Here is a 115,343-nt window from a genome sequence, read left to right as displayed (position 1 = left end):
CGGACCGCGCGTCCGGTCGGGGCCCCACCGGAACGACCAGATGGGTGGGGGGCGGCCCGCTCTCGTCGACGGACGCGGTGAAGGCCCGGCCGTCGTCCCGGCAGATGAACTGCACGACGTGCCGGCCTGCCGCCGCCGCGCGGATCAGACCGCCCGTCGTCGCCCATACGCCGGACTGGTAGAAGTTCCGCAGTCCCGGCAGGCCGGGGCCGTGCTTCTTGATGAGCGTCTCCAGCGTCTCCCCGCTTTCCACGAACGGCTGCCAGCCGAGCACTGTGCCGTCGTAGTTGCCCGTGTAGCGGACCTGTGTGAGCGGGCTCGACACATCGCGCACTGCGATCGCGTCCGCGATGCCTGGGTGGCGCCGTTCCAGGAATGCGACGAGTACGTCGCGGGCCCGCCGCTTGGCCGCGTAGTACCCGCGACCATGACGTACCGGCAGCGTGTGGAGTTCCTGGCCGCCACGGGTCCGCGTCGCCTGCTCCGGTCCTTCGTCCAGAGCCCGCCAGGGGGCGATGTCGCAGAAGTAGGTGACGTACGCGATGCTCGTTCCACGCGGGGAGAGTTCCGGGTAGTGCCTGCTGCGGAACTGGACGTTGATGCTCGGGTGACGTATGCCGGTCAGGCCCGCCGCTTCCGCTTCGTCGAGCAGATAGGTCGTGCAGGGGTCGGCGTCGGGGAAGTCCCGGCGGAGGCCGAGGAAGAGCGTGAAGTATCCGGGGAACACCATGCCGGGTTCACGGATGGTCCGGGTGTAGAGGCGGTGGTAGGCCTCGTTGAGGTAGCGTCCGCCGAGCAGATCCATCATCGTGGTGCGGCCGTCGCAGGCCGACACGACGATGTCGGCGTGCAGTTCGCTTCCGTCGCTCAGCCGTACCCCGACCGCACGGTCGTCCTCGACCAGCACCTTTTCGACCTTGGCGTTGTAGGTCACTTGGCCGCCGAGCCTGCGGTAGCGGCGCTCGATGGACTCGGCCAGTCCGAGCGAGCCGCCCTCGGGGACGCCCGCGGAGAGGTTCGCGTGCGAGGCGAGCTGGAAGTGGAACGGCAGCACCGGGAACGCCGGATGCTTCTCGTACAGGATGAAATTGAACGCCTCACGCAGCAGGGGGTCCTTGAACCTCGCCGAGTAGTCGGTCATCAGTACGCTGATGGATTTGCGCACGACATTGAAGTACGGGACGAAGGAAGCCAGCATCCGCCATCGTTCCAGCGTCGGCATCAGCCCGACCGGCTTGAGGAACGGATAGACGGCGAGGCATTTACGGAAGGCGCGCAGTTGCTTGCAGAAGTCCCGGATCAGAGCGGAGTCGGCCGGCGAGATGTCCGTCAGATGGGCTTGTAGCCGGTCGGGGTCGGAGTAGAAGTAGACGGCCCGGCCGCACCGGCCGCGCACGACGTTGAACACATCGAAATGCCGTACTTCCTTGCCCTGCAACGCGCCCAGCTCCAGCCAGATCTGGTGCATCTCATTGCCGGGGCCGCTGCCGAGGAGCCAGCTGACACAGGGATCCAGGGTGAAGTCGCCGCGGTCCCAGGCCGTGCAGCAGCCGCCCGGCAGTTCATGCATCTCCAGGACGTGGGTGCGATAGCCGTTCATCCGGGCGTAGCAGCCGGTGGACAGACCGCCGAGCCCTGCGCCGATGATGATCATCGACTGTCGTTCGGAACGCGCCATGAACCTGCTCTCCTCGGTGTTCATGTGCGGTTGTCCCCGCGCGCGGACCATCTGTCGAGCTGCGGCAGACGGCCCAGCTTTCCGGGATGCCATGGCTCGCCGCCTTGGCTCTCGGACACCGTGAACCCGCGTCCCAGCTCGTCGCAGAGGTACTGGACGACGAAGCGGCCGGTCGACGCGGCACGGATCAAGCCGCCCATGCCGACCCACTGCCCGGCCATGGAGAATCCACGCAGGCCCGGCAGGCGCATCCGGTCCTTGCCCACCAGCTCGGCCGCGATGTCGTCGGCCTCGGAGAACGCCTTCCAGGCCAGAATGGAGCCGTCGTGGTTACCCGTGTAGCGCCGGGTCGTCGCCGGGGAGGCTACATCGACCAGCTCGATGCGCTCGGCCGTGCCAGGCAGGCGGCGTTCCAGGAAGTTTCTTACGAAGTCGGCCACTTGGTGCTTCTTCGCCCGGTACTCCTTGCGGTCGACGGCGCGCAGCGCCTTCCAGTAGGCGAAGTCGCTGAAGTAGGTGCAGTGGACCACCGACCGTCCGGGCGGGGCGAATCCGTCCGAGTAGTGGGAGCGCAACTGGACCACCAGACTGCTCTGCAGCGCGCCGGGCAGCTGGGCGGCGTCCTCGGAAGAGAGCAGGTACGTGGTGCTGTGCGCCCGGTCGGGGCCGAGGTCGCCCCGGACCCCGACGAAGGCCGAGACCACCGCGGGGAAAAGGGTGCCCGGACGATGCAGCAGGTCGTTGTACAGCTTGTCGATCCGCGGACCGGTGAACCGGCCCTGCAGGAGTCCATGGATCGTGGTGTGGCCGTCACAGGCCGAGACGACATGGTCGGCGTAATACCGTCTGCCGTTGCGCAGTTCGATGCCGACGGCACGCCCGTCCTCGACGAGGATCCGTTCGACCCGTGCCCGGTAGCTGATCTCACCGCCCAGCGCCTTGTACCGCTCCTCGATCGACCGGGCCAGGCCCAGCGAACCTCCTTGCGGGAAACCGGCGTTGTGGTGATAGGCGCTGGCCATGTTGAACAGGTACGGGAGCAGCGGGAAGCCCTCCGGGTCCTGGAAGAAGATGTTGCGGAACGCCCGCCGCAGCAACGGGTCCTGGAACCGGTCGGCGAACCGGTGCATCGGTGTCGCCGCCGTACGCCAGAACAGACGGAACGCGGGCAGGACCGTGCGCAGCGTCGCCGCTCTTTCCCGCACGGTCCGCAGGGCGGGGGCGGTGAGGAACGGGTACAGCTCGATGCCGATGAATCGCCTCAGGTCTCGGCAGAATGAGCGGATCAGCCGGGCGTCGGCGGGCGAGAGACCGAGCAGGTGCCGCTCCAGCCGGTCCGGGTCGTTGTAGAAAACCACTGACCGGCCGGTCTCGTCGACGACTCGGTTGAACATCTCGAAGTTGGTGATGGTCTTGCCATCGAGCGCCCCCAGTTCGCGCCACACCTGATGGGCGTCGTTGCCGGCGGCCGTGCCGATCAGCCACTCGATGCAGTAGTCGAAGATGTAGCCGTCGCGCGACCAGGCCGTGCAGCAGCCCCCGGGCAGCACATGCTTTTCGAAGATGCGGGAACGCATCCCGTTCATCTGCGCGTAGCACCCGGTGGACATTCCGGCGACGCCGGCACCGATCACGATGACACGGGGCCTGCCGTCCGTCTCCCGCTCTTGGGCGCTCCACGCGTCGCCCTCGTCACCGGCCATCGGCGCCGCCCTCCTGGATGATGCCGCGCACCAGCTCGGCGTTGCGGGCCACGTGCTTGGGGTCGAGCATGTCGGCGTGGATTCCGGAACCGCGCAGCACCGCCGTGGCCGTGGTGGAGCTGCCGTGCCAGGTGCCGCGTGCGTCCGCGGCGTACAGCGCTGTCTTCTCCTCGTCCGTGACAACGCTGACGGTCGCGGACACCACACCGAGGTTCGGTGTGCGGGCGCAGAACGCCAGGTACTCCGCGGCGTGATCCAAGGTTTCGCGAGCAACGATCTCCGACCCCGTGTGTTTGAGCAGGTGTTCGGCGAGTTCCGCCTCGAAGAACTCGAAGTGTTCGGGGCCGGGTACATAGGGCTCCAGGATGCGGTGCGAGTCCAGGACGATCACATGGGCGACGTCGCGTCCCCGGCCTTCGAGCTCCTTGGCCACCTCGAATGCGAGGTTGCCGCCGAGGGAGTAGCCGAGCAGCAGGCATCTGCCCTCGGGCCGGAGGGACTCGACGAGGTCGGCGTAGCGGGGCACCTTGTTCTCGCCGGGGACGTAGTTGAAGGCGATCAGCCGGTACTCGGGCAGCTGGGCGGCGAATGTCCGGTAGACCAGTCCGTGCCCGCCCGCCGGTGGGAAGCAGAACACTGTGGGCTCCCGATCGCTGTTGAAGCTCAGGCAGGGCAGGTCGTCCGAGCCGCCGCCGGTGGCAAGACGCTCCATCGCCGCGGCCATTCCATGCAGGGTCGTGACCCGGTACAGGAGACTGACGGGGATGGCGACACCGAACTCCTGCCGCAGGCGGTGGATCAGCTCGATCAGCTTGATGGAGCTGCCTCCGGCCTCGAAGAACTCTTGAGTCAGGCCGACCCGCTCCAGCCCGAGCAGCTCCTTCCAGTGCCGCGCCATGCTCTCTTCGAACGGTGTGCCGAGCATCTCCTCCGGCTCGTCGTCGGCGTCGAACCGGGGTGTCGGCAGGCCCGCGACATCGACCTTTCCGTTGGCGGTCAGCGGCAGTTCCGGTAAAGCGATGAAGTGCGAAGGAACCATGTATGCGGGTAGCAGTCCCGCAAGGTGCCGGCGTAGCGCGCGCCGGTCCAGCGCTGCTCCGTCCGCCGGTACGCAGTAGGCACAGAGCGCATCTTCTCCCCGGGCGTCGGGGCGCACCGTGACGACCGTTCGGGCCAGTTGGGGCCACTGGGCAAGGTGTGCCTCGATCTCGCCGATCTCGATTCGATGACCGCGGAGCTTGACCTGGTCGTCCACCCGCCCGAGCAGATGGACCCGGCCGTGCGCGTCCCAGCGCGCCGCGTCGCCGCTCCGGTAGAGGCGTACGGGTTCGGCGCCCGGCTCCCGGCTCAGTGTCCGGGTCACGAATCGCTGGGCCGTCTGTGCGGGGTCGCCCGCGTAGCCGAGTGCGACGCCGTCGCCGCCGATCCACAGTTCGCCCGGCACACCGGGCGGCACCGGCTCACCGTGCCGATCGAGCACATGGAGCGTGCTGTTGCTCAGGGGGCGTCCGATCGGCACCGTCCGGCCGGGTTCCAGGTCGTCGACGGGTCCTTCGAAGCAAGCGCTGTCGATGGTGGCCTCGGTGACCCCGTAGGAGTTGATCAGACGGGTGTGCGGTCCGCACAGGTCGCTCAGCCTTCGGTATTCCCCGGCTTTCCACGCGTCGGACCCGACGACCAGCAGACGCATGAAATCCAGCCGCAGGCCGTCGCGTTCGCAGTGGTCCATGAGACCGCGTACGACAGCGGGGACGAACTCCGCACAGTCGACGTGCTCCTCGCGCATGGTCCGGTACAGGCGTTCGGTGTCGAAGAGCAGATCGCGGTCGATCAGTACCAGATTGCCGCCCGAGCAAAGCGCGCGCACCAGGTCACCGGTGAAGACGTCGAACGACGGCGCCGCCATCTGGAGGTGAACCCGGACGTCACGGTCCAGCCTGTATTCCTGGAGCCAGGCTCCGTACGCCGAGGCGAGGTTCCGGTGGCTGACCTGGACGGCCTTGGGGAGCCCTGTCGAACCGGAAGTGTGGATGACGTAAGCAGGTGAGTCGAGACCTGCCAGGTCCTCGACGCCGACCGCGGGCACCCGCTCGTCGTCCGCCTCGTACAGCTCCCGCAGGGTGAGTGTCTCGGCCGGCAGTCCTGCCATCCGGTCCCGGCCCGCGTCGTCCTCGACGACCACGAGGGTGACGGCTGCCATCCGCACGGTGTGGGCGACGCGGTCGGCCGGGTGGTCGGGCGGGACAGGTAGGTAGGCGCCGCCTGCCTTGAGCACCGCGAGCAGCGCGACGACGAGGTCTGACGACTTGTCCAGGCACAGCGCCACCACCGAGCCGGATCCGACCCCCAGCCCCCGCAGCCGCCGGGCCAGCTCCCCGGAGCGACGGTCCAGTTCCGCGTACGTCAGGCGAAGGGCCGTCCCGTGACGGGCCGGGACCGTGACGGCGACGGCGTCCGGGCACCGGGCGGCGACCGCGCTGATCAGCTGATGCACCGGGCGGACGCCGTCCGCCTCGCGCTCCCCTGCTCCAGGGGGCAGGGCGGCGCGCCCGGCACCGCTCCACTCACCGACCAGCCGCTCACGCTCCTGTGCGCCCAGCATCTCCAGCCGGGTGGTGGGGTGATCGGCCGGCGCCCGGGTCATGCTGTCCAGGAGGGTGGTGTAGTGCGATGCCATCCGCCGCATGGTCTCCGGCAGAAACAGGTCGGTGTTGTACTTGAGAACACAGTGGAACCGATGCTCCGCCTCGTCCTCGTAGACGGACAGGGTGACATCGAACTGCCCCTCCTCTTCGGGGAGTTCGATGTAGTCGAGCCGGTAGCCGTACTTCTCGGTGGCGACTTTGTGGGTCAGCAGGATGAACATGGCCTGGAATACCGCGGAGCGGCTGGGGTCGTGCTGGAGCCCCAGCTCGTCGACCAGCAGGACGAACGGATACTCCTGGTTGTCCAGGCCGCCCAGCACGGTCGTACGGACCTGTTGCAGCAACTGGGCGACTGAAGGCGCGCCGGACAGATCCGCGTGCAGCGGGAGCGGGTTGACGAAGTAGCCGTAGACGGAGGCGAACTCCTGCTCGGTCCGGCCGGTGACGGGGCTGCCCACGATGACGTGGTCCTGCCCGGAATAGCGCTGCAGCAGCATGTAGTAGGCGCTGAGCAGCACCATGAACGGGGTGACGTCGTGCTCGCGGGCCACGGCGTGAACGCGGGCGGTGAGCGCCGTGTCCAGTACGAAGAACTCCGATGCCCCGTTGTGTGTCTGCACGGCCGGACGGGGCTTGTCGACGGGCAGTTCCAGGACCGGCACCTCGGCCGGCAGATGCGAGCGCCAGTAGTCGAGCATGCGCTGCGCCGCGGGACCGGCCAGGAAGCGGTTCTGCGCATTGAGGAAGTCCAGATAGCGCGCGGTGACCGGTGGCAGCGAGGGCGCACGGCCCTGGCGCAGCCCCTCGTACACCGCGAGAAGCTCCTCGATGAAGGTGAACGTCGAGATCGCGTCGGAGACGATGTGATGGACCGCCTTCATGATCACCCAGCGGTCGTGGCCACGCTTGAAGAGCCGGAAGCGGAAGAGCGGGTCACGCTCCAGGTCGTACGGCCTGCGGTACTCGGCCACGATCGTACGGTGGATCTCCTCCCACTGCTGGCCCTGCACGTCGAACAGCGCGATGTCCGGGCTCCGGTCCGTCGACACCAGTTGCAGCGGCACACCGTCCACCGTGAGGAAGTTGGTCCGCAGCGCGGGGTGGCGTGCGACCAGGCAGCGGACGGCCTCGAACATCAGGTCGGGGTCAAGAGCGACGCGAACCTCGACCGCGCCCCCGATGTTGTACGCGTAGCCCTCGGGGTTGAGCTGCCTGAGGAACCACAGGGCCTTCTGGTTCTGCGTCAGTGGATGGCGGAACTCGTCCTCGAAGACGTCCACAGCCGCCGTGTCGTCACCGCCGGCTGCCAACGCCACCGACTCGGACAGGGCATCGTGGAGCTGTGCGATCAGTTCGCCGGCCGATGTACCGCTCAGCAGAGCCACCACGGGGGGAGCTACGCCGAGCTCCGAGCTGAGCCGGGCGCGCAGCTCCATCGCCAGGAGCGAGTCGAGTCCCAGCGCGTTGAGGCCGGCCTGCGGATCGATCTGATCGGGGTTCGTCCGCAGCACCGAGGCGGCCACAGCGGTGAACCGCCGGGTCACCAGGGCGAGGCGTTCCGTGGCGTCCGCATTGCGGAAGGTGTCGAGGATGCCGTCGCTCGTCCCGTCGACCGTCGTGGCTGAGGCCGTCGCCGCCAGTTCGGCCACCAGCGAGGGCGGGGAGGGGTACCAGGCCAGGAACACCGGCCAGTCGACGACGGTGGCGACAAGCAACTGGGCCCGGTCCTGGCCGATGACGCGTTCCAGGACCGCCATGCCGACGTCCGGTGCGAGCGAGCTCATCCCACGGCTGTGCAGATAGTGGTCGACGAGCCCCAGCTCCTCGATCATGCCGGTGGCCCACGGTCCCCAGTCGACGCTGAGTCCTGGCAGGCCGAACGCCCGACGGTGCTGGGCCAACGCGTCCAGAAACGCGTTCCCGGCGGCGTAGTTCGTCTGGCCCGCCGTGGTCATGAGCGAAGCGATCGAGGCGAACAGTACGAAGTGGTCGAGCGGTTCGTCCCGAAGATGCCGGTGCAGCAGATACGCGCCGACGGCCTTGGGATCGTGGGCCTCGGCGAACGTCTGTTGGTCCATGTCCGCGACAAGTGTGTCGCGGACCTGCCCGGCGAGATGGAACACCCCGCGGACCGGCAGCGGGTCGGTGAGCCGGTGAGCTTCGAGCCAGGCCGTGAACGCGGCCTCATCGGTGATGTCGAGCGGTGCCAGGACGACCCGCGCCCCGAGCGCCTCCAGCTCCTTGACGAAGGCCACGGCACGGCCATCGGCAGTGGCGGGATCGAGACTGCGCCAGGCGGAGCGCTCCGGCAGGGCGGTGCGTCCGATCAGGATCAGACTGCGCGCCCCACGCCGTACGAGTGTCCGGCAGAGCAGCCGGCCGAGCGCCCCGAAGGCGCCGGTGACAAGGTAGTTCGCGTCGGCGCGCAGGGTCAGCGGAAGGGGTCGGGTCAGACCTTCGGCCCGCCGCACCCTGCCGGTGAGGCGGCCGGCGCCACGCAGCGCGATCTCCTCCTCGTCGTCGGTCAGGATCTCGCGCAGCAATGCCTGCGCCTCGGCCAGGCATCCCTCGTCTTCCGGCCGGCCGGGATCCAGATCGATCAGCTTGCCGCGGTGGGAGATCAGCTCCTGGTGCCTGAGCACCCGGCCGACCCCCCATGCAGGCGCCCCCAGAGGTTCGACGGTCTCGCCGGGCTCGACGTGCTGCGCGCCGCGGGTCACGATGTGCAGCCGGCCGTCGGTCCCGTGGCGGAGCAGCGTCCGGGCGAGGGCGATCAGTGAGTACGTCCCGGTGCCGCTGTGCCGTACGAGGTCCTGCCGCGAGGCCTCAGCAAGGTGCGGCAGGTCGAGATTCCACAGATGCACGATGGTACCGAAGGACGGCCGGCCGTCCTCGCCGTCCATACCCAGGTCGGCGAAGAGCTGATCCAGGTCCGTGGCGGACCCCGGGACGACAGTGGATTCCCCTCCCTCGCCCCCCTTCTGGTAGGAGTCCCCCGGACGCACGAGGTGGCAGCGCTCGCCGCGCGCGGTGAGCAGGACGCTCAGGGCGTCGCCCACGCCTTGCCGATCGGCGAACACCAGCCAGTCGCTGCTGGTGGAGACGGGGCTGCCGGAGTCGGCCTGGTTCTCGGCGACGTCGAAGGGCCTGTCGATCCAGACGGTCTCGGCGAGCCAGGAATCGATCGTGCCGAGTCCGACCGCCGTGGACGTCTTTTCCACGTCGGCTGCGCGGAACCCACCGATGCCGCCCAGAGGTTCACCGCTGTCCGCGTAGACGGCGATGTCCCCGACGAGCTCGTCCCCGTCGCTGCGGGTCACCGTGGCATGCGCCCAGATCGGCTGGTCTCCCACCGGGGCGAGGCACACCTCGTCGATCGACAGGGGCAGGCGGATGCCGGAGGTCTGCCGGTCCGCGTCGTCGTCGAGGAGCTGCGTCGTCAGCAGCGACTGGAAGCAGGCGTCGAGCAGCACGGGATGGATGTGGTGCCGGGCCGCGTCGTCGCCGATCACCGCGGGCGGACGGAGCCGGGCGAGCACCTCACCGGAGCCGATCCACACCTCTTCGATGGCCCGGAACGCGGGGCCGTAGTCGTAACCCAGGGCGGCCAGCGCCGCGTAGCAGTCCTTGCCGTCCAGCCGACGCAGGGTGCGTGCCCGGAGGGCTGCGGTATCGACAGGCGGGCCGGCCGGGCGCGGTTGCCCGGAACGCACGACACCGCTCGCGTGCACTGCCCGGTCGCCCTCGCCCTCGCCTGCCGAAGCAATCGTGAACGCCGCGTTCTGCGACGAGAGCGTCAGACGCACGGCCCGGTCCTCGCCCTCGGGCAGGAAGAGCGCTTTGCGGAGTTCGATGTCCGTCAGTACGGCATGAGTGCCGCCGGTCAGGGAGCGGACCGCCTGCGTGGCCATCTCCAGGTACCCCGCTGCCGGGAAGACCACGGTGGACTGGATGCGGTGGTCGTCGAGGTAGGGAAGCAGCTCGGTGTCGAGGGTGGTGTGCCAGGTCGGTTCGGTGTGTGTCGTGCGGCGGCCCAGCAGAGGGTGGTCGGCGTGCCCGAGGCGGACCTGCGCCACGGGGCCGGGCTCCGTCCAGTGGCGGTCGCGCTTCCACGGGTAGCGGGGAAGGGCCACCGGAATGCCCACCGGGTGCAGGGTGTCCCACGCGACGGGGACACCGAGGTTGTGCAGCTCTGCCAGCGAGGCGGCGAAGCGCTCCGGTTCGTTCTCCTGGCGGCGGATCGACGGAAGGGTACGTACGTCCGTCCCCCGGCCGTCGAGGCATTCACGGATGGAGTGACCGAGCACCGGATGCGGGCCGATCTCCAGGAACAGCCCGTACCCGTCGTCGGCGAGCCGGTCGACGGCCGAGCGGAAGCGGACCCGGTGGCGGACGTTCTTCCACCAGTAGCCGGCGTCCAGCTCACTGCCGTGCGCCGTGCCCTCCTGACTCGTCAGATACAGCGGAACCGTCGCTGCCCGGGGGGCCAGCCCGTCCAGTGAGGCCAGCAGTTCGTCCTTGATCGCCTCCATGCCCGCGCTGTGGTACGGGACCTGCACTGTCAGGAACTTGGCGAAGATCTGCTCGGAGCGAAGCCCGTCCGCCAGCTCGGCCAGTGCGTCCCGGTCCCCGGCCAGCGTGACGGCCGAGGGGCTGTTGACCGCGGCCACGGACACCCGGTCCCCGTACGCGCCCGCCCGGATCTGTGCCTCCTCCTCGGGCAGACTCACGGCGAGCATCGTGCCGGTCCCGGTGAGCTTCTGCTGGAGCCGGCTGCGGTGCACCACGATCCTGACCGCTTCCTCCAGCGTGTAGACCCCCGCCTCGTAGAAGGCAGCGATCTCGCCGGTGCTGTGACCGACCACGGCGTCGGGCCGCACGCCGTACTGACGCCACATGGCCGCGAGTCCCACCTGGACGGCGAAGTTGGCCGGCTGCGCAAGCCATGTCTCGCCCATGCGCGATCCGGCTTCGTCGGATGTCATCTCCTCGATCAGGGACCAGCCCGCAAGCTTGCGGACGGCGAGATCGCAGCGGGTGACCGCGTCCCGGAACACCTCATCGCCCTCGAACAGTTGGCGGCCCATGCCCCACCACTGCGGCCCCATTCCGGTAAAGACCCAGACCAGGCGGCGCTGTTCGACGTCGAGCTGTCTGCCGTGGACCACCCGGGGGTGAGGTTCATCCCGCAGGAAGGCGGCGAGCCCCTCGTCCAGATCGGTCCGTGAGGAGTACACGACGCAGAGGCGCGACTCAAGGTGCTGGCGGCGGCGTGCAAGCGTGTATCCGAGGTCGGGCAGCGACACCTCGGACCCCTGGACCCCTGCCAGCTCGCGGCGGATGCCCGCGGCCAGCTCCGGCAGGGCGTCCGGGGTCCGCGCGGTCAGCGGAAGAAGATTCCAGGCCCGTTCGCCGGGCGCGGTCGGCTGTGCTTCGCGCTCGGGTGCCTGCTCCAGCACGACATGCGCGTTCGTGCCACCGAAGCCGAAGGCGTTCACCCCGGCCCGCGCGGGGCCCTCGTGCTCGGGCCAGGCGGTCGGCTCGGTCGGGATCCGGTACGGGGAGGACTCCCGGTCGATGGCGGTGTTGATCCGATCCAGGTTGATGTGGGGGGGAATACGGCGGTGCTTGAGGCAGAGAACGGTCTTGATCAGTCCGGCGATGCCCGCTGCCGCTTCGGTGTGCCCGATGTTCGTCTTGACGGACCCGACGTAGCACGTGGCACCGGGTCTGCGGCCCACGGCGAGTGCCCGGCTCAGTGCGTTCGCCTCGATCGGGTCGCCGACAGGTGTCGAGGTGCCGTGCGCTTCCACGTACTGCAGGGCGCCGGGGGTGATGCCGGCTCCGGCGCAGACGCGTTGGATGAGAGCGACCTGGGCGTCCGCGCTGGGCACGGTGATGCCATTCGTGCGGCCGTCCTGGTTGACCCCTGTGCCGAGGATCACTGCGTGGATCGGATCACCGTCGCGTACGGCGTCGTCCAGCCGCTTGAGCGCGACCATTCCGACGCCCTCGGCCCGTACATAACCGTTGGCCGTGGCATCGAACGTACGCGAGCGGCCGTCGGGCGACAGGAAGCCGCCCTTCGTCTCGGCGATGGTGTACTGCGGTGCCGCATGCAGCAGGACGCCACCGGCCAGCGCGAGATCGGTCTCCCGGTTGTTCAGGCTCTGGCAGGCGAGGTGCACCGCCACCAGGGAGGAGCTGCACGCGGTGTCGATCGACAGGCTCGGACCCCGGAAGTCGAAGCAGTAAGAGAGACGGTTCGAGACCATCGTCATCATGGTGCCGGTGGCGGTGTGCGCGGTCAGTGAGGCAAAGCTCAGGTCGGAGAACTGGAGGATCTTGTAGTCCAGCGTGAACGCGCCGACGAACACGGCGGCATTGCTTCCGGCAAGCTCCGAGGGCCGCTGACCGCCGTCCTCCAGCGCCTCCCAGGCCACCTCCAGCAGCTTGCGCTGCTGCGGGTCCATTTGGTCGGCCTCACGTGGGCTGATACCGAAGAATCCGGGATCGAACTCGTCGAAACCGTCGATGTATCCGCCTCGGCCACCGATCAGGCGTCCGGGTTTCTCCTTATATCTGCTGCCGAGCGTCGTGACGTCGTAGCGGTCCGCCGGTGTCGGTGTGATGCAGTCCTTGCCGTCCATGAGGTTCTGCCAGTACGTGCGGTGGTCCGATGCACCGCCGGGCAGTCGGCAGCCCATGCCGATGATCGCTACTTTGTCGCTCACAGAGGCACTGTTCACGTCGGGCAAGGTCGTACTCCTCAAGTCGTGGCGCAGCGGCACGGCATGGATGCGGGAGGGCGGTGCGGTTTCCCGATGAAGGGAGGCGGTCAGGCGGAACCGGGGCCGGCCCTCTTCGCACGGCGCCAGGGGTGGAGAAGGGTGGTGGCGATTTCGCCGGTAGGGGGGAACGACTCGGGATCGCCGATTCCGACCGCGCTCGGCTCGCGGCCGGGCCGCCAGGTATAGCTGTCGAAGAGGTGGTCCCAGATCGAAAGATCCGAGCCGTAGTGGCCCGCCTCGGACAGCTTGGTGCTGTGGTGCAGGCGGTGTTGTTCGGGACTGGCGAGCACATGATTGAGTCGGCCGATTCGCACGTCGATGTTGGCATGGACGAAATAGCCCTGGGCAGCCACGAAAAGACCCACGACGAAGACGGAACCATGGGAGAACCCGACCAACGCCAGAGCCAGTTGCACTGCCCCCTGCGCAAGGATGATGTCGAGAACGTGATTGACACCGTTATTGGCGACGTTGACTTTCTGCGGCACATGGTGCACACCGTGCAGTCGCCACAATATCGGGTTGGCGTGACCCAGTCGGTGCACGAGATAACTGGCCAGCGAGCCGGTCAGCAGGGCCGCGGGTATTTCGACCCAGAGATTGAGTGCCGGTTCGTCGGGCGTCACCACGGAGACGGCCGCAGTGACCGCATATTGCGCCAGGGCGCTGGCCGCCATCGTCAGCAGGAAGTAGATGCCGTACCAACGCCATTCGCTGGGGCTCGGGTGCCACGCGCGCTGATACGGAATCAGACGTTCGAGAACGGTGAGGTAGGCGATGGTGCCGACCAGGAAGAGCGGGCTCACGCGCTCTGGATCCCAGTCGAGACACAGCGCCGCCGCGGCAACCGAAACTGTGGCCACCAGCAGGAACGGATAAGCCAGCACGCGGAGAACAACGCGCGCCGAGAGTACGAGCGCACTCTCCCGCTGCACCGGACCGGAAACCTCCTCCGGATCACCATCGGGCAGTGGTTCGCAATTTTCCATCCGCAGCACCTTTACGAAGGGACCAGTACAGAAGAATGCACAGACCGCAAGGAAGAACTGATGACTTCCTGCGGGCGCGCTGGACCGACGCTTCGGACGTCAGTTGTCACGCATTGAAGAATTCGTACCTGGAAACTGATGTGAACCGCCTTACGGACCCGGCGAACCCGAGCGGGGCCGCCGGGTGGCCCCGCCCTGTTTGCATTTCCCTTTCCGGCGCCCTCAACCGTCTGATTCAAGCCTCGTCTTGATGTGCCGGACTGTCAGGGCAATGTTCGCCATCCGGTCCAATTTTCAATGAACCAGGCGGACCAGCCGGGCGGAATGGGAATAATTCGACCTTTCATCAAGTGGGTTACTAGTAATAGTAATAATCTATTGGGACTTTATAGCTCCCCCTTTTCCGGGCGAGAACCCTTCGATTGGTCGGCGCGGGCCGGAAAGACCTGGGAAAGGCCGCCCGGGCCGGAACGGCCTTCCCTGCCGGTCGGGTTCCCGCTCGCCTCCGCCAGGACGACAGCGTGGCTTCGGCCCCGGTCCTGACGATGCAACAAGCCCACAGCGCTGTGCGGGCCCCGTGATCGGACGGCCGGACTCGCGGGACGTAATCGGGTCTGCCATGGCTCATAAACGCCGGATCCAGAGCGGCGACCGTGTCAGAGATCATCTCAGCAGGAGGTCTCGGTAGACCGGCAGCGTGTTGGTGGTTGAGCGTCTGGTGCCGGAGCCCGGCAGGGGAACCCGTCGGTCCTTACCCACATGTCAGCGGTGCCGATGTTGCACCTTCGAGGACTGGATGGGTGGCGCGAATCCGGGGAGGGGCCGTGGGACCCCCGAGGCAGTGCCCCGGGGCTGGGTCTAACGCCGTTGGAGGAGGCCGCCGTTCATGGCGACAACCACCGCGCGTGTGCGGTCACTGACGCCGAGCTTGGCGAATATCCGCAGGAGGTGGGTCTTCACCGTGGCCTCCCCGATGAACAGGCGTCGGCCGATCTCCGCGTTGGACAGTCCGTCGGCCACCGCGTCGAGCACCTCCGACTCGCGCGGGGTGAGTGTCACGGGCGCGGGCTGCCGCATTCTGGCCACCAGCCGTTGAGCGACGCGCGGGGCGAGGACGGTCTCGCCCCGGGAGGCCGAGTGGATCGCTTCGACGAGTTGGTCGCGGGTTGCGTCCTTGAGAAGGTAGCCGGTTGCTCCCGCCTCCACGCCGCGCTCGATGTCCGCATCGGTCTCGTACGTGGTCAGGATCAGCACCCTGGCCCGGAGCGGGCGACAGGCCGAAGAGGATCACGAAGAGAAAGAGCGGTACGCACGATGCGATCGCGTCGAGGGCGTCGAAGCCCAGCAGGACTTCGGCCCAGGTTCCTTGGAAGTCCGCGATCAGTGCTCCGAGTGCGGCGGCCGCGGACATCAGGTTGAGGGCGACGCCGATCAGGCCGATCATCACCGATCGGAAGGCCGCGACGGTCATCTCGAAGGTCAACAGCAGCAGCAACCCGATGACGAGCGGCAGTTTGCTGTTCTCGTGCTCCACGTAGTCCTGGCCGCAGGCCACATCGCCGCTGACCGCCGTGTCCACACCGGGCAGCTTCCCTACGGTTTCGGGCAGATACTTCTCACGGAGGTGGTCCAGTGACGCGATCGCCCGGTCGGAGGGCGCTGGGTAGGGCACGGCCGGCTCAAGGACACTGATCCGCCCGTCGGCCGAGGTGTGTACCGTCGGCTCGGCGATCCGGGCGAACAGCGGATGTCCGTGCCCACCTGCCCAGTTCGGCCTGTGAGATCGCGGCCCGCGGAAGCGGCCGCCGCCGTGTCCAGTGGGCCGGACCGGGAGGAGATCATCACGTGCTCGGTGGGCCGGCGCTGCAGCCCGCCTTCGGTCGCCATCGATTCGGCGTGCCCCGCCTCCCCCACCCAGAAGTCCTCGGTGGTGGCCGCGTTGCTGCCGACGGCCATCCCGACGCCGAGACACGGAACGACGAGGACGAACCAGCCGGTGATCGCGCGCCACGGATGCCTGGCGCTCCAACGAGCCATGCGTACGGGGCGATTGAGGTTTCTCATGCCTCACAAGCTGGTCCGCAGGACCAATCCGACGGCAGCCCCTACCGGTTGAACCGGATGTCCACCGGTCGGTGGACAGAGGGAGCTCGTCAGACGTCCCTGCGACCGCCGAGATCCAGGTGGACCGAGATGCGTCACCTCACCCCCGGGTCGGCCGACTGCGTACGCAGGGCCGTGGCGACGGACTCCAGGACCTCGATGGGGCGCAGCAAGTCCCCATAGCCGATCGGTGGCCTGCCCGTACGGGCCATCTCCAGGAACGCTTCGAGACCCGGCACGCAGTAGTGGGCGTCGAGGGTGAGAGTCTGCTCGACCACGGTGTCCTGAGTGAGCGCCATTCCGTGGAAGGGGATCTGGTGCGTGTCGTTCGGCTTGACAAAGTTGACAAGGACACGGGTGCCGCCCGCGGTGAATGACACGGTGACTGCGGTGTCGGTGGTGTCCGTGCGTACGTCGGAGATCTCACCAGGGGCGAGTCGGAGAGCTACGTCCACCGGGTGGATGCCGTAGAAGAAGATCCCGCCGTACTCGCCGTCGGGATCGGCAGGTCCGGACGTGACGACCACATGCGGTTGCCCGCCCCGCGCCGTCCGGGCCACCAGCGCGTCGGTGTCGGGAATCCAGCGGAGCGCCGAGGATGACGTGAGCGGCGCGTCATGGGCGAGCGCGGTGTCGATCATGGCCTGGGCGTCCTCGACGGTACAGGCCAGCGGCTTGTCGACGAACACCGGAAGCCCCTCGGCCAGGAAGGGGGTCGCCTGGTCGCGGTGGTGCGCGCCGTGCCGGTCGGCGACGATGACGGCGTCCACCAGTCCGAGCAGGCCGGTGGGCTCGTCGACGATCTTTTCTATCCCTCCGGTTGACGCCAGCGTGTCGTTGCGCCGACTGCGCCCGCCACTGAGAGCCACGACGCGGGCGTCGCCGCCCGCCTCATGGACGTTGAGGTGGCCGATGATGTGGTCGACATGAGTGTTCTCGGTGCCAACGATCCCGATGCGCATCAGGAGAGGCTACCTTCACGGTGACAGGCAGGTTGAGCGCACTCCCCGGCCACAGGGAGGGCACCCCTGGTGGTGTGGCTGAGTTGAGCGTCCCACAAGGGGCCAGGAACCGCGCGCTGCGCCGACAGAGCGGGGCTGCCGGCCCGACGGCCCCGACCGTACAGCCGCGCCGCACGTCAGTTGAGGGCGGCTGCCAGGATGGCGGCTGCATTGGCGATCAAAAGGTCGTCCGCCTCGGAGTCGGCGTCGTGCTTGGTGGACAGAACAGCCATCACGATCGGCCCTTGGCCGGGCGGCCAGACGATGCCCACGTCGTTCGCGGTGCCGTAGCTGCCGGTGCCGGTCTTGTCGCCGACGGACCAGTCCTCGTGGAGGCCGGCGCGCAGGCGTTTGCCGCCGGTCGTATTGGCCAGCAACCACCCGGTCAACCTCTTGCGGTCCCCCGCCTCCAGCGCGCCCCCGAGGACGAGCTGCGCGTAGGTCTTCCCAATGGCGCGAGGGCTGGTGGTGTCGGTCACACGCCCTGGTTCCGCCGAGTTCAGCTCCGGCTCCCAGCGGTCGAGCCGGGTCACCGAGTCTCCGACCGACCGGCAGAAGCGAGTGACGGACGTCGGTCCGCAGAGCCTTTCCATCAGGAGGTTCGCTGCAGTGTTGTCGCTGTACGAGATGGCCGCGCCGCACAGATCCTCAACTGTCATCCCATGCGCAAGATTCTCGGGCAGACCGGTCACCGGCGCGCCTCCCGACCTCTTGATGTCCTGCTTCGTGTAGTGAATGACTTTCGTAAGAAACGTCCCGTCGTGGTCGAGGTCCCTGAGGACGGCCCCGACGGCTAACGTCTTGAACGTCGAACACATGGGGAAGCGTTCTTCCTCCCGGTGGAGGACGCTCCTGCCTGTCACCGTGTTCCACCCGAACACACCCAGCCGAGCGGCATGCTCCCGTTCGAGGTCGCGCAACTTCCGCACCGCCTCGCTCCCCGGGCCGAGGGTCTCCGCGGCCGATGACATGGGAACAGCGACCAGCGCCGCCCCCAGGCCACCGGCGAGCACTGCACGGCGTGACACGCCCCTGCTTGATTTCAAGATTTCCTGCCTTCCTGCTCGTGCGGTCGTACTGCCTGCACACGACGCTTCCGACAGCCCACCGGTTGCACCACTAAGCAAGCAGGCCCTGTTCCCGTACGGCTGCCGCCACCCCGCAAATGGCGCTCCGTGGCGGATCAGGGGTACGCCTGCCCGGAACTCCCGCGTCCCGCGCCAGTTGGAGGGAACCAGCCAACCGCCCCCCACCGCTCCTTGCGGTGGGGGGCGGAGGCACGAGCTCTGAACCTGACCTCCTATTCGGTGCGCAGGGCCGTGGCGGTTCGGGCCCTGGCGGCCCAGCCGCCGGGCAGGAGCGCACCCAGGGTGGCGATGAGCAGGGCGCCGAGTGCGAGCGGGAGCAGTTCGGCCCCGTGGTAGACGGCGATGACGGAACCGGGGAGGCGGAGCCCCACGCTGTCGCCCATCGCGGGGATGGCCCAGCCGTGCAGGTCCACGCCGAGCGGCACATCCAGAGTGCCCGCGGCCAGTCCGGTCACGACGACCGAGGTGATGACCACCGCGATGGTCTGCGGGGGGGCATGCCGAGCGCCTTGTGGACACCGGGCTCCCGGACGCGCTCGCGGGTATCGAGCAGCACGCCGTTGAGCACGCCGAGCGCGGCGACGGCGACGAGCATCAGCGTGAGGATCACGGACAGCGCGTTGAGCGTGACGACCATGTCGCCGCCGGCGTCGAGCCCGCCGGCCCGAGCGGTGGTCCCCAACGGTGCCAGGTCCTTGTTCAGCGCGTCGACGTAGCCGGTCACGTCGGTGCCTGACGTGACCGCGATGTGATGGCTCGTCTCCGTCAGGTCGGGATGTGCGGCCGTGAGGGTAAAGGCGTCGGTGAAGACCTGCATGCCGTCGTTACGGGGGTCGAGGACCTCAACGACGATCCGGACCGTGACCGGCTCGACCAGACCGTTCAGGGTGACGGTGTCGCCGATGCGGGTGCCGGTGGCGGCCAGGAAGGGGGTGGGGACCACGGCCTCGCCGGGCCTGTCGATCCAGCGGCCCGAGACCATCGTGTAGCCGCCCCGGGAGGCGTCGCCGGTGAAGGCGATCACGTCGATGGTGCCGGTCAGGCCGGACACGGTCGCCCGTACCGTCGCGGCGCTGTAGTACTTCCCGGTTCCGGCGGCGGCCCCGATGGCCGCGGCGACTGCAGCGGGATCGGCCTCGGGCTGCTTCTCGGGGCCGGGGCCTTGGGGTCCGAAGTCCGGCAAGGGCGCGGGCACGACGACATCGGCGGCGTCGTGGGCCTTGGCTTTCATCACCTGGCCGAGCGAGGCGCCCATCCCCACGGTGAACGTGACGGCGATGGCGCCGAACAGGATCGCCGTGCCCATGGCCAGCGCGCGGGCGGGCCGCGCGAAGGGCCGGGCCAGGCCCAGGGCGACCGGCTGCGGCAACGGCTCGGAGGCGACGGCCTGCGACCGGACGTCTTCGGTGATCCGGCCGTCGGCGATCCGGACCGTTCGGTTCGTGCACGACCGGGCCAAGGCCAGGTCGTAGGTGACCACGACGATGGTCTGTCCCTCGGTGTCGAGGCCGGTGAGTCGCCTGCTGACGTCCTGTCCGGCGGCCGTGTCCAGGGCTCCGGTCGGCTCGTCGGCCAGGAGCAGCGCCGGCCGGCTCATCAACGCCCGGGCCACCGCGACGCGCTGCCGCTCGCCGCCGGACAACCGCCCCGGGTAGCCGCGGGCGTGCCGTTCGATGCCCAGCAGTTCCAGGAGTTCCGCCGTCCGGCGGTCGGCCTCGCCACGTGCCATACCCGCGAGGCGCGCGGGCAGGACGACATTGTCGGTGACGGTCAGATCGTCGCGGACACCACCCCACCCGGTGGCTGCCGTGGCCTGCGTTCGCCACGAAGAGCCACAGCTCAAACCGCCCATCATGGTGCGCCCGGACGAAGGCGTCCACCGACTTGCGTGCCCTGCGGGAGCCTCACTCCTGCCAGGGGGAATCCAGGATGGTGTCCACGAAGTTGCCCCGCTTGAAGCCGGGTACGTAACGCTCCAGTACATCGGCCTTCACATTGCCGAAAGTGGTGTCCGGCTTGGCTTCGATGCCTTCGGTGAAGGCCCGGAGGATGCGCTGTTTGAAGTCGGGGCGGGGATGGAGGGAAACGATCGACGCGCGGTCCGCGTCGCTGATGTCGGCGTACCCGATGCCGAGCACGTCGTACTCCACCCCCGCGGTCACCAGCGCGACCTCGGGTTCCATGAACTGTGGAATTCCCGGCGTCGTGTGGAGCGCGATCGCCGTCCAGACACGGCGGATGCTGTCCTCGGGCACGCCGTGGCTCTGCAGAAACCTCCGTGCTTCGTCGGCGCTGTCCACCTCGAACCGGCGCCCGCTCCCGCGGAACTCCTCGTTGAGGCCCAGGTCATGGAACATGGCTCCGACGTAGAGAAGCTCCGGGTCGACGCTCAGCCCCCTGTTCTGCCCCTGCAGGCTGCCGAAGAAGTAGACCCGGCGGGAATGGTGGTAGATCAGGTCGTCGGTCGCGTCACGCACCAGCTCGGTGGCCTCGGCGGCCAGCTTGGTGTCGGGCACCGTCACTCCGGTGGCGGCAGGGAGGTCGGCACTGCTGGGCATGTGAACTCCTTTGTCGTACGACGTGTCGGCTCTTCCTTTCCGATTCTTCAGCCTGCGGCTCTCCCCCGCCCGGTCAACCACCGGCTGCCTCGTCCCTGTCCGCCGGGGAGAAATGGAGATGGGCCAGGTCGTGCGGGATTGGGCCGTCGGGACGGAACAGGGGCGCGCTCTCCCCGTCGGCGGCCGTGGCCGGAGCGTCTGTGAGGCGAAGCCGGGTGCGCAGCCGCCCGTAGAAATCGTGCGGGCCGAGCCTGATGACGCGCAGACGACGCGGGGCCGCGTACACCCCGAGCCAGTCTCCGGCGCCCAGTACGCCGCGCAGCTGGCCGTCGATCGTGACCGCGCCCTGCCCCGAATGGGGCAGGACCCGCACCGCGACCGGTTCGTCCGGCGCGACGACCACTGTGCGGTTGAAGGTCATATGCGCTGCGACGGGTGTGAAGAGGACGGCGTCCATTCGTGGTGAGACCACCGGACCGCCTGCGGCGAAGCTGTAGGCGGTCGACCCGGTGGGGGTGGCCATGATGACGGCGTCGGCCGAGTACGAGGCGAGGAGCCGGCCGCCGATATAGACGCCGAGACTCACCTGCCGGTCGCGCGCGAGCTTCTCCACGACGACGTCGTTGAGGGCCGTGACATCCAGCGCCACGCCCCAGTCCTCCGCCGCGGCCTCCGCCTCCAGGTCGACATGGGGAGGAGGCAGCATCGGGCGTCGTCCGTAGCCCATCAGGGCGTCGATGTCCTTGGGCACTTCGAGTACGCGGGAGGCCCTCATCGTCAGCGTCATGCGCTCCTCGACGTCCGCCCGTCCGTGGTGGACGGCGTCGAGCGCCCGGACGACGTCCTCGGCCGGCACCTCGGTCAGGAAGCCGACCCGGCCCAGGTCGATCCCGAGGACGGCGGCGTGGTTCTTGGCCGCGATCCTGGCGCCGCGCAGAAATGTGCCGTCGCCTCCGAGCGTCACGATGAGATCGGGGTTACCCGCGACATCGGCCTCCTCCCGTCCGCCACGCCGGCGTGCGTCACCGCGCCACACGTCGATGTCCGTGCACGGAACGGCTTCGCCCGCACACCAGTCGCGTACGACGCGTGCCGCGGCAATGGCCTCGGGGCGTCCCTGGTGGACAACGACTCCCACCCGCTCGACACTCATCTCGCTCCGGCTCCCGTACTCCGACGATGTGGCGATGTCCTGGTCCCACCTTGATGGTCCATGGGGGTGCGGGCTTCGTCGCCGGGCCGACAGACCGTTCCCGGTCAGGCGATCGGGCCCCTGGGTGGGCAGAGTGATCGGGCCGCTGCGTGGTCCGCCCACCGCGCGGCACAATGGTGGGAAGAGAATCGCCTGCTCTTCACGCACGGCACGCGGCCGAGTCCACCCGGTGGCTCCTGGGGTTACGGCGCCCCACACCCGTGTGCTCGTCACTTCTGTCCGGAGAACAGTCATGACCGCAGTCCAGGCGTCCAGGCGCAGCCGACGCTCCCTCACCGCGCCGGCCGGGGCCGTGGCTCTCGCCGCCGCCTCGATCGGTCTCTGGGCCACCACCGGTTCCACCGCACAGGCCGCCGGCCTCCCGGCCCCCGATCATGTGGTGGTCGTGGTGATGGAGAACCACGCCTACACCCAGGTGATCGGCGCCTCCGACGCCCCGTACATCAACAACACTCTCAAGGCGGGTGGCGCCGACCTCACCCAGTCCTTCGGGCTGACCCACCCCAGCGAGCCGAACTACTACATGCTGTTCTCCGGCTCCGGCCAGGGCCGCACCGACGACAGTTGCGTGCGCGCCGGTTCCCTGTCCTCGCCCAATCTCGCCTCCGAACTGATCGCCGCCGGAAAGACCTGGGCGAGCTACAACGAGACGCTGCCCAGCCAGGGTTCGACCGTCTGCAGCAGCGGTGACTACGCCCAGGAGCACAACCCCTGGTTCGGTTTCTCCAATGTGCCGACCAGCACGGCGAAGACCATGACGCAGTTCCCGGCCGACTTCACCACCCTGCCGAAGGTCTCGTGGGTCGTGCCGAACCTGTGCAGCGACATGCACGACTGCCCGGTCTCCACCGGTGACACGTGGATCAAGAACAAGCTGGGCGCCTATGCCGACTGGGCCAAGACCCACAACAGCCTCCTGATCGTCACGTTCGACGAGGACAACAAGCTGTCGGGGAACCGCGTCCCCACCGTCTTCTACGGTCAGCACGTCACCCCCGGCAGCTCCAGCGGTGCCACCTACAACCACTACAACGTGCTCCGCACCCTGGAGGACCTGGCCGGCCTGACGACGCACGCCGGCAACGCGGCCTCGGCGTCCGACATCTCCGGCATCTGGAACTGACATCTGTGTATCTCGCAGACTCCCGCAGCGCCCAAACCGCCGCCCCGGACACCCGTCCGGGGCGGCGGCCGGCCGCGGCACCCGGCACTGTCCTTGCTCTCGGCGCCGTCAGCCTGATCACGGGCATCTCCTCGGAGATGGTCACCGCTGTCCTGCCGCTGTACGTGGTCACCGTCCTCGGTCTTTCGCCGCTCGGCTTCGGTGTGCTGGACGGCATCGACAACGGCGTCGGCGCCCTGGTACGGCTCTTGGGCGGTCGCCTCGCCGACCGGGATGGCGGCCGCAGGCACACGTCGGTGGCGGGCATCGGTTATGGTCTGTCCGCGCTCTGCAAGCCTGTGCTGTTGTTCGGCGTCACATGCCTGCGCTTCCACGCGGCCGCCGGTACCGGCATCTTTCTGTGGGGCCGGCACGGCGCGCTTCAGGACACCTGTCGGGCCGTCGTACTCGACTCGCGCCTCCACGAACTGCACCGCTTCCCGGCAGCCGGTATTCCCACCCGCGCCCGGGTCACACCGTCCGGCCATCTGGTCGCCCGGACGGTCCTCGTCAACGGGGCCTCCTACGCGGGGACCGACTTCTCCACCCGCACCGCCATCGTCGACACCGCACCTGGGCGATCGACGACGACCTGGAGAGGTACACCGTCACCAAGGACGGCAGGCCCTACCGCGCCTCGGACATCAACATCTGGGGTGTCACGTTCGCCGGACGGCACCCGCTTCCACGCCACCCTGGCGACCCACGGCCGGACCTACCTCGTCCGGGGTGACGTCACCGCCCGCACCCTCACCACCCTGCACGGGAACGTCGAACGCCCTTCGCTCTCGCCGGACGGCACCCGCATCGCCTACAAGAAGCGCGTCCCGGGAGCCTCGCCCGACGCCCCGTGGCGGCTGTATGTGCTCCATCTGCGCCGCATGTCACAGACCGCGACCGCCGAGCAGCGCAACATCGACGACCAGGCGGTGTGGGCGGACGACTCCACTCTCGTCCACGCCCTCCCCGGCGACTACGGCTCGGACCTGTGGGCCGTCCCGGCCGACGGCACCGGTGCGGCCCGCCGGCTGATGACCTCCGCCGTCGCCCCGGCCTATCCGGGGTGACGGCTCAGCGGGCCGGACAGAGTGCGGGATGCGCGTCGCGGGTACCGGTCATCCGGTCAGGACTGTGCGTCCTCCGGAATACTGACCAACCAGCGGGTCTCCCGGCGGGGCCTCAGATACAGCGCCCAGTAGAGCGTGGCGACCGCTGTGATCCCGCCGGTCCACAGCAGGTACTCGGTCTCCTGCTGGGTCAGGATGTACGCCAGCACGGCGATGAGCAGTACGGGAATCGCAGGCCACAGGGGCATGCGCCAGGCCGGTGCCTCGCGGTGCGTGCCGCGGCGGCAGAGCAGTGCGGCGACCGCGACCAGCAGGTACATGCCGGTGACGGAGACGCCGGTGACGCCGTACAGGGTGTCGAGGTTGACGAAGCAGAGCGCCGCGCCGGGGACGCCGACGACCAGGGTCGCCACCCACGGAGAGCCGAACCGGCCAAGTCGGGACAGGGCGTTGTTTATCGGCTCGGGCCACGCCTTGTCACGGGCGGAGGCGAACAGGACCCGTGAGTTCTGGATGACCATGACGATGCCCGCGTTGATGATCGCGAGAGCCACGCAGAGGCTGACGAAGGTACCGACGGCCGAGTTCGACCAGGCGGCGACCATGGTGTTGAGGTCGCCCGAGGTCAGGGCCGCGAGGTCCGGGGCGCCCAGCGTGATGGCGATGACCGGGACGAGGATGACCGCGGTGGAGATGGCGAGGGTGGCAAGCACGGTGCGGGCCACGTTGCGCCGCGGGTTCTCCAGTTCCTCCGAGAGGTAGACGGCCGTGGAGAAGCCCTGGGTGATGAAGAGAGCGATCGCGAGCCCGGAGACCACCATCATCGCGGTGACCGTGGAGGTCGTGCTGCCCGACGAGGCGACCGACCCGTGCACCAGCGCGGAGGCCCCGCGCTCGGAGTGCGCGAAACCGAGAACGGCGACGACGCCCGCCGCGATCACTTCGAGGACAAGGAAGATCCCGGTGATCCACGCGTTGGCGCGCAGGTCCAGGAGACCGGCGAGGGTGGCGAGGACCATGACCCCGGCGCCCGCGGCGGGAGCCGGAATGTGCACGACGGGAGCGAGATAGTCGGCCGTTCCCATGGCGATGACCGGGGGCACGATCATCACGACCAGCAGGGAGAGCACGAAGACGAGCCACCCGGCCAGCCGTCCCGCCATGGTCGACACCATGGCGTACTCACCTCCCGCGCTCGGTATGAGGGTGCCCAGCTCCGAGTAGCAGAAGGCGACCGCAATACAGAGCAGCGAGCCGATGGCGATCGTGAGGGCGGTGTACGTGCCCAGGCTGGAGAACAGGTCGGGTACGACCACGAAGAGCGTCGAAGCGGGCGTCACACAGGAGAGTGTGAGCAGCGTCCCGCCCACGACGCCGATGGAACGCTTGAGCTTCTGTGGAGTGGGGCCGGTCGCGGGGGCGAGCGCCTGGGGAGCGCTGAGCGTTTCGGTCATCGTGCGATTCCGATCAACAGGTGCGGTGTATGAGCGCGGGAGCGGTATCGCCTCCAGACGAGGACGTGGTGAGTGGTTTCGTCGCTCCCAGCGCGACATGCAATCCTGACGAGTTCCGCAGGTCAAGAGGTGCTCACCTTCGGAATTCGTTGTTTCGGCAAGCAGATCTGACGATTTGGCGTTAAGAGCGCGTCATTCTATGGGGATCGGGGGGTGCGGGAACCGCAGCAGGATCCGGTGCAAAATTTCGCCCATTCCAGATTCCGGAAGGGTGCGGGTGTCCCCGAGCGCCGCGATGCGCGGATGGCCGCGGGTCGCGCATCCACGGTCTTGATGCCAGCCTGGAGACATGGCTTGGGCGTCATGGACGACTCGCGGCGTTTTCTCCGGGCACGGTGGCGTGCTCACGGACGAGGTCGGAGTCCTGTCCGGAGACCTGACCGTTCACACGACCTGGGCCGATGACACGGCCCAGGTCACTGTGCAGTACACGGGTGCGATCGACTGGTTCACCATGTCGGGCAGCCCGGTGCCGTGCTACTCGGAGGACGACAGCCGGCGCCTTCATGAGGCGGTGGTGAAGTCCGTCCGGGAGGGAGCCGCGGCCACGGTTCCGAGCCCTCCGCCACAGAAGCCGGAGCGACCGACGCAGAGCGCCCAGGAGTGAGGGCTACGTCGGCGGCCGCGCGCCGGGCGCTGCGGTCCGGATCACCGGGTGGCAGCCCGGTTCAGGCGGTGTGGCGGTCCGTGGCGACGGCGAAGACATGGAGTGCCGGTGTCTTGGAGCCCATGTATTGAGGCCCGGACGGCAGCGTGATCGACGCGAGTTGTCTGGACGAGTCGATGTCCACACCGATCGTGTAGAGCTTTGCGGTACGTGTGCCCTGTGCCCGGCCGCTGCCGTTGACCTTGCCTCCGTCGGCCGCGATCACCGTTACCTTCGGGACGTTCGTGGCGCTCCAGTCGGGAACGGTGATCGGGAGTGCGCTGCTGGTTCCGTCGGTGTAGGTGACCGTGACGGTGCCGGTCAGGCCGGAGGCCGCGCATGAGACCCAGCCGGCGAGCAGGGCACGGCTTCGGCTCAGAGCCTGGTGCGCACCCACCCTCAAGTCCTGGATCACTAGGATCCCTTGCGTGACAAGAGCATTCAGCGGCTGGACAGAGCAAGCGTTCGAGCTACTCCTGCAGTTGGAGGGCATGCCCTCGCAAGAAGCCCGCGAGAAGCGCCGCAAGGAACGGGAGCGTCTCGTACGGCAGCCCATGATCGCGTTGCTGAACGATATAGCCGACGCGGACCAGGCCTACGAAGACTTCTCCGTCTGGGGTTTCCGCAAGGACCCGTGGTGGTGGCAGCACCAAGTGGCGGTGATCCGGATCGCACGCAACGTCGAGATCGGTCTCCGCTTCGACCTCGACGGGCTCCGGATCAAGGGCGGCTGGACCTACCCGGACCCGGGACAGGTCCCGTTGTTCCGTACGGCCGTTGCCGCGCAGGGCAGTGGCCCCGAGCTGGTGCGCGCCATCGAGGCGCTGGGGGCTCAGGGGTACGAGATCGCCGGCGACACCATGAAGCGCATGCCGCGCGGCCACGACGCCGGTCATCCCCGTGCCCACCTGCTCCGGTACCGCTCGGTCTCCGCTGCCCGTCCGCTCGGCGGGGACTGCGCGCAGCACACGTCGGCGTTGCTCGACTCCGTGCTCCGAGCGGCGGAGGAGTTGGAACCCCTGCTCTCCTGGCTCGCCGGCCATGTGACGGTTCCCGGTTCCCGCCGGCTCGCCGTCTAGCGTCGCCTCCGCATGCTGTCCGCGGGTGAGCGACCGAAAGGCGGTCCGTGACCGGCGGGCATGGTCCCTCCCGAGGGGCCCGTTCGGCCCCTCGCCACCCGTCGGTGCTGAACCGCCATCGGCGCTGCTGCGCGTCAGTAGGCCCCGAACACGTTGTCGATGGATCCGTACCTGTCGGCGGCGTAGTTGCACGCTGCGGTGATGTTGGCGATCGGGTCGTAGCTGTCCATCGGCGTACCGGGCACGTGGTAGGCGCGGAACGTGGGGTCGATGATCTGGAGGAGGCCCTTGGACGGCGTGCCCTTGGCGGCGTTCGAGTCCCAGTTGTTGATGGCCAGGGGGTTGCCGGAGGACTCGCGCATGACGTTGCGATGGATTCCGTCGTAGCTGCCGGGGATGCTGTGCTTGGCCATGACGGCCAGCGACTCCTTGATCCAGCCGTCCAGATCGTTCGTGTACGTCGCGGGCTTCGCGGCCGGTGCGGCAGTCTTGGACTCGGCCTGCACACCGATTGTCAGCTTCATGCCCGGGCGAATACCTGCGGGGTTGTCGCCGACGATCTCTCGATTGTCCTCGTACAGCTTCTGCCAGCCACCGCTGAGCGAATGCTCCCGCGCGATCTTGGCAAGGGTATCGCCCGCGATCACGGAATAGATGGTGGGCGCGTCCTTCTGCGCGGTCTTTCCCTTGGCGGTGGCGACGGTCGATGCCGCAGCCTTTTCGGCGGTGGCGGACTGCGCCGGCGCGGCCGAGGCGAAGCCGGCACCGACCAGCGGAAGCACGAGAGCGGCTCCGCCCGTGGTCACGGCAATGAGACCGCGGGTCAGCGAAGTGGACTTACGACGACGGTGGTTACCCGTTGCAGACATAGCGAATTCCTCTCCGTCGCCTACGAGGTGAGCTGTCGGGTTCGGACTGGAGATGTCCGGCCGCACGCGAATGCGGCTTCACCCCGAGCCGTTCCGGATACCGGATCGGCGGCTTACCTGGGTTCTCCGCTCCTGCCGTACACGAGTTGGTCGGATTGCCGGACGGCGGCAGGATTCGGCGTTCCGTCCGGATTGCCGGTGACCGTAGGCGAGAAACGCCGAAAGGGACAAGCCCCTATTTTTGGATCACAATTCATTTGCAAGATCGAACCGCGAAATTGGCAGTAACCCACCTCACACCGCGAAGCAAGATTTCCTTGCACATAAGGGCACCGGGCAGCGCGCCGCGGCATCTTGAACTCTGCAAGTGACTCACACCACGAGGTCCCCAAAAGGGGCAATTCGTCCAGCGCCCAAGGGTCGCAACTCTCTCTAAATGCCTCTTTATTAACCAAGGGATCACTTCTAAGCAAATCGCCCATACTTGAACATTTGCATGCGCTCTGGATGCCTCTCGGGTCGATCGCACCCGCCAGTGCTCCACGACCTCCGGCCTCCCGGCGAAGCGGCCCGCGGGCCGCTTCGCCGCACCCCCCGGACGGCACCGAGGCTTTGCCTTTCGCCCTCCGGGTCGTTATCGTTTTCAACGGCCCTGTTGTCTCCGATAGAGGTGGACGTTGCGCATCTGAGGTTCGCGATCATCGCGCCGTACGGCTCCAGCCGTACGCCCGTCACGCAATGGCAGTGTTCAGTCCTGCCCGTGACCCCGCGTGGATGCGACCTCGGTGCATGAGCCGTCCCTCTGTCTTTCGGACCGCCGCACCTCCCTCTCGGTTCGGTCGCTGCGTGGTGCTCGCATACGAAGCCCCCATTCACCGCGCTTGCGACTGCGAGGATCACCATGGCTACACCCACCGCGCCCAGCGCCTCTCTCACCTGCTCCGCCCTGTCCTTCCAGTGGCCGGACGGCACGACCGTCTTCGACGGACTCTCCCTCAGCATCAGCCGCGGCCGCACCGGTCTCGTCGGGACCAACGGCGCCGGCAAGTCGACACTGCTGCGACTGCTGGCCGGCCAACTGCGCCCGTCCCAGGGCTCGGTGACCGTCGGCGGCAGCCTCGCCCACCTCCCTCAGAACATCACCCTCGACACGGGGCTGCGTGTGGACGAGGCCCTGGGCATCGCCGGACGGCGCAATGCGCTGCGCGCCATCGAAGGCGGGGATGTGGACGAGGAACACTTCGAGACGATCGGCGATGACTGGGACGTCGAGGAACGAGCCCTCGCGACACTGGGGTCACTCGGACTCGGCGATGTCGAACTGGACCGCACCGTGGGCCAGATGTCCGGCGGGGAGACCGTCCTGCTGCGCCTGGCCGCACTGCTGCTGGAGCATCCCGACGTTCTCCTGCTGGACGAACCGACCAACAACCTCGATGTGTTCGCTCGCCGCAGGCTCTACGAGGCCATCGACTCCTGGCGCTCCGGTGTCCTCGTCGTGGTGAGCCACGACCTCGAACTGCTGGAGCGCGTGGACCGCATCGCCGAACTGCGCTCCGGATCTGTGAACTGGTACGGAGGCGGCTGGTCCGCCTACGAAGAAGCCCTGGCCACCGAACAGGAAGCCGCCGGGCGGATGTTGCGGGCCGCCGAGGCCGACGTACGCCGGCAGAAGCGCGAGCTGGAGGAGACCCATGTGAAACTGGCGCGCCGCCAGCGGCACGGCAGGAAGATCGAGGCCGAGCGGCGGCTCCCGAAGATCCTCGCCGGTGCGCGGAAGCGGTCCGCGCAGGAGTCGGCGGGCAAGCTTCGCGGCCTCCAGGAGGACCGGCTGAGCGAGGCGCGCGAGCGCCGCGAAGAGGCCGCGGAGGCGATCCGTAACGACGCCGAGATCCGGGTGAGCCTTCCCCACACCGCCGTTCCCACCGGACGCACCGTGCTGAGCCTGCACGAACTGCGTCCCCGGTTCGGCCGGCTGCACGAGGGCAACCTCCATGTAAACGGGCCCGAACGGATCGCGCTCGTCGGGCGCAACGGCGCCGGCAAGACAACGCTGCTGCGCACCCTCACCGGCGAGCTGGCTCCGCTGTCCGGCGAGGCCAGGACGTTCGTACCACTGCGGTTCCTTCCACAGCGGCTGGATGTGCTGGACGAGGAGCTGAGCGTCGCGGCGAACGTCACCCGCATGGCTCCCGGGGTCGCGGACAACCACATCCGCTCACAGCTCGCGCGCTTCCTGTTCCAGGGGAAACGCGCGGACCAGCCGGCCGGCACCCTCTCGGGCGGGGAACGCTTCCGTGCCGCGCTCGCGGCGACGATGCTCGCCGCACCGGCCCCGCAGCTGCTGATGCTGGACGAGCCGACCAACAATCTCGACATCGCCAGCGTGCGCCAGCTGACCAGCGCGCTTGAGTCCTACGAGGGTGCGCTGCTGATCGCCAGCCACGACCTGCCGTTCCTCGAATCGGTCGGCATCACCCGCTGGCTGCTCGTCGCGGAGGAGCTCCGGGACACCACCGCGGAGGAGGTGGGCGACCTGCTCGCAACACCGGAAGCGGACTGAGCGGCCGCGTACGTCCGAGAGCCCGGGCTTGTCCGGCCCCTCGGACGTACGGGAGGGGGTGCGGGCCCTCAGCATGGCGAAGACCCGCACCCCCTGCCAAGGGTCAGAGCCTGGCGATGATCTTGTTCATCTTCTCGATCTCGGCCGTCTGGGCCGTGATTACGGCTCCGGCGAGCTTCTTCGCGTCGGCGTTGCTGCCGTTCTTCTGCTCGTCCTCGGCCATGGTGACCGCGCCCTCATGGTGGCCGATCATGAGCCGGGCGAACTTCTTGTCGAAGTCCTTGCCCTTGGCGGCTTCGAGGTCGCTCATCTCCTTGTCGGACATCATCCCGGGCATTCCCGAACCGTCCGAGCCGTGGTCCATGCCGGGCATGTCCCCCATCGAGGACGAGGCCGAGGGCAGCAGCTTGCCCCAGGACGTCAGCCAGCCCTTCATGGTGTTGATCTCGGGGTCCTGGGCCTTCTCGATCGCGGCGGCCAGCTCCTTGATCTCGGGGTCGGCGGCGCGGCCGTCGGCCAGCCTCGCCATCTCGATGGCCTGCCGGTGGTGCGGGATCATCTGCTGCGCGAACTTCACGTCCGCGTCGTTGAACGCGCTGCCGGCGGTGGCAGGCGCGGAGGCGCCGGCGGAACCGTGGTCCATGCCGGGCATGGACGAGCCGTCGGTCTTGGATCCTTCGGAGGAGCCGCAGGCCGCCAGCGTCAGAGCGAGTGAGGCGACGATGCCGGCGGCCGCGAGCGCGCGGCGGCGGGCAGGGGAAGACAGAGAAGCGGACATCACACGTTCTTTCCAGGTGGATGCGCCACGTCCGTGGCACGCGAAAGGGGCAGGATCGTCCGGCTGGTCCGGCCCGATGGCCGGGAGCCGGCAGACACCTGTCACGTCCGCGCGATGCACACCTGGAGCAGTAGATCCCTGCCGGCGAACGGCGGACCCCGCCGTGCCGGCCCGCGCACCGCCGTACGTCGCCTCCCGAGCACCCATACGGCCAGGACCACGAGGCCCAGCGCCATGAGGAGCGGCAGCAGGCGGTCGCGGGCGTGGATGGATACGCACGACTCGCCGTTCATCCCGGGCATGGCGGCGGCCGCCTCGGCGGTGCCGTGCTCATCCGTCAAGGCTGTGTGGCCGGTACCCGTCGTCGTGGACACAGGCGCGCTCGAGATCACGGCCATTGCGCCGTGGCAGCCCTCGGCGGCGCTCGCCGGGGCCCCGTGCATGAGGAACAGCCCGCACAGGACTGCACACAGCACGAGCAGCCGGGACACTCCCGGTGTGCGCGTCCGCCTGCGGTCCACGGCTGCCTCGAATTCTCGGTCGTACGGGTCCTGCGGTACGCGCCCGAGGATACCCCCGCAGGGTTTCCCCGTCCCGTCGCACCCCGTCCCGTCGCACACCGCACCGTCCGGACACCTTGCTGGGCTACCGTGCCCGCGAAACTCTGCATACGTACGGATCGCGGAACCTGCTCGTGCGGGGCACCCGGCTGGGAGTGAGCGATGAACACGTCGACAGCGTCGGCGGGAACGGACGAGCTGAAGCGCCGTCTGAGCGTCTTCGACGCCGTGGTCATCGGCCTGGGTTCGATGATCGGCGCCGGCATTTTCGCCGCACCGGCGCCTGCCGCCGCGGCCGCCGGGTCCGGGCTGCTGCTCGGCCTGGGGCTGGCTGCGGTGGTCGCGTACTGCAACGCGACGTCCTCCGCCCGGCTGGCCGGTCGCTACCCGGAGTCCGGTGGCACCTATGTGTACGGCCGTGAACGCCTCGGTGACTTCTGGGGTTATCTCGCAGGCTGGGGCTTCGTCGTCGGCAAGACAGCTTCCTGTGCGGCAATGTCGCTCACCGTGGGCTCCTACGTGTGGCCTGGCCAGACACACGCGGTTGCCGTCGCGGCGGTGGTGGCACTGACCGCGCTCAACTACACCGGTCTGCACAAGTCCGCCTGGCTGACCCGGGTGATCGTCGCGTTCGTCCTGGCGGTACTCGCGGCGGTGGTCACCGCCTGTATCGGCGGCGGAACCGCCGATGCCGGGCGCCTGGCCATCGGCGCGGACGCCACTGTCGGAGGAGTTCTGCAGGCGGCCGGTCTGCTGTTCTTCGCGTTCGCCGGATACGCGCGGATCGCCACCCTCGGCGAGGAGGTACGCGACCCGCATCGCACCATCCGCCGCGCGATCCCGCTCGCGCTGGCCATCACGCTGCTCGTCTACGCAGCCGTCGCCGTCACGGTGCTGGCCGTCCTGGGCCCTGACCGCCTCGCCCATACCGCGGCCCCATTGGCCGAGGCCGCACGCGCGGCGGGCGTCCCCGGCCTCGCGCCGGTGGTGCGGGCCGGTGCGGCCGTCGCCGCACTCGGCTCCCTCCTCGCGCTCATCCTCGGTGTCTCACGCACCACCCTGGCCATGGCCCGCGAGCGCCACCTGCCGCACGTCCTGGCCACGGTGCACCCCCGCTTCAAAGTCCCTCACCGGGCGGAGGCCGCCGTCGGCGCCGTGGTTGCGGTCCTTGCCGCCACGACCGACGTCCGAGGGGCGATCGGCTTCTCCTCCTTCGGTGTCCTCGCCTACTACGCCATCGCCAACGCCGCTGCCTGGACGCTCACCGCGAACGAAGGCCGCCCGCCCCGCATCGTGCCCGGCGCCGGCCTGGCAGGCTGTCTGCTCCTCGCCTTCGCCCTGCCGTCGGCCTCGGTCGTCTCCGGCACCGCGGTGACTGCGGCCGGAGCCGCGGCCTATGGCGTACGCACGGTCCTCAGCCGCGCACGCAGCTAGGTCCTGCCGTCGGACTGCCGTCCGCCGTGCGGCGACGGCACCGGCGAGCGCCGGGGCCGCTCGGTGATCTACGCGCTGTACGACACCCACGTCGCCGAACTCCTCGACCAGGCCCTCTTCCACGTCGAGCACCTGCGCCTCGGCCCGCACGACACCCCCGTGGAGGAAGCCGCGAGAGCCGGCGGTGCGGTGGCTGCCGCCGCCCACTGAAACCGGAGACTCGCGGACCCGCGGAGCCCTCCACCCAACGCGGCGCCCGGTCAGTCGGTGCCGCGGTCCTGCGCGAGGACAGCCTTCAGGAACTCCCCGAGGATCTCGTCGAAGGCGTCCGGCCGTTCCATGTTGGGGAAATGCGCCGTCGACTCGACCGTTGCCTCACGCCCGTCGGCGACTGTCCGTACGAGGCGTCGGGCCATGCCGATGTGGTCGTCCGAGTCGATGCCGCCGTTGACGGCCAGCACCGGGATCGCGATCTCTGCCGCTCGGGCCCAGGTGTCCGTCACGGGCACGAGCCAGTCGGGTTCGTCGCCGCTGTGCTTGGCGACCGTCCGCACGGTCATCTCGCGCAGCCGCTGCACGACGGTGCGGTCGACGTCGTCGAGTGTGCGGTGCGGGCCCGCGGCGAAGAGCATGAAGGCATTGATCCAGCCTTCGGGGTCGCCGGCGGCCAGGGCACGGGCCTGTTCGGTCAGGATCTCCTCGGACCAGGGATCGCGGAACTCGGGCTCACCCGTTCCAGCCCCGCTGACGACCAATGCACGTACCAGATCGGGGTGTTCGAGCGCGGTGTCGACAGCGGTGGCCGCGCCCATCGACACTCCGACGAGAACCGCGGGACCCGTGTCGAGGTGGCGCAGCAGAGCGGCCAGATCGTCCGTGTGGCGAAATGGCCCGCTCGCGTTGGACGATCCGCCGTGCCCACGGGCGTCCGGCGCGATCACCCGGTGGCTCCGCGCCAGGACCGGCACCTGGTCATCCCACATTCCGTGGTCCAGGAAGCCGCCGTGCAGCAGCACCAGCGGCGGGCCCGCCCCGGCGTCGCGGTAGACGAGGTGGCCGTCCCGGGTCTCGAAGGAGCGCAGGTCTGAAGCAGTAGTCATGACAACCAAGGTGCCATTCGTCTCCCAAATTGGCAACCAAAGTGTCATGATGGCGAGATGACAGATACCGACCCACCCCTGGCTCCCGAGGACCTGGCCGACCGGCTCACGGAGGTCTTCGCCCTGGTCGGCCCTCTGTACAGGCGCGTACAACGCAAGGTGGAGCAGGCCGCACCGATCGAGGGCCTGTCCGTCGGCGTGCGCGCCGTCCTGGATCTGCTGCGCGAGCACGGACCCATGACGGTCCCCCAGATGGGCCGCGCACAGACGCTGAGCCGGCAGTTCGTGCAGCGCATGGTCAACGACGCCGCGGCGGGGCAGTTGGTCGAGGTCATCTCGAACCCCGCTCACCAGCGGTCTTCGTTGATCCGGCTGACCGACGCCGGCAGGGCGGCGATCACCGCCGCCCTCGCCCGCGAGCAGGCCCTGCTGCGCCAAGTGGACGGGAACCTGACCGACGCCGATGTGACGGCCTGCGTACGGGTGCTCAGCAGCATGCTTGAACTCTTCGACAACGTCGACCTGGACTGACGCCAGGCCCGGGTCCGGGCCCCTTCACGAGGCGAGCCCGGCGCCGGCAGCAAGGCTTCAGTCACCACATGGCCACCAAATGCGGAACCAATTCTCTGCGTCTACGCTCATATGTGGATCTATGCCGCCAACGGTGGTGACTCGACAGGAAGCGAGATCCCATGGAGCGGCTCAAGAGGTCGGGAATCGTCGGGGAGCTCTCGGCGGAGTTCCTCGGCACGATGATTCTCATCCTCTTCGGCTGTGGTGTGGTGGCCCAGGTCGTAGCCGGCGGAGCACTCACCGACCCGCCGGGGGGTCTCGGAAATCACGACAGCATCGCCTGGGCATGGGGTCTCGGAGTCACTCTGGGCGTCTATGTGGCGGGCAGGCTGAGCGGAGCGCACCTCAATCCCGCTGTGACGCTTTCGCTTGCCGCTTTCAAGGATTTTCCCTGGAAGAAGGTGGCACCCTACGCACTCGCGCAGCTCGCAGGAGCGTTCGTGGGGGCACTCGTGGTGCGATGGAATTACACCGAGGCCCTGGCGAAGGCGGACCCGGGGCACACGATCAAGACGCAAATCGTTTTCTCGACGCTGCCCGCCAACGGGAACCTCGCGCTTCCGGTTCACGAATGGGGGGCGCTGCGGGACCAGGTCATCGGAACCGCCATTCTTGTGCTGCTGATCTTCGCGGTCACGGATCTTCTCAGTACGCCACCGGGCGCCAATCTCGGCCCGTTCATCGTGGGCCTCATCGTGGTGGGCATCGGTATGGCGTGGGGCACCAATGCCGGGTACGCGATCAATCCGGCCCGTGACTTCGGGCCCCGGCTCGCGAGTTTCCTCACCGGCTACGGAGGAGCGTGGCGGGACCAGTACGGGAACTTCTACTACTGGGTGCCCATTGTGGGCCCACTCGTGGGAGGCCTGGCAGGTGCGTTCCTCTACAAGACCCTTGTCGGCCGTTTCCTGCCCACCGCGGAGGCGGAGCCGGAGGGCAGCATCCCCGTGCCACTGGAGGAGTGACGCCCGGTTCTTCATCGAGCGGGGACTCAGGAGAGGCAGCACACCATGGCGGACTTCATCGGCGCGGTGGATCAAGGCACCACCAGCAGCCGCTTCATGATCTTCGATCACGACGGGAACGAAGTGGCCAAGCACCAGTTGGAGCACGAGCAGATCCTGCCCCGCCCCGGCTGGGTGGAGCACGACCCGGTGGAGATCTGGGAGCGCACCAACTCGGTGATGCAGAACGCTCTGCGCACCGGAGGTCTGAGCGCCACCGATCTCGATGCCATCGGGATCACGAACCAGCGCGAGACCACCGTCGTCTGGGACCCCCGCACCGGTCGTCCGTACTGCAACGCCATCGTGTGGCAGGACACCCGGACCGACTCGATCGCCAAGGCCCTGGAGAACGAGGGCCACGGCGAGGTCATTCGCCGCAAGTCGGGTCTGCCTCCGGCCACTTACTTCTCCGGCGGGAAGATCAAGTGGATCCTCGACCATGTCGAGGGAGTCCGCGAGGCTGCGGAGCAGGGCCATGCGGTGTTCGGGAACACGGACTGCTGGGTGTTGTGGAACCTCACCGGCGGCCCCGACGGCGGCATCCACGCCACCGACGTGACCAATGCCAGCCGGACGATGCTGATGAACCTGGAGACGCTCGACTGGGACGACGAATTGCTGGGCATCTTCGGCATCCCCAGGGCGATGCTGCCGGCCATCCACCCGTCCTCCGACGCGGAGGTGTACGGCCGCACGCGCACGTCCCGGCCCCTGCGGGCCGCGATCCCGATCACCGGCGTGCTCGGCGACCAGCATGCGGCCACCGTGGGGCAGGTGTGCTTCGAGCCGGGCCAGGCGAAGAACACGTACGGCACCGGAAACTTCCTCGTGCTCAACACCGGCACGAAGCTGATCCGGTCACGGCACGGCCTGCTCACCACCGTCGCCTACCAGTTCGACAAGAGCCCGGCGGTCTACGCTCTGGAGGGCTCCATCGCGGTCACGGGATCCGCCGTGCAGTGGCTGCGGGACCAGATGAAGATCATCAGCGAAGCCGCCGAGAGCGAATGGCTCGCCAGAACCGTCGAGGACAACGGTGGGATGTACTTCGTGCCGGCGTTCTCGGGCCTCTTCGCTCCCTACTGGCGCTCGGACGCCCGCGGAGCCATCGTCGGTCTCGCCCGCTACAACACCAACGCCCATCTGGCGCGGGCCACTCTGGAAGCCATCTGCTACCAGAGCCGGGATGTGGTGGAGGCGATGGAACAGGACTCAGGTGTCCATCTCGATGTGCTCAAGGTCGACGGCGGGGTCACGGCCAACGACCTGTGCATGCAGATCCAGGCGGATGTCCTGGGGGTGCAGGTGAGCCGCCCGGTCGTCGCCGAGACCACCGCGCTGGGCGCCGCGTACGCGGCGGGTCTCGCCACCGGTTTCTGGCGCGACCAGGGCGAGTTGCGGGAGCACTGGCAGGAGTCGAAACGCTGGGAGCCGCAGTGGAGCGACGAGCAGCGCGCCGAGGGTTACGCCGATTGGAAGAGGGCGGTCGAGCGCACTCTCGACTGGGTGAGGGTGGGATGACGTCAGGGGTCCGACCACCGTACGGGCGTGCTCGGCCGGGCACGCCCGTACGGTGTGGTCGGGTCAGGACTCGGTGCGCAGTCCGGCCAGCAGCTGATAGACGGTTTCGGTGCCTTGCCGCAGGGCTTCGACGCCGATGTGTTCGTCGGTGCCGTGCATGCGCTTGAGCATGTCCCGGTTCACGGTGAACGGGTACATGCCGTAGACGGGCACGTTCTGTTCCCGGAACGGCACCGCGCTGGTGACCGCCTCGAACTGGCAAGCGGTGGCCCGTACCCCGGGGTGTGTCCTGCGTACGGCTGTCTGCCAGGCGCGGAAGACGTCCGTGTCATAGCCGGAGTCGGGCACGGCCAGGTAGCCGCGCAGCCGGTCCAGGGCCTGTTGCTCGCTCTCGCCGGGGTTGCCGACCACGGTCAGCGCCGCCCGGTTGCCGATCAGCGAGCGCAGTTCGGCGACGATGCGGCCGGGGTCGTCGGCCCCGGGGAGGAAGGCGGCCCGGAACTCCGCGGTCGCCGTGCCCGGCACGATGCTCGGGTAGTAGCCGGACTGCGCGGAGGTGAAGGCGAGCGTGGTGCGCAGCATCGCGTTGTGCAGCTCAGGGGTCTCGCTGAGCCGTACCACCGCTTCGCCGGCCCTGTCCCGCTGCTGTTCCGAACGGGCATTGAGCATCTCGCGCAGGGCCTCGGCGAGCGACCGGTCGGTGGTGGCCTCGGCGAGTTCGGCGAAGTACTGCCGGGACAGCGCGTTGGGACGGATGTGTGCGCGCCACTCCCCGAGTCGGTCGAGCACCTCCCCCAGCCGGATCACGGCCTGTCCTGTGAATGGCTTGGACGTGTGGGTGGCGTACGAGGAGGTCTCCAGGCGCAGCAGCAGGGAGCGCTTGTCGTTGCAGGTGAGCGAGGCGATCATGGGCGTCCTGCCGTCGTGCTGGTTGAGCACCCAGCCGCCCTCGGTGATGACCGTGCCCGCATCGACCTTGCCGGGGTGTTCCGTGAGGAACCAGCGCACCCCGTAGGGCCCTTGTTCCTCGTCGCAGTCGGACCAGAAGACGATGTCGCGGTCGAAGGCCGCACCCTCGCGGACATGGCGGAGCAGAGCGGCGACGAATGCGGCGTTGACGCCCTTCATGTCGAGCGAGCCGCGGCCGTACAGCTTGCCGTCTTTGATGTCTCCGGCGAAGGGGTCCGTCGTCCACTTGTCACCGATGGCGGGGACTACGTCGGAGTGGCCGAGCAGGACCAGTGGTTTCTTCCGAGCCGGCCCGGAGCCGGGGACGCGGGCGAAGAAGTGGACGTTGCCTTCCTTGGGGGTGGGCACGATCTCGGTGCCCACCCCGGCCGCGCGGAAGATTCCCTGGAGCATCTTGGCGAACGGCCGGGTGAGCGCACCGTCACCCGGGTTGCTGGTGTTCTGGCGGATCATGGCCACGGCAAGGCCCACGGGGTCGGTCGGATCGCCCTCGAAGGAGACACCGCCCGCGGCGGCCGGAGCGGCGGCCGCCGCTCCGGGCTCCGTGGCCGGCACCGCACCGAGCCCCAGCACCGTGCCCGCGACGGCCGTCGCTCCGGCGCCGAGCACGGAACGTCGTGACGGCCGGGCCCCGGGAAGTCCGTCCAGGCAGGCGGAGATGACCGCTGCCGGGTTCTCCTGGTGGGCGTGGTGACCGCCCTCGACGGACAGCAGAGTGCACTCGCCACGGGTCCAGTCGATCCAGCGGCGCACGGTCACTTCGGGCACGTGCGGGTCCTCGGTGGCCCACACCGCGCGCAACTCGACGTGCGGTACGGGACTTCGGCTGCCGTCGTAGCCCGCGGCCAACTGCAGATCGGCAATGACGGGAGGCAGCAGCACCTCCTCGAACTCGGGGTCCGCCAGCAGTTCCGGGTCGGTCGGTCCGGTCCCGGTCGCGAAGGCACGGGCGTCCTCGACGGTCACATCGTCACCGTCTCCGTGGAAGTCACCGGGGCACTGTCCGGCCACCGCGCACAGCCGCGTGACCGGCACCCCGGCGTCGAGCACCCGGCAGCACGTCTCGTACGCAAGGAGCGCACCGAGGCTGATGCCGATCAGCACCAGTCTCCGCCCTCCCCGCAGTGCGCGTATCTCGGCCGCCACGGCATCCGCGTAGGCGGTCATGTCGATGACGGGTTCCTCGTCGACTCGGGTGCCGCGGCCCGGCGGTGTGATCAGCGCGAGTGCGGTGTCCTCGGGCAGCCGGCCCCGCCAGTTCGCGAACGTCGAGCCGTGGGCGCCGGTGGGTGCGAAGCAGACGGCGAGGGTGCCTGCCTCGCTCTCCGGCCGGGTTTCGCCCGGCACGCTCAACCATGGGACGTTCATGCCTGTTCCTCCTGTTGGGTCTCGCGGCACAGTGCGGCGATCGCGGTGACGGTGGGTGCGCCGAGGATGCCTCCGCTCGCAGTTCCTTCTGGCGCGAGGGCGGCGAGATGGTGTTCTTCGCCGCGATGCCGGGGCCGAAGCAGTTCTCGAAGAAGGCGACCAGATCCTCGGCCGTGTCGAACGGGTTATCGATCGATCGACATGCGGATCGATCCCCCTCAGAGTGTGAGCCGGACGCCCAGACCAGCGGCTTCGGCGCGGACGTGGATGCGGTCGGCGACGGCGACGTCGAGGATCGGCACATGAGCGCCTCGGCCACCGCCGCCACGATGTCCACGTCGCGGGCCGCCTCGATGACATCCGCACGGGTCGGAGAGCGGAAGTGGCTGTCTGGGTATTGCTCGAAGTCCATTGCGGGTGAGACTCCTTGGCGTGAGGGTCGGTGGTGGGGAGAGTCCGGGAGCGGTTCAGTCGCCGGCGCCGCGCGGCCCACGCAGCATCACGAAGGGGACGAGCGCGCCGAGCAGCAGCACGCAGGCGAGCGCGACCCAGCCGGCCGTGCCGAGGGCGAGGACGACACCGGTCATCAGCACCGGGCCCGCGACTCGGTTGGCGACGGTGCGGCTGGTGTTGAACAGCACCAGGTAGGCGCTGCGCGCCCGCTCGGGTGCCAGGTCGAAGGAGAGGGTCCACGATGCGCCGACCTGGAGCAGTTCGGCGAACGTCAGCAGGACGACGGCGGAACCGAGCACCAGCAGTGCTTCCCGCTCTCCGAAGCCGGGCGCGGCGGCGAAGGCCAGGGTGCCGCAGCTGAGCAGCAGTGCCGCGGTCGCATACGAGTACCACGCCCGGCGCGTTGTGCTGTAGCAGCGGTTGAGCGGGTACTGAAGGGCGATGCACAACACGGTGTTGACGGCGTACAGGATTCCGACATAGCGCTCCGGTACGTCGGTCCCGGTGACGAGCCACAGCGGGAAGGCAACGTTGAGCACCGGCATCCAGAGCGACACCAGTGCGTTGTACGCGGTGAAGCCCAGCAGCCGCCGGTCCTTGAGCAGATCCGCGACACGGGCGCTCTCGACGGCGGTCGCGGCTTCCTCTCCCTGGGCGGTGGCGTACACCACGGCCACCACCACATAGGCGAGTGCGCCACCGATCAGCAGCGGCCGGAAGGCTCCGGGCGCTCCGGAACCCAGGGCGACTCCGGCGATCAGCCCGCCCAGACTGATGCCGAGGTTGACGACGGTGCGCTGAACGGCCATCACCTTCGCGCGCAGGCTCTCGGGGGCTCGCGCACCGACGTACGACTGCACCAGTGGGGGCGAGGACTGCTCGGTGACGGCGATGACGGCGACCACGAGAAGGAAGCTCCACCAGCCGTCCACCCACAGATAGCCGACGGTGGCCAGGGCGCGCAGCAGCATCACACCGATCAGCACCGGCTTCGGCCCGAATCGTCCGGCCAGCCGGGCGATGGGCACGGCGGCGGCGATGGCGACGGCTCCGCCGATCGTCAAGCCGGTGCCGACGGACGACGTGCTGAGATGAGCGACCTTGACGAAGTAGATGGTCGAGACGGCGAGGAACAGTCCCGTACCGGTCCACTCGATCAGCGTGGCGCCCTGGACCAGCGGCAGGAACTGCCGGTAATCGGGGCCCGTCCGCCGCCGGTCACGGGTGCTGCTCGTGCTCATTGTCAGTGCTCCAGGTGCTTTCGGTCGAAGAAGAGGCCTTCGCGACGCAGTTGTTCCACGGCGGCCGTGATCTCCTTGACGACGCCCTGCTCGGTCGCCCAGTCGTCGCAGTAGAGGGTGTCGCGGTATTCGCCGCCGTCGTCGGCGGCCAGGCAGACCGCGAGCCGGTCGTCCACGCGGCCGTTCTCCAGGTCGGACAGCAGCGCGCATACGGCGCAGCCGCTGGATCCCCCGGGTACAAGTCCCATGTCCTCGGCGGGGATCGGGCAGACGGCGATCGCCTCGATGCCGTCGACGTGCACGGAACGGCCGTAGCCGTGCGGCCCTTTCAGGAAGGCGGACGGCCGGCCGGCTCCGATGCCCTGCAGCAGCCGGCGTCCGGCGCTGCCTGTGACGGCCGGCGAACCGTGTACGTCCACGGCAACCGCGGCGACGTCGGGCCGGTGCCGGCGCAGATGTGCGCTGATGCCGGCGAGGGCGCCACCGGTGGAGACCGGCACGTACACCGCGCCGGGTTCCGGTCCCGCCTGCTCGGTGATCTCGGGTCCCGTGGTGCGGCGATGGATGTCGGGCGAGGCCCGGTTCTCATACTGGTTGGGCCAGCGGTATCCGGGGGTGCGGTCGCACAGCTCGCGGACCCTGCGCAGCCGGCTCAGCAGGTAGCCGCCCTGTCCGTCCGCTTCGCCCACGACGATCGCCCGGGCGCCGCGTTCGGTCAGCACGGTGCGGGTGGCGTGCGGGGTCTTGAGATCGACCACCGCGAGGAAGACGCAGTCGATGGAGGGCAGCAGCCGGGCCAGGGCCGGGCCGAGATTGCCGGAGGTGGATTCCACCACCACCGTGCCTGGGGTGAGCGGTCGTTCGTCGTGCAACGCCTGTAACAGGCCCACGGCGCTGCGGTCCTTCACCGATCCGGTGAGGCCGTTTTCCTCGAGTTTCAGTCCCGGACGCCGCACCCGGCCCCGACGGGGGGCGTCCAGGTGGAGTAAGGGAGTCTTGCGGAGGGCCCGTGCCAGGACGGGTTTGACACACGGCACTGCTTCCCCCTGTGCGATGCGTCGTTGACCTCTCCATGGGTCGACCGGTCTGCCCCGCTGCGCGCACTCAGACCTTAGGCATGCACCCCCCGGTGCCACCACGCCATTGCCCGGCGCGCGTGTCGCTCTTGGCCAGAACAGCGCTTGACGCCTCTTCGCGCCCCTCCACATCCCTGCTGAGGATCCCAGCGCCGACCGGGGGGACGGCTCAATGGTCTGCCGCGCGCAGGGTGTGGTCGGCAATTCGAAATGGCCGGTTCGGTACAACACCTGCCGGTGCTGCCGGACCCGCACGACGAGAACCGTCCCGCCCCTGTGCCGGAACGGTTCCGTCGCTGTGCGGTCGGAGCCCCACGTGGTGGCCCGGGCTGCCGGACAGAAGCCGGCCGGGCCACCGACATGGTCAGTGAACTTTCGCGCCCTGCAACCGGATCCGGCGCAGGACAGCGGGTCGTCAGCAGATCCGCGGCAGTTGCTCCCCGACCGGCAGGTCGACCACCCGTGTACCGCCGAGCCCGGTGCGGGCCACCACCATGCCCGGGTGGGCGTCCACCACCTCACCGATCACCGCCGCGTCCCGGCCCAGCGGGTGTGCGCGCATCGCGTCCAGGACCGCATCGGCGTGTTCACGCGGTACGAACGCCACCAGCTTCCCCTCGTTGGCGACGTACATCGCATCGAGGCCCAGGATGGCGCAGGCATTGGCCACCGGCGGAGGGACAGGGACGTTTCGCTCCTGGATCACGACGCCGGTGCCCGACGCCGCTGCGATCTCGTTGAGGGATGCGGCGAGCCCCCCACGGGTGGGGTCGCGCAGTACGTGCAGGTCAGGGGTGACCGCGAGCATGGCCTCCACGAGTCCTCCCAGGGCGGCGCAGTCGCTCTCGATCTCGACGCCGAACTCCAGGCCCTCACGCACGCTCATGATCGCCACGCCGTGGACACCGATCGCCCCGCTGACGATTACGACGTCACCCGGGACGACACGTTGCGGGCTCAGGTCGACGCCGGCCGGGATGAGGCCGATGCCGGCGGTGTTGATGAAGATGCCGTCTCCGTGGCCGGCTTCGACCACCTTGGTGTCCCCCGTCGCCACCTCGACGCCCGCGCTGCGCGCGGCGGCGCCGAAGGCGTCGGCCACGCGCGCGACGACGGATAGCTCGACGCCCTCCTCCAGGATGAATCCGCAGGACAGATAGGCAGCACGCGCACCGCTCATGGCCAGGTCGTTGACGGTGCCGTTGACCGCGAGGTCGCCGATACTGCCACCGGGGAAGAACAGCGGACGCACCACGAAGGAGTCGGTGGAGAAGGCCAGACGTGCGCCGCCCAGCGACACCGATGCCGAATCGCTCATCTGCGCGAGCACCTCACCTCCGAAGGCGGGGGCGAAGATGTGCTGGACCAGCTCGGCGGAGAGCGCGCCGCCACCGCCGTGGCCCATCACGATGCGCGGGTGATCCCGCAGCGGGGCCGGGCACGTCCATGCCGTGGGATCGAGCGGCGGGGCAACGGAGGGAGGCGTTGCCGAAGCGGTTACGTCACCGCGCGTGGGGGTCTCGACGGTCTCAGCCAACGGAGCTCGCCTCCAGAGGTGCGGTCTTCTTCATGTCCAGCCGCCGGTAGAGGTAGTACGCGGCGCAGGCGCCCTCGCTGGAGACCATGGTCGCTCCGAGTGGGGTGCGGGGAGTGCAGATGGTGTCGAATGCCTCGCACTCATGCGGCTTGAGCAGGCCCTGCAGGACCTCTCCGCTGCGGCACTGAGCGGGTTCACGGGTATCGATACCGGTCACCGAGAAGCGGTATTCGGCGTCGTAGTCCCGATAACGCGGGGAGAGCCGCCAGCCGCTGGCGGGGATGACTCCGATGCCGCGCCAGGCCCGGTCGGTCACCTCGAAGACGTCCTCCAGCATGGCCAGAGCGGCGGGGTTTCCCTCTGGGCGCACGGCGCGCGGGTAGGCGTTGTCCACCGTGTGTTCACCGCGTTCCAGCTGGGCCACGGTACGGCGCACGCCTTCCAGGATGTCCAGCGGTTCGAATCCTGTCACCACGATCGGGACGCCGAACCGTTCGGCCAGCTGGGGGTACTCACCCACGCCCATGACGCTGCACACATGTCCTGCGGCGAGGAATGCCTGCACCCGGCAGCTCGGCGACTGCATGATCGCCTCGATCGCCGGTGGCACCCGGACATGGGACACCAGCAGACTGAAGTTGCGGATGCCGAGCCTGCGTGCCTGATAGACCGTCATCGCGTTGGGAGGCGCGGTGGTTTCGAAACCGATTCCGAAGAACACGACCTCCCGATCCGGGTTCTGCTGGGCAATCTTCAGCGCGTCGAGCGGGGAGTAGACGACCCTTACGTCGCCGCCCTCGCTGCGGACCCGGAACAGGTCCCGGCCGGTGCCGGGGACGCGGAGCATGTCGCCGAAGGAACAGAAGATCACCTCCGGGCGGGAGGCGATCTCCAGCGCCTTGTCGATGACTTCCAGCGGGGTGACGCACACCGGACAGCCCGGTCCGTGGATCAGTTCGACCTGGTCCGGCAGCAGTTGATCGATGCCGTGCCGGATGATGGTGTGGGTCTGCCCGCCGCAGACCTCCATCAGCGCCCACGGCCTGGTCACGGTGGAGCGGATCTCGTCGAGCAGCCGCCGGGCCAGTGCGGGGTCCTGGAATTCGTCGATGTACTTCACTGCTGCGCCTCCTGGGCCGCTTCACCGGCGCCGGGCAGTGGCAATCCGCCGGCCTCTGCCGCCATTTCCCACGGGTCGCCGAACTCTTCCTGAAGCAAGCCGAGTTGGGCGAACAGCTCCAGCGTCTGCCGGGCCGACTCCTCATCCAGTTTCTGCAGGGCGAACCCCACGTGGACGATGGCGTACTCGCCGACCTGAAGGTCCGGCAGATACTCCAGACATGCTTCCTTGACCACTCCGCCGAAATCGACGGTGGCCATGCGTGTGCCGTCCCGTTCCTCGATTTCCAGTACTCTGCCGGGCACCGCCAGGCACATGGCTTCTCCTTGCTGTCGTTGATCCGCCTGCCCGGTCCTGCCGGGACACGCCGTCAGTGGATGCCCGCACTCCCCTGCGCCGCTCCGATGCGGCCATCCGTTGTTCGGACGGTGCGGGTTCGGGCAGCAACCATCACCTGTCCCAGTGCCAGCCCTCCGTCGTTCGGGGGGACCTGGTGGTGTCGCAGGACGGTGAAGTCGTGGCCGCGAAGCGTCCGGGCGCAAGCCGAGGAGAGCCGGGTGTTGGCGAACACTCCGCCGGTCAGGGCAACGGTGTCCAGGCCGTACCGCTCACGAGCCAGGAAGCAGGTGCTGCGTACGAGGGCGGCGACCGACTCGTGGAAGCGTGCTGCGATGACGCCCGGCGCAGTACCCGCGCGCACGTCCTCCACCACCGCCGCCAGTACGGGCGCGGGGTCGGCGATCAGCGCGCTCCCGCTGTCCGGTGCGGGAGAGCGCAGCGCAAAGCCGTATCCCGCGCAGTCGTCCTCGGCCGCCCGGAGCGCGGCGGTTTCGAGTCCGACGGCGGCCTGGGCCTCGTATCCGGCGCGGTGGCAGATGCCGCTGAGCGAGGAGACTGCGTCGAACAGACGGCCCATGCTGGAGGTGGGGACACAGTTGAGATCCTGCTCCAACTGCCGCTTCAGTACGTCCAGTTCGTCGTGCGGGCAGGCCGCGGTGCACGGCAGGTCCTGCGTCCAGCCGATTCCTGCCGCGTGCAGATGTGCCAGGGCCATGCGGTAGGGGCGCCGTACGGCGGCGTCGCCGCCCGGCAGAGGGACATACGCGAGATGCCCGAACCGGTGGTATCCGTCGTAGTCCGCCAGCAGGATCTCCCCGCCCCACACGGCCCCGTCGTCGCCGTAGCCGGTGCCGTCGAACGCGACGCCGATCACCCGCCGGCTGCCGTCCAGCCCGTGTTCGGCCATTGCGGAGGCGATGTGTGCGTGATGGTGCTGTACGCGTACGACCTGCCGTTCACCGGCCAGACGGCGGGTCAGCTGTGCCGAGCGGTATCCGGGATGCCTGTCGACGGCCAGGACTGCGGGTCGGACGCCGGTGATGGTGTCCAAGTGCTGGCCGGCGTCCTCGAAGGCATGTTGTGTGGCCAGGTCGTCCATGTCTCCGATGTGGGCGGACAGCCAGGCTCTGCGCCCCTCCGCCAGGCACAGGGTGTTCTTGAGGTCGCCGCCCGCAGCAAGGATCGCCGGTACCGGGAGAGGCAGTTCGACGGGCCGGGGGACGTAGCCGCGTGAGCGGCGTACGGTCAGCAGTTCCCCGTCGCAGACTCGTACGACGGAGTCGTCGCACGGTACCTGGATCGGGCGGTCATGGGTCAGCCAGGCGTCGGCCAGACGGGCGAGCCGGTCCAGCGCTTCGGCGTCGTCGGTGACGATCGGCTCCCCGGCCACGTTGCCGCTGGTCATGACGAGAAGGCGCGGCCCGGCCGGGTCGCCGGGCAGGCCGAGCAGCAGGTGGTGCAGGGGGGTGTAGGCAAGCATGACGCCGAGATCGGGGCTGCCCGGGGCTACGTTGTCCGACGGTGTCGGGGCGCCCGGCCCGGGGACCGCTCGGCTGCGACGCCTCAGCAGGACGACCGGCCGGACGACACCGGTGAGGAGAGCCCGCTCCTCTGCGCCGACATGGACAAGGTGTTCGATGTCGCCGGTGTCGCGTGCCATCAGGGCGAACGGCTTGTCTCCACGGGCCTTGCGGCGGCGGAGTGCGGCAACGGCCCGGGCGTTGGTCGCGTCGCACGCGAGGTGGTACCCGCCGAGCCCCTTGACGGCGAGGATCGCGCCGCCGGCCAGGAGTCTGCGGGCCTCCGCGACCGGGTCCGTTACGGTGATGCGTCGCGGGGCCTTGTCCGGGCCCGGGTGCGCCGCCAGCAGATCGAGGCGCGGCCCGCATCGGTGGCAGGCGACCGGCTGGGCATGGAAACGGCGGTCCGTGGGGTCTGCGTACTCGCGGGCGCAGTCGGGGCACATGGGGAAGCGGGCCATCGTGGTGTGTGCGCGGTCGTACGGCAGGTCCGTGACGATGGTGAACCGCGGCCCGCAGTTGGTGCAGGTGATGAAGGGGTGCCGGTGGCGCCGGTCCGCGGGGTCGGCCAGTTCGGCGAGGCAGTCGGCGCAGGTGGCCACGTCCGGGGGAACCAGCGTGCGGGAAGGTCCGCCGGTCCGGGAGGCGACGATGGTGAATCCGGCACCGCCCTCGGCGGGGACCTCCCTGTGTTCGACGGAATCGAGGACGGCCATGGGCGGTGCGTTCGCGACGATCCCTTCGCAGAACAGGGCCACGGCAGCAGGTGAGCCCTCGACTTCCGCGACGACGCCCTCGGGAGTATTGGTGACGTGTCCCGCCAGGCCCATCGCGAGGGCACGCGTGTACACGTAGGGCCGGAACCCGACGCCTTGGACGACGCCCCGGACGGTGACCCGGCGACGCTGCGCCGGCTCACCCATGGCCGGGCCGGACCCTTGGGTCGTCACGCGCGGGTCTGCGCCATGGCGCCGGACGCATCCGTCGCGGCGCCGGGCTCGCCCCGACCGGCATGCGTGTGGGGGCGGCCGTGGGAAGCCTCGCCTTGCTCTGTGTGTGTATGGGTGTGCGTGAAGTGGTGCTGCTGGGCCATGACAGGCCGGTGGACCGGGGTTCCGTTCGCGGCGTCCAGCGCTCGTTCGAGGAGCGCCCCTACACCGTCACCGCTCCGGACAGAGGTGAGAAGTACCTCCACACCGGGGTTGACCTGCTCGACGTGGGCGCGGAACGCGTCCTCGTCGAAGCCCACAGCCTCGGCGATGTCCGTCTTGGTGACGAGCACCAGGTGCGCCAGCCCGAAGGCGGTGGGGTATTTCAGCGGCTTGTCCTCGCCCTCGGTGACCGAGGCGAGGACGACCCTCAGGGTTTCGCCGAGATCGTACGACGCCGGGCAGACCAGGTTGCCGACGTTCTCCACGAAGAGGAGTCGGGTGTCCTCGGGCAACCACCCGTCGAGGTGTCCGCCCAGCATCCGGGCCTCCAGGTGACAGAGGCCATCGGTGAGCACCTGCTTGACCGGGGCTCCGGAGCGGGCCAGGCGCCTGGCGTCGTTCTCGGTGGCCAGGTCGGCGGTCAGCGCCGCGACGGGGACGCCCGTCTCACGGGCCAGAACCAGTTCGCGTTCGAGCAGTGCCGTCTTCCCGCTGCCCGGGCTGGAGAGCAGATTGACGACCGCGGTCCCGCGGGCGGCAAGTTCGGTGCGCAGGCGGTGCGCTGTCGTGTCGTTCTTCGCGAGTACCGCCTGCTGCAGATCGACCACACGGCACATGGTTCAGCGCTCCTCGGAAATCGGTTCACGGGTAGGTCTCTGCGCAGATCCTTCGTCCCAGTGGACGTCGGCGATCTGCAGTTCGCGGCCCGAGAGCAGCTCAGCGGTGGCCTCGCCGCACACGGGGCAGCACAGCTGCGGAGGCATTCCGACCGGCCATTCGTCCGCACAGGGCGCGCAGCGTGCTGTCGCCCGTACGGAGTCGACCAACAGCTCCGCACCTTCCAGAACGGTCCCGGCGCAGGCCAGTTCGAAACAGAAGGACAGTGCGTCGGGGACCACTCCGGCCAGCTCGCCGACCTGGAGCCGGACGGATGTGACGGCGACGGCGCCGCCGGCCAGGGCTGCTTCTTCCACCTGGCCGACGACGGCCATGGCGATGGACATCTCGTGCATGGGTCTCCGTCCTGCCCGCGTCATTACACCGGGGGGTTTCGGCCGCAGCCGGGCTGGCTCGCCGACGCCGGACGGTACGTACGTCATTCGGTGCAGCCCGGGACGTGACGGATCGGGGTGCCGTCACATGCACCGCATGCGCACGTAGCGCCTGATGTCGGGCAGTACCTGGGCCACGAGTGCGGCAACGGCGGCGGCGAGCGCGCCACCGATGATGATCTTCTTCATGACAGTGTTCGTCTCCTCAGTTGTTGGCCTGGCCTACCGCCGACTGTGCGGTGGGCGCGGTCCGTTCGTCGTCCCGCACAAGGCGCAGGACCATGTTCATGGCCTCCGGTACCGCAGCGGCCACGGGACCGCTGAGGCCGATGCCCTCTTCGACGCAGGCGGGTTCGCACCCGACGACCAGCGTGCGTCTCGGGGGGATGCAGCCCGTCCCGGCACACAGGGTCTCCAGCAGGGCCAGGACCGCGTCGGGGGACATGCGGTGGCCGTCGAGCAGAGCTTCCTGCGGCTCGATACGGCCGGGCCGGTCGGCCTCGATCAGATACAGCGTTCCGGGAGCGCCGCCGCGTTCGGTGGCATCGATCAGGACCAGCGTGTCGTATCCGTCGAGGAGCTGGTATGCGAGGTGGACTCCGCGCACCCCGATGTCCACCGCTTCGACGTGGCCGGGCAGGGGTACTGACGCCAGTCGTCGTACGGTCTCGACACCGAAACCGTCGTCGCCGAGGAAGATGTTGCCGACACCCGCCACCAGAGTCGTCGCTCTCTGCTCCGAGCGCGCTGTCATGCGTCCTCCAGTGGTGCGACCTCGTCGGGCTGGAAGTACAGGAACCGGCCCTGCTCGCGCCGGATGTCCGCACCCGGATCGCCCTCCACGGTGACCGCGAGGTGCACCCCCCCGTCCACGTCGTGGAGTACTGCTTCGACCAGTGCGCTGCGACCTTGCAGAAAGAGGTCCTGGGCGTCGGTGCGGCGCAGGCCCGGCCGCAGGAGTACGCGGCTGCCCGCGCCCACCGACCGGCCGTCCACCAGGATCCGGTCGCGTGCCGGGTCGGCGCCGGCGTCGGCGGCCGGGTCCCACCACGGCTGGTCCGGCCGGATCAGGTCGTACTCGTCGGACCCTTCCGGCATGTGCGGAGATCCGTCGGACGGAACAGCCGCGGGCGCACCCGGCTCGGTGACTTCCCGCAGGGCCCGCACCGCGCCGTGCAGCCGCTCCAGGACCTCGGGGGGCATCGAGTCGGCCAGGTCGATCACGGCGGCCGCCCGGTCGTCCGTCCCCCGGGCCTCGCGCTTCTCCTGGTCCGTCAGGGCGGCCGTGCGCAGCGCGAGGATCTCGTCGATCTCCGTGGAGTCGTACAGCGCTCCGGGGCTCTCCGGGGCGATGGCCGGGTGGTCCTCAAGGATGATCGGGGACGAGAGCATCAGGTCCGCGCGGCCGGGCTCTCCGGCCAGTACGGGCCAGGTGTGCAGATTCCGGCAGCCGGCGACTGCTCCCTTGGCCCACTCGGGAGGGTCCGTCATCGACAGGAACGAGCCTGCGCTCAGGCCCAGGAGAAGATGGGCGGCCACCAGTGACCTGGGCAGAGCGGCGTCGCGGTCTACGTCGCCGGCGTCCGGCGTCCATGCGCTGGTGTTCTCCACGACGGCGGTGAGCCGCATCGCCCGGTACGGGCCGTCGAGTTCGGCAGCGGACAACCGCACCGCTCCGCTGATCTCCTCGCAACGGCGCACCAGGCGGCCCACGATCCGGCCGTCCTCGTCACGGACGGTTTCGGTCTCCTCGCGTGCCGGGCGTGTGAAGGGGACGACGACTCCGTCGCCGGTGAGCTCGGCCACGGTGGCGAGCACTTCGACCCGTTCCTCCGCACCCTCGTCCCACGGAACCAGGACCCGGTCGGTGAGGTGGAGTTCGGGGACGGTCTCGAAGGTGCCGTCGTCGCGGAGCTGCTGCACGGTGCGCCGTCGGGCGTGCAGGAACCGCGCCTCGGCTGCCAGAGTCGCGTCGGTCCTCGGTTCCATCAGGCACTCGGTGTGCTGGAAGTCGTGCTCTTCGGCGGCCGCCGCCCAGGCAGGTGGTACGAGCACCCCGAACTGCCAGCGGAGCCGGTTCTTGGCCGCCGACGCGCGGTACGGGTACAGGACGTAGCCCTCGAAGAGGACGGCGTCGGCCACACCCCGGGCAGTGGCGAAACGGGATTCCAGCGCGGAGGTGAGCGCGGATGTGGTCATTGCGCCGTCCTCTCGGCGAGCCCGGCGAGCCCTGCGTCGGCGCATGCCCGGTCCGTTGGCGGGAGGGCTGTGGTCCCGGCCGTGTCGAGAAGCGCCCGGACGGTCGCCTCCCAGGAGGGCAGTGCGTGCCGGGAGCGGAATGCGATCAGGTCGCTCATGGTGTCGCGGGGAAGCCGGATCCAGCCGCACCCGGGGAAGTGCTGGTCGACCATCTCCTGCCACACCGCCACCGGCATCCGGAAGGGCGCCTCCAGGTCCCAGGGCACCGGCTCGACCCGGAAGCCTCCGGAACCGGTGAAAGCGGTGCCGGAGAAGAGCATGAGGAGCGGCACCTCACCATCCGTCAGCGCGTTCAAGTACCGTGTTGCGGCGATCTCCAGGTCATAGGTGCAGGGCACGACGACGTCCGTCTCGGTCGCCCCGGTGAACGCGGGCACCATGACCGGGACCTGGGCGAACTGCACGGGCTGGAGTGTGCTGCCCCAGCGTGAGCGCTCTCCGAACAGGTCCGTCAGGCCCTCGGCCTCAGTCGTTTCGTAGCCGCGCCGGGCCGGCTCGATGCGGATCTGGCAACGCAGCGCGAGTGCGTGCACCCGTGCCTCTTCGGACGCGGTGATGCGCAGCCGGAAGACGAGGGTGGGGCCGGCGGCGTACGCGTCGGCGCGTACACCGGTGCAGGTGAAGGTGAACTCCGTCACGGTCGTCGCTCCCCCACCGTTGCCTCGGTCCGGCGTTCGACGTGTTCGAAGAAGGCCCGCAGATCGGCACGGGCCTCGGCTCCGCCGTCGAAGCCCTGCCACAGCAGACGCATGCGTCCCACCAGCTCGTAGCAGATGTCGATCGGTACCAGATAGCACTCGGCCCGGCCCTCGGTGCGGCGCAACAGCAGTGCTTCCACGTCGGGTTCGAGCAGCTGGGAGAGACGGCTGCCGCCGAGGACCGTCTGCCAGGTCGACGGATCGAGTTCGCTCTCCGTGGCTCCGGCGGGGCTCGGGTAGAGCGCCACAAGCCGGCCCAGCGCGGCGTTGCGGAAGAAGAAGGCGACGCTGACCGGGATCTGCAGGAGTTCCCACGCGTTGTCGTCGAGTCGGTGGTCGTGGTCGGCCAGATAGCGGTCCGGGACGCTCAGGAACCGGCCGTGTGCGACGCCGGGCCGCTCGAAGAGCAGGGCGCACGGGGTGCAGGCGCACGCCAGGGAACGCTGCTCGGTGTCCACCAAATGCCGGTGGTTCTCCTCGGCCACCGGCACTCCGCACAGTTCGCAACGCTCCTGCCGGGGTTCACGCGGTGCCGCGAACCGCCGCAGCGTGTGTACGCCCGAGGCGGGCGCGGGCCGCCCGGCCCACGTCATGGGCGCGCTCATGACGTTCTGGCCGGGGCCGGCCGGGCGGTTGCCACGCCTGGCGGCGGGCGGGTTCCGATCTGAAGGAGTGCCGGCTCCTGAGTGGCGGAGGCGGGCTCCATCTCGACCGTGGTCACCTCCGGTGCGAAGCAGGCCAGGGCGTTCTCGACGGACTGCTGCGCCGACGACGCGCCGCTGCAGCCGCATCCGCCCGTGGCGGCGGTCCGCAGGCGCAGAGTGCCTGTGCTCTCGTCGAAGGTCACCACCTCGACGGGATCGCGGACGGCCGCGAGGGCCCGCCCGATGCGCGTGCCGGTGTCCTCGGGGTGCAGGTCATGCAGGACCAGCAGGCTCGACACGAGGTCGTCGCCCAGGAGTTCGTCCAGCGAGTCACCGGTTTCGCGGCCCGGTGCGGCCCGGAACCCGTCGAGGATCCGGGCCAGCCCGGCGCCGTAGAAGTCCATCAGGACCCGCACCAGTTCCTCGGCCGCCGCGGAGGCCTTCCGGTCACCGGCCGCCGTCAGTTGCCCGAGCACCTCTTCGATGCGACGTCCGGCCTGCTCCGCGTCGAGCGCCTCCGCTGCCGCGGTATGTGTTGTCGCGCTCATCCGCCCAGTCCGCTCAGCCCGGTGGGCACATGCATCTTCTGCACCGTCTTGCCCCCACCCACGTACATGTGGACGCCGCACGGGAGACAGGGGTCGAAGCTGCGCACGGTGCGCATGATGTCGATGCCCTTGAAGTTCTCGGGCGGGTTCTCCTCGAAGATCGGCGTGTTCTGCACGGCGTCCTCGTAGGGACCGGGAGTTCCGTAGCTGTCCCTGGTGCTGGCGTTCCACGGCGTCGGAGGATACGGGTGATAGTTGGCGATCTTGCCGTCCCTGATCACCATGTGGTGCGACAGCACGCCGCGTACGGCCTCGGTGAATCCGACGCCGATGCTCTCGTCCGGGACGTCGAACTTCTCCCAGGTCTGCGTACGTCCGGCGCGAACCTCCTCAAGCCCCTTCTCGGCACAGTGCAGCGCGATCGCGGCGGCGTAGGCCTGGAAGTAGGTGCGGGCGCGGTTGCGTTCCAGCGCGTTGCTCCACTTCGGGATCTTCCACTCGAAGGTGGTCTCGGGCTTGGTCATCGTGCGCGGCAGGTTGATGACGACGCTGTGGCCGGTGGCCTTGACGTAGCCGACGTCGACGAGCCCGGAGAGCGCGGTGGACCACAGCCGGGCGATGGGGCCGCCGCCGGTGTCGAGGGCCAGATGGTCCTTGCCGTCGAACCAGCGCGGCGACATCACCCAGCTGTACTTGTCGTCGAAGTTCCGCTTCTGCGGCGCCGGGATCGTGTGCTGGTTCCATGGGTGGCGGGGGTCGACCGGGTTGCCGAGCGGGTCATGGGTGACGAACTGCTCCTTGCCCTCCCAGTCGTCGTAGTACGAACTGCCGAGCAGGATCCGGATGCCGAGGTTGATCTCGGTCAGGTCATTGGTGACCAGCTTGCCGTCCACGATCACACCGGGGGTGACGAACATTCTCCGTCCCCAGTCGCTCATGTTGGCGTACGTGAAGTCGCAGTGCTCAGGGTCGTTGAGCGCTCCCCAGCAGCCGAGCAGCACCCGTCGGCGGCCGACCTCTTCGTACCCGGGCAGGGCCTCGTAGAAGAAGTCGAACAGGTCGTCGTGCAGGGGCACGACCCGCTTCATGAACTCCACATAGCGCATGAGGCGGCTGAGGTAGTCCGTGAAGAGCTGGACGGAGGCGATGGTGCCCACGCCGCCCGGGTAGAGCGTGGAGGGGTGCACATGGCGCCCCTCCATCAGGCAGAACATCTCCCGGGTGTAGCGGCTCACCTGGAGGGCCTCGCGGTAGAACTCGCCCTCGATGGGGTTGAGCGACCGCATGATGTCGGCGATCGTACGGTAGCCGTGCTCCCCGGCGTGCGGCGCTTCGGTGCGCTCGGCCAGTTCCAGGACACCGGGATTGGTCTCGCGGACCATCTTTTCGCAGTAGTCGACCCCGACCAGGTTCTCCTGGAAGATGTTGTGGTCGAACATGTACTCCGCGGACTCGCCGAGGTTGATGATCCACTCACCGAGGTGCGGCGGCTTCACTCCGTACGCCATGTTCTGCGTGTACACGGAACACGTGGCGTGGTTGTCGCCACAGATCCCGCAGATGCGGCTGGTGATGAAGTGCGCGTCCCGGGGGTCCTTGCCCCGCATGAAGACGCTGTAGCCGCGGAAGACCGACGAGGTGCTGTAGCACTCCGCGACCCGCTTCTGCTTGAAGTCGATCTTCGTGTGGATACCGAGACTGCCCACGATCCGGGTAATCGGATCCCAGGCCATCTCCACCAGGCCGCTGCCGTCGCCGGCCGCCTTCGTTTTCGGTGCCATCGTGTGTGCCGTAGCCCTTCTGAGAAGCGTGAGGTGGGGTCGTCACCGGAAGGTGTGGGGTGCGATCGGAGTCCTCGGCGTGTTCACCACGGGGGCCGGTAGCCGGTGGTCAGCCGACCCCTCTTGTGCCGCCACTTCGGCTCCGTGTCCACGGTCTTCGCCGTGATCGCGCGAAGCCTGCGGACGACCGCCCCGTACGCGCCGCTGGCGGTGGCGGAGACCTTGGCGCCCGGCGGTTCGTCCATGAACGGCATGAACTTGTCGGGGAAGCCCGGCATGGTGCAGGCGATACAGATGCCGCCGACGTTCGGGCAGCCTCCGATGCCGTTCATCCAGCCGCGTTTGGGTACGTTGCACTTGACGACCGGGCCCCAGCAGCCGAGCTTGACCAGGCACTTGGGCGAATCGTAGGTCTGGGCGAACTCGCCCTGCTCGTAGTAGCCGGCCCGGTCGCAGCCCTCGTGCACGGTGGCACCGAACAGCCAGGCCGGACGGAGCTTGTCGTCCAGCGGGATCATCGGAGCGGATCCCGCCGCCTGGTACAGCAGGTACGTCAGGGTTTCCGAGAAGTTGTCCGGCTGGATCGGGCAGCCCGGCACGCACACGATCGGGATACCGGCCTTCGACTTCCAGTCCCAGCCGAGATAGTCGGGCAGGCCCATGGCCCCGGTCGGGTTACCGGCCATGGCGTGAATGCCGCCGTACGTGGCGCAGGTGCCGATGGCGACGACCGCAAGGGCTTTGGGTGCCAGCCGGTCGATCCATTCGCTGGTGGTCATCGGCTGGCCGGTCTCCGGATTGTCACCGAAACCGCACCAGTACCCCTCCGGCTTGATCGTCTCGTTCGGGATGGAACCCTCGACGACCAGGACGAAGGGATCGATCTCGCCGCGCTCGCCCTTGAAGAACCATTCGATGAACGTGTCCGCACCGCCCACGGGGCCGCATTCGAAGTCGATCAGCGGCCAGTGGACCTCGATCTTGGGCAGACCGGGCAGCGCTCCGACGACGATCTCTTCGATGCTCGGCTGCATCGCGGCGGTGAGGGCCACCGAGTCGCCGTCACAGCTCAGCCCCGCGTTGATCCAGAGGATGTGGATCGGGGACTCTTCTCCGGTGGCCGCAGCAGGTGCGTCCACGGTGTTCGACGTTGCTGCATCCATGAGGATGCCTCCCTGGAAAGAGACATACGAAGGCCGACATATCGACCTTCACTGTTCTTGGTACCAAGTGCCCGGTGCGAGTACGCCATGGTGTGCCGCCAGTCCGGTGACGTCGGGCTCCCGGGCGGGCCGGTCCCCCGCAGATCTGCCGGTCGAGGCCGGGGCGAGGTGCGACGGCCGGCCCGACGGGGGATCCTTGAGCACGAACGCACGCCGTAGTGCGTGGTAGGGCGACCGGGGGTCGAAGAAGGTCCGCCGCATCACGGCCAGTTCCTCCTCCCGGTAGTGGGCCAGGGGTCTGTTGGCCTCGTCCCGGTCCCGTTCGGCCTTCTTCGCCGCGATCCGCGACGGTGCCGCGGGCGACGCGGCAAGACGGGCCGCCAGCCGGACGACCTCGCCCGCGAACGACTGCGCATCGCAGTCGACCGTCCGGTCGGCCAGGCCGAGCCGCACAGCGGCCTCGGCGCTCACCGGTAGCGCCTTGCCGGTGAGGCGCTCCGACGCGGCGGTCCCCACCCTGCGCGGCAGCGTGTACGTCCAGTACTCGGAGCCGTACAGTCCCATCAGGCGGTAGTGCGGGTTCAGCACCGCCCCCGTCCTGCACCAGACCTCGTCCGCAGCCAGGGCGAGCATCACCCCGCCTGCGGCCGCGTTACCGCCCACGGCGGAGACCACCAGCCGGTCGGTGGTGGTCAGCACGGACTCCACGAGGTCGTCCATGGCGTTGATGTTGGCCCAGGACTCCTCGCCGGGGTCGGCGGCGGCCTCGATGACATTGAGGTGGATACCGTTGGAGAAGAAGTCCCGGCCGCCTCCCAGCACCAGCACCGAGGTGGGCCGTCGACAGGCCAGCCGGTAGGCGTCGTGCAGGCGTCGGCACTGCGCCGTGCTCATCGCACCGCCGGGGAAGGAGAACGAGAGGAAACCGGCCTGCCCCACCTCCCGGTAGCCGATGTCGCTCCAGCTGTGTCGGCGCCCTTCCTCGTGCAGCGGGACAGGGTGCTCCGGCAGTGCGGGCAGACGCCCGGCGAGCGCCGTCACAGCGGGCAGTTTGAACGTGGCGGGCCCTCCCGGCCTGCGGCGGGGCCGAAGCTCGGGGATCCAGACCGCGCCGTCGGTCGTCGCCCGGCAGACCGCCCCTGCCCGTACGGCCACCAGCTCGCCCGGTCCGCCGCGCAGTTCGTGCTCCGGGTACCCCCCGTGCAGAAACCATTCGCCCCCTAGCAGTTCGTCGCGCACGCCGGGGTACGAGTCGGCAGCCCGCAGCTTGCGCAGGACCGCTTGTGTGGAGTCCGACTCCCAGTCGATGCGACGGTGCTCCTGGCGCAGGTACGGCCGCGTCCGGATGCGCGACTCCTCATCCCCGCCGGTCTGCGGTCGAGGAACGTACATACCGGACGAGAAGCGCTCGACGGCCAGGTGCACGGCCTGCAACGCGGCGTCGGAGACTTCGTTGCGGTACAGGTCGCTCTTGCCCACCGGGTGCACCGGGAAGGTGGCCGATGCCCAGATGTCCCCGGCATCCATCTCCTCGTCGGCCTGCAGAACCGTCACGCCCCATGTGTCCGCACCCTCGTGGATGGCCCAGTCGAGGGAGGAGGGCCCGCGGTCGCCCGGGGGGCCGGGGTGGACGACGAGGCAGGTGTGCGCCGCCCAGACATCCCGAGGGATGGCGGTCTTCAGCAACGGGGCCAGAATGAGGTCGGGCGCGAACTCCCGCACAGCCCGCCGCAGCGACTCGTCGCGTACGGACGGCTCCGGAGCTGCGAGTTCCACCGCCACGGTGTGGCCCCGGTCCCTCAGTTCGGCATGAACACGCTGAGTAAGGCTGTTGAACGCGCTCGCCACGAGCAGGATGTGCACAACGATCTCCCAACGCCGGGCCGATCCGGCTGGTTGCGATGGTGGGGTACTGCGGACGGGGCTCCAGCGGCAACCGGCCGCGAAGTCACCCGAAAGCGAACACATCGGCGACCACTCAGTGGAACCCGTGCAGCGAGCCCCGCGCCCAGCGGATCGGAATGAACCGAGCAGCGACATGACGCAGAGCCGGGCGTTCGATACGAGCCCGACTACGCACCCCACTGGTGCCGGTCGGGGCCGGTCGACGTGATCCGCCCCGACGGCCTGTTATCTTTACGTGACTTCGCGCCGCAACTCTCGGTCACGCTTTGGCCTTTGCTGTGGTGGAGTCGGCGTGGGGGAAGCGCGCGGCCGCCGTCTGGGCGTTTCGGTCCGATCAGCAGCCGTACGGCCTGAACTGAACCTGGGGATGCACATGCCATACACCGGCCGAGACGAATGACTCCGCCGCCCGCCTGACGCGGGCAGACGTCCGCAGGGCCCCGGGAACCGACCGAAACGGAGTGCGGCGGCGGACGAGCAATGACCACTACACGTGTACGGGCACGGTCGTAGTCTGCGGCCGGCCCGGCCTGTCATGGCTGGACGGAATGACACAGCACAACTTATTCAGCAGAACGGCGCACGCCGCTCGGGCCGCACTGCACCCCGGGACGGGACGCCGGAAACAGGCGAAGCGACCGCGCCTGCACCTGCCGCGCAAACCGGACTATCCACGCACGGGCCGGCACGGCTGGCGAAGATGGGTGCCCTCGTGGCGGCTGGTCGCGGGTTCGTTCCTGATGTTCATCGCAACTCTCACGACCGTGGTGGGCATCGCCTACGCGCGCACGGACATCCCCAAGGACCTCAACGCGTTCGCCACCCAGCAGGACACCGTCTACTACTGGGCCGACGGGACCCCCATGGCCCGCACGGGCTGGGTGAGCCGCCAGGAGATGCCTCTGTCGAAGATTCCCGACGATGTCCGGTGGGCCGTACTGGCGGCCGAGAACGCCGACTTCTACTCGGACCACGGCATATCGACGCAGGGAATCACCCGCGCGCTGTGGCGCACGGTCGGCGAGGGAGACACCCAGGGCGGCTCGACCATCACCCAGCAGTACGTCAAGAACGTCTACCTCTCGCAGGACCAGTCCTTCTCCCGCAAGTTCACCGAGATGCTGCTCGCGGTCAAACTCGACCGTCGTGTGAGCAAGGACAAGATCCTTGAGGACTATCTCAACACCAGCTGGTTCGGCCGGGGCACCTACGGTCTCCAGCGCGCGGCCCAGGCCTACTACGGCAAGGAGGTCACCCAACTCAACGCCAGCGAGGGCGCGTTCCTCGCCTCGCTGCTCAAGGGGGCCTCGCTCTACGATCCCGCCATCAACCCCCGCAACCACGACCGTGCCGTCAAACGTTGGAAGTGGACGCTGGACCGCATGGTGGAGATCGGCAAGCTGAGCCCGGCCGAGCGTGCCCGGTACACCACCTTTCCCGAGCCCAAGCCCCCTCACAGGCCGAACAGCACCGCGGGGCAGGACGGTTACCTCGTCCAGCTCGCCGAGTCGTACGCCAAGCGTGCCGGACACATCTCCGACGCACGCTTCGACCTCGGCGGCTACCAGATCTACACGACGTTCGAGAAGCCGCGGATGACCGCCCTCACCCGGGCCGTGAAGGAAGCGCGCGACACGCTCGATCCCAAGCAGCGCAAGGCCGACCGCCATGTCCGGTTCGGGGCCTCGTCCGTCGCCCCGGACGGCCGGATCCTCGCCGTGTACGGCGGACCGGACTTCGAGCGGCAGGCCTTCAACGAATCCAACGCGAGCACCGTCCCGGCCGGTTCGGCGTTCACCCCGTTCGTCTACGCCGCCGGCCTGGAGCACGGCATCGCACGCAAGCGCAACGGCCCCCGGACCAGCGTGACGCCCTCGACCGCGTACGACGGTGACGACGACATTCCGGTCATGACACCCGAAGGTCCCTACTGGGACCGCAGCGGCAAGATGGTCAAGGGCCAGAACGACGGCGACCGCTCCTACGGCCGCATCAGTCTGCACGACGCCATGGCGAAGGCCGTGAACTCCCCGTTCCTCCAACTCGGTATGGATGCGGGACTGAAACAGGTGCGCCGTACGGCCGAGGCATCCGGGCTGCTCCCGTCCAGTTTCGGTCCGCCCGTTCCCGCGTTCTCGATGGGCAACTCCACACCGAGCGCCATCCGCATGGCCGACGCGTACGGCATGTTCGCGGCCCACGGCGTGCACACAGATCCGTACTCGGTACGAAAGGTCACGCGCAACGGCGAGCCGATCCGGCTTGATCTGCCGCAGGCGAAGCGTGCCGTAAGGCCCGCCGTCGCCGACGAGGTCACCGCATCGCTCGCACGGCCCGGCGGGGCGAGCGGCGTCGCCCTTGCCTCGCCGGTCGCCGCCAAGGCCGGAATCACCGAGGACGACACCGCGCGCTGGTACGTCGGTTACAACCGGGCAGCGGCCACGGCAGTCGTGGTGTACCGCATGGACCTGACGAAGAGTCTGGCGCCACTGCCACTGAAGGGGCTCGGCGGCGATTCGGCGGCCGGCAAGAAGCTCTCGTCCCAGATCTGGAACACATACACGGAAGCCATGACGAAGTGACAGATACCAGAGAAAAGTCTGCCGTTCGCCGAATACGGGCCCGCTTGACGCCCCGTATCGTCCTGGGGCTCGCGGCATGTGTGGTCGCGTCGGGTTCCGCCGCGCTCATCCCGCTGGCGTCCGACGGATCCTCGGACAGCCGGACCCCTGAGCAGGGCACGAGCACCGTGGCCGCGCCGACGCCCACCGCCCGGGAGCATCGCACGGGTGACGGAAAGAAGACGGAAGAGGAGAAGTGGGACGGGAAGGTCAGGATTCTGGGAGACGGTTCCACGTCCTACACCGGGCCGCAGCCCGGCCAGTTGAAGGCCGAACGACTCAAGCCGGGTGAGAAGCCGCCCCAGTTCGTGGTGTTTTCGTGGGACGGTGCGCTCGAAAGCGACGATCGCATGTTCTCGCGCTTCCGCCGTGCGGCGAAGGAGAGCAATGCGCACATGACGTTCTTCCTCACCGGTATCTACCTGCTCCCGAAGGAGAAGAGAAACCTCTACGAGCCGCCCCAGCATAAGCCCGGAGCGGCCGCGATCTCCTACCCGACGCGCGAGCACATCCGCACGACGCTGGAGCAACTCGGCGACGCCTGGCGGGAGGGAAACGAGATCGGGTCCCACTTCAACGGCCACTTCTGCGAGAAGAAGGGCGGTGGGGACTGGAGTACGGACGAATGGATCAGCGAGATCAACCAGTTCTACTCCTTCGTACAGAACTGGAAGACGAACACAGGCTTCAAGGACCTCGATCCGCTGCCCTTCGACCCCACGCGCGAGGTCGTCGGCGGGCGGGCCCCCTGCCTCGAAGGCCAGAAGACCCTTCTGCCGGCGACCAAACCCTTCGGCTGGCGGTACGACGCGAGTTCCCCGGGAGACTTCCAGATCTGGCCGTCCAAGAAGAACGGCATCTGGGATCTCCCGCTGCAGATGCTGCCGTTCCCCGGCAAGGACTTCCAGGTGCTGTCCATGGACTTCAACTTCCTCTACAACCAGTCGGAAGGCAGCACCGAGGGCGACCCCGCGCAGTACCGGACGTGGCGCAAGGAGGCGCGGGATTCCTACATCGCCGGATTCGATCGGGTGTTCAACGGCAGCCGGGCACCGCTGTTCATCGGCAATCACTTCGAGGACTGGAACGGCGGGATCTACATGGATGCCGTCGAGGAAACCATGCGGGAGGTCTGCCCGCGCAAGGAGGTGCGTTGTGTGTCCTTCCGCGAACTGACCGACTGGCTCGAGGCGCAGGACCCCAAGGTCCTCGCCCAGTGGCGGACACTCGATCCCGCCCAGCCGCCGAACTGGAAGGCACTAGGCGGATGAACGCGGAATGCGGAGCTCCGGCTGAACAACTCGTACGACTTGACGAATCGTTCAGGCCGGGGCTCCGCGGTCCGGCGCGCCCAGGCGTCGTCGACGCCCCCGGTCAGCCCGCCTTCTTGACGAACTCCGTGGTGTACGTCTTGGCGAGGTCCACCTTCGCGTTCTGCAGGTTCGGGTTGAAGGCCTTCAGGACCCGCTCGACGGTGGCGGGGCCGTCCGCGGGCATGACGCCGTCCGTGGTGAACATGGGCAGGGTGCTCTTGATGGCCTGTGCGTAGAGCGCCTTTCCACCGCCCTGGGCGTAGTCGGCGGGCATCTTCGCGGCGATCTCGTCGGCGCTGTGCGTGGACATCCACTTCAGCGTCTTGACGAAGGCGTTGGCCAGCTTCTGGACCGTGTCCTTGTGGCTGTTGACCCACTCGGTCTGCATGTAGAGGCTGGAGGACGGGTAGGGGCCGCCGAGCGCCTGCTGGGAGCCCTCGGGGGTCCGCATGTCGATGAGGACCTTGCCGAGCTTCTTGTCCAGGATGGTGGCGACGGTCGGGTCGGTGGTCATGCCGCCCTGGATGGATCCCTGCTGAAGCGCGGAGATGAACGTCTGCCCCGCTCCGACGGCCACGGGCGTGAATTCGCTGGTCTGCACGTCGTTGCTCACGGCAAGGTACTTCGTCAGGAAGTCGGTCGAGGAGCCGAGACCCGTCACTCCGAGCTTCTTGCTCTTGAAGTCCTTCGCCGACTTGATGTCACCCGCCGCCTGGTTCGAGACGATCTCGACCTCGCCGGGAGCATGGGAGAACTGGACGACCGACTCGACCTGCTTGCCCTTCACCTGAAGGTCGAGGGTGTGGTCGTAGAAGCCCACCGTGCCCTGGACGTCGCCGGAGACCAGTGCCGTCTCGGCCTGAACGCCCGCGGGCTCGGTCAGGAGCTGGACCGAGACTCCCTCCTCCTTGAAGTAGCCGAGCCGCTCGGTGAGCATCGCGGGCAGGTAGATGACCTTGTCCAGGCCCCCGACCATGATCTTGACCTTGTCGTTCTTGCCACCGGAGGCCGAGGTGGAGTCGCCGCCACAGGCGGTCAGGGTGGTCAGGGCGAGCGCCCCTGCGACAGCGACGGCCGAGATCCGGGTGGATGTGCGCATCTGATTCACGTCCTTGTGAAGAAAAAGTCGGGTGTACGGGTGTGCGGCGGGCGTCAGCGGGCGGTGTCGGCGTCGGCCGGCTTCCAGCGGAAGAGCCGTTTTTCGAGGAAGGTCAGCAGGCCTTCGGCCAGCAGCGCGACGATCGCCAGGATGACCATCGCGGCGTAGACACCGGCGGCGTTGAACGTGCCCTGGGAGGCGGCGACCAGCAGTCCGAGCCCCTTGGTGGCACCGATGTACTCACCGACGATGGCGCCGATGAGCGCGAAGCCGAAGCTCACGTGCAGGCTGGTGAAGATCCACGACGTGGCCGAGGGGATGACCACCTGAAGGGTGACCTGCCGGTTGCTGGCGCCCAGGATGCGGGAGTTGGCGACGAGGTTGCGGTCGACCTCCCTGGCTCCCTGGAAGGCGTTGAAGAAGACGGGGAAGAACACGAGGACGACCGCGGAGGCGACCTTCGAGGCCGGTCCGAGACCGAACCAGATGAGGAAGATCGGCGCGAGCACGATACGCGGCAGGGCGTTGAGCACCTTGATGTACGGGCCGAGGACATCGGCGGCGAAGCGGACGCGGCCCAGCGCGATTCCGAGCAGCACACCGGCGATCACACCGATCACCCAGCCGAGCAGCGCTTCGTAGAGCGTGTACCAGATCTGCTCCCACAGGGAGCCCTGGGCGGTGCCGTCGACGACCCAGGTGCGGATCTGGTCCCAGATCTTCGACGGCATGGAGAAGTTGAACGGGTCGATGACCGCGGTCCGGGCCAGCCACTCCCACAGTCCGATGACCACGAGGAGCACCGCGACCCGGCTGCCGAGCACCAGGTACTTGCGGTTCCGGGCGGCCCGCGCCCGGGCCTGGGTGCGTTCGGTCTTGGTGACGGCGGCGTTCATGGTGATGGTCTCAGGCGACATCGAGAGCACCCCTCTCGCGGGTGATGCGGACCTCTTCGCCGAGCGAGGACCAGATCTCCCGGTAGATCTCGACGAACCGGGGCTCCAGACGCACCTGCTCGACCTTGCGGGGGCGGGGAAGGTCGATCTCGAAGACCTCCTTGACCGTGGCCGGTCCCGCGGTCATGACCACGACCTTGTCGGCCAGCGCGATGGACTCCTCCAGGTCATGGGTGACGAAGACGACGGAGGAACCGGTGCCGGCCCAGAGTTCCAGCAGTTCGTCCGACATGAGGGCCCTGGTCTGCACATCGAGCGCGGAGAAGGGTTCGTCCATCAGCAGGATCTCGGGGTCGTTGACGAAGGTGGCCGCGAGGGCGACCCGCTTGCGCTGACCGCCGGACAGCTGGTGGGGATAACGGTCCTCGAAAGAGGAAAGACCGACCCGGGCGAGCCATTCCCTGGCCCGCTCCTTCGCCTCGGGCTTCGGCACGCCGCGGAAGCGGGGCCCAGCCATCACGTTGGAAAGGACGGTCCGCCAGGGGAAGACCGCGTCCTGCTGGAAGACGAAGCCGACCTTGTCGCCGATGCCGCGCACCGGCTCGCCGCCGACCAGCACCTCCCCCTCGGTGGGCTCTTCCAGACCGCTGACCAGGGTCAGCGTGGTCGACTTGCCGCATCCGGTGGGGCCGACCACGGCGACGAATTCGCCGCGCCCGATCGTGAGGTCCAGATCCCGTACGGCGGTGTGGAGCGTCCCCGACGGAGTCCGGAACGCTTTGCTCGCCCCCCGCAGCTCGATGGCGGGGCTCGTATCGCTGTTCATGGAGCGGGACGCTAAGTGCGGCGCGCGGACCTGGGCACCCTTGCGCTCACAACTCCTGCTTCTGCTCATAACCCGCGGTTCTGCTCGTTCTGCTCGCGCTGCGACAACGAATGCGACAACGAATGCGACACGAGGACTGGTCATCGGCGTCGGTGACGTTTACGTTGCGTTCACACAAGGACGAAACGGAGCATCAGGTTCCTGGCCGGCGGAAGGCAGAGAGCGAGCACATGCGGATTCACTGGCCCCGTCGTGTCTTCGCCCAGGTGCTCCTCACCCAGGTGGCCATCACCACCGGCGTGATCATGCTCGTGACAGGCCTCTTCCTCGCCCCCCTCAGCCACCAGCTCGACGACCAGGCGATGCACCAAGCGCTGTCCATCGCCCAGACCGCCGCCGCCGAAACCGGTCTGGTGCACAACCTGACCAGTACCGACCCCAGCCCCACCGGACCGGTGCAGGCCGAGGCGGAACGGATCCGGCGGGCCACCGGAGCGCTCTACATCGTGGTCATGGACACCCGTGGGGTGCGCTGGTCGCACACCGACACCGCGCAGATCAGCAGACACGTCTCGACCGATCCCAGCACGGCCCTGGGCGGCCAGGAGGTCATGCAGATCGACAACGGAACCCTGGGCCGTTCGGCACGCGCCAAGGTTCCTCTGCGCGACAGGGACGGGACCATCGTGGGTGCCGTCTCGGTGGGCATCGCCTACGACAGCGTCCATGAGCGGCTGCTCGGCGCCATTCCCGGTCTGCTGCTCTACTCCGGAGCGGCGCTCGCCGCGGGCGTGCTGGCCGCCCTGGCCGTCTCGCGGCGGCTGCAGCGCAGCACCCATGGACTTGCCTTCGGCGACATCTCCGCGTTGCTGGACGAGCGCGAGGCCATGCTGCACAGCATTCGCGAGGCCGTTCTCGCCCTCGACGCCCAGGGCCGGATCCGGTTGCTCAACGACGAGGCGCAGCGTCTGCTGGAGCTGGACCAGGACGCCGTCGGACGGGCGCTGGGCGACGTATTGCCCCCGGGCCGTACGACGGAGGTGCTGGCGGGACGGGTCGACGGCGACAACCTGATCACCGTCTGCAATGGACGCGTGCTGATCGCCAACCGTATGCCCACCGGTGACGGCGGAGCCGTCGTCACCCTGCGCGACCGTACCGAGCTGGAGCTGCTCGGCCGTGAACTGGACTCCACGCACGGCCTGCTGGATGCGATGCGCGCCCAGGACCACGAGCACGCCAACCGGCTGCACACCCTGCTGGGGCTGCTGGAACTCGGTAGGCACGATGCCGCGGTGGAGTTCGTCGCGGAGGTGGCCAATGGTCACCGGGCGTCGGCGGAGCAGGTCGCGGAACGCGTCAACGATCCTCTGCTGTCGGCGCTGTTGGTGGGCAAGTCGGCCATCGCGGCGGAGCGGGGCGCCTCCTTGCGCATCTCACCGGCCACCCGGCTCCCGGACGTGGTGGTGGACCCGCGCGATCTGGTGACCGTCCTCGGCAACCTCATCGACAACGCACTGGACGTCGCGTCGCTCATCGAGGTCGAGCTTCTCGCCGAGGGCACCACCGCGGTCCTGCGGGTCAGTGACAACGGTCCCGGGGTACCTCCCGGCATGCGCGAGCAGATCTTCACCGAGGGCTGGTCCACCAAGGAGTCACCCGCGCATCGCGGACGCGGTCTGGGGCTGGCGCTGGTGCGCCGACTGGCCGAGCGCTACGGTGGCGCGGCCCGTGTCACGGCCCGGGCCGGCGGTGGTGCGGTCTTCACCGTCGTCCTGCCAGAGGCACTCAGCGTCCGGCCGCTGTCCGAAGTGGGAGAGTTGCGATGATCGATGTCCTGGTGGTGGACGACGACTTCCGTGTTGCCGAGATCAATGCCGCATATGTCGCCAAGGTCCCCGGCTTCCGTGTCATCTCACGCGCACACACCGCCACGCAGGCGCTCGCCTTCCTGGAGCGTGACCATGTCGACCTCGTGCTTCTCGATCACTATCTGCCGGACGAGACGGGGCTGACACTTGTACGGCGGCTGCGCCAGCTGGGCCACCCGGCCGATGTGATCATGGTGACCGCGGCCCGTGATGTGTCGACCGTCCAGACCGCCATGCGGTACGGCGCCCTGCAGTACCTGGTCAAACCGTTCAGCTTCGCCGGTCTGCGGTCCAAGCTGGAGAGTTACGCGGCCCTGCGCCGCACCCTCGAAGGCATGGGAAACGACCGGGGCGAGGCGGGACAGGAACAGGTCGACCAGATCTTCGGCGCCCTTCGCACCGCGGATTCCGGTCCCGCGGCAGCCCTGCCCAAGGGCCACTCCGCACCCACGGCCGACGTCATCCGCCATGTCCTGTCGGCCGCCGAGGAGCCACTGTCCGCCCATGAGGTCGCCGCCCGAGCCGGGCTGAGCCGCTCCACCGCCCAGCGATACCTCAAGTACCTGGAGGGCGCGGGCCGTATCAGCCTCAGCCTCAAGTACGGCGACACCGGCCGGCCCGAACACCGTTACGCGTGGGCGAAGGCGAGCTGAGCAGCGTACGGGCGCAGCCGATCCCAGCAGTTCGGCTGCTCTCCCTGCGCGATCTCCACGCTTCGGTGCGGGTCGTGCACGTCGGCCCCCACCCCGACGAGCGAGGCGGTCATCGTGCAGAGGAGCGGGCCGCACCGCTGCGCACGAAGCTGTTGCCATGGCTGTGGGGGGCCGGACGGCCCGATCACGTCGCGCTGACCTTCGACCACGGGCCGGACCCGCTGCCCAGACGCCCACGGCATCCGTGCCTCGTTCTTCGTCCTGGGCTCGATGAGCCGACGCTCCCAGCGACGTGACCTCCGCGCCCGGCGCCTGGCGCTCCGCACTCGGCGCACTCCCCGTGATCACCGATACCTGCGGCGAACGGGGCTGCGGATCGGACCGCTGCGTCGGCACACCCCTTGCTGAACGGAGCCGGACTGGTAGCGTTCGTCCATATCGTCCCAGCCGACCGGTGCGCCATCCGATGCGACAAGGGCTGATGCATGATGCGAGATGAGACGAAGAATCCGCCCGCTGGCCAACTGCGTGCTGATGAGCCGCCGTTCGGGGCATCCGGGACGAGTCCGCAGGACGCGCCGCTTGTGGATTTCACCCCTGCAGCCGCCGATCTGGTGCGTCGACTGCGGGAGACGCACGGTCCGTTGATGTTCCACCAGTCGGGCGGCTGCTGCGACGGAAGTGCGCCCATGTGTTACCAGTACGGGGAATTCCGTACCGGCGGCGCCGACGTGCTGCTGGCCTCGCTCGATGTCGACGGAGTGGCGGAGAGTGTCCCGTTCTGGATGTCGAAGAGTCAGTTCGAGCTGTGGGCACACACCCGCCTGATCGTCGATGTGGTGGAGGGTCGGGGCAGTGGTTTCTCTCTGGAGGCTCCGGAGGGGGTGCGGTTCCTGATCCGGTCCCGGCTCGTCGGACCTTGAGGCGGCACCGCATACCGCGGGTTTGCCGTAGCGGCAAGAATTCTTGTGGGCGAGCCGGCAGTGGCCGAATGATCTGGGCACAGGTGGCACCGATGGGCGAGTCGCTCCCAACCGGGTGACCCCCGCGTCGACGGCCACCGCACAGAATCGGCCGCATCCGCGAGGAGAAACACATGCCGCCCACCGACTCTTCCGCCACTCCCCTGCCGGACGCCGTCCACCGGCTGGTGGAGGTGCCCGGAGGCCGTATCCACCTGGTGGAACAGGGCACCGGCCCGCTGGTCCTGCTGGTCCACGGCTTCCCCGAGTCCTGGTACTCGTGGCGCCACCAGCTTCCGGCCCTTGCCGCAGCAGGGTTTCGTGCGGTCGCCATCGATGTACGCGGCTACGGGCGCTCGTCGAAGCCCGGCGATGTGGAGGCGTACCGGATGCCGGCCCATGTCGCGGACAACGTCGGTGTCGTGCATGCCCTCGGTGAACGGACCGCGACGATCGTGGGCCACGACTGGGGTTCGACCATCGCCGCCGGCAGCGCGCTGATCATGCCCGATGTCTTCACCTCCGTGGCACTGCTCAGCGTCCCGTACGCGCCGCGGAACGGCCACCGGCCGAGTGATGTCTTCAGCCGTATCGGAGGTGCCGAGGAGTTCTACGTCAGTTACTTCCAGTCCCCGGGACGGGCCGAGGCGGAGATCGAGCCCGATGTGCGCGGCTGGCTGGCCGGGTTCTACGCCGGACTCTCCGCCGACACGATGCCTTCGGACGGCGAGGACAGTCTCTTCTTCGTCCCGCCGGGGGCACGGCTCCGCGACCGGTTCGCCGCCGGCACCCTCCCTTCGTGGCTGAGCGAGGCCGATCTCGATTTCTACGCGGCGGAGTTCGAGCGGACCGGCCTGACGGGGGCGCTCAACAGGTATCGCAATGTCGACCGGGACTGGGAAGACCTCGCCGCATGGGACGGTGCGCCGATCACCCAGCCCTCGCTGTTCATCGGGGGAGAGTTCGACGCGTCGACCACCTGGATGGCCGACGCCATCGAGAGCTTCCCCCGGACCCTTCCCGGCCTGGTCTCCTCCCACGTCCTGCCGGGGTGCGGGCACTGGATCCAGCAGGAGCGCGCCGCCGACGTCAATCGCCTGCTCACTGAATGGCTGTGCTCCCCGCAGGTGCGCGCCCCCCGGTGAGCCGCATCCGGCCCACGGTCATTCCGTGTCCCGGACCGCCACGATGCCGTTGAACACACCCACGTACGCCGTCCCGTCAGGACCGATCTTGATCGGCGCCCAGTTGTTGTCGTACGAGGGGCCGGTGCCGGTGAGCTTCTTCCAACGGCGCTCGCCGGTGCGGAAGTCAACGGCGGTGAGGTACCAGGCGTCGATGCCGAGGCTGTTGGGCTCTTTCTCGCAGAAGTACAACAGGCCGTTGGCGGTGGAGAGTTCGGGCACGGTCGAGGGTGACCGCACGCTTCCGTTCGTGAGGCCGACCATTGTCCGCCCCGTTCGGGATCGCCTCCGATTGATTCCCGCGGGCGCGGCAGCCCGCGCCCGGCCTCCGGGCAGTCCGAGTGGCCGCGCCCCTGGGGCCCCGGTCACCGAACAGGCTGCGGAAGTCAGGGCTTGAGGCTGCTGACGACGTCGGCCGTGGCCGTCAGGCCGTTCTGAATGGTCGGCGCCATGCTCGTACCCGCGAGGAAGAACCCGAGCATGGCGCAGACCAGCGCATGCGAGATCTTCAGCCCCCCGGTGCGGAGGAAGATCACCGCAAGAATCAGCAGAAGCAGCACCAGTGAGATCGAAATGGCCATGGCCAACCTCCTCCGCCGCGCCGGAATGCGGCATTCGGCCGCCAGTGTGGCGTAGCGGAAAGGCCATCCGGCGGACTGGCATGTCCGCCATATGGGTGTTGACTGGCTGTCACGGCCCGGACGCCGCGCCCGCGTCCGGTCAGCCGTCGAGGCGAGCGGCCTCGGGGCTGGCGTCCTGTCATGTGTGCGCAGGAATTGTTCGAGTCCTGCCAGGTCGTCGGTGTTGAGGTGGTCGACCCCGGCGGCCGGCAGTTCGGTCCATACGGCGTCCCGCTCCGGTCCCGCGACGTCGGGCGTGGCCCACACATGGACGCGTTGGCCGCTTCGGTGGGCCGTGGCGACGAGCGAGCACAGTTTGTCCCGTTCGGCCGCGGGGAAGGGGCCTGCGCCCAGCCAGCTGAAGCTGTCGCTCCAGCTGCTGCTGATGAGCGGGATGGACGAGGCGGTGGCTGCGCTCCCGAGGTCGTCCGGCCGGCCGTCGTAGAACGCGTACCGCGTGCGTTGCGCCTCCATCGGGACGCGAGCGGCGCGGTCGCCGGAGATGACGGGCGTGATCGCGCCGGGCCGCACCCGGCCGTGGTGGTACGCCGTCAGCATCTGCCGGTATCACCCCAGCTGCCGGTCGAGTTCGAGGTAGGCGGCGGCCCCGTCGGTCTTGATGTCGATCGGTAGCTGCACGGGTTCGAGGCAGCCGGGATGGACCGTGCCGTGGTTGGCCCGGACCCTGGCCGACTGCCGTTCCCCTTGCCGGGCCGGCACCGTCCGGCGGTGGTGGACGGTGCCGCTGCCGGCGTTGGTGCCGAGCGGGCTTCGTCGGCCACCGACCTCACCCTCGCCGGGCGCGTCCGCGAAAGTCACCTTGACGCTCGACGCCTCTGTCGGTGGGTCACCCAGCCGGGCACCTACGTAGCTGAGCCGACGGCGTCGGAGAACGCACCGTACTGCTACGCCCCGTACAGGGTGGCCCAGCCGGTGACCCCGGCGTCGGGGTGGCGCAGTGCCTCCAGGTAGACCCGCCGGTCGAAGGGCGGGACCCCCAGCCCCTCCCATTCGGCCTCGGGCATCACATCCGCGTCCGTCATGTCCGCCGTCTCCGCTCCCCGCGCAGCCCTGCAGGCGCGATGAAGGTGCCCGAGTCGGCACAGCTGACCGCGATGGTGGACGCGACGTGGGCAACCATGTCCCCGGTGATCAAGGGCATCGTCAACGGCGTCGCCTCCTTCTCCGGCTCGGATAGCAGGCTCGCCTCCTCCGGCGAAGGTGTCGTCGCCGCGGCACTGAGAAGGTCCGCCGGCGACACGGCGACGACAAGCGCCGCCCCGTCGGCGACGGCCGGTCGCCGCAGTCCCTTACGGGGGATGTGCATGGGATGTTCCCCTCACAGATTCAGAAAATGGCGCGTCAAAGTCCCGATGCTCGACAAGCAGAGCACCGGGTACGCCAGGCGATGTAGCGCTGCGCAGAAGCTAGTCGGAAGGACCGGGACCGCAGAAGAGCCGAACCTGGCGGCTTGTAGCCGTGGCGACAATCTGCCAGCTCCTCGACGTGGGAAGGCATGGCGCTCTCTCCTCACGAGGAGCCGGCCCATCGCTGCCCCGCGTGGCCCTGCCGTGTTCGCCCACTCACCAATCCGGGTACAGCCGGGTGGCGGCCGACGCGTCGGCCGGCGTCGCGCCGTCGCTGCTCGTCCGGCAGCGGGCCTCACACATCACCATGACTGCCGAAGAGCTGACGGACAACCAGGGCGAGCAGCGCGGGTCGTCCGTCCGGAGCCGAACCCCATCTCGTGCGGCAGCAGTTGCCAGGCGGTGTCGTTGTGCAGGACGTACCTGATGCCCTGAAGACAGAGCCGGTCCGGCGCCGGCCGGGATCCCGGAGCCTTGTCCGGCCAGGCCGGTGACAACGGATCGATCAACGCCCACAGGTCATCGTCCACGATCCACGGCCGCCTGCTCACCCCATGCAAACGACCGGATTCATCCCACCGGTCACGCCCCGCCAGGACACCCCTGCAAGATCTCGTCACGAATGAAGAGGGTGGAGAAATTCTCGTTCCGCGGCTGCATCCGTAGACCCATAGGAGATCCTCCTGGGCCGACGGTACCGCCGTACGCGGCGCGCCGCCGCTTCGCGAGGAGATTGTCCGTCCACAGCGGACGATAGAAGAGGGAAAGGGGAGTACCCACTCCTTTCCACTCTCAACTTATAGCGCATGGGGGGCCTTGCGGCAAGACCCGGGTCATGCCGCAAAATCGTCGGCCGAGGCCAGAAGGTAAGGAAATGGGAGAGTCACGAAGTGCGTGTGTTGTTGTCTACGTACGGGTCGCGCGGGGACGTCGAGCCGCTGGTGGGACTCGCGGTGCAGTTGAAGGCACTCGGCGCGGAGGTGCGGGTGTGCGCGCCGCCGGACGAGGACTTCGCGCAGCGGTTGGCCGGTGTCGGCGTGGAGTTGGTGCCGGTCGGCCCGTCGGCACGCGCCGTGACGATCGCAGCGCCGCCGCCGTCATCCCTGCCGGAGCGTGCGGCGCAGTTGATCGCCGGCCAGTTCGGCGTGCTCCCTGCGGCGGCCGAGGGATGCGATGTGCTGGTGGCGACGGGCATGATGCCGGCCGCGGCCGGCGCGCTGTCGGTGGCTGAGAGACTGGGCATCCGCTCTGTGTCCGTGACCTTCCAGCAGCTCACCCTGCCGTCGCCGCATCGCCCGCCGCTGGCGTATCCGGGCCGGCCGTTCCCGCCGGAGGTGACCGACAACCGGGTGCTGTGGGACCTGGACGCCCAGAGCAATAACGCACTGTTCGGCGAAGCGCTCAACACGAACCGGGCGTCGATCGGCCTGCCACCGGTGGACGACGTCCGCGACTGCGTCATCGACAACTGGCCGTGGCTGGCCACGGACCCGGTCCTGGACCCGTGGCACGAGACGCCGGACCTCGACGTCGCCCAGACCGGCTCGTGGATCCTGTGGGACGAACGCCCGCTCCCGGCCGAGTTGGTGACGTTCCTGAACGCCGGCACACCACCGGTGTACGTGGGCTTCGGCAGCATGCCCATGCACACATCGACGGACGTCGCCCGGGCGGCCATCGACGCGGTCCGCGCGCAGGGCCGCCGCGCGGTCCTGGCCCGCGGCTGGGCCGACCTGTCCCTGACCGACGACCAGGGCGACTGCTTCGTCGTCGGCGAGGTCAACCACCAGGCGCTGTTCGGCCGGGTGGCCGCCGTCGTGCACCACGGGGGCCAGGGCACCACGACGACGGCCACCCGGGCCGGCGCGCCCCAGGTGGTGGTACCCCAGGCGGCGGACCAGCCGTACTGGGCCGGCCGGGTGGCCGACCTGGGCATCGGTACGGCACACGACGGTCCGGTTCCGACCCTTGAGTCCCCGTCAGCCGCGCTCGGTACGGCCCTGACCCCCGAGACCCGCGCACGAGCGAAGGCCGTGGCCGCCACGATCCGCACCGACGGGGCGACGGTCGCCGCGAAGCTGCTGCTCGACGCCGTCGGCCGTGAAAGGCCGCCAATGTCCGCGTGAACCACGCGGGATCGTCGAGCCAGGACCCAGAACACGAGAACCTACAAACCCTGGCGACCTGAACCGGCAACGGCCACGGGGTCCATGTCGGGCGGAGCGCTGCTCGCCATGGCCACCGTGTTCGTCCCGCCGGTCCCGACGCCTTGCTGCGCGCAATGGTTGCAAGCGGCCTCTATTCGGAGCTGATGACGTGAACCCCCTGACCACCCGCGCGTTCGACCTTCCCGACCGCCTCTCCCCCAAGGCCGACCCGACGCTGATCGCGGGCGATGAGCAGCACTTCGCGGCCATCGCGGAGTGCCTCGAGCAGTCGATCGCCGACCTGTCCGACCGCCTCGATGCCGAGCGCAGGGCGCCCGGCGGCATCGGCCGGCAGGCGATGGACCGGGACATGGAGATCCACCGGCTGACCACTCGCCTGCGCGCACTGCGTCGCTTCGGTCTGGACCTGTGCCTCGGACACATGGCCGGCGCGGACAGCCCCGAGCCCGTGTACGTCGGACGACTTGGCCTGACGGACAGCGCGGGTCGTCGGCTGCTGCTCGACTGGCGCTCCCCCGCGGCTGAGCCGTTCTTCGGAGCCACCCACGGCAACCCGATGGGGCTGGCAAGCCGCCGCAGGTATCGCTGGACCCGCGGCCGGATCAGCGACTACTGGGACGAGGTGTTCGCCGCGGACAGGTTTGCCGGGCACGCCGCACTCGACGACCAGTCCGCCTTCATCGCCGGCCTGGGCGGCAACCGGTCACCGCGGATGCGAGACGTGCTCGGCACCATCCAGGCCGACCAGGACGCCATCATCCGCGCGGGATCCCGCGGCGCTCTCGTCGTCGACGGCGGTCCGGGTACGGGGAAGACCGTCGTCGCTCTGCACCGCTCCGCCTACCTTCTCTACTCCGACCCTCGCCTCGGTCACGGCCGGGGCGGCGTGCTGTTCGTCGGTCCGCACCAGCCCTACCTGGGCTACGTCGCCGATGTCCTCCCCAGCCTCGGAGAGGAGGGCGTACAGACCTGCACCCTGCGGGACCTCGTCGCCGAGGGAGCCGCAGCAACGATCGAGGCCGACCCGCACGTGGCCCTGCTGAAGTCGTCCGCGAACCTGGTGAAGGCGATCGAGACGGCCGTCAGGTTCTACGAGGAGCCGCCCACCACGGGGATGACGATCACGACCCAGTGGTCCGACATCTGGCTGAGCGCCGACGATTGGGCCGTGGCGTTCGAATCAGCAGGACCCGGTGCTCCGCACAACGAGGCGCGCGACCAGGTCTGGGAGGAGCTGCTCACGATCCTGGTGGACAAGCACGACGGCGACGCCTCGGCCGACCTGCTCCGCGAGTCGCTTCTGCAGAACAGGGAGCTGCTCACGGCCTTCGACCGGGCGTGGCCGCTGCTCGAAGCGGCCGACCTCGTCGGAGACCTGTGGTCGGTACCCGCCTACCTGCGGAAGTGCGCTCCCTGGCTCAGCCCCGACGACGTGTCGCAGCTGCAGCGCGTGGACGCCCAGGCCTGGACGGTGTCCGACCTGCCGATCCTGGACGCAGCACGGCAGCGGGTCGGCGACCCGGAGACGTCGCTACGTAAGCGTCGGCACAACGCCTCTGTCGCCGCCGAACGCGAGCACATGGCCCACGTCATCGACGCCCTGCTCGAGGCCGATGACGACGGTGAAGGTGCGGTGACGATGCTGCGCGGACAGGATATTCAGGACACACTGGTCGACGGGACCGCATCCCCCGGTACCGAACCGGACCAGCTCGCCGGCCCGTTCGCGCACATCGTCGTGGACGAGGCTCAGGAACTGACCGACGCAGAGTGGCAGATGTTGCTGCTCCGGTGCCCCTCCCGGAGCTTCACCATCGTCGGGGATCGTGCCCAGGCCAGGCACGGGTTCACGGAGTCGTGGCAGGAGCGGCTCGAGCGGATCGGGCTCGACCGGATCAATCTGGCTTCTCTGAGCATCAACTACCGGACGCCGGAGGAAATCATGGCGGAAGCCGAGCCGGTCATCCGGGCCGTGCTCCCGGACGCCAACGTGCCGACCTCCATCCGCAGCAGCGACGTCCCCGTCGTACACGGATCCGCTTCGGATCTGAGCTCGGTCCTCGACACCTGGCTCGCCGCACATGCCGACGGGATCGCCTGCGTCATCGGCGACCCCACATTCCGGGCGACGTCCCGCGTCCGGTCGCTGACCCCGGAGCTGTCGAAAGGGCTCGAGTTCGACCTGGTCGTCCTCATCGCCCCGGAGACGTTCGGCAAGGGCATCGAAGGAGCGGTCGACCGCTATGTCGCGATGACCCGAGCGACCCGGCAACTCGTCATCCTCACGAACTCCTGACGTCGGCCGGACGCGCCGCTGATCGGCTCCACCTGCATACCAGCAGAACTCGCCCCGCTCCGGAATGTCTGCGGCACACTCCTTGTTCAACTCGTACAAGGTGCGGCGATGTTCCGGCGTGTCCCCCAATTCGGCAAGGGTGGTCAGCCGGATGCCGCCGACGCGACACCTCGTCACGTACTTGCCCCAGGACCCCCATCGTCGAGTGCGCGAAGGGCATGGGCCTCATCCGGTCGGACTCGTGGACTCCTGCGTCGCGACGCGCCCGGAGATTTCCTGCCAGCCGACTGTACGGTCGCACCAGCGTTCCAGCAGCACCCGGTCGTGGCCGACGGCCAGCAGCCCGGTCCCGGACTCGCGTCGGTAGGCCTCGACCACCGACACCAGAGCGGCGGTGGTCGACGCGTCAAGCATCGCGGTCATCTCGTCACAGATCAGCCAGCGCGGCCGCAGGACCAGCGCCCTGGCCAGGCAGGCGCGCTGCAACTGGCCGTCGCTCACCTCGTGGGGACGCCGGTTCAGCAGTTCGGCCGTGAGACCGACGGCCGGTGCCAGCTCGGCCACCCGGTCCGTCACCTCCGTGCGCCGGCCGGTCGCACGCAGCGGCTGGGCTATGAGTTCGCGCAGGCTGAGCCGGGGGTCGGCCGAGAGCCGGGGCTGCTGGAAGACGACGCCGACCGCGGTGCGCTGCGCCCGCGGGGCGCGGTGCCGCCAGCCCCGTACCGGCCGGCCGTCGAGTACGACCGTGCCCGCGTCCGGGCGATGCAGCAGGGCGGCGACCTTGGCCAGGGTGGATTTGCCGCAGCCGCTCGGGCCGAGCAGTCCGACGGACTCCCCCGGCGCGATCGTCAGGGATGCATCGCGGACGACGGGGTCGCGGGGGTCGTATCCGGCGGTGATGCGGGTGAGTTCAAGCATGGGCGGACTCCTCCGCGCCTGCCGGCACACCGTGGTGGCAGGCGAGGCGGCCGTCGAACGGGGGTGGTACGGAGCACCGGTCGTCGGCGCGGCTGCAGCGGGCCGCGAACGCGCACCCGTCGGGGAGGGCTCCGAGCTCCGGCGGCATTCCTGGGATGGGGGCGAAGGCGCGTTCCGGCAGGGCGTCGAGGAGGCCGCGCGCGTACGGATGGCGTGGTCCCGGCTCTCCGAAGAACCGGTCGGCGTCGGCGAGTTCGACGATGCGGCCCGCGTACATCACGGCGACCCGGTCGGCGATCCGCTCGGCCGCCGATAGATCGTGGGTGATGATCAGCAGCGACCTGCCCCCATCGGTGTGGCGGCGCAGTTCGTCGACGGTTCGCTCGACCAGGTCGCGGTCGAGTCCGGTGGTCGGCTCGTCGGCCAGGAGGAGGGGTGCGTCGCCGATCAGAGCGAGCGCGGTCGCGGCGCGCTGGGCGAGACCGCCGGAGAGCTCGTGCGGATACCGGTCCAGGTGGCCGGCCGGGAAGGCGGCGCGCGCGGCGGCTTGCTCCGCCGCGGCGCGCAGCGCGGGCTTTCGGATGCCGGTCAGTTCACGGAGGGTCTCCTCCAGTTGGGCGCGCACCGTTCGGACCGGGGTGAGGTGGGCTGCGGGGCTCTGCGGCACGAGTCCGATGCGGCGGCCTCGTACCGTGCGGGCGAGGGTCCGTTCATCGGCGGTGAGGAGATCGGTCCCGTCACCGAGCACCGCCGAACCCCCGGTCCGTGCATTGCCGGGCAGCAGCCCCAGCAGCGCTGAGGCGAGTACGGATTTGCCGCAGCCGCTCTCGCCGACCAGGGCCAGGCACTCCCCCGCCGCGAGGTCGAAGCGTGCGTCGCTGACGGCCGCGATGTGCCGCCCGCCGCGCATCCGGAAGCGGACGGAGAGCCCGCGGACGGAGAGGACCGGGGTCTGCGGGTCCGGGGTGGGCTTCACAGCATCAGCTCCGATCGGCGACGCGGGTTGATCCGTTCCCGCCAGGCGCCGGCGAGGCCCGCCAGAGCGAGTGTCGGGATGATCAGGAACAGGCCGGGGAAGAGCGTCGGCCACCAGTCCCCGGCGAGCAGCGAACCGCGCGCCGTCTGCACGAGATTGCCGAGGCTCGCCTGGTGGGTGGGGAGTCCGAGCCCCAGGAAGGAGAGCGCGGACTCGTGCCACATGGCGTGCGGCACCATGAGCACCGCGGCGAGGCCCGCCTGCGGAAGCACTGCGGGCAGCAGATGCCGGACGACGACCCGCCCGCGCGAGGCGCCGCCGGAGATCGCCGCGTCGATGAACGGGCGCGAGCGCAGCGACAGCACTTCGGAGCGGACGATCCGGGCCGTAGAGAGCCAGTGGGTGAGGGCGACGGACACGATCACGGGGCCGACGCCGGGCCGGAACATGGCGACGATGAAAATGCCGAGCAGCAGATGCGGTACGGACGAGAAGGTGTCCACGAGCCGCATGACGATCCGGTCGGTCCAGCCCCCGAACGCGGCGGCGAGCGCACCGACGGCGGTCCCGATGACAGTGGCGGTGAGCCCGGCGACGATGCCGACGAGCAGTGATATGCGGAGCCCGTAGACACAGCGCAGCAGCAGGTCACGGCCGACGTCGTCGGTGCCGAACGGGTGCTGCCAGGAGGGTGGTCGGAGTTTGGCCGCGAGGTCGACGGCCTGCTGGTCGAGCTGGACCAGCGGCGGTACGAGGAGTACCGCGAGCAGCACCGCGGCGACGATCCCGGCGGAGCTGACCACGCGGATACGGCGGGTCGTGCGGCGGGCGGGCCCGAGGACGAGTTCAGCCATCGAAGCCCACCCTCGGGTCGGCGATCGCGTACAGCAGATCGGAGAGGAGGTTGCCGAGGACGACCGCCGCGGTGGCGAGCACCGTGAGCGCCGCGAGCAGCGGGAAGTCGACGGAGGTGGCGGCCTGCACGGTGGCCGCGGCGATGCCCGGCCAGCTGAAGACCGTCTCGACGAGCAGGGCGCCGGTGATGAGTTCGGGGACGCGGGAGCCGATGAGGGTGAGCATCGGCAGCATCCCGGAGCGCAGTGCGTGGCCGAGCAGCACGGTGCGTTCGCGCAGTCCACGGGCGCGTGCGCCGCGCACCGGGTCCTCGTCCAGTGCGTCGGCGACGCCCTGGCGCACGTAGAGGAAGAACCACGGCAGCTGGGAGATCCCGAGCACGGCCGCCGGGAGCACCAGATGGGTGGCGACCTGGCCGAGGGTGACCGTGTCGCTGGCCGCGTCGGTGAGGCCGCCGGCCGGGAGCACATCGAGTTTCAGGGCGAAGAACCAGATGGCGAGCAGGCCGAGCCAGAAGGCCGGTGCGGCTTCGAGCGTGTACGCGGCGGAGCTGACGCACCGGTCGAGCAGGCCGCCGGGCCTGCGTGCGGCCAGCACGCCGAGGCCCGTACCCAGGACGACGGCGACGGCGAAAGCGCTCGCGGCAAGCAGCACGGACCAGCCCAGGCGTTCGCCGATGACATCGGCGACCGGCTGGCGCATCACGCTGGAGTCGCCGAGGTCGCCGCTCAGCGCGGAGGTCAGCCAGTTCCACCAGCGGGTCACCAGGGGCTGGTCGACGCCGAGGTTGACCCGCAGCTGATCGAGGTTCTCCTGCGAGGCGGTGAGACCGGCGGTGCCCGCGTACGCCTTGACCGGGTCGAAGGGGGAGGCGGCGGCGACGGCGAAGACACCGAACGTCACGGCGGCCAGGACGGGGACGGCGAGCAGCGCCCGCCGTCCCGCCATCCTGCCCATCGGCCCCCAGGGGAGGCGGTGGTTCACTTCTTCGGCGTCCAGTCCTCGACGTTCCACCACGGGCCGGATGCCAGACCGTGGTCGTGCGGTTCCACCTGGGTGGTGAGCGCGCCGAAACGGTCCTTCACGACGTAGAGATGGTCGATGTGGGTGAGGAAGGTGTAGCCGGGGTTCTTCACCAGTTCGCGCTGGACGGTGTCGTAGGCGGCCTTGCGCTCGGCCGTGTCACCGCTCCTGCGGCCCGCTTCGAGGGCCTGGTCCACGGCCTTGTTGTCGTACCACGCCATGTTGTTGAAGCCGTCGCCCGCGAGCGAGGACTTCAGCAGGGTGTACTGGTCGAAGTCGGGGTCGGCGGGCGATCCGCCGCCTGCGAGGACCGCGTCCTGCTCCATCCGGGGCTCGATGACCTCCCAGGTGCCGGCCTCGGTGGTGATGTCGATGCCGGCCTTCTTGGCATCGGAGGCGTAGGCGAGTGCGTGGTCCTGGCGGAGCTTGTCGCCGGTGAGGTACCAGAGCGGGAACGCGGCGCGTACGCCGTCCTTGGCGCGGATGCCGTCCTTGCCGGGCTTCCACCCGGCGTCGTCGAGGATCTTCTTCGCGGCGTCGAGGTCGTGGGTGCGTTCGGTGCCCTTGGCGAACCACTCGCTGTCGGTGGGGACGGGGCCGTAGGCGGCCCTGCCCTCGCCGTTGAGTATGGAGTCGACCATGGCCTGCCGGTCGACGGCGACATCGAGAGCGCGCCGGATCGCGGTATCACCCGCGACCTTGTTGTGGGTGGGCAGGGTCACGGTGCGGTAGTCGTACGTGGTGGCGGCGTACGTGCGCGTGCCGCTGTCGCGGGCGAAACCCTTGGCCAGGTTGGGCGGCAGGATCGCGCCGTCGAGCTCGCCGGAGCGCAGCCGGGTGGCGCGGACGTCGTCGTCCTTGATGATCGCCATGGTGAACTTCTTCACCTTCGGTGCGCCGCCCCAGTAGTCGGCGTTGGCCTTGAAGCTCAGCTTCTCGCCCTTGGACCACTTGGTGAGAACGTACGGTCCGGTGCCGATGGGGTGGGTGGTGAAGGCGCCGGTGTTGACGTCCTGCCTGCCCGCGACGTGCTCGGGGGCGATGGGCAGGACGGTGCGCTGGGCGAAGGGCGCGTAGGGGTACTTGAGCGTGAAGACGACGGTGTCGTCGCCGGTCGCTTCGACGCTCTTCACCGCGTCGAGTTCGGTCCGGGACGCGTTGTTGGTCTTCTCGTCCAGGATGGTGCGGTAGGTGAAGACGACGTCCTCGGCGCCGAACGGCTTCCCGTCGCTGAACTTCACGCCGCGGCGGAGCTTGTACGTGTACGTCAGTCCGTCGTCGCTCACCTCGGGCAGGGCGGTGGCGAGCGCGGGCCGCAACTTCATGTTCCCGTCGAGGGCGAGCAGCCCGTCGAAGATCTTGGAGTTGCCGTCCTTGCCGTAGCCGAGGAGCGGGCTGAGGCTGTCGGGCTCGTAGGCGATACCGACCACCGCCGAGTCCCCGGCCCCCGAACCGGAGTTGCTGCCGTCCGAGCCACCCGGTTGTGAACAGGCTGCCGCGGTCAACGACAGCACGGTCGCCAGTGTCGCGGCGACCGCTCCCCGTATCGATCGGGCCGTCATACTCTGCACATCCCTTATTGAAGATCGACTGTTATTGCGAGTCAGTCGCAATTAAACAACAGGTAAAGGGATGCCCGGTACCCCGCCGGACGGGGAAGCGGCGGAGCGGAGGTGCGTGAGCACGCACCTCCGCTCCCAAGTACCGCTGTGTCGCGGGCCGTTCCCCGCGTCCGGTTACGGCGCGGACAGTTCCACGAGTTCGGCAATGGCCTCGCGATGGTGTCCGGCCGTGCCGTACGCGATCGAGTCGGCCTTGGCGCGCTTGAGGTACAGGTGCGCCGGGTGCTCCCAGGTCATGCCGATGCCGCCGTGCAGCTGGATGCACTCCTCCGCCGCGTGGACCGCTACCTTCGAGCAGTACGCCTGCGCGACGGCCACCGCCAACGGCGTGTCGGGGCTGCCGGTCGCGAGGGCGTCCGCGGCGTTTCGCGCGGCGGCGCGGGCCGACACGACCTCCAGCCAGAGCTGCGCCATGCGGTGCTTGAGGGACTGGAACGAGCCGACGGGCCGGTTGAACTGGTGTCGTTCACGGGTGTAGCGGACCGTCTCGGTCAGGCACCACTCGGCGAGTCCGAGCTGTTCGGAGGCGAGCAGGCCAGCACCCGCCAGCAGCCCTCGGCGCACCGCGGAGACTGCGGACGCACCGTCGGCCAGGCGGGTTCCGGCGGCTTTGGCGAGGTTGACGGTGGCGAGCGGGCGGGTCAGGTCGAGCGGGACGAGCGGCTCGACGGTGACAGCGGCGGAGCCGGTCTCCACCGCGTACAGACCGTCGGTCGTCGGCACCAGCAGCACATCGGCCGTGGCCGCGTCGGCGACGCCGGTCACCATCCCCTCCACCGCGCCGGCCACGACACCGGCCGGCTGCGCGGCGTCGGGCGCCGGGGCGGAGAACGGCACGGCGAGGGCCGCGGTCCTGCGTCCGATGGCGAGGTCGCCGAGGAGTTCGGCGACCGGTCCGTCCTGCGCCGCAAGCGCGAGGAGCGTCTCGGTGGCGACGACCGCACTCGTCAGATACGGCGTGGGGGCGACGCTGCGGCCCAGCTCCTCCAGCACCACCGCGGCCTCCCGGTGTCCTGCACCCTGCCCGCCCAGCTTCTCCGGCACCAGCAGCCCGGCGGTGCCGATGTCGGCGGCGAGGGCCTTCCAGAGCTGCGGGTCGTACAGCGTGTCGGACTCGATGCGGGCGAGCACCGTCGGCGCGTCGCACCGGTCGGCGAGCAGCGAACGCACCGCTGCCCGCAGATCGTCCTCGGCCTCCGAGTACAGCAGATCGGGTGCCTGGGTCTCTTCGGTCGGTGCGGTCATCGGGCCAGGTCCTTCCAGGCGACGTCCTTGTCGTTGCGCGGTTCGACGGGCAGGCCGAGGACGCGCTCGGCAACGATGTTGAGCAGCACCTCGCTGGTGCCGCCCTCGATGGAGTTGCCCTTGGAGCGGAGGTAGCGGTAGCCGGCGTCACGTCCGGTGAAGTCGACGATCTCCGGGCGGCGCATGGTCCAGTCGCTGTACAACAGACCCTCCTGGCCGAGGAGTTCGACTTCCAGGCCGCTGATCTCCTGGTTGAGGCGGGCGAAGGCGAGCTTCATGCCGGAGCCTTCGGGACCGGGCTGTCCGGCGACGAGCTGCTGGCGCAGCCGAGTGCCGGTGAGCCTGGCCACCTCTGCCTCGACCCAGAGGGTCAACAGGCGCTGATGGAGGTCGTGGGTGCGCAGTTCGGGGCGCTCGCGCCAGGTGCGGGCGACCGGGCCGATCATGCCGCCCTCGCGCGCGATACGTGCTCCGCCGATGGAGACCCGCTCGTTCATCAGGGTGGTCTGGGCGACCTTCCAGCCTTCGCCGACCGGGCCGAGGCGCCTGCTGTCCGGGATGCGTACGCCGGTCAGGAAGACCTCGTTGAACTCGGCCTCGCCGGTGATCTGGCGCAGCGGCCTGACCTCGACGCCGGGGTCGGACATGTCGCAGATGAAGTAGCTGATGCCGCGGTGCTTGGGCTGGTCCGGGTCGGTGCGGGCGATGAGGATCGCCCAGCGGGCCAGATGGGCGCTGGACGTCCAGACCTTCTGTCCGTCGACCACCCAGTCCTCGCCGTCGCGGACGGCGCGGGTGCCGAGTGCGGCGAGGTCGGAGCCGGCGCCCGGTTCGCTGAAGAGCTGGCACCAGACCTCCTCGCCGACCCACAACGGCCGCAGGAAGCGCTGCTTCTGCTCGTCCGTGCCATAGCCGAGGATGGTGGGGGCGGCCATGCCGAGGCCGATGCCGATCCGGCGCGGATCGTTGTCGGGGGCGCCCGCGGCGGCGAGTTCGGCGTCGACGACGGACTGCAGGGAGCGCGGCGCGTCGAGGCCGCCGAGGCCGGCCGGGTAGTGCACCCAGGCGAGTCCGGCGTCGAAGCGGGCCCTGAGGAAGTCGGTGCGGTCGGTGGTGACCGGGGGGTGTGCGGCCAGCAGGTCCTGGGTGCGGCGGCGGAGTTCGGCCGCGTCAGGGGTTGTCATCGGGCGGCTCCTGTCGGGAGGACGACGATCCGGCCGGTGCTGATGCCGTCGGCCACCCGCTGGACGGCGACCGCGGCCCCGGCCGGCTCGACCCGCTCACTGATCAGCGGCTTGATGACGCCCTGAGCCGCGAGCCGGGTGAGTTCGTCGTGACAGGCGCGGACCGCGGCCGGGTCCTTGGTGTTGTACAGGCCCCAGTGGAGTCCGAGGACCGAGTAGTTCTTGACGAGGGCGTGGTTCAGCGCCGGGGTGGGGATGACGCCGCTCGCGAAGCCGACGACGATCACCCGGCCCTCGAAGGCGATGCACTTCACGGACTTGGCGTACGCGTCGCCACCGACCGGGTCGTACACCACGTCGGCGCCGCGTCCGCCGGTGGCTTCCTTGACCGCGGCGACGATGTCCTCGCTGCGGCGGTCGATGACCAGGTCGCAGCCGAGCTCTGTGGCGATCTTCACTTTCTCGGAGCCGCCGACGACACCGATGACGGTGGCCCCGGCCGCCTTGCCGAGCTGGACGGCCGCGCTGCCGACACCGCCGGCCGCGGCGTGGACCAGGAGGGTCTCGCCCGCCTGGAGGTGCGCCCTGCGGTGCAGGCCGAACCAGCCGGTCTGGTAGCCGATGTGCAGGGCAGCGGCCTCGGCGTCGTCGAGGGCGTCCGGGGCGGGCAGCAGGGCCGCCTCGTCCGCGACGACGTACTCGGCGAATCCGCCGTTCGGCAGGGCGGGTGTGGCGAGCACCCTCCGTCCGTCCGCCGTCCTGCCGCAGATCTCCACCCCGGGTGTGAACGGCAGCGGCGGCCGCACCTGGTACTGGCCGCGGCAGAGCAGCACGTCGGGGAAGTTGATGTTCGCCGCGAGCACCTCGATGAGCACCTGCCCGGCGCCGCTTGTGGGCCGGTCGGTCTCTTCGAGCCGCATCACCTCGCTCGGCTCGCCGTTCCGGTGCACTCGCCATGCCTGCATGAGGGGCCTCCACAACACTGTCGGCATTACCACTGCTCCGGCGCATACTAAGCGGTCGCTTGCCCCTCTGGGAACAACCTGCCGGTGCCGGTTTCGGCCTGAGGCGAACATGGATGTGCCAGGTCCGGCCCGAAGGAGTTCGGGCCGGACCTGGCGTGGGACGGGTCCACGGGCCTGGCCGGGAGGTGGACGGCGCGATCCCGCCCGCACCGTGCCCGTCAGACCTCAGTCCTGGCCGGCCACCACCACTTCGGCGATCTGCGGCGCCGCCGACCCCGCGCTCCAGACCAGGCGTACCGCGTCGGCCGTACGGCCCGCGGTGGATACCTCGGTGTACGGGCCGGCGAGCGCGCCGACGGTCTGCCACGTTCCGTCTGTGCCCCGCAGCTGGATGTCGGCTCGGCCCGCCGACCCGGTCGGCCGCAGGACGGTGACGGACCGCACGGGACGTGCGGCGACGAGCCCCACCTCCAGCGACTCCCCGGCCTCCGGAGCGCGAGCGGCCCGGTAGACGGTGCCGGGGTCTTGGTCGGACGCCGCCCGCAGCGAGGATCCGGTCGCGGCGGGCGGCCCGCCGGTCACCGCCCCGTCCTCGGTCACGACGCTGAACTCCCGTACGACGAGCCAGTTGTCCTGGCCCGCGGTCGCCCGTGCCCGCACATAGCGGGCCTTCGTTCCGGCGGGCACGGCCGCGGTGACCTCCGGCTTTCCGGAGAAGGCGGTGAGCTGCTGCCAGCTCTGCCCGTCGGCCGAGTACTCGAGCACCCCTTCGTGGAGGTAGTCGTCGGTACTGCCCGGCTTGGCCATGGCGAGGGTGATGTCGCCGATGTCCCGCGCCCGGCCCAGGTCCACGGTGATCTGGTCACCTGCGGCGGGGGCACCGTCGCTCCAGAAGTAGGTGGAGTCGTCGCGGTCCAGCATCCGCGCGAGCGTGTTGCTCTGGTACGTGCCCAGGCTGGTCGATGCCGAGGGCCGCCCGCTCACCCCGAGGATCCGGTCGTGCTCGGCGTTCGCCGCGTCGATGAACCGGTCCAGTACCCCGTCGCCGACGGCGACCGGCACCTTGCGGCCGTCGAGGCCGGTGTACGTGAAGGACTTCGCCGCGGTGACCTGTGCGGGCAGCTGCTGCCGGAGCTCCCAGGCCTGCGCTCCCTTTCCGGCTCGGGCCGCCTCGACCATGCGCAGGGCAGTGCGGGCGGCGGTCGCCCAGGACTCGGTCGCATCCAGCCAGGGGCCGGAGTCGGCGATGAAGCCGCGGTCCGGGAGGCTGCTGCGCAATCGGTCGGGCGCAGAGCCGAGCGCACCGAGCACCGAGGAAAGCCGGGCGGTGTCACCGGACTTCCAGTAACCGGCGAATTCCGCCGCCAGTTCGGGGGCCTGGTCCTTGTTGAGTGCCGAGCTGTAGTTGACGTCGGCGAACGCCCGCAGCGCCTTCTCCGTGCGGGGGTCGCCGCCCGCATACTCCTTCAGCCCCGCGCCCCATGAGGCGCGGGGGTCGTACGCGGCGTCGTTCCAGGCGTAGTCGGAAACGGTATGGAGCGCGATCTTCGAGGCGTACGGCTGGATCATCGGGTTTGCGGTGATCCCGGCCAGCCTGCCGGGCAGCCCCTTCTCCCGTCCGTTGAACGGGCCGAGCAGCAGCCGGTTGGTCGCATAGTCGTTGACCGGGTAGTTGTCCCACGTCAGGATCGGGTGGTTGAAGACCGTGCGGGCGGCGTCGGCCTGTGCGACGGTCATGGTCGGCGCGACGACACCGACACCGGTCCATTCGACGAGGACATCGGGGTCGAGCTGCTCGGACAGCGCCTTCTTGTACGGCGACGCGGAGACGTCGTAGTACTCGGTCGGGACCATCTGGAGCGGCTGGGCGCCCGGGTGGGTGGAGATGAACTCCTTGTTGACCCGGTTGAGCAGATAGGCCTGCGCCGCGCCTGCCGCACCGCCGCCGGTCCCCCACTTCGCCTTGTCCTCAGCACAGTTCCAGTTGGTGTAGCTGATGTCGTCGAGCGGCACCGCGAAGGTCCGTACGCCGATGTCCCAGATCGTCTGGAACTTGTCGACCAGCGCCTTGGCGTCGGCGTCCGAGCTGTAACAGACGGAGAGGCCGGGCGAGAGCGCGTACGTGAACTCCACATGCCGCTGGACGGCCCGGTCGGTGAGCTCCTTGATCTGGGCCAACCGGTCGGCGGGGTAGGCGTCGCGCCACTTCGCACGGAGATACGGGTCGTCCTTCGGCGAGTACACATAGATGTTCATCTTGTGCTCGCCGTAGTAGTCGAGCTGGTCGAGCCTGGCCTCGTGCGACCACGGGGTGCCGTAGAAGCCCTCGATGACGCCGCGCAGCGCGGTGCCGGGCCAGTCGCGTACCGCAAGTCCGGCGACCTCTGCACCCGGATGCTTCGCCTGCGGCAGGACCTGACGCAGGGTCTGCGCGGCGTAGTACGTGCCGGTGGTGTCCTTGCCGGCGAGGACGATGCGACCGGCGCCGATGCCGAGGACATAGCCGTCGGCGGGCAGCGCGGACGGGCCGTCGAGGTGCTGGGCGGCGAGCGCGGCGGAGTCACCGACATGGACGGTGAGCCCGCTCCTGCCGGGTCTGTCGCTGCGTACGACGCGCTGTGCACCGGCCCGGCGCAGCGCGGTCTCCACCACCTTGAGGGATGGTTCGTCGGAAGTTGCGCCCGCCACCAGGGTGACGGTGAGGCTGATGGCGATCCGGTCGGATCGACTCTTCACGGACTGCGGGGTCGGCGTGATGACGGGGGTCCGCTGACCCACCGCGGCCTTCGCCGGAGTGGCGGGTCGGGTGCTGTCGGCTGCCTGGGCGGGCGGCACAACGGTCAGCAGACCGCCGGCGAGCAGGGTCGCCGCCGTGCCTAGCGCGGTGAAACGGGGTGGGCGAGGCGTCACTGGTCCTCCATTGATCACTCAAGTCACCGGAGTCGCACAACACAACAACACCGAATTCAACATCGTGTCGCTTGCATGTCAATGGTCTGGACAACATCAACACGTGGACCTGGGCTTTTATCGGCGTTACCCACGTCTCCTTCGCTCCCGAAATACCCCCTGGGGTATCAATGCTATTCTGACCAACAGATACCCCCTGGGGTAAACCGAACAGAAGGAGCCGTGTCGTGTTCTTCGTCGACACCATGGAGACAGCGGGCCTCGGCAACCGCAGTTATCTGGCGGGCGGGCAGCGGGCCGCCGTGGTCGTGGATCCGCCGCGCGACATCGACCGGGTCATCACCGCGGCCGCCCGGCGCAGTGTGCAGATCGCCCTGGTCGTGGAGACGCATCTGCACAACGACTATGTGACCGGTGGCCTGGAGCTGGCGCGTGTCACCGGGGCGCGGTACCTGGTGCCCGCCGCCGCGGAGGTCTCCTTCAGCCGGGTTCCGGTGGCCGACGGTGACACGGCACCGGTCGACGACGGGCTCACCCTCCGCGCGCTCGCCACTCCCGGGCACACCCCGCACCACACGTCCTATGTGCTGGAGGAGGACGGTCACCCCGTCGCCGCCTTCACCGGCGGCTCACTGCTGATCGGCAGTGTGGGCCGGCCCGATCTGGTGGAGCCGCGGCTCACCGCCGAACTGGCCCGCGCCCAGCACGCCTCCGCACACCGGCTCGCCGCCGAGCTCGAAGACGCCGTTCCTGTTCTGCCGACGCACGGCTTCGGCAGCTTCTGTTCCTCCTCGCAGGCCGAGGGAACAGCCACGACCGTCGGCGACGAGCGGAAGCGGAACGACGCGCTGGTCAAGGACGTGGACACCTTCGTCGCCGAACTGCTCGCCGGTCTGGACGACGTACCCGCCTACTACGCGCACATGGGGCCGGCCAATGCGGCGGGCCCTGATCCGATCGATCTGACCCCGCCCGGCGCGGCCGATGCCGAGGAGATCTCCCGGCGGCTGGCCGCGGGCGAGTGGGTGGTGGATCTGCGCAGCCGGGTGGCGTTCGCCGAGGGCCATGTCGCCGGATCGTTCAACTTCGAGGGCGAGGGACAGCTCGCGACGTATCTGGCCTGGCTGATCCCTCGGGGGAAGCCCGTCACCCTGCTGGCGGGCACGGCCGCCGATGTCGCGCATGCGCAGCGGGAGCTGTCCCGCGTCGGCATGGGCCGGCCGGTGGCCGCGGCCATCGGCGATCCCGAGGACTGGGTACACGAGCCGGCAGAGCTGCGGTCGTTCCGCAGGTCAGACTTCGCAGGTCTGGCGGCTGCCCGGGCGCGCGGCGAGGACCTGGTGGTTCTCGATGTGCGCAGGGACGCCGAGCACAGCGGCGGTGCCATCACGGGGGCGGTGCACATTCCCGTCCACGAATTGCCCCGGCGGCTGGACGAAGTGCCGCCGGGCGTCGTGTGGGTGCACTGCGCTGGCGGGATGCGGGCGGCGATCGCGGCGTCACTGCTGGATGCGGCAGGACGGGAGGTGGTGGCCGTCGACGACGGTTTCGGTGCGGCGGTACAGGCTGGTCTGAGCCCGACCGTCCCGGCTTCCCCGACCGTCCCGGCTTCCCCGGCTTCCCCGGCTTCCCCGGCTTCCCCGGCTTCCCCGGCTTCCGCAGCCTGACCGCCCGACGTCCGTACCCCGTACGCCGCTCCCGAGGAGTGTTTTCCTTGCCTTCCCTGTCCTTCTTCCGTCGCGGCCCCGGCCGCGTCACCCCGGCCGAGGCCGCCCGGCGGGCCGCCGACGGTGCGGCGGTCCTGCTGGACGTACGTGAATCGTCCGAGTGGTACGCCGGGCACGCGCCGGGTGCGATCCATCTGCCGCTGTCCCGGCTCGCCGAGGGCGCATCGCTGCCGGACTCGGCGACGGGCCGTCCGGTGGTGGTGATCTGTCGCTCCGGCAACCGGTCCCGGCGGGCGGCCCGGATGTTCGCCGACCGTGGCTCACAGGCCGTCGACGTCGCGGGGGGCATGATCGCCTGGGCCGCCGCCGGCCTGCCCGTGCAGGGCCGGCACGGGGCGGCGGGCATCGTCGCATGACCACGCTGATCCTGGCGCTGGCCGCCGGGGCGGTGGTGGGTCTGGCACTCGGCGGGCTGGGCGGCGGCGGAAGCGTTCTCGCCGTCCCCGCGCTGATCTATCTGCTCGGCTTCACCCCGGCCGCCGCCACCACCGCCGGCCTGCTCATCGTCATCATCACGTCCCTCACCGGGCTGGTGGCCCATGCCAGGGAGGGCAGGGTCCGCTGGCGTACGGGAGGGCTCTTCGCCGCAGCCGGAATCGTTCCGGCAGCGGTCGCCGGGGCGCTGTCGGTGCGGATTCCGTCCGGGGTGCTGACCGCGGCGTTCGCGGTGCTCGCGGTGGTCGCCGCGGTACGGATGCTCCGCCCCCGGCCGGAGCCCGCGGCACAGGACGGGGACGGCACGGACTCCGTGCCCGCCGGGCAGGCCGCGCGGGCCGGCGCCGGGCTCGGTGCCGTGACCGGTTTCCTCGGCGTGGGCGGCGGGTTTCTCGCGGTACCCGCCCTGGTCACCGTACTGGCCGTCCCGATGACCGCGGCGGTCGGTACCAGCCTGCTGGTCATCACGGTGAACTCCACGGCCGCCCTGGTCACCCGGCTCGCCACGCCCACCGCGCTGGACTGGGCGGTGATCGCCCCGTTCACGGCGGCGGCGGTGCTCGGGGCCTGGGACGGGCGACGCCTGGCCGCGAAGGTGTCCACAGCCGGGTTGCAGCGGATCTTCGGTGCGGTACTGCTGGCCGTGGCCGTGTTCATGCTCGTCGACGCCGTGGTGTGAGCCACGGCGTCACCCCCCGGCCACCAGCCCCCGCCTTCTGGCTCAGGCCAGCGACAGAAAGAGTTTCTCCAGTCGCGCCCGCATCTGGTCGCGGTCCGCGGGTTCACTGCCGCCGTCCGCCATGCAGTGCTGCAGGCCCGTCGCGATGATCGCGAAACCGGCCCGGTCGAGCGCCCGTGAAACGGCCGCCATCTGTGTGATGACGTCCTCGCAGTCCCGGCCCTCCTCGATCATCCTGATGATCCCGGCGAGCTGGCCCTGTGCGCGGCGAAGTCGGTTGAGGACCGATTTCAGTTCGTCGGCCGCCATGTCGAGTTCCACAACATCCTCCTCCTGATACCCCAAGGGGTATTCTAACCTGAATGGGGAAGGAAGGGCCGAGTCCCTCCTCAGCCCCGGTGAACGAAAGGAAACACTGCTCGTGACCAGCCCCGTCTCCCTCTCCCCCGCCCAGGCCGCGGCCCGTCTCGCGGAGTTCACCGTCATCGATGTGCGGGCCCCCGGCGAGTACGCCTCAGGGCACGTTCCCGGTGCTCTGAACATCCCGCTGGACCGCCTCCACGAGGCCGTGCCCGCTCTGAAGTCCGCCGCGGCCCGCGGGTCGCTTCTCGTGGTGTGTGCCTCCGGCGTCCGCTCCACCCGGGCCTGCGACATTCTCGCAGCGGCCGACATCGACGCCGTGACCCTGTCCGGCGGCACCTCGGCCTGGGAGGGCGAGGGCCGCGATCTCGACCGTCCCGCCGGCACCCGGGCAACCTGGCCGATGGAGCGTCAGGTCCGGCTCGCCGCCGGTTCGCTCGTGGTGGCCGGCCTGCTCGCCGGGGTGCGCTTCCCGGCCGCGCGCTGGATCTCCGCCGGCGTCGGCTCCGGGCTCGTCTTCTCCGCCGTGACCAACACGTGCGGCATGGCGGCGGCCCTGTCGAAGCTTCCGTACAACCGGGCCCCGCACTCGGCCGCGAACCTGGACGCGACGCTGGACGCTCTCCAGAGCTGAGCCGCCCCGTAGCGGGAGGAGCCCCCGCACGGTAGAAGCCCTCTGTAGCGGGGGGAGCCGGTCACGCACCCGCGCGACCGGCTCCTCCCGTTGCGGGAACGGATCAGACGTCTTCCCGTACCAGGGCAAGCAGGCGGTCCAGTACGCGCGGTCCTCCCGCACGCAGCCCGTCGTGCTCGAACTCGTTGGTCACCCAGGTACGCAGACCGCGGATCGACTCCGCCGTGCGCAGCGCGTGCCCGGTGTCGACATACATGTCGTCGTGGTAGACGGCTGCGGCGACCGGCACGTCGTTGGCGGCCAGCCGCTCGGTGTCGTACAGCGGCGCCCAGTCGGTACGGGAGGCCAGCAGCTCGGCCGTCTCGCTCAGCGGGCGCAGCGCCGGGTCCACCTCGAAGTGCCACGGGTGGATGCTCTCACCGGTGAAGAGCACCGGTCCGTCGCCCTTGAGCGCCGTGGCCGCGTCGAACTGCGGGAATTCGGCACGGACCCGCTCGGCGGCCCAGCCGGTGGGCTGTTCGCCCTGACCGTAGATCGCCTCGTGCATCAGCGCGTACAGCGGATGCCCGGCAAACGAGTTGGCCGTGCGCATCGCTTCCTGGAACGTGTCGGAGAGTTCGGTGCCGAGCGGCGTACGGACGAAGGCGTTCTCCAGCAGGTAGTGCAGCTGGTGGCTGCCGTTACCGCTGCCCAGCATGATGCCGAGGGACTGGAACCCCTCGGGTGTCAGACGGTGCCCCGCGCTTTCCGGGCGGTGCTCGACGAGGTGAGCGGTGATCTCCCGGGCGCGCTCGACGTCCTGCGGATAGCGGGCGTAGTGGGCGGCGACCTTGCGCTCGATCCGCGGGTAGGCGGCCCGGTAGACGTCGTCGGCGTGCGCGTCCAGTGCGGGCAGTCCCCCGGTGATGAGGACGGCCTTGAGCCCTTCGGGGGCGGCCGACAGATAGCGGACGGCGCAGAAGCCGCCGAAGGACTGGCCGAGTACCGTCCACGGTTCGCCGCCGGTCAGCTGCGGGCGGATCAGCTCGCAGTCGCGCACGATGTTGTCGGAGCGGAAGTGGGCGAGATGGTCGGCCTGCTCGCGCGGGCCGCCGCGCAGCGGCAGGGTCTGCCGGTTGGCCGGGGTGGAAAGGCCGGTGCCGCGCTGGTCGAGGAGCAGCACACGGAACTCCTGCACGGCCCGCCCCAGCCATGCCTCCGTGCCGATGAAGCGCCTGGCGCCGAAGCCGGGGCCACCCTCCAGATAGACCAGCCAGGGCAGCTCTTCGCCGTCCTTGCCGCTCGCCACGGCCTCCCTGCCGAAAATCTCGATCTGCTCACCGCCCGGATCGGTGTGGTCGAGCGGGACCGTGAAATAGCGGTCGGTGAAGACGATGCCGGGGTGCCGGTAGCTGCTCACAAGGTGCTCCTGAATCAGATGTTCCACGGACAGTTCAGCACATGGCCGTGACACGGACAGTCGCGGCCCGTGTGCGGCACGCCCGGGGGCCTCCTACCGTGCAGGCATGATCCGGTTCGAGCAGGTCAGCAAGGTCTATCCGGACGGTACGAGCGCGGTCGACGGCCTTTCCTTCGAGGTCGCCGAGGGGGAACTGGTCACCCTGGTCGGACCGTCCGGCTGCGGCAAGACCACCACGATGATGATGGTGAACCGGCTGATCGAGCCGTCGTCGGGCCGGATCCTGGTCAACGGCGAGGACATCTCCGGCGTCGATCCGGTGAAACTGCGCCGCCGGATCGGCTACGTCATCCAGCAGGTCGGTCTCTTCCCGCACCGCACGATCCTCGACAACACCGCGACGGTCCCCTCGCTGGTCGGCTGGAAGCGGGCGAGGGCCCGCGAGCGGGCGGCCGAGCTGCTGGATCTGGTGGGCCTCGACCCGAAGACGTACGGCTCCCGCTACCCCGCCCAGCTCTCCGGGGGGCAGCGTCAACGGGTGGGCGTGGCGAGGGCGTTGGCCGCCGACCCGCCGGTGCTGCTGATGGACGAGCCGTTCGGCGCGGTCGACCCGGTGGTACGTGAGCGGTTGCAGGACGAGTTCCTGAGTCTTCAGGCGGCGGTCAGGAAGACGGTCCTGATGGTGACCCATGACATCGAGGAAGCGGTCCGGATGGGTGACCGGATCGCGGTCTACGGGGCGGGGCGCATCGAGCAGTTCGACAGCCCGGGGACGGTGCTCGGGTCTCCCGCGACCTCGTATGTGGCACAGTTCGTGGGCGCCGACCGGGGTCTGAAACGCCTTTCGGTCACCACCATCGAGCCGGACGATCTGGAGGAGCCGCCGGTCGCCCGGCTGAACGAGCCGGTGAGGTCGGCCGCGGCACGGCTGAGCAGTGCGGGTGCCCGCTGGGCGGTGGTGCTGAACGGCGAGGGCGACCTGCACGGCTGGGTGTCGGCGGACGCGCTGCGGATCGCCGGGGAACACGGCACGGTCGGCGACCTGGCCCGCCGGATGGACGCCTGGGTGCCGGTCGGTGCGCCGCTGAAGCAGGCGTTCAGCGAGATGCTCCAGCACGACGCCGGGTGGGTCGCGGTGCTGGACGGGTCACGGTTCCTCGGCGTGCTGACTCCGGCCAAACTCCACGAGGCGCTGCGCCGCTCGGTGGACGCCGATGCGCAGGGAGTGGGCCGGGACGAGGTGCAGTTCGACTCGGTGGCGGACGCGTAGGGCGTGCGCTGTGCGTCGCAGGCCACGCGCCGGTCAGGACTCGCCCTGCCGCCCGCGCCGGTAGCTGCTGCCGCTCCTGGGGCGGACCAGCAGACCGGCGAGTGGGGCTGTCCGCGTGCTGCCCGCACCCGTACGGTGTGATCAACCATCCCCACGGTTGCTCACTCACCCCTGCGAAGAAGGCGGTTCCGCATGTCCCTGTTCGATCTGCCCCTCGACGAACTGCGCGACTACCGCAGCCGTTCGGTGGAGCCGGAGGACTTCGACGCGTTCTGGTCCAAGACCCTCGACGAGGCCAGGTCCCACGACCTCGACGCCCGGTACGAGCTGCGTACGGGCACGGGGCTGAGCACCGTCGACGTGTACGACGTGACGTTCGCGGGCTTCGGCGGTCATCCGGTCAAGGGCTGGTTCGTTCTCCCGGCGGGCACCACCGAACCACTGCCGGTGGTCGTGGAGTTCATCGGCTACGGCGGCGGGCGGGGCCTGGCCCACACCCATCTGCTCTGGGCGTCGGCCGGTTTCGCCCACTTCGTGATGGACACCCGGGGCCAGGGCAGCGGCTGGCTCGTCGGCGACACCCCCGACCCGGTGGGCAGCGCGCCCTCGTACCCCGGTTTCATGACCCGGGGCATCGAGGACCCGCACGCGTTCTACTACCGGCGCGTGTTCACCGACGCGGTGCGCGCGGTGGAGGCGGCGCGCTCACATCCGCTGACCGATGCGGCGCGCACCGCGGCCGTCGGTGTGAGTCAGGGCGGCGGCATCACGCTCGCCGTCGGCGGGCTGATACCCGACCTCACGGCGATCGCGCCGGACGTCCCGTTCCTGTGCGACTTCCCCCGCGCGCTCACCGTCACCGACCGCAACCCGTACCGCGAGGTGGGCAGCTACCTCAAGACGCACCGGGGCCGGGCCGAACAGGCGAGGGCCACTCTCTCCTACTTCGACGGGGTGCACTTCGCCGCACGCGGGCGTGCACCGGCGCTGTTCTCGACGGCTCTGGAGGACATGACCTGCCCGCCCTCGACCGTCTTCGCCGCCTTCAACGCGTACGCCCACCAGGACAAGGCCATCGATGTGTACGACTTCAACGATCACGAGGGCGGCGGGCCGTTCCAGGAGGCCACGCAGCTGGGCTGGCTGCCGGGGAAGCTGACGGCCTGATCCCGAAGAAGGCCCTGGAGGGTACTGAAGATCTTGGCCGGATCAGGGAGCGGCGTTCGGTGCATGCAGCTGCAAGGCGCCGGAGCGGCCTCAGGTGGGGTCTCCCCTGCTCGAACGAAGTTGAGAGCTTGGGGAAGGAGCTATCGGGCCGTTTCGGCAACGCCGCAGATGTGCGTGCCGGGCGTCGCGAGCCCGGCCACGCGGGATGAGGTTCTTGGACTCCAGGTAGGTGCGTGCCACGTCCTCGGGGAGCCGTCGCCAGCTGTCGACCTGCTCGTTGAGCCGGGCCAGGTCGGCGGTCGTCAGAACAGTGTTGACCTTGCCCAGCACCTTGCGTACGCCTTCGCTGCCCGCCCGGGACCGGTTGACGACGGGGACGAGGTAGTCGGCGTTCTGCAGGTGCTTGTCGTCGGCGAGCAGGACGAGGCCGAAGTCGTCGAGGGTGGCGTCGGTGGTGGTGGTCAGGAGCATCTGGTCCTGACCGTTCTGGACGGCCTGTTTGGCCTGGGTGGTGCCGACACCCTTGGGGTCCACGGCCGTGATGCGGATGCCGTACGTCTTCTTCAGCCCGGGTGCGCAGTAGGGGCGTTGTACGCATTCGTCGCCGGCGGCCAGACGCACGGGCAATCCGGATCCGCCGAGGTCGCCGAGGGTCTTCAGGTGGTGTTTCGCCGCGTACGGGGCGGCGACCGCGAAGGCGTTCTGGTCGACGGCGCGCCCGGGGTCGAGGACGGTGAGGCCACGGGGTGCGGCGAGGACGCGCAGGGCCTTCATCGTGGCGGTGAGGTCGGGCGAGCCGACGGGGGCTGCGTCGGCGCCGTTCTTCTTGGCGTTCAGCCAGTCCGCGAAGGTGGCCGCGTACTCCGGTACGACGTCGATCTGGCCGCTCTCCAGCGCCGGTTCGTAGATCTCACGGTTGGTGACGGAGATGATCTTCGTCGAGTAACCGGCCCGGTCGAGCAGCAGCGCGTACATCTGTGCGAGCAGATCGCTCTCGGTGAAGCCCGCGGAGCCGATGGTGAGGTGTTTGCTGTCGCCCGGCGGTGCAGTGACCTCGCCCTGGTTCTCCAGAGAGGGGCCGGTGGTGCAGGCGCTCGCCGACAGCAGGAGCGCGAGGAGCACGGGGAGGTCCCTTCGCGGCCTCATCCTGATTCCTCGCCGCGGAACCGGTCGGGGGCGAGGCGTTGTGCCACTTCGAAGAGCCCTTCGACGCTCAGGGCGAAGGCGGCTACGAGCACGGCCCCGGCGACCACCTGCGCGGTGGAGGCGAGGTTGAAGCCCGCGGTGATGATGCGGCCGAGTCCCCCGCCGCCCGCCAGCGCCGCGAGGGTGGCGGTGGCGACGAGCTGGACGGCGGCGATCCGTACGCCGGTGAGAATCAGGGGCAGGGCGAGCGGCACCTCCACCCCCAGCATCAGCTGTCTGCCCGTCATACCCATTCCGGTGGCCGCCCGTACGACATCGCGGTCGACCTCGCGCATGCCGACGTAGGCGTTGGTGAGCAGCGGCGGTACGGCAAAGAGGACGAGGGCGATGATGGTCGGCCACTCGCCGTGCCCGCCGATCGGGGTGAGGAGCAACAGCACCAGGACGGCGAAGGTGGGGACGGCCCGGCCGATGTTGGAGATGTTGACGGCGAGCGCGCCGCCCTTGCCGAGATGGCCGAGGACCAGGGCGATGGGCAGGGCGATCAGACAGCTGATGAGCAGGCAGACGACGGTGAGGAACAGATGCTGGCCGAGACGGTTCCAGATGCCGCCGTCGCCGGACCAGTGCGCCGGGGTCGTGAGCCAGGACCAGGCGGCGGCGAGGGTGTTCACGACCGCCTCCGGGTCCACGGGGTCAGGATTCGTTGCGCGAGAAGAAGCAGCACATCGGCGGCGACGGCGATGACGACGCAGAGGACGGAGGCGGTGAGCACCTGGGCCTTGAAGTACGTGTTCATCCCGGAGTAGATGAGGTTGCCGAGTCCGCCGTAGCCGACGATCGCACCGACCGTGACCAGGGCGACCGCGGAGACGGTCGCGATACGCAGTCCGGCCATGGCGGCGGGCAGGGCCAGGGGAAGCTCCACGGCGACGAGCAGACGCACGGGGCCGTACCCCATGCCACGTGCGGCCTGCCTGGTCTCCGCGGGCACGGCGCGCAGTCCGGCGAGGATGTTTCTTACGAGGAGGGTGAGCGAGTACAGGACGAGTCCGGCGACGACGAGCGAGGCGGAGAGTCCGTACACCGGCAGCAGCAGCGAGAACATGGCGAGCGACGGCACGGTGTAGAGGATGGTCGTCACGCCGAGGACCGGGCCGGCCGCCCAGCGCCGGCGACGCGCCGCGAGGGCGAGCGGGACGGCGAGGACCAGTGCGAGGAGTACGGAGACCGCGGTGAGCTGCAGGTGCTGGACGACGGCGTCCCAGAGAATCTCGCGACGGCTGGTCAGGTAGGCACCGCAGAGCCACTCATTGCGCGCGAGGCAGTCGTCGGGAGGGGCGGTCACCCGTCCATTGGAGCGCGGGAGGGCGGGCGGACGCGCGTCCTGATCGACTGTCCGGGGGCCGTGTGAGAGGGCGTACGCGTGTGACGTGGTCGGCCGGAGAGGCGGCGGCGCCTCCGGGCCGTGCGGCGCGTCGGCCTATTCGGACGCTGCTGCCGAGGCCGCGGGGCGTTCGACCTTCTTCACCGTGATGTCGTCCGGTCCGAGCTGCCGCCCGTCTGCCGAGTGGACCTCCAGCGCCCGGGGCGGACGGCCGTGCCGCAGGTCGACCATCTCCGAGTGCGGTTCGCCGGGATCGAAGAAGTGGCCCTCGCCCCACTGCCGCAGCGCGACGATGACCGGGAAGAGATCCCTGCCCTTGGGCGTCAGCACATATTCGTGGTACGCGCTGCCGTCGGCAGCCGGCGCCGTGTCGAGGATGCCTCCCCCCACCAGATCGCGCAGGCGCGACGCGAGGATGTTCTTCGCCACGCCCAGGCTGCGCTGGAACTCCCCGAAGCGCCGACTGCCGTCGAACGCGTCGCGGACGATCAGGAGCGACCACCAGTCGCCGATCGCGTCGACCGAACGAGCCACCGGGCAGTCGCTCTCGTCGAAGCGTGTCCGCTTGACCATGCCGCCTCCCTCACATTATCGGTTGCAACATGCTACCAGGTGCGTCTACGGTCAGCCTGGTAGCAACATGCAACCAATGCGATCGAGGGGTGCCACGTGGCCGGCAGCGAGAGAACGATGAGATCCGAGAAGGCAGACGGAGGGACAGCGGCTCGCACCCTGTCCGGACGCACGACACTGCTGTTCGCGGTCGCGTCCGGCGTGGCGGTGGCCAATGTCTACTTCGCGCAACCCCTACTGGTCACCCTGGGCCAGGACTTCCGGATCAGTGCGGCGACCGTCGGCATCGTCGTCACCCTCACCCAGATCGGGTACGGCCTCGGGCTGTTCCTGCTCGTGCCCCTGGGCGATCTGGTCGACCGGCGGCGCCTCGTCGTGACCCAGCTGGCACTGCTCGCGACGGCACTCATCGCAACCGGGACCGCGGCCACCGCACCGATCCTGCTGACCGCCCTGGCCGCGGTGGGCTTTCTCGCCGTGGTGACGCAGACCCTGGTGGCCTTCGCCGCATCACTGTCCGCCCCGGACCGACGCGGCCGCGCGGTCGGCCTGGTCACCAGCGGAATCGTCATCGGAATCCTGCTGGCCCGCACGGTCTCCGGTGCACTGGCCGACCTGGCGGGCTGGCGAACGGTCTACCTCACATCGGCGGCACTGACCCTCGCGCTCACCCTGTCCCTCCATCGTGTGCTGCCACGACGCGCCACACCGCCCACATCCATGCGATACATGCAGTTGCTGCGTTCGACACTCGTCCTGTTCGCCGAGGAACGCGTACTCCGTGTCCGGGCTCTGCTCGCCCTGCTGATCTTCGCCGCGTTCAGCACTCTGTGGAGCTGCGTCGCGCTGCCGCTGAGCGAACCCCCGCTGTCGCTGTCGCACACCGCGATCGGAGCGTTCGGGCTCGCGGGGGCGGCGGGCGCGCTCGCGGCCGCTCCGGCCGGGCGCCTGCACGACCGCGGCCTCGCCGGGTGGACAACCGGTGTCGCACTGGTCCTGCTCACCGTGTCGTGGCTCCCCCTCTCCCTCATCCGGCAGTCGCTGTGGGCACTGGCGATCGGCGCGGTCGCCCTCGACCTCGCCGTGCAGGCCGTCCATGTGACCAGTCAGAGCCTGATCTACGCGGTCCGTCCCGACGCGGGCAGCCGTCTGATCGGCGGTTACATGGTCTTCTACTCGGTCGGCAGCGCTGCGGGCGCCCTCGCCTCGACAACCGTCTACGCGGTTGCCGGATGGGGTGCGGTGTGCGTTCTCGGCGCCGCGATCAGCGCACTCGCGCTCCTCGTGTGGGCGGCGACCCGTAGTGAAACGCCTGCGGCAGGCACGACTGGAGCTCCGAGCGCATCCGCCGGATGAGCGGGGGCGGCGCCCACCGCACCGGCGCGACAGGCCCGGCGGGACCGGGAGCCGGACTTGCTGCGTATGGGGGGCACCCGCGCGCCTACCGCCCGGTACGGCCGCACATGACGGTAGACCGGGGTTCACGCCCCTTCCCCGTACGCATACCGAGGAGCCCCCGCATGTCGTCGCCCGGCCGCACCGATGGCACCTACCGCTTCGACGATCTGCGCGCGCTGTACCTCAACTGCACGCTCAAGTGCTCCCCGGAGATCAGCAATACGCAGGGGCTGATCGACCACAGCCGCGCGATCATGGAGGAGCACGGCGTCACCACCGAGGTGGTCCGGGCCGTCGACCACGACGTCGCGACCGGCGTCTGGCCGGACATGAGGGAGCACGGCCGGCAGACGGACGCCTGGCCGGAGCTGTACGAGAAGGTGATGGCCGCCGACATCCTGGTGCTGTGCGGGCCGATCTGGCTGGGGGACAACAGCTCGGTGATGAAACGAGTCGTCGAGCGCCTCTACGCCTGTTCCAGCATCCTCAACGACAAGGGCCAGTACGCGTATTACGGCCGGGTGGGCGGCTGTCTGATCACCGGGAACGAGGACGGCGCCAAGCACTGCGCAATGAATCTGCTCTACAGCCTCCAGCACCTCGGCTACACGATCCCTCCGCAGGCCGATGCGGGCTGGATCGGGGAGGCGGGGCCCGGCCCGTCGTATCTGGACCCGGGGTCGGGCGGTCCGGAGAACGACTTCACCAACCGCAACACCTCTTTCATGGCCTGGAACCTGATGCATCTCGCCACGATGCTGAGGCGTGCGAACGGCATCCCGGCCCACGGCAACCAGCGCTCCGAGTGGGATGCGGGCTGCCGCTCGGACTATCCCAACCCGGAGCACCGCTGACCGCGCCCCCGGCCGACGAGACCGCGTCCGAGGGGAGGCGCGGCGGGCGTGCGGCCCACGCCTCCCCCGGGCGTTCGTCAGTGCTGTTCGGCTGCCGGCTCCAGGACGAAGACCGGAATCTGCCGGTCGGTCTTGAGCTGGTAGTCGGCGTAGTCGGGGAACGCCTCGACCGCGCGCTGCCACCACACCGCCTTCTCCTCGCCGGTGGCCTCACGGGCGTCCATGTCCTGTCGTACCGGGCCGTCCTGCAGCTCCACCCGAGGGTCGGCCACGATGTTGTGGTACCAGACGGGGTGCTTGGGCGCGCCACCCTGCGAGGCGACCACGGCGTATGTGCCGTTGTGCTCGATCCGCATGAGCGGGGTCTTGCGGATCTTGCCGCTCCTGGCCCCGCGGGTGGTCAGGATGATGACCGGCAGGCCCCGCATCGTGATCCCCTCCGTCCCGCCGGAGCTCTCGAACAGCTCGACCTGATCGCGGACCCACTGCGCGGGGCTCGGCTCGTACTCACCCTTGAGAGGCATGGCATCTGTCCCATCGTCGACATTCGGTTACGCAGACACGCGGACATGCGGGCACAGGTGCGTCCCGCTGCTCCGAGAACTCTTTCATCATTCCGCCCACCGTGGGCCCGGCGGATCCGCGTGTCATGGCGGCAGTCGGGCCGACGTCAGGGGTGCGGCGGATTCAGCCGCAGTTGCAGCATCGCTTCGAATCTGGCCTCCGGGTCGTTGAGATCGATGCCCGCCACCACGGCCAGCCGCTTGAGCCGGTAGCGGAAGGTGTTGGGGTGGATGTGTACGGCGGCAGCTGCGGCGGCCACATCGCCGAAGGTGCTCAGCCAGGCCTCCAGAGTGTGCGTGAGGGCGGTGTTGTGCTGGGCGTCGTAGGCGCGCAGCCGGATGACCGGGCCGTCGGGGAGATCGTCCTCGGCGGCGATCCGGTCCGTCAGCTCCTCCAGCAGCGAGGCGGCGTAGACGTCCGACAGCCTTGCGGCCCGGCGCTGCGAGCGACCGGAGCCGAGGACGCGCAGCGCCCGGTCCGCGTCGGCGCGGGAGCGGCGCAGCTCGGCCGGGCGAGCGGCGAGCCGGCCGATGCCGATGACGGCGGGGACACGGTTGCCTATGCGGCCCAGGAACGCCTCGGCCACCCGTAGCGCGTGCTCGTCCGAACTCGTGGGCAGCACCGCGTAGGTGACGCCCCCGAGTGAGGCCGCGGCCGTACGGGGATGGATCGCGGACAGGTGCAGGGCGAGGGCCTCGGCGATGCGGTGGCCCGCGGCCACCCGGTCGGGCGCCGACGGCTCACCGGTCACCGCGAGCGCCAGTACGCAGGCATGCTGCGCGGACAGGCCCAGCCGTACGGCGGCCTGCGGCGCGTGCGTGCCGCCCTCCAGGACCGTGGCGAGCAGATCCGCGCGCAGCCGGCGTTCGACGTCCTCGCCCGTGCGGTGGCGCAGCAGATGCAGGGCGGCCACTTTCGCCGCCTCCTGCAGGGCCTGCGTACGGTCCGCGCGCAGCGGTCCGTCGACCACGACCCAGATCGACCCGAGGATCTCGCCGCCTGCGCGGACGGCGATCGCGACGCGGGGCTTGTCGGAGACGCCGGCCACATAGACGGGTTCTTCCTTGCGGTAGAGGGCCTGGAAGGCGCCGAGTTGCTCCAGGGCACGCAGCTTCTCCGCGGGCACCTGGCGGTCGAGGATGGTTGCGATCCTGGCGTCGTCGCCCTCGTCCTGCCGGCTGGAGAAGGCCAGCACCCGACCGCCGCGGTCCTCGACGGTGACCGGGCCGTCCAGCAGTCCGGCCGTCGCGTTGGCCAGCGCGAACAGGTCACCGGCGAGCGGCTCGGCGCCGTCGGCCTCGTCGGGGCCGCCCACCGTCCCCAGTTCGTCGACCGCGAGCAGCGACCGCAGCAGGGCGGCCACCTGGGCCCAGGACGCGCCGGGGGTCAGGCCCAGCACGGTCAGGCCGGTGCGCGCGGCCGCCTCGGCCACCGGCCCGTCCACCGGGACCGGGGACCGGACGACCACGGCCGCCGCGCCGAGCCCGGCGGCCCGGTCGACCAGGGCGGCGACCGGCTCGGCGCCGTACACGCCGACGCCGAGCACCACCGAGCCGGGCAGCCTGGCCGGTTCGTCCAGCGGGTCCTGGATGAGCACTCCGCTGACGGTGCGGGCCGGGTCGGCCTGCCCGGCCACCACCTCGATCAACGTCGAACCCAGATCGTTGAGGATCCGGCCGAGCACGGCCCGCGGCTGCTCCGTCATCTTCACAAGGTAGTTGATCGGAGTTCGTCGACGGCGAGTGCTGCCACCTGCCCGATCACCCGGTCCGCCCGGGAGTTGTGCAGGTCCGGCCGGTTTGACCGGGTGAAGACTGCCACCGCCCAGCGCCCGCCGTCACGGTCCTCGATCACCCCGGCCTCGTTGCGCCAGCCCGGCAGCGTCCCGGTCTTGCCTGCGACTCGGTAACTGTCGTCGAAGCCGGACCACAGTCGGTGCGGCCAGATCTGCTGGGACATCACGGCCCGTACCTCGGCGCAGGCTTCGGCGGGGCCGGCCTCGTCGCGCCAGATCCGGACCAGCAGTTCCGCGATGTCGCGGGCCGTTCCCCGGGTGGTTCGTTCGGGGACGCACACCGACAGCTCCAGAAGCTTCTCCGGCCCCTGCGCGGCGAGTGCCGCCATCCTCGCGTGCGCCTCGACCTCGGTGGTCACGCCGAGGTCGGCGAAGAGAGAACCGGTCAGCTCCAGACAGCCACCGATCAAGTGGGTCCGACGCAGGTCCAGTTCGGCGAGCAGTCCGTTGACGGTGTCGAGACCGACCCGGGCCAGCACCACATCGGTGGCTGCGTTGTCGCTCATCGTCAGCATCATGTGGACCAGGTCGCGCAGGCTCATCTCGACCGGGTCGGCGCAGCCGGAGGTGCCGATGCCGCCGTCGCGGTAGTGCGGGTCCACCGAGTGGCGCTCGGTCCTGTCCAGCCGTCCTGCGGCGGCTTCGCGTGCGTAGGCGAGTGCGATCGGGATCTTGAACACGGAGGCGAGGCAGACCGGTTCGTCCGCCGCGACGCCGATCGTGCGGTCGCCGTCGATCTCCCGGGCGAAGAAGTACCCCTGGACCTCGGCGTCGTCGAACGCCGTCCGGATCCTGGTCTCGACGGTGCCTGACACAGTTGCGGTCATCGGCTGATCCATTCGGTCGATTCGGTCACTTCGGCCAGTTGCTCGGGGATCGGGGAGAGCCCGAGCCCCGGTGCGCGGGGCACGTCGAGATGGCCGTCCTTCAGCACGAACGGTTCGGTGATGTCGGTCCGGTAGTACCGGTCGGATGCGGAGGTGTCGCCGGGCAGGGTGAAGCCCGGCAGGGCGGCGAGGGCGACATTGGCGGCCCGGCCGAGGCCGGTCTCCAGCATTCCGCCGCACCAGACCGGGACACTGTGCGCGGCGCACACGTCGTGGATCCGCCGTGCCTCCAGATAGCCGCCGACCCGCCCCGGCTTGATGTTGACGACCGAGCAGGCACCCATGGCGATCGCGTCGGCCGCCGAGCGGGCGGAGACGATGGATTCGTCCAGACAGATGGGGGTGCGCACCCGCTCGGCCAGTGCCGCGTGGCCCCGGATGTCCTCCTCGTCCAGGGGCTGTTCGATCAGCAGCAGCCCGTACGGATCGAGCCGGGCCAGCTGTGCGGCGTCGGCGAGGGTGTACGCGGTGTTGGCGTCCACCTGGAGCAGTACGCCGTCGCCGAAGCGCTCCCGGACCGCGCGCACCGGTTCCACGTCCCAGCCGGGTTCGATCTTCAGCTTGATCCGCAGATAGCCCTCGGCGAGATAGCCGTCGACGGCGTCGAGCAGTGCGGGGACCGAGTCCATGATGCCGACCGACACCCCGGCCGGCACCCGCTCGGCCGTCGCCCCCAGCCACTGCCCCATCGACAGTTCATGGGCGCGCAGCCAGGCGTCCAGCACCGCGGTCTCCAGGGCGGCCTTGGCCATCCGGTGCCCCTTGAACGCGGCCAGTGCCGGGGCGACCGCCCAGGGGTCGAGCGCCGGCAGGGCGGCGAGCGCGGGCACGAGATAGCTGCGCAGCACGTCCGCCGCGGCCGCGGTGTACTCCGAGGAGTACAGCGGATCGGCCATGGTGACGCATTCGCCGTAGCCCTCATGGTGTTCGGTCTCGACCCTGACCAGCAGGATCTCCCGGGTGGTCATCGTGGCGAACGAGGTTCGGAAGGGTGCGACCAGCGGCATCGCCATCCGGCGCAGTTCCACACCGACGAGCTTCATACCTGCCTCTCCTGACGTTTGTCGATCACGTACCAGCCGTCCCGGGTGAATCCGGTGACGGTGTGCCCCTCGGCCATCAGGCCGCCGAGTACCTCCCGCAGCGCGTACCGCCATTCGCGGGCCAGGGACGGGTCGGTGCGGCGCAGTGTCTCGATCTCCGTGGGGATCCGGACGAGGACGGTGTCGCCGTCCCGGCGCCCGACGGCGGGGCCGCCGTCGGGCTTGGCGTCCAGACCGACCACGGCGTGTGCACCCGCGTCGTCGATCACGACGATGTGAGGTGTGCCCGCGGCGGAGCCGACGGCGTGTCCGCCGGTCAGCTCCCAGCGGACCATCAGCCGGTCCGTCTCGGTCCCGGCATTGACCTCGTCCTGCATCGCGCCGTAGAAGTCGGCCAGGTACTCGCTCGCCGCCGCCCCCAGTTTGGCCAGGTTGAAGTAGGCGTTGCGGCTGATCAGCGGGTCGAAGGTCCAGGTGACCGCGGTGATGCCACGGGCCAGGGCCCAGGCCCGCTGATGGAGTTTGACGGCGAAGCCGACATTGCGGCCCCGGACGCTGTCGTCCACCCCGGCGATGTGCGAGTGCAGTCCGGCGGTGGCCAGGAAACCCAGGCACAATCCGACCATCCGGCCGTCCTGGTGGACACCGACGACATAACTGCCGGAGTGGGCGAAGACCCGCAACAGCTCCGGGGTGATCAGCGGGTTGCCGGGATCGGGCCGCCAGACACGGTCCAGCACCTGGCAGGCCACCAGCATCTCGTCCAGTCCGTGCAGCTCCGTGACGGTCACGCCGGCACGGTGCGCGGCCAGATCCGCGGCGGCCGCCGCGGCAGCCGCCTCCGTACCGTTCACGATGTCACCCGGCCGGGTACGGACAGCGGCTCGCGTACGAGCGAGGCCACCAGGGAGGCCACCAGTGCCGCGCGGCGGGGCAGTTCGGCGACGACCACATGCTCGTCGTCCGCGTGCGCCCCGCCGCCCACGGCCCCGAGCCCGTCCAGCGTGGGCGTGCCCGCTCCGGCGGTGAGGTTGCCGTCGGATCCGCCGCCGACCGCGACACCGCGCAGTGGGCCGAAGCCCAGATCCGCATAGCGGCTGCGGGCGAGTTGAAACAGCTCCGCCGACGCGCTCGCGTGCAGCGGCGGCCGGTCCGGGCCTCCGACGAGCCCCAGCGAGGCGCCCGCGAGCACCGGCGCGAGACCCTGCATGGCACGGTCCACCCGGTCCTGTTCGGCGGCCGTCTCCACCCGTACGTCCACCAGCAGCCGGGCCGCATCGGGCACCGTGTTGCGGGTGGTGCCGGAGGAGGCCACGGTCGGCGTCACCGTGGTGCCGGTCGCCGGATCGGCGAGTGCGGACAACGCGAGTACCTGGTGGGCCAGTTCGGTGGTCGTGTTGACCCCGCGCTGCGGTTCGAGTCCGGCGTGCGCCGCGCGTCCGGTGATGTTCAGTTCGTAGCCGGACACACCCTTGCGCGCGGTTTTCAGTGCTCCGCCCTCGCTCGCCTCCAGGACGAGTACGGCCCCGGTTCGGCGGGCCTCGGCCTCGATCAGGGTGCGCGAGGCCGGGGAGCCGATCTCCTCGTCGCCGGTGAGCAGGACCGACACCCCGTCCAGGTCGTCGAGCACCGACAGCGCATGGAACAACTGCACCACGCCGGCCTTCATGTCGAAGCACCCGGGTCCGGTCAGCCGGCCCCCGGCCACCTCGAAGGGGTGGCCGGCCAACGAGCCCACCGGCCACACCGTGTCGAAGTGGCCGAGCAGCAGCACCCGGTCGCCGGAGCCGAAGCGCCAGCGCAGAGCGGGTGTCCCCGAGCCGTCGAGCCACTCGGGCGCGGCGCCGGTCAGCCGGGTGCCGAGCCCTGCGACGACCCGGGCGCAGTCGGCGACGGCGGCCGGGTCCCCACTGGGTGACTCGGTGCGGACCAGCTCCTCGATGTCGGCCAGCAGGCCCGGCAGCCCCGCCTCCAGGGCGGTGGCGATTGCGGTCACGTCAGCCCGCCTTGGGGGTGGCGCGCCCACCGTGGTGAATGTAGGGCGTGCCGTCGGCGAGTGTGTAGAACACGACGGGGACCCAGAGCTTCAACCCCGGCCGCTGCACCACGAACAGCCCCGGCTCGACCGGGTGCAGCTCGTACTCCTGCTCCGTGTCGGGGGTCACTTCGGCCAGCGGTCCGGTGATCCGGTTGAGCATCACCAGGCCGCCGTCCCGCTCCACGATCTCGACCCGGCTGGAGAGCCGCTCGTACACACCGACGTAGTCGGCGGGGTCCACCGCCACCGGCTCCGTCGCCGGCTGAATGCCGGTGCGCATCGCCACGCCGGCCAGCTCCTGGACGATCTCCGAGAACACGTCCCGGTAGAGGCTCATGGTGTCGCCGCCATTGGTGAGCAGGCAGATCGCCAGGTCGGCCTCGGGCAGCACCCGCAGGAACGCGCTCTGCCCGATCGTGCCGCCGTCGTGTCCGTACACCCGCTGTCCGTCCCAGGTGTCGAGGAACCAGCCCAGCCCCCAGGCGTTTCCCAGGATGTACGGGTCGGGGAGCTCGACCTGCGGGGTCTGCATGGCGGTGACGCCCTCGGCCGAGAGGATCTTGGTGCCTTCCTCGGTGACGCCGTTGTCGATGTGCAGCCGGGCGAACTTCAGTACCTCGCGCGGCGTCGAGCAGATCAGTCCGGCCGGTCCGGCCGAACGCATCAGCCCCCACAGCGGGGCCTGCACCGGCGGATCCCCCAGATGTCCGATGGCGGCGCGGAAGCGCAGCGCCTCCTCGGGCAGGGTCACGGTGTGCGTCAGGCCGAGCGGACGGAACAGGCGCTCCCGCATCAGCTCGTCCCACTGGACGCCGGTGACGACTTCCAGCACCCTGCCGAGCAGTGTGAAGCCCGCATTGCAGTACGACATGGTTGCACCGAGCGGGTGGTTGAGAGTGCCCTCGCCCAGCAGCGCGGCGAACTTCTCCAGGCAGTCGTCGCCCCGGCCGGTGTCGGTGAAGAGGTCGCCGTCGATGCCGCTGGTGTGGTCCAGGAGATGTCGGAGCGTCACACCCTGGGTCAGCTCCTCGTTCGCGAGCCGCAGTTCGGGGAGTACGGAGACGATGGGCGCGTCCAGTTCGAGCAGGCCCTCGTCGACCAGGGCCATGGCCACCGTGGTGGTCCACACCTTGGAGATCGAGCCGATCTGGAACAGGGTGTCGGTGGTCGTCTCGATCCCGGCGTCGGTGTTGGCCAGGCCTACGGCCGCCTCGGCGATCAGTTCGCCACGGTGCAGGATGCCGAGACTGGCGCCGGGGACGGAGTGACGGACGGTCAGTTCGGTGAGGCGGGCGGTCCAGCGGGCGGACAGGTCGGTGGTGTCGGTCATGTTCGTCTCCAATTCCGATTCGTACAGCGGATTCAACGGATTCAGCGGATCGAGGTGTTGGTGTGCGTGGTGACCCAGTCGATCAGGCGGCGGGAGTAGTCCTCCCGGTGCGAGGGCCGGCCGTCCAGCAGGAACAGGTGCGAGCCGCCGGGGTACACGACCAGCCGGACCGGCACGTCCCGGCTGCGCAGGGCGTGGAACCACTGCTCGGCCTGGCCGACCGGGCAGGTGTCGTCCGTACCGCCGTGCAGGATCAGCGTGGGCGCGCGCACCGCGTCGGCATGGCTGATCGGCGAGAGCGCCGTCAGCCGTTGCGGGTCGCCGATCTCATGGGCGGCGATCAGGTGTCCTTCTTCGGAGGTGCCCGCCATGCTCTTCAGATCGACCAGGGTGCCGCCCGGTACGACGGCGGCGAAGAGGTCACTGCGTGCGGAGAGCCAGCAGGTCAGATAGCCGCCGTAGCTGTAGCCGGTGAGCGCGATCCGTTCCGGATCGACAAGCCCCTCGGCGACGAGGGTGGCGACCGGTTGCAGGACGTCCTGCTCGTCGGTCTCGCCCCAGGCGCCCACGGCGGCCGTATAGAACGCCTCGCCGTAGCCGTCGCTGCCGCGGACGTTCAGCGTCAGGATCGTCCAGCCCTGCGAGGCCAGCTCCTGGTGGTAGAGGTGGACCGGGTCGGAGTGCGGCGCCCACGCGTTGTGCGGTCCGCCGTGCACGTCGACCAGCAGCGGCCCGCCCGCGGGTGTCTGCGCGGCGCGGGTGATCATGCCGTGCACCACTGTCCCGTCCGAGATGGTGAACTCTCGTTCGGTGACCGGGTGGAGGGTGATCTCGGGCAGTGACCGGGCCATGTGGTCGGTGAGTCGCACGGGCTGTCGCCCGGCCGAGGGCCCGCCCGGTGCCCCGGACCTCCAGGCGTCCAGGTCGAGCAGAGCGATCTCGGCGAAGCTCGACGCGTCGGAGACCACCACCGCCGCTCGCCCGGCCTTCGTCGCGACCGAGCAGCCGCTGACCCCGGTACCGACGGGCAGCGGAGAGGCGCTGATCCCGGCCGCGTCCACCCGGTACAGGCGAGTGGCACCCCGGTCGCGGGCGCAGAACACGATGTCGTCGCCGTGGAACTGCGGCAGCGCACCCGGGTAGCCCGGGCCGCCGCCCATGACGTTGCGGTCCAGGGCTGCGCTGATGGACACCGGCGCCGATCCGTCCAGGGGCTGGCGCAGCAGCTCCAGGTGGCCGACGCCGAACGTGTTCCGGCCGACGACGAGCAGCGCGGACCCGTCGGGGAACCAGCTCACCGGGCCGACGAGACCGCCGGCCGGGCCGGCCCGGCGGGGCTCGGGCGCGTCTTCCCCGACCCCTACGACATGAGCGGCCGAGGTGCCGAGCAAAGCCGCGTCCGGGCCGCTCTGCGCCGGGTAGGCGAGCTGTGTGCCGTCGGGCGACCAGGTGGGCGAGCCGGCGTGCCGGTCGGCCTCGGTGAGCTGCCTGACCTCGCCCGATTCCGTCCCGACCACGAACAGTTGTGTCCGGACCGACCCGAGCAGTCCGACGCCGTCCGCCTTCCAGCCGAGGGCGTCGATGACCACGGGTGCGCTGTCGTCGCGCCGGGTCGCGGGGGCCGAGAACGCGATCCGTGATCCGTCCGGGCTCCAGACCGGTGTGCCCGCCCCCGCCGGGCACCGGGCGGGCGTGGTGAGCGCTACGGCCTCCCCTCCGTCGACGGGCAGCAGATGGAGCTGCCCCTCGCGCAGGAACGCCAGTTGCGTCCCGTCCGGGGACCAGCGCGGCACGGTGTCCGCGGGACCGTGGGTGAGCTGCCGGGCCGGGCCGCCTGCGCCGCGTACCTCCCAGATGGAGCGCACCACGCGGTCGTTCTCGGCGTCCTGGGTGGTCAGTGTGTAGGCGACGCGTTCGCCGTCGGGGGACAGTGCGGGATCGCCGGGGATCTCGAACCGGTACAAGTCGTCGATCGTCAGCGGTCGGGTCATGACGCCTCCTCGGCGAGGGCAAGGGTGGGTACGCAGGAGATCAGATTCCGGGTCGTCGGGTGCTCCGGTCGCTCCAGCACCCGCTCGGTGGGGCCGCACTCGACAAGGTGCCCGCCGTCCATCACGGCGACCTGGTCGGACAAGTAGCGGACGACCGCAAGGTTGTGGGAGATGAAGAGCATCGCGAAGCCCAGTTCGCGCTGGAGACGGCGGAGTAGATTGAGCACCGCGCCCTGTACGGACACGTCCAGGGCCGAGGTGATCTCGTCCGCGATCAGCACGGCGGGCCTGGCTGCCAGGGCCCTTGCCAGGGCCACCCGTTGACGCTGGCCGCCCGAGAGCGCGTCCGGGGTGAGCACGGCCCGTGCGGGGTCGATGCCGACGAGCTCCAGGTAGCGGGCCACCTCCGCGTCGCATGCGGCGCGGCGATCGCGTGCTGGTCCCTTGCGGGCGGGTGTTTCGCGTGAGACCGGTTCGCGGGGCAGCGCTTCGGCGACCGTTGCGCCGATGGTCATGCGTGGGTCGAGCGAGGCGTACGGATTCTGGAACACCAGCTGGACCGGGCTGCGCCCGCGCCGGCGCCCGGCATCGCTCCCGGCGACCAGTACGCGCCCGGACTGCATCGGGGCCAGCCCGACGACGGCCTTCCCGAGGGTCGATTTGCCTGACCCCGATCCGCCCACCAGTCCGGTGACCGTGCCTTCAGGCACCAGCAGGCCGACGTTCTCCACCGCGGTGAAGCGGCCGTAGCGCACGGTGATCCCGCGTAGTTCGAGTGAGCTCATGACGTTGCCTCCGCTCCGTGTGAGGTGGCCCGGTCGGGGGCGCCGGCCGATACCGCGTCCACCGGGTACCAGCAGGCGACCTGTCGGCCCGGCCCGAAGCCGGCCAGCTCGGGGGCGTCGTCGTGGCAGCGTTCCCGGGCGTGTTCGCAGCGCGGCGCGAAGGGGCATCCCGTGCCGGTCTCCCCGGGTTCCGGCGGGCGGCCGGGGATGGTCGCCAGCTCGGTGCCGGGATCCGTGGCCATCGTCGGGACCGCCTCCACCAGTGCCCGGGTGTACGGGTGGGCCGCGCCGCCGGCCAGCTGGGCAACCGGGAGGTCCTCGACGATCAGGCCTCCGTACATCACCAGGACCCGTCCGCAGACCTGGGCGACGACGGCGAGGTCGTGCGAGATCAGGAGCAGCGCGGCGCCGGAGTCCTCACGCATCTCGGCGAGCAGGTCGAGCACCTGTTGCTGGACGGCCACGTCGAGCGCCGTGGTCGGCTCATCGGCGATGATCAGTTTCGGCTCCCCCATCAGGCCCATCGCGATGACGGCCCGCTGTCGCATCCCGCCGGAGTACTCGTGCGGCCGCTGCCGGGCGCGCCGCTCCGGCGAGGGGATACGGACTGCGCCGAGCCGGTCGACGGCGCGTGCCGTGGCCTGTGCCCGGGCCGCGCCGAGGTGTACCTCGGCCACCTCGGCAAGCTGGCGGCCCACGCGCAGGGCCGGATTGAGCGAGGCCATCGGATCCTGGAAGACCATGGCCAGTTCGGTGCCCAGGCGCGGGTCCGCCCGCAGATCGTGCCCGTCGAAGCGGAGGGTGCCGGCAGAGACCAGTCCGGGGTGCGGGACGAGGTCCGCCAGGGCCAGCGCGGTCAGGCTCTTTCCGGAACCCGATTCGCCGACCAGGCCGACGGCCTCGCCCACGCCGATGCTCAATGAGATCCCGCGTACGGCCCGGCGCCCGCCGGGAAACGTCACCCGCAGATCCCGCGCCCGGACCAATGCCTCGCCGTCACCGTCAGGGGCTGCTTCGTCCTGCGGCTTCACCTGCTGTTGCGGCGTCGTCTCCCGGGCCTGCGGTGCACGTCGGCCGCCGGCCTGTGCGAGTACTTCACCGGCCAGCCCGAACATCAGCCCCGTGAGGACCACGGCCGCGCCGGGCGCGAGTGCCGCCGCCGGGTTCACATAGATCCGGTTCAACTGCTCGTTGAGCAGCCGCCCCCAGTCGTACTCCGGCGGCTGTACGCCCAGTCCGAGGAACGAGAGGCCGGAGAAGGCGACCAGGATGCCCCCTGCCGCCTGGGTGGCGAACACCACCGACGGCTCGGCGATGTTGGGGAGCAGATGACGTATCACCAGCTTGAACCGGCCCACGCCGAGGATCCGTGCCGCAGCGACATAGTCCGAGCCCGCGATCGACGCGGTCAGGTTCTGCACCAGCCGTGCCATGGGCGGGACCATGGCCAGCCCCACGGCGAACACCGCGCCGGTGCTGCCCACCCCGAAGATCGTGGCGAGGAAGAGCAGGAAAAGCAGCCCGGGAAAGGCGATCAGTACGCCCACGGTGGCGGTGATCAGCCGGCCGAGGCGTCGGCCCACGACCGCCGGTGCCACACCGAGCAGCAGCCCGCCGCCGACCCCGATCACGGCTGCCAGCAGGGTGAGTCGCAGAGTCAGCCGGGTCGCCACCACCACGCGGGCGGCGATGTCGCGGCCGAGCTGGTCGGTGCCCAGGAGATGAGCGGCACTGCTGCCCTGGTTGATCGCGTCCGTGTCGATCCGCGCGGCCTGATCACCGAGCAGGACGGGCCCGAACACGGCGACCAGCGCCACCAGCAGGCAGCCGGTGAGAGCGGTGATTCCGATCGGCGTCCTGAGCGTGCGCCCCAGCCGGTGCCGTAGCGAGGTGTCTTGGTCCTGATGAGGCATCGTCAACTCCCGCGGACGGTGGACTGGGGGTCGGCGACGGCCACGGCCACGTCGACGGCGAAGGTGATCAGCAGTGCGGCCGCCCCGTAGACCAGCACGACGCCCTGGACCAGCGGATAGTCCTTCTCGGTGATCGCCTGGACGATCGTGGTGCCGAGGCCGGGCCAGGCGAAGACGTTCTCGACCAGTACGGTGCCGGCGAGCAGCGAACTGAACAGCAGACCGCCCAGGGTGAGCGAGGAGGTCAGCAGGTTGGGCAGCGCGTGCCGCAGGTAGCGCAGTCGGGCGGGGAGCCGTTTCGCCCGCGCCGTACGCATGTAGTCCTCGCCGAGCACCCGCAGGGTCTCCACCCTGACGATGCGCGACAGTGTGGCCGCCGGGACGACGGTCAGTGCCAGCACCGGCAGTACATACGATTCCATGCCACCCCGCGACGCCACCGGGAAGACCGGCCAGGCCACGGCGAACGCCGCGATCAGCCCGACCGCCAGCAGGAATTCGGGCACCGCGCCCAGGAAGCCGGTGACGCCGGTGAAGGCGAGTTCGCCGCGCCGTCTGCGGCCGTCCTTGGTCAGCACGGCCGCGGTCATCCCGACCGGGATGGCAAGCAGCAGGATCAGTACGAACGCGGGGACGGCGATCTGCAGGGTCGCCGGGAGCCGGCTGGAAATGATCTCGGAGACGGGCATCTGTGCACCGATCGAGTCACCGAGCCGGCCCTGGAAGAGATGGCCCACGAAGTCGCCGTACTGCTTCAGCAGTGGCTGGTCCAGGCCGAGCGAGTGTCTGCGGGCGGCGATCAGCGCCGGGTCGGCGGTGGTGCCGAGGGCCGTCCGCACCGGGTCGCCGGGGATCAGATGGATCATCGCGAAGGCTGCCGTGACCAGCGCGGCCAGCGACACCACCAGCCGCCAGGTGCGGCGCAGGGCGAATCCGAGCCACGGGCTGCGAACTGTCGTACCCAGGGAGCTCAGGGTGATCGTCGCCATCAGCCGGCGCTCCGCCGCAGAGTGCTGGGGATGATGCCGGCGCCGTCCACCTTGAAGGTGATGCCCTTTCCGTAGTACCGGAGCGGCCTGCTGACGATGGGCACGATGTCGATGTCCTTGACCAGGGCGGCATCGGCCGCTTCCCACAGGGCGCAGCCCGAGACACCGGGCTTGGCCGAGGCCTGAGCGGCGAGGCGGTGGTAGTCGGGGTTGGTGATGGATCCGAAGTTGTTGCCCTTGGGCGGTGGCGGTCCGTCGTAGAACTGGGTCAGCTGGTCCGGGAGCGTGACTCCGATGGGTGCCCAGGCGACGTCCCAGTCGCCGCCGCTGAGGGTACTGAGGATGCTGGCGGAACCCGTGGGCTTCGCCGATGCCTTCACACCGAAGGACGTCCACTGCTGGACGGCCAGTTCGACCGCCGAGGCGACCTGTGCGCCCTGATTGGTCGGATAACTGAGCCCGACGGTGAGGGGCTTGCCGCCCTTGGTCCAGGTGCCGCCGGTCTTCGCCCAGCCGGCGGCGGTGAGCGCGGCGGCGGCCTGCGCGGGATCGTGGCCGGGGAGGTTCCCGGTCACCGTGTCGCCGGTACAGGGGGTGGGCGTGGTCTCGCCGATCGCGGTGGCGGGTTTGCCCTTGCCGCCGGTGGCCACGTTTCCGAGCTGCTTCAGTTCCAGTACGGAGACCAAGGCCCTGCGCACCGCCGGGTCGGCGCCCGGACGGCCGACGGCCTGGTTGAACAGGAACTGCCCGAACAGCGCCTCGATGCTCTCGTTCTTCACCCCGGCCGCGTCCAGCCGTTCCTGGTCGGCACCGCTGATCAAGGCCCCGCTGATCTGTCCGGCCATCAGGAGATTGGCTGCGGTCGACTCGTTGGCGACCACCTTGAACACCAGCTTGCCGGGGAGGCCCGCGCCGGTGGATCCGCGGGGCCCCCAGGCG

At 69.5% G+C, this 115,343-nt stretch carries 93 protein-coding genes, 6 pseudogenes and 1 riboswitch (2 of these 100 only partly in view); of the genes and pseudogenes, 26 read left to right on the top strand and 73 right to left on the bottom strand.

The window, feature by feature from the left end:
- From ACIPEK_RS16800 to ACIPEK_RS16745, 12 genes and pseudogenes are all read right to left on the bottom strand, one after another.
- A protein-coding gene (locus ACIPEK_RS16800; protein WP_401996340.1) for a phytoene desaturase family protein crosses the window boundary here: on the bottom strand, positions 1-1,678 show its 5' portion. Its footprint begins 47 nt before the window's first position; only the first 1,678 of its 1,725 coding nucleotides appear in the window; the start codon lies at positions 1,676-1,678; the stop codon falls past the left edge of the window.
- A gap of 20 nt (positions 1,679-1,698) precedes the next feature.
- Entirely contained in the window at positions 1,699-3,381 is a 1,683-nt protein-coding gene (locus ACIPEK_RS16795) for a phytoene desaturase family protein (protein WP_401996337.1), read from the bottom strand.
- Positions 3,371-12,784 carry an amino acid adenylation domain-containing protein gene (locus ACIPEK_RS16790; protein WP_401996334.1) on the bottom strand — a complete coding sequence of 3,138 codons (9,414 nt, stop codon included), beginning with the start codon at positions 12,782-12,784 and terminating at the stop codon, positions 3,371-3,373. Before ACIPEK_RS16790 ends, ACIPEK_RS16795 begins: the two co-directional genes overlap by 11 nt.
- 80 nt (positions 12,785-12,864) lie before the next feature.
- Positions 12,865-13,806 (bottom strand): sterol desaturase family protein, encoded by a 942-nt coding sequence (locus ACIPEK_RS16785; RefSeq protein WP_401996331.1) that lies wholly within the window; start codon positions 13,804-13,806, stop codon positions 12,865-12,867.
- Positions 13,807-14,664: 858 nt separating this feature from the next.
- Positions 14,665-15,069 (bottom strand): annotated as a pseudogene (locus ACIPEK_RS16780) (LuxR C-terminal-related transcriptional regulator); the annotation flags it as partial.
- A gap of 7 nt (positions 15,070-15,076) precedes the next feature.
- Positions 15,077-15,614, bottom strand: a pseudogene (locus ACIPEK_RS16775) (MMPL family transporter); the annotation flags it as partial.
- Positions 15,615-16,004: 390 nt separating this feature from the next.
- The gene (locus ACIPEK_RS16770; protein ID WP_401996328.1) at positions 16,005-16,871 is read right to left on the bottom strand and encodes a Gfo/Idh/MocA family protein; all 867 of its coding nucleotides are present in this window, start codon (positions 16,869-16,871) and stop codon (positions 16,005-16,007) included.
- A gap of 176 nt (positions 16,872-17,047) precedes the next feature.
- Positions 17,048-17,881, bottom strand: coding sequence for a class A beta-lactamase (bla, locus tag ACIPEK_RS16765; RefSeq protein WP_383071883.1), 834 nt, complete (start codon positions 17,879-17,881; stop codon positions 17,048-17,050).
- 329 nt (positions 17,882-18,210) lie between these two features.
- Positions 18,211-18,474, bottom strand: coding sequence for a hypothetical protein (locus ACIPEK_RS16760; RefSeq protein WP_401996325.1), 264 nt, complete (start codon positions 18,472-18,474; stop codon positions 18,211-18,213).
- Positions 18,475-19,370: 896 nt separating this feature from the next.
- Positions 19,371-19,778 (bottom strand): annotated as a pseudogene (locus ACIPEK_RS16755) (ABC transporter ATP-binding protein); the annotation flags it as partial.
- 124 nt (positions 19,779-19,902) lie between these two features.
- Complete coding sequence (locus ACIPEK_RS16750) at positions 19,903-20,556, bottom strand: HD domain-containing protein (protein WP_401996322.1); 654 nt, start codon at positions 20,554-20,556, stop codon at positions 19,903-19,905.
- 73 nt (positions 20,557-20,629) lie between these two features.
- A complete protein-coding gene (locus tag ACIPEK_RS16745; protein ID WP_401996319.1) occupies positions 20,630-21,709 on the bottom strand; it encodes an NAD(+)/NADH kinase in 1,080 nt (359 codons plus the stop codon).
- Positions 21,710-22,001: 292 nt separating this feature from the next.
- Here ACIPEK_RS16745 and ACIPEK_RS16740 point away from each other — a divergent pair, with 292 nt between their 5' ends.
- Both ACIPEK_RS16740 and ACIPEK_RS16735 read left to right on the top strand, forming a co-directional pair.
- Complete coding sequence (locus ACIPEK_RS16740; protein ID WP_401996316.1) at positions 22,002-22,892, top strand: alkaline phosphatase family protein; 891 nt, start codon at positions 22,002-22,004, stop codon at positions 22,890-22,892.
- A gap of 5 nt (positions 22,893-22,897) precedes the next feature.
- Complete coding sequence (locus ACIPEK_RS16735) at positions 22,898-23,998, top strand: TolB-like translocation protein (protein ID WP_401996313.1); 1,101 nt, start codon at positions 22,898-22,900, stop codon at positions 23,996-23,998.
- A 56-nt stretch (positions 23,999-24,054) separates the two neighbouring features.
- Here the strand turns inward: ACIPEK_RS16735 and ACIPEK_RS16730 are convergent, their stop codons facing one another.
- On the bottom strand, positions 24,055-25,452 hold the full coding sequence (locus ACIPEK_RS16730) for an APC family permease (RefSeq protein ID WP_093897016.1): 1,398 nt from the start codon (positions 25,450-25,452) through the stop codon (positions 24,055-24,057).
- Between the two features lie 349 nt (positions 25,453-25,801).
- Here ACIPEK_RS16730 and ACIPEK_RS16725 point away from each other — a divergent pair, with 349 nt between their 5' ends.
- A complete protein-coding gene (locus ACIPEK_RS16725; RefSeq protein WP_401996310.1) occupies positions 25,802-26,119 on the top strand; it encodes a hypothetical protein in 318 nt (105 codons plus the stop codon).
- 61 nt (positions 26,120-26,180) lie between these two features.
- On the opposite strand, the gene ACIPEK_RS16720 is transcribed toward ACIPEK_RS16725, so the two are convergent.
- Complete coding sequence (locus tag ACIPEK_RS16720; RefSeq protein WP_401996307.1) at positions 26,181-26,555, bottom strand: hypothetical protein; 375 nt, start codon at positions 26,553-26,555, stop codon at positions 26,181-26,183.
- A gap of 31 nt (positions 26,556-26,586) precedes the next feature.
- Here ACIPEK_RS16720 and ACIPEK_RS16715 point away from each other — a divergent pair, with 31 nt between their 5' ends.
- The gene (locus tag ACIPEK_RS16715) at positions 26,587-27,237 is read left to right on the top strand and encodes a DUF2461 family protein (protein ID WP_401996304.1); all 651 of its coding nucleotides are present in this window, start codon (positions 26,587-26,589) and stop codon (positions 27,235-27,237) included.
- A 134-nt stretch (positions 27,238-27,371) separates the two neighbouring features.
- Here the strand turns inward: ACIPEK_RS16715 and ACIPEK_RS16710 are convergent, their stop codons facing one another.
- The gene (locus ACIPEK_RS16710) at positions 27,372-28,106 is read right to left on the bottom strand and encodes a transglycosylase SLT domain-containing protein (protein ID WP_401996301.1); all 735 of its coding nucleotides are present in this window, start codon (positions 28,104-28,106) and stop codon (positions 27,372-27,374) included.
- 4 nt (positions 28,107-28,110) lie between these two features.
- A riboswitch (cyclic di-AMP (ydaO/yuaA leader) is annotated at positions 28,111-28,297 on the bottom strand.
- A gap of 710 nt (positions 28,298-29,007) precedes the next feature.
- Here ACIPEK_RS16710 and ACIPEK_RS16705 point away from each other — a divergent pair.
- Complete coding sequence (locus ACIPEK_RS16705) at positions 29,008-30,669, top strand: ABC-F family ATP-binding cassette domain-containing protein (RefSeq protein WP_401996298.1); 1,662 nt, start codon at positions 29,008-29,010, stop codon at positions 30,667-30,669.
- Positions 30,670-30,772: 103 nt separating this feature from the next.
- Here ACIPEK_RS16705 and ACIPEK_RS16700 read toward each other — a convergent pair whose 3' ends face one another.
- Together ACIPEK_RS16700 and ACIPEK_RS16695 are read right to left on the bottom strand one after the other, a co-directional pair.
- A complete protein-coding gene (locus ACIPEK_RS16700) occupies positions 30,773-31,447 on the bottom strand; it encodes a DUF305 domain-containing protein (RefSeq protein WP_401996296.1) in 675 nt (224 codons plus the stop codon).
- A gap of 101 nt (positions 31,448-31,548) precedes the next feature.
- Positions 31,549-31,968 carry a hypothetical protein gene (locus ACIPEK_RS16695; RefSeq protein ID WP_401996293.1) on the bottom strand — a complete coding sequence of 140 codons (420 nt, stop codon included), beginning with the start codon at positions 31,966-31,968 and terminating at the stop codon, positions 31,549-31,551.
- A 201-nt stretch (positions 31,969-32,169) separates the two neighbouring features.
- On the opposite strand from ACIPEK_RS16695, the gene ACIPEK_RS16690 reads away from it, so the two are divergent.
- Together ACIPEK_RS16690 and ACIPEK_RS16685 are read left to right on the top strand one after the other, a co-directional pair.
- Positions 32,170-33,441 (top strand): APC family permease, encoded by a 1,272-nt coding sequence (locus tag ACIPEK_RS16690; RefSeq protein WP_401996290.1) that lies wholly within the window; start codon positions 32,170-32,172, stop codon positions 33,439-33,441.
- A gap of 39 nt (positions 33,442-33,480) precedes the next feature.
- A pseudogene (locus ACIPEK_RS16685) lies at positions 33,481-33,651 on the top strand (transcriptional regulator); the annotation flags it as partial.
- A gap of 50 nt (positions 33,652-33,701) precedes the next feature.
- Here the strand turns inward: ACIPEK_RS16685 and ACIPEK_RS16680 are convergent.
- Positions 33,702-34,541: an alpha/beta fold hydrolase gene (locus ACIPEK_RS16680; protein WP_401996287.1), complete on the bottom strand. Its 840-nt coding sequence runs from the start codon at positions 34,539-34,541 to the stop codon at positions 33,702-33,704.
- Positions 34,542-34,598: 57 nt separating this feature from the next.
- Between ACIPEK_RS16680 and ACIPEK_RS16675 the strand changes: the two genes are divergently transcribed.
- From ACIPEK_RS16675 to glpK, 3 genes are all read left to right on the top strand, one after another.
- Positions 34,599-35,072 carry a MarR family winged helix-turn-helix transcriptional regulator gene (locus ACIPEK_RS16675; RefSeq protein ID WP_383074196.1) on the top strand — a complete coding sequence of 158 codons (474 nt, stop codon included), beginning with the start codon at positions 34,599-34,601 and terminating at the stop codon, positions 35,070-35,072.
- 161 nt (positions 35,073-35,233) lie between these two features.
- Positions 35,234-36,079: an MIP/aquaporin family protein gene (locus ACIPEK_RS16670; protein ID WP_401996284.1), complete on the top strand. Its 846-nt coding sequence runs from the start codon at positions 35,234-35,236 to the stop codon at positions 36,077-36,079.
- A 45-nt stretch (positions 36,080-36,124) separates the two neighbouring features.
- Complete coding sequence (gene glpK, locus ACIPEK_RS16665; RefSeq protein ID WP_401996281.1) at positions 36,125-37,642, top strand: glycerol kinase GlpK; 1,518 nt, start codon at positions 36,125-36,127, stop codon at positions 37,640-37,642.
- Between the two features lie 63 nt (positions 37,643-37,705).
- On the opposite strand, the gene ACIPEK_RS16660 is transcribed toward glpK, so the two are convergent.
- The 18 genes from ACIPEK_RS16660 to ACIPEK_RS16575 all read right to left on the bottom strand — a co-directional run bounded on the left by ACIPEK_RS16660 (position 37,706) and on the right by ACIPEK_RS16575 (position 58,424).
- Entirely contained in the window at positions 37,706-39,979 is a 2,274-nt protein-coding gene (locus tag ACIPEK_RS16660) for a M20/M25/M40 family metallo-hydrolase (protein ID WP_401996278.1), read from the bottom strand.
- A gap of 467 nt (positions 39,980-40,446) precedes the next feature.
- The gene (locus tag ACIPEK_RS16655) at positions 40,447-41,673 is read right to left on the bottom strand and encodes an MFS transporter (protein ID WP_401996275.1); all 1,227 of its coding nucleotides are present in this window, start codon (positions 41,671-41,673) and stop codon (positions 40,447-40,449) included.
- Between the two features lie 2 nt (positions 41,674-41,675).
- Positions 41,676-42,881 carry a pyridoxal-phosphate dependent enzyme gene (locus ACIPEK_RS16650; protein ID WP_401996272.1) on the bottom strand — a complete coding sequence of 402 codons (1,206 nt, stop codon included), beginning with the start codon at positions 42,879-42,881 and terminating at the stop codon, positions 41,676-41,678.
- A gap of 283 nt (positions 42,882-43,164) precedes the next feature.
- A complete protein-coding gene (gene hypE / locus ACIPEK_RS16645; protein ID WP_401996404.1) occupies positions 43,165-44,178 on the bottom strand; it encodes a hydrogenase expression/formation protein HypE in 1,014 nt (337 codons plus the stop codon).
- 100 nt (positions 44,179-44,278) lie between these two features.
- On the bottom strand, positions 44,279-45,406 hold the full coding sequence (gene hypD, locus ACIPEK_RS16640; RefSeq protein ID WP_401996269.1) for a hydrogenase formation protein HypD: 1,128 nt from the start codon (positions 45,404-45,406) through the stop codon (positions 44,279-44,281).
- A complete protein-coding gene (locus tag ACIPEK_RS16635) occupies positions 45,403-45,723 on the bottom strand; it encodes a HypC/HybG/HupF family hydrogenase formation chaperone (protein ID WP_383074183.1) in 321 nt (106 codons plus the stop codon). The genes hypD and ACIPEK_RS16635 overlap by 4 nt, the downstream gene beginning before the upstream one ends.
- A gap of 53 nt (positions 45,724-45,776) precedes the next feature.
- Complete coding sequence (gene hypF / locus ACIPEK_RS16630; RefSeq protein ID WP_401996265.1) at positions 45,777-48,188, bottom strand: carbamoyltransferase HypF; 2,412 nt, start codon at positions 48,186-48,188, stop codon at positions 45,777-45,779.
- 23 nt (positions 48,189-48,211) lie between these two features.
- Complete coding sequence (hypB, locus tag ACIPEK_RS16625) at positions 48,212-49,033, bottom strand: hydrogenase nickel incorporation protein HypB (RefSeq protein ID WP_401996262.1); 822 nt, start codon at positions 49,031-49,033, stop codon at positions 48,212-48,214.
- A gap of 3 nt (positions 49,034-49,036) precedes the next feature.
- Positions 49,037-49,429, bottom strand: coding sequence for a hydrogenase maturation nickel metallochaperone HypA (hypA, locus tag ACIPEK_RS16620; protein WP_401996259.1), 393 nt, complete (start codon positions 49,427-49,429; stop codon positions 49,037-49,039).
- 123 nt (positions 49,430-49,552) lie between these two features.
- Positions 49,553-49,657 carry a DUF6893 family small protein gene (locus ACIPEK_RS16615; RefSeq protein ID WP_383074175.1) on the bottom strand — a complete coding sequence of 35 codons (105 nt, stop codon included), beginning with the start codon at positions 49,655-49,657 and terminating at the stop codon, positions 49,553-49,555.
- 16 nt (positions 49,658-49,673) lie between these two features.
- Positions 49,674-50,222, bottom strand: a complete 549-nt coding sequence (locus ACIPEK_RS16610; RefSeq protein ID WP_401996256.1) for a hydrogenase maturation protease — start codon at positions 50,220-50,222, stop codon at positions 49,674-49,676.
- Positions 50,219-51,667 carry a hypothetical protein gene (locus tag ACIPEK_RS16605; RefSeq protein ID WP_401996253.1) on the bottom strand — a complete coding sequence of 483 codons (1,449 nt, stop codon included), beginning with the start codon at positions 51,665-51,667 and terminating at the stop codon, positions 50,219-50,221. Before ACIPEK_RS16605 ends, ACIPEK_RS16610 begins: the two co-directional genes overlap by 4 nt.
- On the bottom strand, positions 51,664-52,365 hold the full coding sequence (locus tag ACIPEK_RS16600) for a DUF6084 family protein (RefSeq protein WP_401996250.1): 702 nt from the start codon (positions 52,363-52,365) through the stop codon (positions 51,664-51,666). The genes ACIPEK_RS16605 and ACIPEK_RS16600 overlap by 4 nt, the downstream gene beginning before the upstream one ends.
- The gene (locus tag ACIPEK_RS16595) at positions 52,362-53,030 is read right to left on the bottom strand and encodes a DUF5947 family protein (protein ID WP_401996247.1); all 669 of its coding nucleotides are present in this window, start codon (positions 53,028-53,030) and stop codon (positions 52,362-52,364) included. Before ACIPEK_RS16595 ends, ACIPEK_RS16600 begins: the two co-directional genes overlap by 4 nt.
- Positions 53,027-53,617, bottom strand: coding sequence for a hypothetical protein (locus ACIPEK_RS16590; RefSeq protein ID WP_401996244.1), 591 nt, complete (start codon positions 53,615-53,617; stop codon positions 53,027-53,029). Before ACIPEK_RS16590 ends, ACIPEK_RS16595 begins: the two co-directional genes overlap by 4 nt.
- Entirely contained in the window at positions 53,614-55,398 is a 1,785-nt protein-coding gene (locus tag ACIPEK_RS16585; protein WP_327271226.1) for a nickel-dependent hydrogenase large subunit, read from the bottom strand. Before ACIPEK_RS16585 ends, ACIPEK_RS16590 begins: the two co-directional genes overlap by 4 nt.
- A gap of 83 nt (positions 55,399-55,481) precedes the next feature.
- Positions 55,482-56,561 carry a hydrogenase expression protein HypE gene (locus ACIPEK_RS16580; protein ID WP_266355171.1) on the bottom strand — a complete coding sequence of 360 codons (1,080 nt, stop codon included), beginning with the start codon at positions 56,559-56,561 and terminating at the stop codon, positions 55,482-55,484.
- Positions 56,562-56,609: 48 nt separating this feature from the next.
- A complete protein-coding gene (locus ACIPEK_RS16575) occupies positions 56,610-58,424 on the bottom strand; it encodes a hydrogenase maturation protein (protein WP_401996239.1) in 1,815 nt (604 codons plus the stop codon).
- A gap of 590 nt (positions 58,425-59,014) precedes the next feature.
- Between ACIPEK_RS16575 and ACIPEK_RS16570 the strand changes: the two genes are divergently transcribed.
- Positions 59,015-61,048 (top strand): transglycosylase domain-containing protein, encoded by a 2,034-nt coding sequence (locus ACIPEK_RS16570; RefSeq protein WP_401996236.1) that lies wholly within the window; start codon positions 59,015-59,017, stop codon positions 61,046-61,048.
- Positions 61,049-61,092: 44 nt separating this feature from the next.
- On the top strand, positions 61,093-62,358 hold the full coding sequence (locus ACIPEK_RS16565; protein ID WP_401996233.1) for a hypothetical protein: 1,266 nt from the start codon (positions 61,093-61,095) through the stop codon (positions 62,356-62,358).
- 103 nt (positions 62,359-62,461) lie between these two features.
- On the opposite strand, the gene ACIPEK_RS16560 is transcribed toward ACIPEK_RS16565, so the two are convergent.
- From ACIPEK_RS16560 to ACIPEK_RS16550, 3 genes are read right to left on the bottom strand one after another with little or no spacing between them, the layout of a single operon-like run.
- Positions 62,462-63,499, bottom strand: a complete 1,038-nt coding sequence (locus ACIPEK_RS16560; RefSeq protein WP_401996230.1) for an ABC transporter substrate-binding protein — start codon at positions 63,497-63,499, stop codon at positions 62,462-62,464.
- Between the two features lie 53 nt (positions 63,500-63,552).
- Positions 63,553-64,416, bottom strand: coding sequence for an ABC transporter permease (locus ACIPEK_RS16555; protein WP_401996227.1), 864 nt, complete (start codon positions 64,414-64,416; stop codon positions 63,553-63,555).
- Positions 64,406-65,221, bottom strand: coding sequence for an ABC transporter ATP-binding protein (locus ACIPEK_RS16550; protein WP_401996224.1), 816 nt, complete (start codon positions 65,219-65,221; stop codon positions 64,406-64,408). Before ACIPEK_RS16550 ends, ACIPEK_RS16555 begins: the two co-directional genes overlap by 11 nt.
- Positions 65,222-65,451: 230 nt before the next feature.
- Between ACIPEK_RS16550 and ACIPEK_RS16545 the strand changes: the two genes are divergently transcribed.
- Positions 65,452-67,050 (top strand): ATP-binding protein, encoded by a 1,599-nt coding sequence (locus tag ACIPEK_RS16545; protein ID WP_401996221.1) that lies wholly within the window; start codon positions 65,452-65,454, stop codon positions 67,048-67,050.
- On the top strand, positions 67,047-67,745 hold the full coding sequence (locus tag ACIPEK_RS16540; RefSeq protein WP_401996218.1) for a response regulator: 699 nt from the start codon (positions 67,047-67,049) through the stop codon (positions 67,743-67,745). Before ACIPEK_RS16545 ends, ACIPEK_RS16540 begins: the two co-directional genes overlap by 4 nt.
- On the opposite strand, the gene ACIPEK_RS16535 is transcribed toward ACIPEK_RS16540, so the two are convergent.
- A complete protein-coding gene (locus ACIPEK_RS16535) occupies positions 67,721-67,858 on the bottom strand; it encodes a hypothetical protein (RefSeq protein WP_401996215.1) in 138 nt (45 codons plus the stop codon). The genes ACIPEK_RS16540 and ACIPEK_RS16535 overlap by 25 nt on opposite strands.
- A 471-nt stretch (positions 67,859-68,329) precedes the next feature.
- Here ACIPEK_RS16535 and ACIPEK_RS16530 point away from each other — a divergent pair, with 471 nt between their 5' ends.
- Together ACIPEK_RS16530 and ACIPEK_RS16525 are read left to right on the top strand one after the other, a co-directional pair.
- The gene (locus tag ACIPEK_RS16530; RefSeq protein WP_401996213.1) at positions 68,330-68,668 is read left to right on the top strand and encodes a DUF779 domain-containing protein; all 339 of its coding nucleotides are present in this window, start codon (positions 68,330-68,332) and stop codon (positions 68,666-68,668) included.
- Positions 68,669-68,841: 173 nt separating this feature from the next.
- A complete protein-coding gene (locus ACIPEK_RS16525; RefSeq protein WP_401996210.1) occupies positions 68,842-69,852 on the top strand; it encodes an alpha/beta fold hydrolase in 1,011 nt (336 codons plus the stop codon).
- An 18-nt stretch (positions 69,853-69,870) separates the two neighbouring features.
- On the opposite strand, the pseudogene ACIPEK_RS16520 reads toward ACIPEK_RS16525, so the two are convergent.
- The 6 genes and pseudogenes from ACIPEK_RS16520 to ACIPEK_RS16495 all read right to left on the bottom strand — a co-directional run.
- A pseudogene (locus ACIPEK_RS16520) lies at positions 69,871-70,134 on the bottom strand (hypothetical protein); the annotation flags it as partial.
- A 143-nt stretch (positions 70,135-70,277) separates the two neighbouring features.
- Positions 70,278-70,472 carry a hypothetical protein gene (locus ACIPEK_RS16515; protein ID WP_401996401.1) on the bottom strand — a complete coding sequence of 65 codons (195 nt, stop codon included), beginning with the start codon at positions 70,470-70,472 and terminating at the stop codon, positions 70,278-70,280.
- Between the two features lie 159 nt (positions 70,473-70,631).
- A pseudogene (locus ACIPEK_RS16510) lies at positions 70,632-71,237 on the bottom strand (hypothetical protein); the annotation flags it as partial.
- Between the two features lie 179 nt (positions 71,238-71,416).
- A complete protein-coding gene (locus ACIPEK_RS16505) occupies positions 71,417-71,554 on the bottom strand; it encodes a hypothetical protein (RefSeq protein ID WP_401996207.1) in 138 nt (45 codons plus the stop codon).
- The gene (locus tag ACIPEK_RS16500; protein WP_401996205.1) at positions 71,551-71,838 is read right to left on the bottom strand and encodes a hypothetical protein; all 288 of its coding nucleotides are present in this window, start codon (positions 71,836-71,838) and stop codon (positions 71,551-71,553) included. Before ACIPEK_RS16500 ends, ACIPEK_RS16505 begins: the two co-directional genes overlap by 4 nt.
- Positions 71,839-72,180: 342 nt before the next feature.
- Entirely contained in the window at positions 72,181-72,408 is a 228-nt protein-coding gene (locus ACIPEK_RS16495) for a transposase (RefSeq protein WP_401996202.1), read from the bottom strand.
- 360 nt (positions 72,409-72,768) lie between these two features.
- Between ACIPEK_RS16495 and ACIPEK_RS16490 the strand changes: the two genes are divergently transcribed.
- A complete protein-coding gene (locus ACIPEK_RS16490; protein ID WP_401996199.1) occupies positions 72,769-74,004 on the top strand; it encodes a glycosyltransferase in 1,236 nt (411 codons plus the stop codon).
- A gap of 190 nt (positions 74,005-74,194) precedes the next feature.
- Entirely contained in the window at positions 74,195-76,342 is a 2,148-nt protein-coding gene (gene helR / locus ACIPEK_RS16485) for an RNA polymerase recycling motor ATPase HelR (protein WP_401996196.1), read from the top strand.
- A gap of 225 nt (positions 76,343-76,567) precedes the next feature.
- Here the strand turns inward: helR and ACIPEK_RS16480 are convergent, their stop codons facing one another.
- From ACIPEK_RS16480 to ACIPEK_RS16440, 9 genes are all read right to left on the bottom strand, one after another.
- Complete coding sequence (locus tag ACIPEK_RS16480; protein ID WP_401996193.1) at positions 76,568-77,260, bottom strand: ABC transporter ATP-binding protein; 693 nt, start codon at positions 77,258-77,260, stop codon at positions 76,568-76,570.
- A complete protein-coding gene (locus ACIPEK_RS16475; RefSeq protein ID WP_401996398.1) occupies positions 77,253-78,170 on the bottom strand; it encodes an ABC transporter ATP-binding protein in 918 nt (305 codons plus the stop codon). The genes ACIPEK_RS16480 and ACIPEK_RS16475 overlap by 8 nt, the downstream gene beginning before the upstream one ends.
- A 62-nt stretch (positions 78,171-78,232) precedes the next feature.
- Complete coding sequence (locus ACIPEK_RS16470) at positions 78,233-79,090, bottom strand: ABC transporter permease (RefSeq protein WP_401996190.1); 858 nt, start codon at positions 79,088-79,090, stop codon at positions 78,233-78,235.
- Complete coding sequence (locus ACIPEK_RS16465) at positions 79,083-80,048, bottom strand: ABC transporter permease (RefSeq protein ID WP_383074207.1); 966 nt, start codon at positions 80,046-80,048, stop codon at positions 79,083-79,085. The genes ACIPEK_RS16470 and ACIPEK_RS16465 overlap by 8 nt, the downstream gene beginning before the upstream one ends.
- A 23-nt stretch (positions 80,049-80,071) precedes the next feature.
- Entirely contained in the window at positions 80,072-81,676 is a 1,605-nt protein-coding gene (locus ACIPEK_RS16460; protein ID WP_401996187.1) for an ABC transporter substrate-binding protein, read from the bottom strand.
- Between the two features lie 174 nt (positions 81,677-81,850).
- Positions 81,851-82,981 carry an acyl-CoA dehydrogenase family protein gene (locus tag ACIPEK_RS16455; RefSeq protein ID WP_401996184.1) on the bottom strand — a complete coding sequence of 377 codons (1,131 nt, stop codon included), beginning with the start codon at positions 82,979-82,981 and terminating at the stop codon, positions 81,851-81,853.
- Positions 82,978-84,165 carry an acyl-CoA dehydrogenase family protein gene (locus ACIPEK_RS16450; protein WP_401996181.1) on the bottom strand — a complete coding sequence of 396 codons (1,188 nt, stop codon included), beginning with the start codon at positions 84,163-84,165 and terminating at the stop codon, positions 82,978-82,980. Before ACIPEK_RS16450 ends, ACIPEK_RS16455 begins: the two co-directional genes overlap by 4 nt.
- Positions 84,162-85,130: an NADPH:quinone oxidoreductase family protein gene (locus ACIPEK_RS16445; protein WP_401996178.1), complete on the bottom strand. Its 969-nt coding sequence runs from the start codon at positions 85,128-85,130 to the stop codon at positions 84,162-84,164. Before ACIPEK_RS16445 ends, ACIPEK_RS16450 begins: the two co-directional genes overlap by 4 nt.
- A gap of 225 nt (positions 85,131-85,355) precedes the next feature.
- Positions 85,356-88,040: a beta-N-acetylglucosaminidase domain-containing protein gene (locus tag ACIPEK_RS16440; protein WP_401996175.1), complete on the bottom strand. Its 2,685-nt coding sequence runs from the start codon at positions 88,038-88,040 to the stop codon at positions 85,356-85,358.
- Between the two features lie 227 nt (positions 88,041-88,267).
- Between ACIPEK_RS16440 and ACIPEK_RS16435 the strand changes: the two genes are divergently transcribed.
- The 3 genes from ACIPEK_RS16435 to ACIPEK_RS16425 are packed head-to-tail and all read left to right on the top strand — an operon-like array spanning position 88,268 to position 90,881.
- Positions 88,268-89,707 (top strand): rhodanese-like domain-containing protein, encoded by a 1,440-nt coding sequence (locus ACIPEK_RS16435; protein ID WP_401996172.1) that lies wholly within the window; start codon positions 88,268-88,270, stop codon positions 89,705-89,707.
- A gap of 56 nt (positions 89,708-89,763) precedes the next feature.
- Complete coding sequence (locus ACIPEK_RS16430) at positions 89,764-90,123, top strand: rhodanese-like domain-containing protein (RefSeq protein ID WP_401996395.1); 360 nt, start codon at positions 89,764-89,766, stop codon at positions 90,121-90,123.
- Entirely contained in the window at positions 90,120-90,881 is a 762-nt protein-coding gene (locus ACIPEK_RS16425) for a sulfite exporter TauE/SafE family protein (protein ID WP_401996169.1), read from the top strand. Before ACIPEK_RS16430 ends, ACIPEK_RS16425 begins: the two co-directional genes overlap by 4 nt.
- A gap of 42 nt (positions 90,882-90,923) precedes the next feature.
- Here the strand turns inward: ACIPEK_RS16425 and ACIPEK_RS16420 are convergent, their stop codons facing one another.
- Positions 90,924-91,202, bottom strand: a complete 279-nt coding sequence (locus ACIPEK_RS16420) for a metal-sensitive transcriptional regulator (protein WP_093896672.1) — start codon at positions 91,200-91,202, stop codon at positions 90,924-90,926.
- A 100-nt stretch (positions 91,203-91,302) separates the two neighbouring features.
- On the opposite strand from ACIPEK_RS16420, the gene ACIPEK_RS16415 reads away from it, so the two are divergent.
- Positions 91,303-91,875 carry a rhodanese-like domain-containing protein gene (locus ACIPEK_RS16415; protein WP_383074116.1) on the top strand — a complete coding sequence of 191 codons (573 nt, stop codon included), beginning with the start codon at positions 91,303-91,305 and terminating at the stop codon, positions 91,873-91,875.
- Positions 91,876-91,978: 103 nt separating this feature from the next.
- On the opposite strand, the gene ACIPEK_RS16410 is transcribed toward ACIPEK_RS16415, so the two are convergent.
- Complete coding sequence (locus ACIPEK_RS16410; protein WP_401996165.1) at positions 91,979-93,274, bottom strand: alpha/beta fold hydrolase; 1,296 nt, start codon at positions 93,272-93,274, stop codon at positions 91,979-91,981.
- A 106-nt stretch (positions 93,275-93,380) separates the two neighbouring features.
- Between ACIPEK_RS16410 and ACIPEK_RS16405 the strand changes: the two genes are divergently transcribed.
- Positions 93,381-94,544, top strand: a complete 1,164-nt coding sequence (locus ACIPEK_RS16405; protein WP_401996162.1) for an ABC transporter ATP-binding protein — start codon at positions 93,381-93,383, stop codon at positions 94,542-94,544.
- Positions 94,545-94,736: 192 nt separating this feature from the next.
- The gene (locus ACIPEK_RS16400; protein ID WP_401996159.1) at positions 94,737-95,711 is read left to right on the top strand and encodes an acetylxylan esterase; all 975 of its coding nucleotides are present in this window, start codon (positions 94,737-94,739) and stop codon (positions 95,709-95,711) included.
- A 90-nt stretch (positions 95,712-95,801) separates the two neighbouring features.
- Here ACIPEK_RS16400 and ACIPEK_RS16395 read toward each other — a convergent pair whose 3' ends face one another.
- The 4 genes from ACIPEK_RS16395 to ACIPEK_RS16380 form a co-directional block, all read right to left on the bottom strand.
- A complete protein-coding gene (locus ACIPEK_RS16395) occupies positions 95,802-96,857 on the bottom strand; it encodes an ABC transporter substrate-binding protein (RefSeq protein WP_401996156.1) in 1,056 nt (351 codons plus the stop codon).
- Positions 96,854-97,531, bottom strand: a complete 678-nt coding sequence (locus ACIPEK_RS16390) for an ABC transporter permease (protein ID WP_401996392.1) — start codon at positions 97,529-97,531, stop codon at positions 96,854-96,856. The genes ACIPEK_RS16395 and ACIPEK_RS16390 overlap by 4 nt, the downstream gene beginning before the upstream one ends.
- A complete protein-coding gene (locus ACIPEK_RS16385) occupies positions 97,528-98,205 on the bottom strand; it encodes an ABC transporter permease (RefSeq protein ID WP_401996153.1) in 678 nt (225 codons plus the stop codon). The genes ACIPEK_RS16390 and ACIPEK_RS16385 overlap by 4 nt, the downstream gene beginning before the upstream one ends.
- A gap of 135 nt (positions 98,206-98,340) precedes the next feature.
- Positions 98,341-98,817, bottom strand: coding sequence for a winged helix-turn-helix transcriptional regulator (locus ACIPEK_RS16380; protein WP_401996150.1), 477 nt, complete (start codon positions 98,815-98,817; stop codon positions 98,341-98,343).
- A 117-nt stretch (positions 98,818-98,934) separates the two neighbouring features.
- Between ACIPEK_RS16380 and ACIPEK_RS16375 the strand changes: the two genes are divergently transcribed.
- Complete coding sequence (locus tag ACIPEK_RS16375) at positions 98,935-100,173, top strand: MFS transporter (RefSeq protein ID WP_401996147.1); 1,239 nt, start codon at positions 98,935-98,937, stop codon at positions 100,171-100,173.
- A 164-nt stretch (positions 100,174-100,337) separates the two neighbouring features.
- Complete coding sequence (locus ACIPEK_RS16370; RefSeq protein WP_401996144.1) at positions 100,338-101,069, top strand: flavodoxin family protein; 732 nt, start codon at positions 100,338-100,340, stop codon at positions 101,067-101,069.
- Positions 101,070-101,146: 77 nt separating this feature from the next.
- Here the strand turns inward: ACIPEK_RS16370 and ACIPEK_RS16365 are convergent, their stop codons facing one another.
- The 12 genes from ACIPEK_RS16365 to ACIPEK_RS16310 all read right to left on the bottom strand — a co-directional run.
- Positions 101,147-101,593, bottom strand: a complete 447-nt coding sequence (locus tag ACIPEK_RS16365) for a nitroreductase family deazaflavin-dependent oxidoreductase (protein WP_401996141.1) — start codon at positions 101,591-101,593, stop codon at positions 101,147-101,149.
- Positions 101,594-101,739: 146 nt separating this feature from the next.
- Positions 101,740-103,338 (bottom strand): PucR family transcriptional regulator, encoded by a 1,599-nt coding sequence (locus tag ACIPEK_RS16360; protein WP_401996138.1) that lies wholly within the window; start codon positions 103,336-103,338, stop codon positions 101,740-101,742.
- Between the two features lie 2 nt (positions 103,339-103,340).
- Positions 103,341-104,255 (bottom strand): serine hydrolase, encoded by a 915-nt coding sequence (locus ACIPEK_RS16355; protein ID WP_401996135.1) that lies wholly within the window; start codon positions 104,253-104,255, stop codon positions 103,341-103,343.
- Entirely contained in the window at positions 104,252-105,358 is a 1,107-nt protein-coding gene (menC, locus tag ACIPEK_RS16350) for an o-succinylbenzoate synthase (RefSeq protein WP_401996132.1), read from the bottom strand. The genes ACIPEK_RS16355 and menC overlap by 4 nt, the downstream gene beginning before the upstream one ends.
- The gene (locus ACIPEK_RS16345; protein ID WP_401996129.1) at positions 105,355-106,212 is read right to left on the bottom strand and encodes a GNAT family N-acetyltransferase; all 858 of its coding nucleotides are present in this window, start codon (positions 106,210-106,212) and stop codon (positions 105,355-105,357) included. Before ACIPEK_RS16345 ends, menC begins: the two co-directional genes overlap by 4 nt.
- A complete protein-coding gene (locus ACIPEK_RS16340; protein ID WP_401996126.1) occupies positions 106,209-107,354 on the bottom strand; it encodes a M20 family metallopeptidase in 1,146 nt (381 codons plus the stop codon). The genes ACIPEK_RS16345 and ACIPEK_RS16340 overlap by 4 nt, the downstream gene beginning before the upstream one ends.
- A 1-nt stretch (position 107,355) precedes the next feature.
- Positions 107,356-108,726: a serine hydrolase domain-containing protein gene (locus ACIPEK_RS16335; RefSeq protein ID WP_401996123.1), complete on the bottom strand. Its 1,371-nt coding sequence runs from the start codon at positions 108,724-108,726 to the stop codon at positions 107,356-107,358.
- A gap of 41 nt (positions 108,727-108,767) precedes the next feature.
- Positions 108,768-110,717, bottom strand: coding sequence for a prolyl oligopeptidase family serine peptidase (locus ACIPEK_RS16330; RefSeq protein WP_401996120.1), 1,950 nt, complete (start codon positions 110,715-110,717; stop codon positions 108,768-108,770).
- Positions 110,714-111,502, bottom strand: a complete 789-nt coding sequence (locus tag ACIPEK_RS16325) for an ABC transporter ATP-binding protein (RefSeq protein WP_401996117.1) — start codon at positions 111,500-111,502, stop codon at positions 110,714-110,716. The genes ACIPEK_RS16330 and ACIPEK_RS16325 overlap by 4 nt, the downstream gene beginning before the upstream one ends.
- Positions 111,499-113,415, bottom strand: coding sequence for a dipeptide/oligopeptide/nickel ABC transporter permease/ATP-binding protein (locus tag ACIPEK_RS16320; RefSeq protein ID WP_401996114.1), 1,917 nt, complete (start codon positions 113,413-113,415; stop codon positions 111,499-111,501). Before ACIPEK_RS16320 ends, ACIPEK_RS16325 begins: the two co-directional genes overlap by 4 nt.
- 2 nt (positions 113,416-113,417) lie before the next feature.
- The gene (locus ACIPEK_RS16315) at positions 113,418-114,404 is read right to left on the bottom strand and encodes an ABC transporter permease (protein WP_401996111.1); all 987 of its coding nucleotides are present in this window, start codon (positions 114,402-114,404) and stop codon (positions 113,418-113,420) included.
- A protein-coding gene (locus tag ACIPEK_RS16310; RefSeq protein ID WP_401996108.1) for an ABC transporter substrate-binding protein crosses the window boundary here: on the bottom strand, positions 114,404-115,343 show its 3' portion. Its footprint extends 671 nt past the window's final position; 940 of the gene's 1,611 nt are visible here — the last part of the coding sequence; its start codon lies off the right edge, out of view — the gene reads right to left on this strand; its stop codon occupies positions 114,404-114,406. Before ACIPEK_RS16310 ends, ACIPEK_RS16315 begins: the two co-directional genes overlap by 1 nt.

Origin of the sequence: Streptomyces sp. NPDC088246 (genome assembly GCF_044741025.1) — a bacterium.
Classification (GTDB): Bacteria; Actinomycetota; Actinomycetes; order Streptomycetales; family Streptomycetaceae; genus Streptomyces.
Note: the sequence above shows the minus strand (reverse complement) of the source record. Positions and strands in the feature narration are given on the sequence as shown.

Excerpts from the sequence above, each read along its gene's own strand:
- ACIPEK_RS16795 (WP_401996337.1), bottom strand. The coding sequence starts at position 3,381 with ATGGCCGGTGACGAGGGCGACGCGTGGAGCGCCCAAGAGCGGGAGACG.
- ACIPEK_RS16785 (WP_401996331.1), bottom strand. The coding sequence starts at position 13,806 with ATGGAAAATTGCGAACCACTGCCCGATGGTGATCCGGAGGAGGTTTCC.
- ACIPEK_RS16770 (WP_401996328.1), bottom strand. The coding sequence starts at position 16,871 with ATGCGCATCGGGATCGTTGGCACCGAGAACACTCATGTCGACCACATC.
- bla (WP_383071883.1), bottom strand. The coding sequence starts at position 17,881 with ATGTCATCGGCCGCGGAGACCCTCGGCCCGGGGAGCGAGGCGGTGCGG.
- ACIPEK_RS16750 (WP_401996322.1), bottom strand. The coding sequence starts at position 20,556 with ATGCCCAGCAGTGCCGACCTCCCTGCCGCCACCGGAGTGACGGTGCCC.
- ACIPEK_RS16745 (WP_401996319.1), bottom strand. The coding sequence starts at position 21,709 with ATGAGTGTCGAGCGGGTGGGAGTCGTTGTCCACCAGGGACGCCCCGAG.
- ACIPEK_RS16740 (WP_401996316.1), top strand. The coding sequence starts at position 22,002 with ATGACCGCAGTCCAGGCGTCCAGGCGCAGCCGACGCTCCCTCACCGCG.
- ACIPEK_RS16730 (WP_093897016.1), bottom strand. The coding sequence starts at position 25,452 with ATGACCGAAACGCTCAGCGCTCCCCAGGCGCTCGCCCCCGCGACCGGC.
- ACIPEK_RS16725 (WP_401996310.1), top strand. The coding sequence starts at position 25,802 with ATGGCTTGGGCGTCATGGACGACTCGCGGCGTTTTCTCCGGGCACGGT.
- ACIPEK_RS16710 (WP_401996301.1), bottom strand. The coding sequence starts at position 28,106 with ATGTCTGCAACGGGTAACCACCGTCGTCGTAAGTCCACTTCGCTGACC.
- ACIPEK_RS16705 (WP_401996298.1), top strand. The coding sequence starts at position 29,008 with ATGGCTACACCCACCGCGCCCAGCGCCTCTCTCACCTGCTCCGCCCTG.
- ACIPEK_RS16700 (WP_401996296.1), bottom strand. The coding sequence starts at position 31,447 with ATGTCCGCTTCTCTGTCTTCCCCTGCCCGCCGCCGCGCGCTCGCGGCC.
- ACIPEK_RS16690 (WP_401996290.1), top strand. The coding sequence starts at position 32,170 with ATGAACACGTCGACAGCGTCGGCGGGAACGGACGAGCTGAAGCGCCGT.
- ACIPEK_RS16680 (WP_401996287.1), bottom strand. The coding sequence starts at position 34,541 with ATGACTACTGCTTCAGACCTGCGCTCCTTCGAGACCCGGGACGGCCAC.
- ACIPEK_RS16675 (WP_383074196.1), top strand. The coding sequence starts at position 34,599 with ATGACAGATACCGACCCACCCCTGGCTCCCGAGGACCTGGCCGACCGG.
- ACIPEK_RS16670 (WP_401996284.1), top strand. The coding sequence starts at position 35,234 with ATGGAGCGGCTCAAGAGGTCGGGAATCGTCGGGGAGCTCTCGGCGGAG.
- glpK (WP_401996281.1), top strand. The coding sequence starts at position 36,125 with ATGGCGGACTTCATCGGCGCGGTGGATCAAGGCACCACCAGCAGCCGC.
- ACIPEK_RS16660 (WP_401996278.1), bottom strand. The coding sequence starts at position 39,979 with ATGAACGTCCCATGGTTGAGCGTGCCGGGCGAAACCCGGCCGGAGAGC.
- ACIPEK_RS16655 (WP_401996275.1), bottom strand. The coding sequence starts at position 41,673 with ATGAGCACGAGCAGCACCCGTGACCGGCGGCGGACGGGCCCCGATTAC.
- ACIPEK_RS16650 (WP_401996272.1), bottom strand. The coding sequence starts at position 42,881 with ATGTGGAGGGGCGCGAAGAGGCGTCAAGCGCTGTTCTGGCCAAGAGCG.
- ACIPEK_RS16635 (WP_383074183.1), bottom strand. The coding sequence starts at position 45,723 with ATGTGCCTGGCGGTGCCCGGCAGAGTACTGGAAATCGAGGAACGGGAC.
- hypF (WP_401996265.1), bottom strand. The coding sequence starts at position 48,188 with ATGGGTGAGCCGGCGCAGCGTCGCCGGGTCACCGTCCGGGGCGTCGTC.
- hypB (WP_401996262.1), bottom strand. The coding sequence starts at position 49,033 with ATGTGCCGTGTGGTCGATCTGCAGCAGGCGGTACTCGCGAAGAACGAC.
- hypA (WP_401996259.1), bottom strand. The coding sequence starts at position 49,429 with ATGCACGAGATGTCCATCGCCATGGCCGTCGTCGGCCAGGTGGAAGAA.
- ACIPEK_RS16615 (WP_383074175.1), bottom strand. The coding sequence starts at position 49,657 with ATGAAGAAGATCATCATCGGTGGCGCGCTCGCCGCCGCCGTTGCCGCA.
- ACIPEK_RS16610 (WP_401996256.1), bottom strand. The coding sequence starts at position 50,222 with ATGACAGCGCGCTCGGAGCAGAGAGCGACGACTCTGGTGGCGGGTGTC.
- ACIPEK_RS16605 (WP_401996253.1), bottom strand. The coding sequence starts at position 51,667 with ATGACCACATCCGCGCTCACCTCCGCGCTGGAATCCCGTTTCGCCACT.
- ACIPEK_RS16595 (WP_401996247.1), bottom strand. The coding sequence starts at position 53,030 with ATGAGCGCGCCCATGACGTGGGCCGGGCGGCCCGCGCCCGCCTCGGGC.
- ACIPEK_RS16590 (WP_401996244.1), bottom strand. The coding sequence starts at position 53,617 with ATGAGCGCGACAACACATACCGCGGCAGCGGAGGCGCTCGACGCGGAG.
- ACIPEK_RS16585 (WP_327271226.1), bottom strand. The coding sequence starts at position 55,398 with ATGGCACCGAAAACGAAGGCGGCCGGCGACGGCAGCGGCCTGGTGGAG.
- ACIPEK_RS16580 (WP_266355171.1), bottom strand. The coding sequence starts at position 56,561 with ATGGATGCAGCAACGTCGAACACCGTGGACGCACCTGCTGCGGCCACC.
- ACIPEK_RS16570 (WP_401996236.1), top strand. The coding sequence starts at position 59,015 with ATGACACAGCACAACTTATTCAGCAGAACGGCGCACGCCGCTCGGGCC.
- ACIPEK_RS16560 (WP_401996230.1), bottom strand. The coding sequence starts at position 63,499 with ATGCGCACATCCACCCGGATCTCGGCCGTCGCTGTCGCAGGGGCGCTC.
- ACIPEK_RS16555 (WP_401996227.1), bottom strand. The coding sequence starts at position 64,416 with ATGTCGCCTGAGACCATCACCATGAACGCCGCCGTCACCAAGACCGAA.
- ACIPEK_RS16550 (WP_401996224.1), bottom strand. The coding sequence starts at position 65,221 with ATGAACAGCGATACGAGCCCCGCCATCGAGCTGCGGGGGGCGAGCAAA.
- ACIPEK_RS16545 (WP_401996221.1), top strand. The coding sequence starts at position 65,452 with ATGCGGATTCACTGGCCCCGTCGTGTCTTCGCCCAGGTGCTCCTCACC.
- ACIPEK_RS16540 (WP_401996218.1), top strand. The coding sequence starts at position 67,047 with ATGATCGATGTCCTGGTGGTGGACGACGACTTCCGTGTTGCCGAGATC.
- ACIPEK_RS16535 (WP_401996215.1), bottom strand. The coding sequence starts at position 67,858 with ATGACCGCCTCGCTCGTCGGGGTGGGGGCCGACGTGCACGACCCGCAC.
- ACIPEK_RS16525 (WP_401996210.1), top strand. The coding sequence starts at position 68,842 with ATGCCGCCCACCGACTCTTCCGCCACTCCCCTGCCGGACGCCGTCCAC.
- ACIPEK_RS16515 (WP_401996401.1), bottom strand. The coding sequence starts at position 70,472 with ATGGCCATTTCGATCTCACTGGTGCTGCTTCTGCTGATTCTTGCGGTG.
- ACIPEK_RS16505 (WP_401996207.1), bottom strand. The coding sequence starts at position 71,554 with ATGACGGACGCGGATGTGATGCCCGAGGCCGAATGGGAGGGGCTGGGG.
- ACIPEK_RS16500 (WP_401996205.1), bottom strand. The coding sequence starts at position 71,838 with ATGCACATCCCCCGTAAGGGACTGCGGCGACCGGCCGTCGCCGACGGG.
- ACIPEK_RS16480 (WP_401996193.1), bottom strand. The coding sequence starts at position 77,260 with ATGCTTGAACTCACCCGCATCACCGCCGGATACGACCCCCGCGACCCC.
- ACIPEK_RS16475 (WP_401996398.1), bottom strand. The coding sequence starts at position 78,170 with ATGCGCGGCGGGCGGCACATCGCGGCCGTCAGCGACGCACGCTTCGAC.
- ACIPEK_RS16470 (WP_401996190.1), bottom strand. The coding sequence starts at position 79,090 with ATGGCTGAACTCGTCCTCGGGCCCGCCCGCCGCACGACCCGCCGTATC.
- ACIPEK_RS16465 (WP_383074207.1), bottom strand. The coding sequence starts at position 80,048 with ATGGGCAGGATGGCGGGACGGCGGGCGCTGCTCGCCGTCCCCGTCCTG.
- ACIPEK_RS16460 (WP_401996187.1), bottom strand. The coding sequence starts at position 81,676 with ATGACGGCCCGATCGATACGGGGAGCGGTCGCCGCGACACTGGCGACC.
- ACIPEK_RS16455 (WP_401996184.1), bottom strand. The coding sequence starts at position 82,981 with ATGACCGCACCGACCGAAGAGACCCAGGCACCCGATCTGCTGTACTCG.
- ACIPEK_RS16450 (WP_401996181.1), bottom strand. The coding sequence starts at position 84,165 with ATGACAACCCCTGACGCGGCCGAACTCCGCCGCCGCACCCAGGACCTG.
- ACIPEK_RS16445 (WP_401996178.1), bottom strand. The coding sequence starts at position 85,130 with ATGCAGGCATGGCGAGTGCACCGGAACGGCGAGCCGAGCGAGGTGATG.
- ACIPEK_RS16425 (WP_401996169.1), top strand. The coding sequence starts at position 90,120 with ATGACCACGCTGATCCTGGCGCTGGCCGCCGGGGCGGTGGTGGGTCTG.
- ACIPEK_RS16405 (WP_401996162.1), top strand. The coding sequence starts at position 93,381 with ATGATCCGGTTCGAGCAGGTCAGCAAGGTCTATCCGGACGGTACGAGC.
- ACIPEK_RS16400 (WP_401996159.1), top strand. The coding sequence starts at position 94,737 with ATGTCCCTGTTCGATCTGCCCCTCGACGAACTGCGCGACTACCGCAGC.
- ACIPEK_RS16395 (WP_401996156.1), bottom strand. The coding sequence starts at position 96,857 with ATGAGGCCGCGAAGGGACCTCCCCGTGCTCCTCGCGCTCCTGCTGTCG.
- ACIPEK_RS16380 (WP_401996150.1), bottom strand. The coding sequence starts at position 98,817 with ATGGTCAAGCGGACACGCTTCGACGAGAGCGACTGCCCGGTGGCTCGT.
- ACIPEK_RS16375 (WP_401996147.1), top strand. The coding sequence starts at position 98,935 with ATGAGATCCGAGAAGGCAGACGGAGGGACAGCGGCTCGCACCCTGTCC.
- ACIPEK_RS16370 (WP_401996144.1), top strand. The coding sequence starts at position 100,338 with ATGTCGTCGCCCGGCCGCACCGATGGCACCTACCGCTTCGACGATCTG.
- ACIPEK_RS16365 (WP_401996141.1), bottom strand. The coding sequence starts at position 101,593 with ATGCCTCTCAAGGGTGAGTACGAGCCGAGCCCCGCGCAGTGGGTCCGC.
- ACIPEK_RS16360 (WP_401996138.1), bottom strand. The coding sequence starts at position 103,338 with ATGACGGAGCAGCCGCGGGCCGTGCTCGGCCGGATCCTCAACGATCTG.
- ACIPEK_RS16355 (WP_401996135.1), bottom strand. The coding sequence starts at position 104,255 with ATGACCGCAACTGTGTCAGGCACCGTCGAGACCAGGATCCGGACGGCG.
- menC (WP_401996132.1), bottom strand. The coding sequence starts at position 105,358 with ATGAAGCTCGTCGGTGTGGAACTGCGCCGGATGGCGATGCCGCTGGTC.
- ACIPEK_RS16335 (WP_401996123.1), bottom strand. The coding sequence starts at position 108,726 with ATGACCGACACCACCGACCTGTCCGCCCGCTGGACCGCCCGCCTCACC.
- ACIPEK_RS16330 (WP_401996120.1), bottom strand. The coding sequence starts at position 110,717 with ATGACCCGACCGCTGACGATCGACGACTTGTACCGGTTCGAGATCCCC.
- ACIPEK_RS16325 (WP_401996117.1), bottom strand. The coding sequence starts at position 111,502 with ATGAGCTCACTCGAACTACGCGGGATCACCGTGCGCTACGGCCGCTTC.
- ACIPEK_RS16320 (WP_401996114.1), bottom strand. The coding sequence starts at position 113,415 with ATGCCTCATCAGGACCAAGACACCTCGCTACGGCACCGGCTGGGGCGC.
- ACIPEK_RS16315 (WP_401996111.1), bottom strand. The coding sequence starts at position 114,404 with ATGGCGACGATCACCCTGAGCTCCCTGGGTACGACAGTTCGCAGCCCG.